General features: G+C 41.8%; 91 protein-coding genes, 2 tRNA genes and 4 pseudogenes (1 of these 97 running past the window's edge). 40 read left to right on the top strand and 57 right to left on the bottom strand.

The annotated features are described in order from the left end of the window. The 11 genes in view from FDF36_RS09690 to upaY are tightly spaced (at most 31 nt apart) and all read right to left on the bottom strand, a layout consistent with a single transcriptional unit that may run on beyond the window. A protein-coding gene (locus FDF36_RS09690) for an EpsG family protein (protein ID WP_220391202.1) crosses the window boundary here: on the bottom strand, window positions 1-334 show its 5' end (the start). The gene continues 704 nt to the left of window position 1, outside the view; the window shows 334 of its 1,038 coding nt (coding positions 1-334); the start codon lies at window positions 332-334; its stop codon lies beyond the left edge, outside the window. Window positions 335-340: 6 nt separating this feature from the next. Next, entirely contained in the window at window positions 341-1,597 is a 1,257-nt protein-coding gene (locus tag FDF36_RS09685) for a lipopolysaccharide biosynthesis protein (RefSeq protein WP_022011137.1), read from the bottom strand. Then, the gene (locus FDF36_RS09680) at window positions 1,584-2,768 is read right to left on the bottom strand and encodes a hypothetical protein (protein ID WP_005776102.1); all 1,185 of its coding nucleotides are present in this window, start codon (window positions 2,766-2,768) and stop codon (window positions 1,584-1,586) included. The genes FDF36_RS09685 and FDF36_RS09680 overlap by 14 nt, the downstream gene beginning before the upstream one ends. After that, a complete protein-coding gene (locus FDF36_RS09675) occupies window positions 2,765-3,289 on the bottom strand; it encodes an acyltransferase (protein ID WP_220391201.1) in 525 nt (174 codons plus the stop codon). The genes FDF36_RS09680 and FDF36_RS09675 overlap by 4 nt, the downstream gene beginning before the upstream one ends. After that, window positions 3,267-4,445 carry a glycosyltransferase gene (locus FDF36_RS09670; RefSeq protein WP_022011135.1) on the bottom strand — a complete coding sequence of 393 codons (1,179 nt, stop codon included), beginning with the start codon at window positions 4,443-4,445 and terminating at the stop codon, window positions 3,267-3,269. Before FDF36_RS09670 ends, FDF36_RS09675 begins: the two co-directional genes overlap by 23 nt. A gap of 15 nt (window positions 4,446-4,460) precedes the next feature. Further along, on the bottom strand, window positions 4,461-5,510 hold the full coding sequence (locus tag FDF36_RS09665) for a nucleotidyltransferase family protein (RefSeq protein ID WP_137569043.1): 1,050 nt from the start codon (window positions 5,508-5,510) through the stop codon (window positions 4,461-4,463). After that, on the bottom strand, window positions 5,500-6,144 hold the full coding sequence (locus FDF36_RS09660) for an acetyltransferase (RefSeq protein ID WP_220391200.1): 645 nt from the start codon (window positions 6,142-6,144) through the stop codon (window positions 5,500-5,502). The genes FDF36_RS09665 and FDF36_RS09660 overlap by 11 nt, the downstream gene beginning before the upstream one ends. Then, window positions 6,141-7,289 (bottom strand): LegC family aminotransferase, encoded by a 1,149-nt coding sequence (locus FDF36_RS09655; RefSeq protein ID WP_220389922.1) that lies wholly within the window; start codon window positions 7,287-7,289, stop codon window positions 6,141-6,143. Before FDF36_RS09655 ends, FDF36_RS09660 begins: the two co-directional genes overlap by 4 nt. A gap of 11 nt (window positions 7,290-7,300) precedes the next feature. Next, window positions 7,301-8,509, bottom strand: a complete 1,209-nt coding sequence (locus tag FDF36_RS09650; RefSeq protein ID WP_220391199.1) for a UDP-N-acetylglucosamine 4,6-dehydratase — start codon at window positions 8,507-8,509, stop codon at window positions 7,301-7,303. 31 nt (window positions 8,510-8,540) lie between these two features. Further along, complete coding sequence (locus FDF36_RS09645) at window positions 8,541-9,014, bottom strand: UpxZ family transcription anti-terminator antagonist (RefSeq protein WP_005776090.1); 474 nt, start codon at window positions 9,012-9,014, stop codon at window positions 8,541-8,543. A 19-nt stretch (window positions 9,015-9,033) separates the two neighbouring features. After that, window positions 9,034-9,552 carry a capsular polysaccharide transcription antiterminator UpaY gene (upaY, locus tag FDF36_RS09640; RefSeq protein WP_005776089.1) on the bottom strand — a complete coding sequence of 173 codons (519 nt, stop codon included), beginning with the start codon at window positions 9,550-9,552 and terminating at the stop codon, window positions 9,034-9,036. A 716-nt stretch (window positions 9,553-10,268) separates the two neighbouring features. Here upaY and FDF36_RS21455 point away from each other — a divergent pair. Beyond that, window positions 10,269-10,526: pseudogene (locus FDF36_RS21455) on the top strand (hypothetical protein). 24 nt (window positions 10,527-10,550) lie between these two features. Here FDF36_RS21455 and FDF36_RS09635 read toward each other — a convergent pair. The 3 genes from FDF36_RS09635 to FDF36_RS09625 all read right to left on the bottom strand — a co-directional run bounded on the left by FDF36_RS09635 (window position 10,551) and on the right by FDF36_RS09625 (window position 13,776). Continuing rightward, window positions 10,551-11,558, bottom strand: coding sequence for an NHL repeat-containing protein (locus FDF36_RS09635; protein ID WP_220391198.1), 1,008 nt, complete (start codon window positions 11,556-11,558; stop codon window positions 10,551-10,553). Between the two features lie 113 nt (window positions 11,559-11,671). Beyond that, a complete protein-coding gene (locus FDF36_RS09630) occupies window positions 11,672-12,685 on the bottom strand; it encodes a glycoside hydrolase family protein (RefSeq protein WP_220391197.1) in 1,014 nt (337 codons plus the stop codon). Continuing rightward, window positions 12,682-13,776, bottom strand: a complete 1,095-nt coding sequence (locus tag FDF36_RS09625; protein WP_220391196.1) for a hypothetical protein — start codon at window positions 13,774-13,776, stop codon at window positions 12,682-12,684. The genes FDF36_RS09630 and FDF36_RS09625 overlap by 4 nt, the downstream gene beginning before the upstream one ends. A 188-nt stretch (window positions 13,777-13,964) precedes the next feature. On the opposite strand from FDF36_RS09625, the gene FDF36_RS09620 reads away from it, so the two are divergent. The 4 genes from FDF36_RS09620 to FDF36_RS09610 all read left to right on the top strand — a co-directional run bounded on the left by FDF36_RS09620 (window position 13,965) and on the right by FDF36_RS09610 (window position 20,833). Next, window positions 13,965-16,994 carry a glycoside hydrolase domain-containing protein gene (locus tag FDF36_RS09620; RefSeq protein ID WP_220391195.1) on the top strand — a complete coding sequence of 1,010 codons (3,030 nt, stop codon included), beginning with the start codon at window positions 13,965-13,967 and terminating at the stop codon, window positions 16,992-16,994. A 493-nt stretch (window positions 16,995-17,487) separates the two neighbouring features. Beyond that, the gene (locus FDF36_RS21230) at window positions 17,488-17,619 is read left to right on the top strand and encodes a hypothetical protein (RefSeq protein ID WP_259281404.1); all 132 of its coding nucleotides are present in this window, start codon (window positions 17,488-17,490) and stop codon (window positions 17,617-17,619) included. Continuing rightward, window positions 17,619-18,650 (top strand): glycoside hydrolase family 130 protein, encoded by a 1,032-nt coding sequence (locus tag FDF36_RS09615; RefSeq protein ID WP_220391194.1) that lies wholly within the window; start codon window positions 17,619-17,621, stop codon window positions 18,648-18,650. Before FDF36_RS21230 ends, FDF36_RS09615 begins: the two co-directional genes overlap by 1 nt. Continuing rightward, window positions 18,647-20,833 carry a glycosyltransferase gene (locus tag FDF36_RS09610; RefSeq protein WP_220391193.1) on the top strand — a complete coding sequence of 729 codons (2,187 nt, stop codon included), beginning with the start codon at window positions 18,647-18,649 and terminating at the stop codon, window positions 20,831-20,833. The genes FDF36_RS09615 and FDF36_RS09610 overlap by 4 nt, the downstream gene beginning before the upstream one ends. Window positions 20,834-21,177: 344 nt before the next feature. Here the strand turns inward: FDF36_RS09610 and FDF36_RS09605 are convergent, their stop codons facing one another. From FDF36_RS09605 to FDF36_RS09570, 8 genes are all read right to left on the bottom strand, one after another. Further along, window positions 21,178-21,471: a hypothetical protein gene (locus FDF36_RS09605; RefSeq protein WP_220391192.1), complete on the bottom strand. Its 294-nt coding sequence runs from the start codon at window positions 21,469-21,471 to the stop codon at window positions 21,178-21,180. Window positions 21,472-21,595: 124 nt separating this feature from the next. Beyond that, window positions 21,596-22,348, bottom strand: coding sequence for a GNAT family N-acetyltransferase (locus FDF36_RS09600; RefSeq protein WP_220391191.1), 753 nt, complete (start codon window positions 22,346-22,348; stop codon window positions 21,596-21,598). Window positions 22,349-22,500: 152 nt separating this feature from the next. Continuing rightward, window positions 22,501-23,586, bottom strand: a complete 1,086-nt coding sequence (locus tag FDF36_RS09595; RefSeq protein ID WP_220391190.1) for a hypothetical protein — start codon at window positions 23,584-23,586, stop codon at window positions 22,501-22,503. 493 nt (window positions 23,587-24,079) lie between these two features. Then, window positions 24,080-24,841, bottom strand: a complete 762-nt coding sequence (locus tag FDF36_RS09590; protein ID WP_220391189.1) for a Fic family protein — start codon at window positions 24,839-24,841, stop codon at window positions 24,080-24,082. A 2-nt stretch (window positions 24,842-24,843) separates the two neighbouring features. Further along, complete coding sequence (locus FDF36_RS09585) at window positions 24,844-25,584, bottom strand: Fic family protein (protein ID WP_220391188.1); 741 nt, start codon at window positions 25,582-25,584, stop codon at window positions 24,844-24,846. Window positions 25,585-26,036: 452 nt separating this feature from the next. Beyond that, window positions 26,037-26,657, bottom strand: coding sequence for a DUF3226 domain-containing protein (locus FDF36_RS09580; protein WP_220391187.1), 621 nt, complete (start codon window positions 26,655-26,657; stop codon window positions 26,037-26,039). Then, the gene (locus FDF36_RS09575; RefSeq protein ID WP_220391186.1) at window positions 26,654-27,796 is read right to left on the bottom strand and encodes an AAA family ATPase; all 1,143 of its coding nucleotides are present in this window, start codon (window positions 27,794-27,796) and stop codon (window positions 26,654-26,656) included. Before FDF36_RS09575 ends, FDF36_RS09580 begins: the two co-directional genes overlap by 4 nt. A 218-nt stretch (window positions 27,797-28,014) precedes the next feature. Beyond that, window positions 28,015-28,674: a helix-turn-helix domain-containing protein gene (locus FDF36_RS09570; protein WP_220391185.1), complete on the bottom strand. Its 660-nt coding sequence runs from the start codon at window positions 28,672-28,674 to the stop codon at window positions 28,015-28,017. A 139-nt stretch (window positions 28,675-28,813) separates the two neighbouring features. Between FDF36_RS09570 and FDF36_RS09565 the strand changes: the two genes are divergently transcribed. The 6 genes from FDF36_RS09565 to FDF36_RS09540 all read left to right on the top strand — a co-directional run bounded on the left by FDF36_RS09565 (window position 28,814) and on the right by FDF36_RS09540 (window position 33,837). After that, window positions 28,814-29,056 (top strand): hypothetical protein, encoded by a 243-nt coding sequence (locus tag FDF36_RS09565; RefSeq protein WP_220391184.1) that lies wholly within the window; start codon window positions 28,814-28,816, stop codon window positions 29,054-29,056. Between the two features lie 105 nt (window positions 29,057-29,161). Beyond that, window positions 29,162-30,517 carry a DUF3987 domain-containing protein gene (locus tag FDF36_RS09560; protein ID WP_220391183.1) on the top strand — a complete coding sequence of 452 codons (1,356 nt, stop codon included), beginning with the start codon at window positions 29,162-29,164 and terminating at the stop codon, window positions 30,515-30,517. 134 nt (window positions 30,518-30,651) lie between these two features. Next, window positions 30,652-31,674 carry a toprim domain-containing protein gene (locus FDF36_RS09555; protein WP_220391182.1) on the top strand — a complete coding sequence of 341 codons (1,023 nt, stop codon included), beginning with the start codon at window positions 30,652-30,654 and terminating at the stop codon, window positions 31,672-31,674. A 157-nt stretch (window positions 31,675-31,831) separates the two neighbouring features. Then, window positions 31,832-32,215 carry a MobC family plasmid mobilization relaxosome protein gene (locus FDF36_RS09550; protein WP_220391181.1) on the top strand — a complete coding sequence of 128 codons (384 nt, stop codon included), beginning with the start codon at window positions 31,832-31,834 and terminating at the stop codon, window positions 32,213-32,215. Continuing rightward, a complete protein-coding gene (locus FDF36_RS09545) occupies window positions 32,181-33,107 on the top strand; it encodes a relaxase/mobilization nuclease domain-containing protein (protein ID WP_220391180.1) in 927 nt (308 codons plus the stop codon). Before FDF36_RS09550 ends, FDF36_RS09545 begins: the two co-directional genes overlap by 35 nt. A 4-nt stretch (window positions 33,108-33,111) precedes the next feature. Next, window positions 33,112-33,837, top strand: a complete 726-nt coding sequence (locus FDF36_RS09540) for a hypothetical protein (protein ID WP_220391179.1) — start codon at window positions 33,112-33,114, stop codon at window positions 33,835-33,837. 49 nt (window positions 33,838-33,886) lie between these two features. Here FDF36_RS09540 and FDF36_RS09535 read toward each other — a convergent pair whose 3' ends face one another. The 7 genes from FDF36_RS09535 to feoB form a co-directional block, all read right to left on the bottom strand. Then, on the bottom strand, window positions 33,887-34,219 hold the full coding sequence (locus FDF36_RS09535; RefSeq protein WP_220391178.1) for a helix-turn-helix domain-containing protein: 333 nt from the start codon (window positions 34,217-34,219) through the stop codon (window positions 33,887-33,889). 150 nt (window positions 34,220-34,369) lie between these two features. Beyond that, the gene (locus FDF36_RS09530; RefSeq protein WP_117574143.1) at window positions 34,370-34,999 is read right to left on the bottom strand and encodes a hypothetical protein; all 630 of its coding nucleotides are present in this window, start codon (window positions 34,997-34,999) and stop codon (window positions 34,370-34,372) included. Window positions 35,000-35,085: 86 nt separating this feature from the next. Continuing rightward, window positions 35,086-36,999 (bottom strand): endonuclease MutS2, encoded by a 1,914-nt coding sequence (locus FDF36_RS09525; RefSeq protein WP_220391177.1) that lies wholly within the window; start codon window positions 36,997-36,999, stop codon window positions 35,086-35,088. 486 nt (window positions 37,000-37,485) lie between these two features. Next, complete coding sequence (locus tag FDF36_RS09520) at window positions 37,486-38,658, bottom strand: site-specific integrase (RefSeq protein WP_220391176.1); 1,173 nt, start codon at window positions 38,656-38,658, stop codon at window positions 37,486-37,488. Between the two features lie 152 nt (window positions 38,659-38,810). Next, window positions 38,811-38,882 (bottom strand) — tRNA-Cys (locus tag FDF36_RS09515). Between the two features lie 51 nt (window positions 38,883-38,933). Then, entirely contained in the window at window positions 38,934-39,146 is a 213-nt protein-coding gene (locus FDF36_RS09510; RefSeq protein WP_005818982.1) for a hypothetical protein, read from the bottom strand. Further along, window positions 39,143-41,620 (bottom strand): ferrous iron transport protein B, encoded by a 2,478-nt coding sequence (feoB, locus tag FDF36_RS09505; RefSeq protein ID WP_220391257.1) that lies wholly within the window; start codon window positions 41,618-41,620, stop codon window positions 39,143-39,145. Before feoB ends, FDF36_RS09510 begins: the two co-directional genes overlap by 4 nt. 124 nt (window positions 41,621-41,744) lie before the next feature. Here feoB and tilS point away from each other — a divergent pair, with 124 nt between their 5' ends. The 10 genes from tilS to FDF36_RS09455 all read left to right on the top strand — a co-directional run bounded on the left by tilS (window position 41,745) and on the right by FDF36_RS09455 (window position 57,316). Further along, window positions 41,745-43,058: a tRNA lysidine(34) synthetase TilS gene (tilS, locus tag FDF36_RS09500; RefSeq protein ID WP_220391175.1), complete on the top strand. Its 1,314-nt coding sequence runs from the start codon at window positions 41,745-41,747 to the stop codon at window positions 43,056-43,058. Between the two features lie 263 nt (window positions 43,059-43,321). After that, the gene (locus tag FDF36_RS09495) at window positions 43,322-48,910 is read left to right on the top strand and encodes an alpha-2-macroglobulin family protein (RefSeq protein WP_220391174.1); all 5,589 of its coding nucleotides are present in this window, start codon (window positions 43,322-43,324) and stop codon (window positions 48,908-48,910) included. Between the two features lie 19 nt (window positions 48,911-48,929). After that, window positions 48,930-51,290, top strand: coding sequence for a penicillin-binding protein 1C (gene pbpC, locus FDF36_RS09490; protein ID WP_220391173.1), 2,361 nt, complete (start codon window positions 48,930-48,932; stop codon window positions 51,288-51,290). Window positions 51,291-51,314: 24 nt separating this feature from the next. Continuing rightward, the gene (locus FDF36_RS09485; RefSeq protein ID WP_220391172.1) at window positions 51,315-52,490 is read left to right on the top strand and encodes an MFS transporter; all 1,176 of its coding nucleotides are present in this window, start codon (window positions 51,315-51,317) and stop codon (window positions 52,488-52,490) included. Between the two features lie 31 nt (window positions 52,491-52,521). Further along, a complete protein-coding gene (locus FDF36_RS09480) occupies window positions 52,522-52,950 on the top strand; it encodes a hypothetical protein (protein WP_220391171.1) in 429 nt (142 codons plus the stop codon). Window positions 52,951-53,157: 207 nt separating this feature from the next. Next, window positions 53,158-53,307, top strand: coding sequence for a hypothetical protein (locus FDF36_RS09475; protein ID WP_220391170.1), 150 nt, complete (start codon window positions 53,158-53,160; stop codon window positions 53,305-53,307). A gap of 239 nt (window positions 53,308-53,546) precedes the next feature. Then, a complete protein-coding gene (locus FDF36_RS09470) occupies window positions 53,547-54,419 on the top strand; it encodes a VIT1/CCC1 transporter family protein (RefSeq protein WP_220391169.1) in 873 nt (290 codons plus the stop codon). 24 nt (window positions 54,420-54,443) lie between these two features. Continuing rightward, window positions 54,444-55,874: a Na+/H+ antiporter NhaC family protein gene (locus tag FDF36_RS09465; RefSeq protein WP_220391168.1), complete on the top strand. Its 1,431-nt coding sequence runs from the start codon at window positions 54,444-54,446 to the stop codon at window positions 55,872-55,874. 68 nt (window positions 55,875-55,942) lie between these two features. Further along, the gene (locus FDF36_RS09460) at window positions 55,943-56,533 is read left to right on the top strand and encodes a DUF4251 domain-containing protein (RefSeq protein WP_005786125.1); all 591 of its coding nucleotides are present in this window, start codon (window positions 55,943-55,945) and stop codon (window positions 56,531-56,533) included. Between the two features lie 105 nt (window positions 56,534-56,638). Then, on the top strand, window positions 56,639-57,316 hold the full coding sequence (locus tag FDF36_RS09455) for a LuxR C-terminal-related transcriptional regulator (protein WP_220391167.1): 678 nt from the start codon (window positions 56,639-56,641) through the stop codon (window positions 57,314-57,316). Window positions 57,317-57,443: 127 nt separating this feature from the next. On the opposite strand, the gene mnmA is transcribed toward FDF36_RS09455, so the two are convergent. Together mnmA and FDF36_RS09445 are read right to left on the bottom strand one after the other, a co-directional pair. Next, window positions 57,444-58,505, bottom strand: coding sequence for a tRNA 2-thiouridine(34) synthase MnmA (gene mnmA / locus FDF36_RS09450; RefSeq protein WP_220391166.1), 1,062 nt, complete (start codon window positions 58,503-58,505; stop codon window positions 57,444-57,446). 4 nt (window positions 58,506-58,509) lie between these two features. Then, entirely contained in the window at window positions 58,510-59,796 is a 1,287-nt protein-coding gene (locus tag FDF36_RS09445; RefSeq protein WP_220391165.1) for an O-acetylhomoserine aminocarboxypropyltransferase/cysteine synthase family protein, read from the bottom strand. Window positions 59,797-59,966: 170 nt separating this feature from the next. Between FDF36_RS09445 and FDF36_RS09440 the strand changes: the two genes are divergently transcribed. Continuing rightward, window positions 59,967-60,788 (top strand): DUF4595 domain-containing protein, encoded by an 822-nt coding sequence (locus FDF36_RS09440; protein WP_220391164.1) that lies wholly within the window; start codon window positions 59,967-59,969, stop codon window positions 60,786-60,788. A gap of 215 nt (window positions 60,789-61,003) precedes the next feature. Here FDF36_RS09440 and FDF36_RS09435 read toward each other — a convergent pair whose 3' ends face one another. Together FDF36_RS09435 and FDF36_RS09430 are read right to left on the bottom strand one after the other, a co-directional pair. Beyond that, the gene (locus FDF36_RS09435) at window positions 61,004-61,822 is read right to left on the bottom strand and encodes an alpha/beta hydrolase (protein ID WP_220391163.1); all 819 of its coding nucleotides are present in this window, start codon (window positions 61,820-61,822) and stop codon (window positions 61,004-61,006) included. 30 nt (window positions 61,823-61,852) lie between these two features. Beyond that, a pseudogene (locus FDF36_RS09430) lies at window positions 61,853-62,288 on the bottom strand (putative signal transducing protein). 107 nt (window positions 62,289-62,395) lie between these two features. On the opposite strand from FDF36_RS09430, the gene FDF36_RS09425 reads away from it, so the two are divergent. The 4 genes from FDF36_RS09425 (at window position 62,396) to FDF36_RS09410 (ending at window position 67,567) form a co-directional block, all read left to right on the top strand. Further along, entirely contained in the window at window positions 62,396-64,768 is a 2,373-nt protein-coding gene (locus FDF36_RS09425) for a TonB-dependent receptor (protein ID WP_220391162.1), read from the top strand. A 42-nt stretch (window positions 64,769-64,810) separates the two neighbouring features. After that, window positions 64,811-65,611: a M48 family metallopeptidase gene (locus FDF36_RS09420; RefSeq protein WP_220391161.1), complete on the top strand. Its 801-nt coding sequence runs from the start codon at window positions 64,811-64,813 to the stop codon at window positions 65,609-65,611. Window positions 65,612-65,767: 156 nt separating this feature from the next. Next, window positions 65,768-67,057, top strand: a complete 1,290-nt coding sequence (locus FDF36_RS09415; RefSeq protein ID WP_005786101.1) for a hemolysin family protein — start codon at window positions 65,768-65,770, stop codon at window positions 67,055-67,057. Between the two features lie 36 nt (window positions 67,058-67,093). Continuing rightward, a complete protein-coding gene (locus FDF36_RS09410; protein ID WP_220391160.1) occupies window positions 67,094-67,567 on the top strand; it encodes a copper resistance protein NlpE N-terminal domain-containing protein in 474 nt (157 codons plus the stop codon). An 86-nt stretch (window positions 67,568-67,653) separates the two neighbouring features. Here the strand turns inward: FDF36_RS09410 and FDF36_RS09405 are convergent, their stop codons facing one another. Continuing rightward, window positions 67,654-69,309 carry a glycoside hydrolase family 31 protein gene (locus tag FDF36_RS09405; RefSeq protein WP_220391159.1) on the bottom strand — a complete coding sequence of 552 codons (1,656 nt, stop codon included), beginning with the start codon at window positions 69,307-69,309 and terminating at the stop codon, window positions 67,654-67,656. A 313-nt stretch (window positions 69,310-69,622) separates the two neighbouring features. On the opposite strand from FDF36_RS09405, the gene FDF36_RS09400 reads away from it, so the two are divergent. The 9 genes and pseudogenes from FDF36_RS09400 to FDF36_RS21225 all read left to right on the top strand — a co-directional run bounded on the left by FDF36_RS09400 (window position 69,623) and on the right by FDF36_RS21225 (window position 82,451). Continuing rightward, window positions 69,623-70,021, top strand: a complete 399-nt coding sequence (locus FDF36_RS09400) for a PH domain-containing protein (protein WP_220391158.1) — start codon at window positions 69,623-69,625, stop codon at window positions 70,019-70,021. Window positions 70,022-70,072: 51 nt separating this feature from the next. Then, a complete protein-coding gene (locus FDF36_RS09395; protein ID WP_220391157.1) occupies window positions 70,073-72,646 on the top strand; it encodes a hypothetical protein in 2,574 nt (857 codons plus the stop codon). Between the two features lie 488 nt (window positions 72,647-73,134). After that, a complete protein-coding gene (locus FDF36_RS09390; RefSeq protein WP_220391156.1) occupies window positions 73,135-73,680 on the top strand; it encodes an RNA polymerase sigma-70 factor in 546 nt (181 codons plus the stop codon). A gap of 86 nt (window positions 73,681-73,766) precedes the next feature. Then, window positions 73,767-74,528 carry a hypothetical protein gene (locus FDF36_RS09385; protein ID WP_220391155.1) on the top strand — a complete coding sequence of 254 codons (762 nt, stop codon included), beginning with the start codon at window positions 73,767-73,769 and terminating at the stop codon, window positions 74,526-74,528. Between the two features lie 16 nt (window positions 74,529-74,544). Further along, window positions 74,545-75,537, top strand: a complete 993-nt coding sequence (locus FDF36_RS09380) for a FecR family protein (protein WP_220391154.1) — start codon at window positions 74,545-74,547, stop codon at window positions 75,535-75,537. Between the two features lie 100 nt (window positions 75,538-75,637). Beyond that, window positions 75,638-78,274: a carboxypeptidase regulatory-like domain-containing protein gene (locus tag FDF36_RS09375; RefSeq protein ID WP_220391153.1), complete on the top strand. Its 2,637-nt coding sequence runs from the start codon at window positions 75,638-75,640 to the stop codon at window positions 78,272-78,274. Window positions 78,275-78,603: 329 nt separating this feature from the next. Further along, window positions 78,604-81,096, top strand: a pseudogene (locus FDF36_RS09370) (BamA/OMP85 family outer membrane protein); the annotation flags it as partial. A gap of 12 nt (window positions 81,097-81,108) precedes the next feature. Then, window positions 81,109-82,299, top strand: coding sequence for a S41 family peptidase (locus FDF36_RS09365; RefSeq protein ID WP_220391151.1), 1,191 nt, complete (start codon window positions 81,109-81,111; stop codon window positions 82,297-82,299). Window positions 82,300-82,325: 26 nt separating this feature from the next. Continuing rightward, complete coding sequence (locus FDF36_RS21225; RefSeq protein WP_259281403.1) at window positions 82,326-82,451, top strand: hypothetical protein; 126 nt, start codon at window positions 82,326-82,328, stop codon at window positions 82,449-82,451. Between the two features lie 42 nt (window positions 82,452-82,493). Here the strand turns inward: FDF36_RS21225 and FDF36_RS21220 are convergent. Both FDF36_RS21220 and FDF36_RS09360 read right to left on the bottom strand, forming a co-directional pair. Then, window positions 82,494-82,613: pseudogene (locus FDF36_RS21220) on the bottom strand (site-specific integrase); the annotation flags it as partial. Window positions 82,614-82,888: 275 nt separating this feature from the next. Beyond that, window positions 82,889-82,973 (bottom strand) — tRNA-Ser (locus tag FDF36_RS09360). A 255-nt stretch (window positions 82,974-83,228) separates the two neighbouring features. On the opposite strand from FDF36_RS09360, the gene pflB reads away from it, so the two are divergent. Next, window positions 83,229-85,457, top strand: a complete 2,229-nt coding sequence (gene pflB / locus FDF36_RS09355) for a formate C-acetyltransferase (protein WP_220391150.1) — start codon at window positions 83,229-83,231, stop codon at window positions 85,455-85,457. Between the two features lie 4 nt (window positions 85,458-85,461). Further along, window positions 85,462-86,187 carry a pyruvate formate-lyase-activating protein gene (pflA, locus tag FDF36_RS09350; protein ID WP_220391149.1) on the top strand — a complete coding sequence of 242 codons (726 nt, stop codon included), beginning with the start codon at window positions 85,462-85,464 and terminating at the stop codon, window positions 86,185-86,187. A 383-nt stretch (window positions 86,188-86,570) separates the two neighbouring features. Here pflA and FDF36_RS09345 read toward each other — a convergent pair whose 3' ends face one another. Continuing rightward, a complete protein-coding gene (locus tag FDF36_RS09345; protein ID WP_220391256.1) occupies window positions 86,571-87,830 on the bottom strand; it encodes an outer membrane beta-barrel protein in 1,260 nt (419 codons plus the stop codon). 54 nt (window positions 87,831-87,884) lie between these two features. Then, on the bottom strand, window positions 87,885-88,433 hold the full coding sequence (locus FDF36_RS09340; protein ID WP_220391148.1) for an RNA polymerase sigma factor: 549 nt from the start codon (window positions 88,431-88,433) through the stop codon (window positions 87,885-87,887). A 189-nt stretch (window positions 88,434-88,622) separates the two neighbouring features. Here FDF36_RS09340 and FDF36_RS09335 point away from each other — a divergent pair, with 189 nt between their 5' ends. After that, a complete protein-coding gene (locus FDF36_RS09335; RefSeq protein ID WP_005818939.1) occupies window positions 88,623-89,378 on the top strand; it encodes a NigD1/NigD2 family lipoprotein in 756 nt (251 codons plus the stop codon). A 102-nt stretch (window positions 89,379-89,480) separates the two neighbouring features. Here the strand turns inward: FDF36_RS09335 and FDF36_RS09330 are convergent, their stop codons facing one another. Continuing rightward, the gene (locus tag FDF36_RS09330; RefSeq protein WP_165016072.1) at window positions 89,481-90,407 is read right to left on the bottom strand and encodes a hydrogen peroxide-inducible genes activator; all 927 of its coding nucleotides are present in this window, start codon (window positions 90,405-90,407) and stop codon (window positions 89,481-89,483) included. Between the two features lie 138 nt (window positions 90,408-90,545). On the opposite strand from FDF36_RS09330, the gene FDF36_RS09325 reads away from it, so the two are divergent. Continuing rightward, window positions 90,546-91,019 (top strand): Dps family protein, encoded by a 474-nt coding sequence (locus FDF36_RS09325; RefSeq protein ID WP_220391147.1) that lies wholly within the window; start codon window positions 90,546-90,548, stop codon window positions 91,017-91,019. Between the two features lie 103 nt (window positions 91,020-91,122). Here the strand turns inward: FDF36_RS09325 and FDF36_RS09320 are convergent, their stop codons facing one another. The 8 genes from FDF36_RS09320 to FDF36_RS09285 form a co-directional block, all read right to left on the bottom strand. Then, on the bottom strand, window positions 91,123-92,121 hold the full coding sequence (locus FDF36_RS09320; protein ID WP_005809670.1) for a glycoside hydrolase family 130 protein: 999 nt from the start codon (window positions 92,119-92,121) through the stop codon (window positions 91,123-91,125). A gap of 53 nt (window positions 92,122-92,174) precedes the next feature. Further along, entirely contained in the window at window positions 92,175-93,443 is a 1,269-nt protein-coding gene (locus tag FDF36_RS09315) for an MFS transporter (protein WP_005809672.1), read from the bottom strand. A 245-nt stretch (window positions 93,444-93,688) separates the two neighbouring features. After that, a complete protein-coding gene (locus FDF36_RS09310) occupies window positions 93,689-94,702 on the bottom strand; it encodes a BT_3987 domain-containing protein (protein WP_032530819.1) in 1,014 nt (337 codons plus the stop codon). 22 nt (window positions 94,703-94,724) lie between these two features. Next, the gene (locus FDF36_RS09305) at window positions 94,725-95,861 is read right to left on the bottom strand and encodes a DUF1735 and LamG domain-containing protein (protein WP_220391146.1); all 1,137 of its coding nucleotides are present in this window, start codon (window positions 95,859-95,861) and stop codon (window positions 94,725-94,727) included. A gap of 17 nt (window positions 95,862-95,878) precedes the next feature. Beyond that, window positions 95,879-96,931 carry a glycoside hydrolase family 18 gene (locus FDF36_RS09300; protein ID WP_005818929.1) on the bottom strand — a complete coding sequence of 351 codons (1,053 nt, stop codon included), beginning with the start codon at window positions 96,929-96,931 and terminating at the stop codon, window positions 95,879-95,881. Window positions 96,932-96,957: 26 nt separating this feature from the next. Then, complete coding sequence (locus tag FDF36_RS09295) at window positions 96,958-98,502, bottom strand: SusD/RagB family nutrient-binding outer membrane lipoprotein (protein ID WP_005809684.1); 1,545 nt, start codon at window positions 98,500-98,502, stop codon at window positions 96,958-96,960. Window positions 98,503-98,514: 12 nt separating this feature from the next. Beyond that, window positions 98,515-101,820 (bottom strand): SusC/RagA family TonB-linked outer membrane protein, encoded by a 3,306-nt coding sequence (locus FDF36_RS09290; RefSeq protein ID WP_220391145.1) that lies wholly within the window; start codon window positions 101,818-101,820, stop codon window positions 98,515-98,517. A 309-nt stretch (window positions 101,821-102,129) separates the two neighbouring features. Then, window positions 102,130-103,140 carry a FecR family protein gene (locus FDF36_RS09285; protein WP_220391144.1) on the bottom strand — a complete coding sequence of 337 codons (1,011 nt, stop codon included), beginning with the start codon at window positions 103,138-103,140 and terminating at the stop codon, window positions 102,130-102,132. Window positions 103,141-103,305: 165 nt separating this feature from the next. Here FDF36_RS09285 and FDF36_RS09280 point away from each other — a divergent pair, with 165 nt between their 5' ends. Continuing rightward, window positions 103,306-103,905 (top strand): RNA polymerase sigma-70 factor, encoded by a 600-nt coding sequence (locus FDF36_RS09280; protein WP_220391255.1) that lies wholly within the window; start codon window positions 103,306-103,308, stop codon window positions 103,903-103,905. Here FDF36_RS09280 and FDF36_RS09275 read toward each other — a convergent pair. The 10 genes from FDF36_RS09275 to FDF36_RS09230 all read right to left on the bottom strand — a co-directional run bounded on the left by FDF36_RS09275 (window position 103,882) and on the right by FDF36_RS09230 (window position 115,170). Continuing rightward, complete coding sequence (locus FDF36_RS09275) at window positions 103,882-105,897, bottom strand: glycoside hydrolase family 97 protein (RefSeq protein ID WP_220391143.1); 2,016 nt, start codon at window positions 105,895-105,897, stop codon at window positions 103,882-103,884. The two genes, FDF36_RS09280 and FDF36_RS09275, sit on opposite strands and share 24 nt — an antisense overlap. Before the next feature lie 22 nt (window positions 105,898-105,919). Beyond that, complete coding sequence (locus FDF36_RS09270) at window positions 105,920-106,777, bottom strand: endonuclease/exonuclease/phosphatase family protein (protein ID WP_220391142.1); 858 nt, start codon at window positions 106,775-106,777, stop codon at window positions 105,920-105,922. A gap of 70 nt (window positions 106,778-106,847) precedes the next feature. Beyond that, the gene (locus tag FDF36_RS09265) at window positions 106,848-107,942 is read right to left on the bottom strand and encodes an AMP-binding protein (RefSeq protein WP_220391141.1); all 1,095 of its coding nucleotides are present in this window, start codon (window positions 107,940-107,942) and stop codon (window positions 106,848-106,850) included. 13 nt (window positions 107,943-107,955) lie between these two features. Beyond that, the gene (locus FDF36_RS09260; protein ID WP_220391140.1) at window positions 107,956-108,975 is read right to left on the bottom strand and encodes an o-succinylbenzoate synthase; all 1,020 of its coding nucleotides are present in this window, start codon (window positions 108,973-108,975) and stop codon (window positions 107,956-107,958) included. 48 nt (window positions 108,976-109,023) lie between these two features. Continuing rightward, on the bottom strand, window positions 109,024-109,848 hold the full coding sequence (menB, locus tag FDF36_RS09255; RefSeq protein WP_005795543.1) for a 1,4-dihydroxy-2-naphthoyl-CoA synthase: 825 nt from the start codon (window positions 109,846-109,848) through the stop codon (window positions 109,024-109,026). A gap of 21 nt (window positions 109,849-109,869) precedes the next feature. Next, a complete protein-coding gene (locus tag FDF36_RS09250) occupies window positions 109,870-110,874 on the bottom strand; it encodes a hypothetical protein (RefSeq protein ID WP_032532990.1) in 1,005 nt (334 codons plus the stop codon). A 1-nt stretch (window position 110,875) separates the two neighbouring features. After that, entirely contained in the window at window positions 110,876-112,543 is a 1,668-nt protein-coding gene (gene menD, locus FDF36_RS09245) for a 2-succinyl-5-enolpyruvyl-6-hydroxy-3-cyclohexene-1-carboxylic-acid synthase (RefSeq protein ID WP_220391139.1), read from the bottom strand. A 20-nt stretch (window positions 112,544-112,563) separates the two neighbouring features. Further along, a complete protein-coding gene (locus FDF36_RS09240) occupies window positions 112,564-113,670 on the bottom strand; it encodes an isochorismate synthase (RefSeq protein WP_220391138.1) in 1,107 nt (368 codons plus the stop codon). Further along, complete coding sequence (locus FDF36_RS09235) at window positions 113,667-114,899, bottom strand: Cof-type HAD-IIB family hydrolase (protein WP_005786023.1); 1,233 nt, start codon at window positions 114,897-114,899, stop codon at window positions 113,667-113,669. The genes FDF36_RS09240 and FDF36_RS09235 overlap by 4 nt, the downstream gene beginning before the upstream one ends. A gap of 127 nt (window positions 114,900-115,026) precedes the next feature. Continuing rightward, a complete protein-coding gene (locus tag FDF36_RS09230) occupies window positions 115,027-115,170 on the bottom strand; it encodes a hypothetical protein (protein ID WP_220391137.1) in 144 nt (47 codons plus the stop codon). Window positions 115,171-115,343: the final 173 nt, after the last annotated feature.

Below are 115,343 nucleotides of genomic sequence, written 5' to 3'. Positions count from 1 at the left end.
CTGAAATCCAAACACTGTAATTATATCGTTTAATAACATTATATACCAGTATTTGCATGACAACAGCCATTATAAAAAACATGAATTGATAGCTAGCCCCGATATATCGCAAAAAATCTAGAATCAAGTTAAATCCTAATTCTCGACTTCCATACCCCTCTTCAAGATTATATATTTTCACATAATTAATATAATCGACTCCTACATAATACCTAAACCCAGAGAAAATGGAAAAAAGAATAAATACACAAATTAGAAAAAAGCGATTTTTAGTAACACTTCCTAAAGAGCAAAAGACCAGTAAGAAAAAATATATAAGAAAATAAGGAAACATCGACCTTTACCGCAAACCTTTTATATAGTAATAAAACAAAAAAAGAGAAACTATACCTGACAAAATAAATGTAGCGCACAAACCATAAACAATTGCTATAACACCCCAATATTGATAAAATATAAGTGAGAAAATAATATATAAAAAGCAAAAAGCATAAGTATTATATCCATTCCACTTTGCTTTTCCAACAGCGAGTAATATATTCCCTAATGGATTCCGAAAAATATATGTAACAAATGTTGCAACCATAAACATCTTATACATATATACACAATCATTATATTGTGCCCCAAATAGATTCTCTACCACAAAATCCCCATATATAATCAATAATAAAAAGACTATAAATGAAATAGGAATTACCACTTTCAGATAGTTATAATAATATCGCTTTAAACAATTACTATCCATATAGTTCCTAGATAAATAGCTAAAATCAGAGATCATCAAAATTCCAGGTAGAGTTAAAAGATTAAAAGGTATTATAGTGGCAACCCTAAAACTTGCTATACTGTGTTCCGGTTCATTCAATATACCTAAAAGCAAAGGAGCAATAGAGAAAATAATCTGGTTAGCAATTGCACTAACACTTGTATGTATTCCATATCCCCAATATTCTTTTTTAGAAATCTCAATCGGGTTACTAAATTGTATATAAGAGATTTTTTTCCTAAACAAAAAGAAAGTCAATAACGGTGCTAATATAAGAGCAGTAATATAGCCATAGTTCTTAAAAAACAAAGTCAAGCAAACCGTCAGTAATAATAATATAACAGAATTGTACACGTTTATTTTAGAATAGGTTCTATTTAAATTTACAATTCGGAAATAACTACGCATTGTTTCTAAAATATAAAAGCTATACAATCCTAAACACATATAAACAATTAAAAGCCACTCATTCTTCATACCCTCAGGTAGAAAAAAAGAATAAACAACTATAATAGCAACAACAATTGAAGTATAGTTTATCCCAACCCTTTGAGTATAATAATAATACTGTTTTTTTTTCAAGAATGAATTCACAATTGAACCAAATCTTAACAACGAATAATTCCCTCCAAATCCTGCAATAACGATTGCTATGGCATATATAGACAATACGTAAGATAATATTCCGTAGTCTTCTTTAGTAAGTAATTGCACAACAATAATAGAAAGTAGTGCGGCACTTATCTTTACCAAAGCTGTAGAGAAAAAGACAGAAAAACCTCCTCTCTTGATAAAACCTGAAATAAAATCTGAATTAATTCTTTTCATTCAAAAAATCCAATTTATAAAAGGGGCTCTCAGAACAATATAACTGATCAGAATAAAGATTCTGTGCCATTTTTATATACTTAGAATTTATATTTGACATTGCATAATACATCTCTGCATACCAAGCTCTTTGTAAATCACTAGATTGGATGTAATTCAACAGAGATTTATTATTTTCAACAAAGTCAATAGCTCGTTCTAATTTATCCCCTATTTCATTATAGTTTAAAATACTTGTAGTTAGTATCTCTGTTTCCCTATTTTTTTTGTAGAGATTCAGCAATCGAGCAAAATCAACAATGTTGACTAACTGATAATCTATATGCCTATTTAAAACAGATAAATCCCTGGAAATAAAACCATTATTAAAAAAGACAGTAGGAAATACAAGTTTAAAAATTATAGGATGAACAATTTTTTCATATACGCAATCAATCAAAAAAGAATTATGTTGTTCTTTCAAAAATAAATTCAAGCAATAATTATCCATTGCCTGCAATTTATTCATCATTTTTCCTTTATTAGTTAATTCCAAAAGTTGATTTATGGAAATAAGACCTTTGTTTATCCAATAGTCTAAATCAAAGTTAAGAAGATGTTCTTTCCTATAGAATTTTAGTAATAGAAGTGTATTCAAAGAATCAATATGAGTATTCAAGGTTAAAGTATTCCTCCAACTCTTACCTGCCACTTTTGATCTAATATGTGAAAAGGGGGTTTTTCCACCATACTCACTTGAATCATGGCAAAACCAAATACCTTCTTTCCATTCAAAAAAATATTTAAATTGTTCATTTGCTATGATTCTGATATTTTTATCTGTATCAAATCCATCTTCACAAGCATACAACAGCGTTCTCAATGCAGAATTTGTCGAACGAAATTGTATATCATAATCTCCTGTAAAGCTACGATGCAATAGTTTTCCATTACCCCAAGTTATACGTCTATCAATGGCTTCTATTATTCTTAATTTATAATCAGAAAGAGATTCTTTTTGAGATTTCTCTATCTCACATAATGCATAAAACATACTTTCCCCACTCATCTCAAAACACCAATCGGATCCTAAACTTCTTGTAATTAGAAACTTTCCATCTAAAGTAAAAATCTGTTTAAATTCTTCGGGAAAACAGATATCACCTATAAGTGACAAACACATTCTTTTCATTTCAGCTGAGTATAAATAGTGTCCCTCAATTCATTTTGTCGTTCCTCAGTAATTATTTCACCTCTAGTAATTAAATCAATAAATTTCTCATTAGGAGCATAAAGAATTTTACGCTGCTCGCATTTATCAATATATTCACTAATAGTGGAAACAACTCTTGCAGGATTTCCTGCTACAACAGAATTAGAAGCTATGTCTTTAGTGACAACACTTCCTGAGCCTATTATCACATCATCACCTACTACAACTCCTGGTAAAATAATACTATTAGCTCCTAAAAAAACACGATTCCCTATTTTAGTCCTTTGTACTCGATACTTACCTGTATGCCAAAGAGTACTAGCATCATGTGCCAATATAATAGATCCTGGTGCAGAAATAAAATCATCACCTATTTCCACTAGTTCTGGAAATAATGTATCAATTAAAGAGTTACTGTAAAAACGTTGGCCATGCTTAAATCTCACTCTATGAGGATAAATTAAATGATAGACCTTCTTAAAAACTTTCTTTATTATCATATCTTTTCATGTACAAATCCAGCCAATCGTGAATTACATTATTCCATCTAAACTTGTCTATTATTATATCTGAATTCTTACAAGTGAGCTTTTTATAAGGAACAAATTTGTTCAAAACATCATGTAATTCATTTGATATTAATTCCAAACAATCTATTTTCCTATAAAAAACGCCCCACTGATCTAAACAATCATAAGGTAACCACGAACCTGTTATAACTATATTCTGCGCACTTAAATGTTCTAACATCGATCCAGAAAGCATATCTGTAGGTTGTAGCTGAATAAAAATATCAGATGCAACTCTTAAATGTGCAATATCTTCATCAGACAAAAATTGTTCAATTACATTATAATGAAACTTCGAATTAAGAACTGTTTTTTTTATTATACCAATATATTCGGCATCTTTGGGATAGGTTACAGGTAAAAGAAATTCTACCTTATCATGAAAGGGAGACAGCAAAGGAGATCGTTCTATATTCTCTATAATATCAATATGATGTTGTAACCTACTAGCATTATATCCAATAGTTATTACTATTTTGTCTGCACATAATCCTATTTTAGATTTACTAATTCTTGCATTTGCACCACTCCTTAAAATCGAAATCAAACTTTCTAAAGGTTCCAACCCAAAACGACATAAAACGATCTTGGAAAGAAAAGAACTCTTTTGATAACAAGCTTTAAATTCTTCTATAACTTTATCCGATGCAATAGTTATATGATCTGCTCTATTAAATAGCACAGTCATATTTTTTTTCCTATCTTCCGATGCACGTAAAAAATCACTTCCCCATATTGAAACAATTAACTTTCCACGGATATATTTCGAAAAGAACCTAATATCTCGTACTATTATATTCTCAACATAATGAATATGAACTACATCATAAAAATCAAGTCTTTTAATATATTTACGAAACAATATATGTTGATAAAGAACTTTTAAGAAACGATTTTTTTGAAAAAAAGACGGTACTATTAAAGCATAAATATTATTATAAAATTTATCAGAAGGAAAAAAGAGATCTGAACTATCTTGAGAAAGAATATCAATTTCTAAATCTGAATTAAGATAAACTTTTTTTAGAGTCTTCACATAATTGTATATAAACTGATGACTTCGATTTCCAATTATTAGAACCTTCATGCCTATAATAATTGACTATTTATTAATAATTGAGAAATACTCATTCCAATTACCTACATCAATCCAAGATTTTTCACTAACAGGAAAAACCCCTATTCTTCTATTTTCTTTTCTTAGTTTATCTATTAGAGAAGTTATATGATAAAATTGTCCTTCTGGAATCTCATCCAATAAGTTGGGTTCAAGAATATACAGTCCCGTATTTATCTTAAAAGTCAAGTCAGGCTTTTCTACGATTGAATCTAACAGACCATTTTCCTTAGTATAAAGAACGCCATAAGCTATTGGATAATTTTTAAGAGCCGCAACAACAGTCAATTCATTTTTATTTTCTTTGTGATACTTCAGTATCTGACTGTAATCTTCATTAATTATAATATCACAATTGGACACAAAAAAGGTAGTGTGTATTTTATCTCTCATTAATGTTAAGCTACCAGCAGTTCCCAAGGGCACATTCTCTTGAAAATAGTTTATTCGATATGACGAATCTTTGAGAGTAGAAAAATAATGTTTGATAACATCTGCTTTATAATTTACAGAAACATAAAAGTTATTACTTCCACATTTAACAAAACGATCCATAATATCCTCCATAAAAGTTTTCTCTCCAATAGGGATTAATGGCTTAGGAATAATATTTGTTAACGGTTTTAAACGTGTTCCCTGCCCACCTGCCATAATAACAATAGGTAAATCAAATTTCTCAGTAGAAAAAGGCGCTTCGTTTTGAAAGAGTTCTTCCCACATAATAATGCGAACCATATTCCCAGAATAATCTATAACAGGACAAAACTCCATTCGATATTTCAACATCAGCTCTTTTATTTCTTTCTCTGACTGATCAATATGAGCTATAGTTATATTCTTCCTAATTATGTGAGATACAGCAACGTCTAAAGGTATATTAGAAATAATAGCTCTCTGAATATCCCCGATACTTAACAAGCCTTTAAACTTACTTTTACTATAGACAACTAATAACTTTTTATTAATTGAATCCATTTGTTTTAAAGCCGATAAAATAGAGTCCTGCTCGTCTATAATCAAATATTTACAATCCATCGTGTGTTTTTATTTTCAAGATTGCGGGATTACCCGAATAAATTCCCTTTTCCAGAATATCCTTACGTACTACCGAACCCGCACCGATGATACAACCGGAAATGATGGATGTACCATTCACCATTACCGACTGGCTGCCCAAAAAAGAACATTCGCCCACCTTGCAATCTCCATTAACCATAGTACCGGTTGATATATGACAATTGTCACCGATCAGGGCATCATGCTCCACATTTACAAAAGTATTGATGATACAACCACTGCCAATCCGTGCACCGGCATTCACAAAGGCATGATGCATGACCACAGTACCCGCACCGATCTGAGCATGTCTGGAAACATAAGCGGTGGAAGCAATCAGGGTACCAAAATGTCCGCCGGAAGTTCGTATTTTATCATGAATCTTCAATCGTAGAGAAGATTCCTTTATAAATCCGACAGTAACAATAAAATCAGCCTGATCCACAAATAAGGGGATATCATCATCAGTACCGAGAACAGGATAGCCTAAGATGGAATGGCCGACATTTTCCGGAAGATCCAATATACCCAGGATGGAATGCCCCATACTCTCAGCGACATCAATCACCGACTTGCAATGTCCGCCGCCACCGACTAAAATTAAAGGCTTCATACTCCCAAACGAACACTACTTGGTATATTCACAACTCTTTCTTCCAACCACACAGTATTCTCCAAACCATCCGTCTCGCATCCCCGAAACATCTCAAGTCTGTTCATCAATTCCCAAACGGGGCGGGTCATTACACCATGGTCATTCGTATATTCAAGGAAAGACTGTTGGGCCCGGCGGTCTTTCAGAAGTACAGCGTTCAACCAATAGTTAGAACGGCTGTTCGCAGGCTCAACAACAAACTCAACATCAGGAATACGAGAGAAAAACTCACGGTACCGTTCCGCTGTCTCACGTTTATTGACAACATACCTGTCAAGATTCTCCATTTGGGCACAACCCAATGCGGCATTGATATTAGGCATACGGTAATTGTAACCGATATGGTCATGAACAAATGCCCAACGGTGCGGAACTTTGGCCTGGGTCGTCAAATGTTTGGCAAACTTGCCCAGCTCTTCGTCCTGGAAAAGCAACATACCCCCACCACCGGTGGTGATCGTTTTATTACCATTAAAACTGATGGCTCCCACTCTTCCGAAAGTACCCGTATGACGGCCTTTATAGAAACTGCCGATACTTTCGGCCGCATCCTCGACAAGTTCTATATGATATTCGTTGCACACTGCCGACAATTCGTCAATCTTCATAGGATGCCCGAACGTATGCATAGGAACACAAGCCTTGATACGGCGTCCCGTCTTCTTATTATAACACTGCCCATTCCTTACTTCCGCATGCGTAGACAACCACCTTTTTACAGCAAGAGGAGAAAGACCCAAAGTATCTCTATCCACATCAAGAAATACAGGATGTGCGCCAATATAACTGATGGCGTTACAGGTAGCGATAAAAGTAAGAGCCTGAGTTAAAACTTCATCATCACGCTCAACACCGACAAGAAGCATACCCATGTGTAATGCATTAGTACCACTTACACAGACAACAGCTCTTTTTGAACCCGTATAGCAAGCAACCTGCTCCTCAAAGCGATCAACAAATTTGCCCACACTCGAGACAAAAGTAGTATCAATGCATTCTGCAAGGTATTTTTTTTCGTTACCGATAAATAAAGGAGCGTGCAACGGAACAAATTCATCCGTACCAAACAAGTTATGGATGAAAGTAGTTATATTATTATACATACTTGTAAACATTACATTTTCTGATCCAGATTCTTTCCTTTCTCCACGTGTTCAAAATTGGGAAGGAATCTTTTAAGTGCAGTCACGATATCAGACTTATGGCAATCCGGAAGGGCAAAGAGGGACTCCAGCTCATCAAAGAAGGAATCCAATTCAGACAAAGGACGTTTACTGACATCCTCAATCACACCCAAAGAAGAAAAACGTTCTAAATTTAACTTTTCACCGGGCACATAGAATTCTTCGTAGTCCTTTTCACCCGTAGTATCACTTTTAAAATAAACAACAGGGTATATCTTACTGTCATCCGCCATTTCGGCAGCATATCTTCTGGCTTCTTCATCTGTAGCACACTCTTTCTTTTCATAGCCCAGAGTACGGAGGAAACGGTCACAGATAGAAGAAAAAGTGATCATCTTTTCCTCACCCAGCTTTGGAAAGAAAATCTCTCCGTTATTTCCAAGAACACAGGCAAGCATACAGATCTGGCCGCTTTCCTCAGGCGAAACGAAATAGCGTTTCACGTCATTGGGGGCAGCCAGAGGCTGTTTCTTCATGATACGGTCAATAAAACCGGCCAATAGGGAGCCATTGGAAAAGGCGACGTTGGCAAAACGGGCAGTAGTGACCTTAAATTTAGATGAATATGCCATTATCATATCTTCCATGATACGCTTGCTGGCACCCATTATATTCACAGGATTGGCTGCTTTATCCGTAGAAACACAAAAGAAATGACGGGGAGGAAATTCCGATAATAGATCAAGCAGTTTCTTGGCTTTTATTACATTATTTTCAATCAGAGCCTGTACCGAATATTCATCTTTCTCACTCCGTACATGCTTGTGTGCCGAAAAATTGGCTACAATATCAAAACCCTGCTCCTTACGGAACATCCGCTCGAAGATGGGATCTGCAAAGTTCAAGGTATAAGTACGATACTCTTCCGGAATATGCAGCCCATAAGTGGAACGCAAATCACGGGTAAGTTCGGCCAATCCATTCTCGTTTAAATCGATCACAACAAGTTTAGAAGGCTTAAAAGGAAGAATGGCTTTTATATAGGAAGAACCGATAGAACCGGCACCGCCAATTACCAATAAACTTTTACCTTCAACCTCCTGGCGAAGACGATCACTGTTTGCTGCAATATCGGGAGCAAACATGCTGGAACGACGAAAAGTGATATTATCGCCAATAAAATTATCTACATTAAGCATATTTTATATTATTCATCAAAAATGCATATAATCAGTCTTCTATCTCGCTACATGGATAGCTATTCTCTTCCATTGTCTGCAATGTTTCCATCACTTCCAATTCTTCTTCTGAGAGCGCCCTGCTTTTCCAGCCATCCATTATTTGATGTGCTTCTTGTGCCAAATCTTCCTCGAATACCTCGCCATAGCAATATGTCAACAATTGACATTTTAATAGAGAAGCGGGAAGATGATCTAACACAGCAAAAGAGCGATCTAAAATGCTTTGTATCTTAGATTCTTTGTCGCCATCATTGTAAATGGTAGCATTATAACCCATTAACAGGGATAGACAAATCGCTGCTTCTTCCTCAAAAGTGGTACCTTTCATAGAGAAAAGGGCTTCGGACAAGCGAAAAACTTCGGTGTTCAGTTGACGGAAATGATCGGTATAGATGGGAGAGCCATCCGTACCAAGATAAAGCAACTCACGGGCAATGTGTTGCAGATTTTGGACTTGATTCATATAATTTTGAAATTACGAATTACGCTGAAAGAATACGAAGATAACTTTTAGGTACTTTGACGCTGGCAGACAGAACCCCATGAATGCGGATCACCACATAGGTGCGATTGGCAAGGCTGGATAACTCACCTTCGATACCACAAAACTCTCCTTTGACAACCTGTACTTTTGTACCCACGGTAAGAGGAAGGTCGTCAAAAGTTACATTTTCCGGAGCTAAATCCATCACAAACTTAAAGTCCTCCATCTGCTTGTTGGGGACGATGAGCAAAGTATGGGTATAAAGATCCTTCATATAAAATAAAGGAACGTGATCATCCTTCGTGATGGACCAGGCACGCTCTTTGGTAGTCCGGACAAAAATAAGATTCTTGATAACAGGAACTTCTACCCTACGACGACGATATTTCAGTTGGCGAATGACAAATTGTGTAGGAAGAAAGTATTCTATTCCAAGCTTTTCTAAAGCATTACGAATAGCAAACTCCTGATCCTTCTTTGTCCGAGCGGCAAACCAATACTCCTGTTGTTCAGACATTTATTGTTGGAAATTAAAACTCGATAGGTTACTTTCGGGTGCGCTACGCGGTTTGGACGAGACATCTTTTCTCATTCAAACCGTAAGTATTTCCGATAATATTTATAGTGGTAAAACGGACGAAATTGTTTCAAAAAACGTTCGTTTATAAACACAAAGGTAAGGCACATTTTTATAACAACAAAATATTTTTATAAATAAATTGCTTTTTTCTCTTTTTTACTAAAACACACTACTGATAATGAAAGAGTTATGAATAAAAAATAGTGTTTTTATCTATATTTTTTTTCATAAGAACGGGATTTTTCAAAAAGGTTAAAAAAAGGTGTTTCAAATGACGAACGTTTTTTGAAACAATTTCCCCCTATTTTTTCTATAAATTCTACATAACGTATATGTTTGTAGCCCAATAATAGGTATCCCACCCTCCTATCACTTACACACAAGATTTTCTCCTCCTACGCGCGCGTAAGCACATCTGCTTTTCAAAAAAATACAATATATTTGCCGGAATTATATAAATTATTCAAGTTTCGGAAGTGTAAACCCTCGTTTATAGTTGACAAAAAAGCAAGTACCCCAATTTTCGCCCGAAAAGTCCATCCGTGAGGCGGAGAAGCGAATTTCAGACTTAACCATCTGAAAAGCAACATCTTTTAAAAGTAAGATTTCTGTTCTCAAAAGCTTTGTTTTAACATAGAGTTAAAGCTTGTTCTTTGGATGCGAATAACAAATTCTTTAAATGCAAAAGACTTGTTATTTGCGCATAAGAATAAGACAGCCTGAAAAAAGCGTTAACAATGTTAATTGAAGAAAGGTATAAGGATGAAGATACCGGTTCAGACGGCATAAATTCACTTCTAAGACTTGGGTGCACTCGGAGCAAATGCGATGAATGTATAACGAAAAGAGATTCACCACAGGGTTTCACAGAGTTTCACAGAGTAAAAATGATAAAGAATAAAACTCAGTGAGACTCTGTGTGACTCTGTGGTAAATCATTCTCCTTTTGCCTTCATCAGTTTTCCGGCTTTGAGATCAATATAATAAAGCATTCCCCGGGCTATCTCCATACGCCCGATTTCCTTGTCTGGAAATTCGGCTAACAGCCCCAACAAATCGCCCGTCTCGGGGTCATAGCGCTGTATCTTCCCGCTCTTTTGTACTGACATCAGGAGCTCTCCGCCATAGGACAGCAGTCCCAAAGGCTGTATGGCGTCGTACTTAAATACGGCATCGGAAGTGATGTGTGTCTCTTCGCCAAACACAATTTCCATTTTTGAGGGAGTAAACACTTGCAGGCTTTTGTTGTACCAGTCGGTGAGGTACATGCGCCCGTTATGCTCCGCCATGCCATGAATGCAGGGCTGATAGTCATATCCGATCCCTTCGGGTACCTTTACCTTTCCGATCCAGGGGACACGAAACGCAGGCTCGGTAACAGCTTCATAAATCCAATAACCGCGAATGGTATTTTTATCACGCACCATCAGCCTCTCACCGCATTCGCGAAGACCATAACAATGAGTCATGCTGTAAATATCGTCACCCCACTTTCCATCCGAACGCCCGATGGCATTGACGAACTGAAGGGTACGACGGTCGAAAATGTTGATACGGGAGCTGTACATGCCCACAAAAACATAACGGTCCGAAACAGCCATATCTCCTATCTCAGCGTTAAATGTCTCTTTAGTATCTTTCCGCATCCACGAATCGATGCGTCCGATCAGCTCGCCTGTCGTCAAGTTCAACAAAAGAACAGAACGGTCGGCGGCATTATTGTTGGCAACAAATAATGTATCCCCTTTGACCCGTACGGACCGGGGAGTAAAATTGGCCGGAAGCACTCCGGGAATAATCACTTCGCCGGCATCGGTAAACGTGGTATAAACCGGTTCTTCGGGAGAGGTATTGCCTTTATCAGCCGGTTCTTCGTCCTTGGAACAGGATACACAACAGGCAGCAGACAGCAATAATAACAGATATAAAAATTTTAAATTCATGTTTACTTAATTTTTTGAATTTCATTCACTACAGGGTTTCACAGAGTCTCACAGAGTTTTGTACTCTATATTTTCACTCCGTGAGACTCTGTGATCCTCTGTCGTGAGCTTTTTTAGTCCAGCTCGGATATTTCAACAAACATTACTTTTCCCTGTATCAGGCGCGGAGCGTTCGCGTTCCGGCCTGAAAGATAGAACATATCGTTATGGAAAAAGAGGCGTCCCGGAGCACCGAATCCCATTCCTCCGGCAAAAGAAGAGTAAGCGTCCTTCTCCTCTCCGGTGAGGAGATTCACTCTTACGATACGGTTATTGGCACAGACAACGTACATTTCATCCTGAAAGAATCCCATACTCAACGGCTTGCTTTGCATACGGTAGGAACGGACAAAGCGGACCGGCTCTCCTTTCGTAGTAACGGTGGAGGGATCGATTACGAGGATACGCGCACTTTCATAGTCCGATACGTAAATAAGTTCCTTGTAACGTGCCACGGTCTCGAGGTTAAATCCATTGTTGGAAGTTGTGCTGTCGGTGTTCTGGGCAAACACGGGGACCTTGAAACGATTTTCCGGTGTACAGTCCGAAAGCTGTACCACCTTGATTTTTTGTTTATCACGAATAAATAGTTTGTCACCGACTACTTCGGCAGACTCGCATTGCAACAACGAGCTCGACTGCCAACCTGTACGCCCGATAGTGGTTACATACGTATAATCGTTTCGGCGAAACATGTCGATCCGGGAAGAGCGGTTCACCACAAAAATATAATCGCTGTTGACGGCTACATCCATCACTTGATTATCGAACTTTTCAGCTTTTCCGTCATACGTCCAACCTGTCAACGAGTAAAGCAATTCGCCGGTGGAGGCACGAACAATCCGGACACCATCCGATCCGTCGGCACGGTTGGCTATAAAAAGGGTATCACCCGAACGGCGCATTCCCACAGGATTATAGTTCTGTGTACCTACACCGATGGCTGCCGCATCCAGCTCTTTCTCAAAAGTCAGTGTAAGGATGGAATCGGTAGTGAAACCGAACCCCGGCATATTGTTTTTATCACATGCGGCAAAAGTGAGCAGCAAAGTCGCCACTACCATAAAAATGCTGTATCTTTTCATCATAACTCTATGTCGGGATTATCGGCATCGTTGATACCGGGGTTATAATCATTGTAACTCTTGAATGGATTGATGATATAAGGCAACATCCGGTGTTTCATCATGTAACGGTATACTTTCGGCACAATCTCGTCGGGCACCGATCCATAACATAAGCTGCTGGAATGGCCGTAACCCAGACAGTGTCCCAATTCGTGAATCCAGACATGAAGCACCCAATTGCAATCTATCGCTACCCGGTTCTGGTAGAAGAAGCCCGAAAGATATTCCTCACGCAATCCCAGTGCGTTTCCTCCGCCAAGTCCGGCGATTCCGGGCCCGGTGACTACTCCGAACACCAGACTTTGCTTATTCAGAATGGATTTCAACAATCCCTCACGGTCAATCTCCTTCCCTGCATCGTTATGGATGCTGCCTTTATAATTCATCAATGAATCACGAAAAATTCCGGAACTGAACATAACGGCCATATTTACCGCTGAAGTGGCATAATAACGGGCTGCATTGGGCGTCATCACTCCCCAGTTACCACTACCGTATTTTCCCATCTGAATGCGGGTCTTCATCTTGATGGTTTTCAACATATCGAATACAGAATCGTTGCATGTAAGCAACAGTTCGTACTGATCGGGAGAAAGCAAAGCCAGATTGTTGACACGGACAGGCTTGCCGCTTTTGGAGGGATAGACTGCCTCGCCCATCTTCAGCGGAGAATCCAACCGGATATTGTAAAAGCCCGGAACTTCTTCAAACTGCATCAGATGGATGGTATCACGCAAATGGGGCATCGTAAGCCATACGGAGACTTCTTTGAAATCGTGAGCCATACCATTGAACAGGCGGAGCTTTCCGTCTGTCATCGATACATTAAGCGGTTGGTTCACATAGAAGGCACGATCGGCCGAAACAATGTCATCAACGCTCTCACCATCTTCAAACATCTGTTCTCCCTGATTGAGAAACTCCTCTGCCGAAATTTTAGTCAAGGCAGGCGGTGTGCCAAAGGCATTGAGAATGTCGACGGTATCATCATCCTGGCAAGCAAACAGAGAGAGTGCCAGAAGCGAAATACCTAAAACTTTCTTTTTGTTCATAGTGTAGGGTTTATTTGTTTTTTGAGGGCGCAAAGATAATACAAAAAGGGAAAATGCAAATAAAGGTGTCCAAATACTGTCCGCCAATCGACAGAGAAACCGCATCTCAAATAAAAACAGGCAAATCTTATCCGATCTCAAACGATTCTTTGTAAATTTGCACATACTTATTTATTAGACAAAACATTATGAAAAAACTCTTTTTATGGGCACTGTCAGCCTTGTTAACCTTTCCGGCAGCTGCTCAGGACTTTGTCCCCGAAGCTTCGTTTTACGGCGAAAACTACTGGACTCCCGACACACTGGGTAATCACCGTGCCGTTGTTTCAATGAATACTCCCGCCACCGTAGCGGAAGCTTATATCCCCTGGCGCAGACGCGACGCCAATCCCGAACAGAAAGGGATTATTGTGATGAATGCTTCTACCGGCAAAGTAGTGGACAATGTACTTCCGGTGGAAATCAACCGTGAGTACGGACGTATCCGGTTCGATGCCAGTACAGGTGCAGGGAATTACTATGTATACTATCTGCCCTACCATACATCGGGAGGTCCATACCCCAAAGTGAACTATCCGAAACAACCTGACAGAGCCGACGCACAATGGAAAGCAATCTGCAGTTCCACTCCGGGAACAAAGGTGACCCGGGCCAAACTGGTCAGATTCGAATCGTTAGGCAGTTTCAACAGCTTCTATCCGATGGAAATCATTGCCACAGCAAAAGAGAAACAGGCATTGGCAGAAGCCAATAGCAATAAACCGTTCCTGCTGCTGCCCGAAGACCGTAAGTTCCCTATCCGTATGTTCGACGATCTCTCGTACCGTCAGGTAACCCAAGGAGCCACCGGCGAATTTTTTGGTGAAGCAGACTTAAACGAATATTATGTATTGCAACTCGGACTATGGGCTTTCAAGAATCCGGTGAACGGGGTCAAAGTAACCTTCACCGACCTGAAAGGTAAAGACGGGATGATTCCGGCATCGGCCATCACTTGTTTCAATACGGAAGGGACCGACTGGATAGGGCGCCCGATGCATCCGGAAGTAAACGTGGGCAAGGGGCGTGTACAGCCGCTTTGGATAGGCATTCAGATGCCGGAACATGCCGGCAGAGGCATTTATAGCGGTAAAGCCATTGTCAGCGATTCATCGGGAGCCTCTCAGGAGGTAAAGATCACGATCAACCTGTCCGACAATGTGCTGGTAGACAAAGGAGACAGTGATTTGTGGCGTTTGTCACGCCTGCGCTGGCTGAATTCACAATATGCCGTAAACGACCAACTGGTGAAGCCGTTCATTCCGATGACGGTGACAGACAACACAATCAGCGTATTGGGACGAAGCGTCACTGCCGGCGAACTGGGATTACCGGCTTCCATCCGGAGTTATTTCACCGAAGAGATGACCTCCGTTGGCAAAGAAGCCAAAGACATTCTGGCAAAACCGATGGAGCTCGTCATCCGCCGGAATGGAAAACAACTGCCCGTCACCATCACTTCACCATTGAAATTCGGCAAGAAGGAAGACGGGATTGTTAGTTGGACAGCTGCCGGGAAGGCCGGATCACTCGATGTGACGGTACATGCCAGCATGGAGTTCGACGGTTTCATGAGTTATCAGATTAAAGTAAAAGCAACCGAAAACACATCGGTAGATGACATAGCTCTGATGACTTCCATGCCGGCAGCGACTGCCAAATATCGTTTGGGAATGGGATATGAAGGTTCTCTGCGTCCTAAAAGCGACCGATGGAAATGGAATGTGGAACGCAATCAGGAAGGTTTCTGGTTCGGCGACGTAAACGGTGGAATGCAATGCCTGTTCCGTGCGGAAAACTACCGCCGCCCGCTGAACACCAATTTCTACAAAATGCAACCGCTGAACATGCCGCCATCCTGGTTCAACGATGGCAAAGGAGGCATCAGCTACCGGGAACAGGGAAAACAAGTGGATATCGAAACCTACAGCGGAAAGCGGACCATGACCAAAGGAGAAGAGCTGAACTTCGACTTCCTGGTGCTGGTGACACCTTTCAAACCGATAGACACCATGAAGCAGTGGACCGATCGCTACTATCACGGTTACCAGCCTGCCGAAAAACTGAAAGAGGGTGATGCGCATGCTTATCAGGCGGTAGACGTAGTAGCCGAAACCGGAGCGAACGTCATCAACCTGCATCACGGCAATGCAGTCAACCCGCATATCAACTATCCGTTCTTCCGTCCGGCCTTCATGAAGCAGTACGTGGACGAATCGCATGCCAAAGGTTACAAAGTGAAAATCTACTACACCGTAAGGGAGCTGAACAATCACGCACCGGAGCTTTTTGCCCTGAAAAGTCTCGGACACGAGATCTTCTCTCCGGGCAAAGGAGGAGGATATGCATGGTTGCAAGAGCATCTGGACGGTGACTACATCGCCGCATGGTTTGTAGATGCCTACAAAGATGCAGCCATCGTGAATACCGGCATTTCACGCTGGCATAATTTTTACGTGGAAGGGCTGAACTGGCTGACAAAGAATGTAGGTATCGACGGTGTATATATCGACGACCTGGCTTTCGACCGCAACACCATGAAACGTATCCGCCGGGTACTGGAAAACAATCGTCCCGACCCGCGCATCGACGTTCATTCCGCCAACCAGTTCAATCCGGCGGACGGGTACATCAACAGCATCTTCCTATACATGGAACACATGCCTTACCTGGACCGTCTTTGGTTCGGCGAATACTTCAAATACGAAAAATCACCGGAATACTGGCTGACAGATGTTTCGGGTATCCCCTTCGGCATGATGAGCGAAATGTTACAGGACGGTGGCAATCCTTACCGGGGTATGCTATACGGCATGACAGCACGCGAACCGATGGAGTCCGTCCCTTCACAACTCTGGAAGGTATGGGATGCTTTCGGTATCAAGGACAGCCGGATGATGGGGTATTGGGTATCATACAATCCGGTGAAAACAGGACGCAGCGATATTCTGGCCACTTCATTTATCAAAGATGGCAAAGTGATGATAGCCATTGCCAGCTGGGCAAAGAAAGACAGTGAGGTGAAACTACAAATTGACTGGGATAAACTGGGGATAGACCCCGACAAGGCAAAACTGACGGCACCTGCCATCAAAGGTTTCCAGGAAGGATTCACACTGTCAGCCAAAGATAAAATCAAAATACCGAAAGACAAAGGCTATATCTTTATTCTGGAATAAAGATAGATAAAATCAATGAAGGTGTGTCGAAAGTATTTTTCATCTAAGAAGGAAGCTACTTTTGACACACTTTTATATCCACCAGACTTAGTAGAACTTCTGAAGCTAACCTAATGGCAAAACAACTAAAATCAAAAAGCCGGATAGCTAATACAAATCTTGCTCACTAAATATTTTATGCGCTAATAGAATGCCCCAAACATTCAACGAAGTAAACCTATAACTCTATTGAATTTTTTTTAATATTCCTTGTTCTTCACGAAAATCCGAGTAAATATTCTGCTTATTAGTGTAACAATTAATAAAATGATTTACAACATATTATAATCAAAGTCATACCCTAATTTATGTTCCCTAAAATGTAAAAAGCACAATTAAAGAAACAAACATCCAATGGACACCTACTTTGCTAATTTTAATAGGTACATTTGAAAACTACCCCATTAACTCACTACAATTTCCAGTATCAATTCACATAAAAAATCAATGAATCATGAAAGGTAAAGAGAGAAAAAAAGAAAAAAAGAAAGATAAGTCGACTAAAAGTGACAAAATCTTAACGGACTATCAAAGAGAGAAAAACAGTAAGTCGGAAAAAGGACTTCACATAAAACAAGCCACCTAATGATTAAGGTACAAAGAGAAGGTATAATACTGAAAACAACGAATCTTACTTTCGAGAACGAAAGTGTGATGAACCCAGCCGTCATTGCCGAAGGAAATACGGTACACATGTTTTATCGAGCTGTCAGAGAAGGCAATCATTCCACTATAGGCTATTGCCGTTTGGAAGGACCATTGAAAATGGTGGAAAGAAACAGCATTCCGTTATTATTCCCCGAATTTGATTATGAATGTCAGGGAGTAGAAGACCCTCGAATCGTAAAAATAGAAGGGATATACTATCTCACTTACACTGCTTATGACGGTTTCAGTGCCATGGGGGCATTGGCCGTGTCGGAAGATTTAGTACATTTCACTAAAAAAGGAGTAATCACTTCCCGATTCACTTATCGCCAATTTAAAGAACGGGTAATACTGGAAGGAAAACATACCAGCAAATACTTCCGCTCAGGTAATAAGAGGGAAGAGACTTCTCCTATCGGAAAGCCCATTTACCTGACAGATAAAAATGTCGTATTCTTCCCCCGGAAGATAAATGGAAAATTTTTCTTCCTGCACCGCATCAAACCTGATATACAATGGGTAGCTGTAGACAAATTAGAAGACTTAACCCATAATTTCTGGGATAAGTATTTCCTCAATTTCACACATCATATCTTCTTTGAGCCACACTATGACCACGAATCAAGCTATATTGGCGCCGGTTGTCCGCCAATAGAAGTTCCGGAAGGATGGCTAATGATCTATCATAGCGTACATGATACGCCGAGCGGATACGTTTATTCAGCTTGTGCTGCTCTCCTCGATAAAGACAATCCTACAATTGAGATAGCCAGACTCCCTTATCCTTTGTTCAGTCCGGAACAAGAGTACGAAACAACAGGAGTGGTCAATCAAGTGTGCTTCCCCACCGGAACAGCTATTTTTGACCATCGGTTATATATCTATTATGGCGCAGCCGATAAATGTGTCGCTTGCGCTTCGATACCGATACAAGAGTTAATCAATGAATTAATGATCTACAAAAAATGAAAGAGATAGTATGTATTACCACTTATCCACCACGAGAATGTGGTATCGCCACATTCTCCGACGACTTGATTCAGGCCATTCTTAACAAGTTTGGAGAATCTTACTCAATAAAAGTTTGTGCACTGGAGTCAAAACTGGAGCAGCATGAATATGAACCAATTGTGAAATATACTCTGAATACCTCAGTGAGTAATGAATTTGCTACTGTCGCAAAAAAGATAGAACAGGATACAGCCATCGAATTAGTCTGTATACAACATGAATTCGGACTTTTCCGTGAACATGAAGAGCTGCTACCCGCATTTATAAAAAATCTTGGGAAACCGGTCATCATCGTTTTTCATACAGTACTCCCCCATCCTACAGAAAAACAAATAAGATATCTGAACGAGTTAACAGATACGTGTTCAGCTATTGTGGTGATGACACAAACGTCTGCCCGAATCTTAAAAGAAGATTACCTGCTAAATGCCGGAAAAATAGAGATCATCCCTCATGGCACCCATCTGGTATCACAGATGGACAAGCGCAAACTGAAAGAAAAATACGGATATTCCGGGAGGCAGGTGTTATCAACCTTCGGATTATTAAGCCCAGGGAAAAGCATTGAGACTACTTTGGATGCACTACCGGGTATTATTAAAAAAAATCCAGCTGTTTTATTTCTTATCATCGGAAAAATGCATCCTACCATACTGAAAACCAATGGGGAAACATACCGTCTGATGCTTGAAAAGAAAGTAAATGAACTGGGATTGGAAGAACATGTGCGTTTCATCAACCGATATTTGGAACTACATGTCCTTTTGGAATATCTGCAACTTACAGATGTCTATCTGTTTACATCGAATGATCCGAACCAGGCTGTCAGCGGAACCTTTGTTTATGCACTCAGCTGTGGATGCCCCATCATTGCCACTCCTATTCCCCATGCACTGGAATTATTGGAAAATGAAGCCGGACTAATTTTCAACTTTAGAGATTCGACACGATTGACAGAACTGACTAATCAGTTGTTAATGAACAGGAAGCAGCAACAACAAATGAAAATCGTCTGTTTGCAGAAAATGGCAGAAACAGCATGGGAGAACGTAGCCATTGCCTACGCCTCTTTATTTAAAGAAAAGATTGGCTTTACAGAAACATTGAACTATTCAATACCTCCTATCAACATCGAACATATCAAACGAATGAGCCATAACTTTGCCATGGTACAGTTTTCAAGAGGTAACCGTCCTGACATCACCACAGGGTATACCCTTGATGACAATGCACGGGCACTGATGGCATTATGCCAAATGTATATTGAAACCCAGGATATATCGTGCGAAAAGTATATCCGGACATATCTGAATTTCATTATATACTGCGCACAACCAAATGGCAAATTCCTGAATTATGTAAATAAAGACTTAATATTCACTCCGCAAAATCAGGAGGTGGGACTAGAAGACAGTAATGCCCGAGCAATAAGTGCACTGGGTTATTTCATTCTACACAATGAGTTATTTCCCGGTTGTCCGATAGCGGAAATTATCCAAGTATTCAAATCCGCCATCAGTACCCTTTATCAACTGCAATCTCCTCGCAGCATAGCATTCGCAATCAAAGGATTATCCTGGTATTATCAAAGATTCCCCTCAACTGACATTTATTCTCTAATCTGTCTGTTAGCGAACAAACTGGTTGAGCACTACATAGCTAACACAAGTGAAAACTGGTTATGGTTTGAGACCTATCTCACCTACGAGAATAGTGTATTATCGGAAAGTCTACTGTATGCCTATGCTATCACCCATAATGAAGTATATAAAAATACAGCAAAAGAATCATTCGACTTTCTACTCAAAAAGATATTTTGTGGTTCGCAAATAAAGGTTATCTCCAATAAAGGTTGGTTACACAAAGGCAGAGAAAACTACAACTACGGAGAGCAGCCCATTGATGTGGCAGGAACTGTAATTGCGTTAGCTAAATTTCACAGTACCTTTCGTGAAAAAGAATATTCAGTGAAACAGAATGAAGCCTTTAGCTGGTTCCAAGGTAATAATCATCTCCGCCAAATTATCTATAATCCGGCTACAGGAGGATGCTATGATGGGCTGGAAGAGACTAATATAAACCTGAATCAAGGGGCTGAATCGTCAGTCTGCTACTTATTAGCAAGATTGGCTATGATATAAGGACCACCGTCAACAAGATAGTGTATATATGGTAGAAGGTGTGTCATAACTCACCACAGATTACACGGATTTACACAAAATGATTTTAATCTACTGACAACCAATAATATTTATTTGTGTAATCTGTGGTGAATATGCATTTTGACACATCTTCTTACTTCTTTATTATTTCATACAAAAAGAGTCTTTGTGAGGCGGCACACCAGAAGTGAACTTCTAGTTGTGAATATAATGCCAAGAGGTATTAACTACGCCTGCACCGACACTATCAGCATATTCAAAATAGCAGCCACTCAAGGGCATCCTTCCACCGAAAATTAACACATTACAATTAGATACATATTTTAGTAACCTTCAATAATAATATTTCCGAATATATCTTTTTTGACGACTTGTTTTTTCCCACGATTATTTTCGATTATTTTGTTACCGAAGATATCTGTCTTAATGGTCTTTTTATAACCCCTACCATCCTCAACAATGGTATTTCCAAGAATGTCTTTGTTGATTGTTTTCTTTCCTTGATTAGTTGCCGAATATTCATGATTATTTCTGATAGAATTTACAGCATAACTCTCTATTATTTGAGGAATCAAAACAAGCTGAACTGTGAATAGAATAAATAAAATCTTTTTCATGATGTTTTTTTAGGTTTGCAACAAAAGTAATAGACAATAAATTCTCTAATTACTGATAAGAAAAAGCCTAAAATTATATGGGATCAGACAGCAAAGCTCACAAAAAATATCCGAATTTACATTTTCACTTTTTGAGTATCCTCTTTAAATAGTTGAGATCCAACAATAAATTCACAGTCTCAAACTTTCCTTTATAGAATACAGCCCAGTTATTGAAAACGCAGGGCAATTCCTTTGCTTTTTGTAACGTATCCACTTGAATGAAAGATACGGGAACATCATTCATTTCGCAATACTGTTTTATCATTTCAATATTTTGACAGATATAGGGACATTGCATATCATAGTAAATCGTCAGTTCTTTGCTTTCAATCTCCTGCTTCTTTACATTTTGCGCAAACCGGGGTATTGTTCCGTCAAAAGAAAGCGCAAGCAATTCATATCCATTATCAGTAGTATCAACAACTTCAAAACCGAACTTCTTCGCAAATGATTGGTCAGAAAGCCAGGATTTTTGTTTTTTTGCTCCCAGCATACAAATACCGGATTTACCCTTTGCTTTGGCATCAGCCAAACAATACTCCATCAATGACTTTGCATACCCTTTTCCTTTGTAACTACCTAAAACCCATAAGCAATATACGTAATAATAGTTATCACCGGTTATGGGGACCCAAGCTGTTTCAAGGGGAGCATATTCGATAAAAACCGTAGCCTTTGCATTCAATTTTCTAAAGACGTGACCTTCATTCAGCCGGTCAGAAAGCCATCGCCGCTTTGCTTCAATACCCTGATGTGGCTTTTTACTGCGGATAATGCAACATAAATGCTCATCGGCAAGGTTTTCTGTTGTCAAATTTACAAAATCAGTATCCATATACGCACCCTCACTTTAAATTTAGACATTATCAACCAACTGACCGGGATAGTGCCACTTTATGACTATTATTAATAAATCACAAAGCACCAATGTAGTGAATTTAAACGAAAAAACTTCACTGAGGGTTTCCTGCATAAAAAATAATTTTATCACTGTCTTGGTTCTGCATAAACGATATAGCGTGCCGAATCGTCTTCGTCAAGTAATAAAACAGCATTGGCGTTATCTGTAACCCATATAGCGCACGGATAGGCATTCGGATATACCTTTTGCTCGGAAAACAGTTCCTCATATAATCGAAAGATCTTTTGCTTATCCTTTTTATCTTCGTAAGTAGGTTGCGAATAGAATGAACAGAAGTAGTTATAAAGCCCATTATAGCTTTGGCTCAGATATTTATCGCTCGTAACATTAAAGTATGCAACTTCCACTGATGGGACACCAGCATTAAACCGATAAGTAGTCATCAAATCAGGGTTACTGCCGATAACATCGGCATAAGAAGTCCACGCCTGTGAAGTATTGGTCACATCCTTCCAATTAAATCCCATAAAATCTTTATCATTAATGATAGTAACCGAAAGTATGTCTTGGTAAAGCACCTTGTTATCCTTCCATGCTGTAAGGCAAGTTTCATAATCTCCGGAGAATACAAAGCAGTGTCCCCACTCCATGACCAAATGGCTTTTAACCACTCCTTCTCCACTTTCACGTTCATACACCCGATAGCTGCCTTTCTGTCCATTCACTGTCCAGACTATTGAATCGCATACTTCTGACAGTAATCCCATCGTTATAGATTGCGAACCATCATTTGTTAGATAAAAATCCATACGGTCAAAAACATTTTTCCTATTCCCTTTTTTAAGTGCAAGGTGAGGCATCGGCGCTTTGGTCACTTCCACTTTTATCGTGGCAGTCTCTCCTGTTTCATGATCGGTAACGAGAATATCGGTTTCTCCATCCCTCTTACCTGTAATTTTGATATCAGAGGCATATTCCGTATTTCCACCCCATGTATAAACAGCATCAGCCACTTCACCATCAGTTATATCCAATGTCGTGTTTTCATGGGCCGTCAGCTTTACAGATTCACTACCGCCCAATATGATTTTGCATGAATTTACAGTCAACTCCAAATGGTAGGCAGATTCCGTTTCTTCATTGTTGCAACCAATAAGATTAATTGTGCACAAGAACAACAGTAGTAGTTTTGATAACTTTTTCGTTTTCATTTTTTTATAGTCTTGTTTTACCTTTCATGAAAGTACTTGCAAATATAAGAAAAATGCAATACACTCTACTATGTACTGCATTTTTATATGCCTTACGGCATATTATACGGAAATATGGAATCCTCATCTGTCGGATATGCTCAAATGGCTTGTATATGTATTTGGGGGATTGTGTCCTATTTTTTACTGCGATAGTGTGGAAAGAATGAATTTATTGGTCGCCAGATTGGAATCCAACAAAAAAATCCCTTGAAAGCACTTGACTTTCAAGGGATTTAAAGTAATGATTGAGGTTCCTGGCGGATTTTAAACCGACAAGATAATCCCTTTATTTCCAGTTGATTAGAATCTTTTTAGTCTTGCTACTGTAAAACAATTGTAAAACAAATATTCTGTTTAAATCGTTTATTAATAACCACAAAGATAAACTGATAAATTTGATTTGCAAAGAAAAAATGGAAAGATTTATTCTATTTCTTCTTTAAAAGTGAACCTAAGCCATGATAGACAAATACTTCCGCAAAGCAGCTATCTCGGCTTCAACTACCACTTTCTGAAACTCTTCCGGCAACTGTTCCGTGTGCGACTTTTCCAAAGCCATGTAGTAGCTTACCTTTGCATCATTACTACCTTTCAAGGTAATGATAACATAGCCATGACGAAGAAGATACAAGTTCATCAACAAGCGAGAAGTGCGCCCATTGCCATCTATAAAGGGATGAATACGCACCAGTTCATCATGCAGGTAGGCAGCAATAAGAACAGGATGCACATCTTCAGCTTCCATTTGCTTGAAACGGAGAATGAAATCTTCCATCAGCTTCTCTATCAGATAAGGTTGCGGTGGTATATGCGTACTACCGGAAATCATCACCGGAACGTTGCGATATCTTCCGGCATTCTCACGGTCTATCCCATGAAGAATAAGGGCGTGTATCTCTTTGATGGTACGTTCGCTTATCTCTATATCTTGTTTGGCAATATCTTTAATATAACTGATAGCTTCCGCATGATTGATTGCTTCCAAATGTTCACGCATGGACTTTCCCGAAATGGTAACGCCTTCGTTCACTACAAGGGCTGTTTCCTGCAAAGTGAGCGTATTACCTTCTATGCGGTTACTTTCATAAGTGTATTCAATATCAAAAGCATCCTGAATCTTTTTCAAAGCTTCTTCGGGCAATGGACGCAAAGATGATAGCTGTTCTTTGAGAACATCCACCTCTTTCAGCATAACATTTATATCTTCATTCATGATTATTCTATCTCTTTAATTCGTTCTACTTGTTTGTTCAGGAAATAATCAGCATACGGCGAATAATCTCCCGTTTCATAAAAGGCAATTAACCCTTTCCTGTAATTCAATATATCAGCATCCCTTGAAGAATAAACGGGGATAATATCAGCGTTCATTAATGCAATGCTTTCTACCATTCGGGAGGTACGTTTGTTCCCATCAATGAAAGGTTGCAGTTTGGCAATGTTGCAATGAAGGTAAACGGCTCGTTCCAATGGATTTGTATATTGTTCCTGTTGATATAGTATTTCATTCAACTTTGCCCGGATGCCATGCAAGTCTTTAGGCGATATATATTCTGTACTGCTAATACGGACAGCCCTTGTTCTTAAATAACCTGATTCTTCATCGGAAACCAAACCTGTAGATATGGATTGATGCACCCTGAATAAGGTACGTTCATCAATCACTTCCTGATTTTTCCCTTTATTGATATATTCCATCTCGGAGATGAAAGTATTATATAAATTCTTCAACATCTTAGCATCCTCATACTTCTTTTCAGAAGTGATACCATCTTTAAGCAATGCTTCTGTTTCTACATAAGTATAGGTATTTCCCTCTATCTTACCGGAATAGTAGCAACACACTACGGCTAAATCCTTTATCTCATTTGAGCGCAAATCCGATAGCTTCGCCAAAGGATGATTCAATATGAGCTGCGCTTTCTCTTGCTGTTCTTTATTAAATATCTGTTCCATTGCTAATGGCAAATTATTTCTATTTTCTATTATACTCTTACTTCAATAATACTCAATCCAGCTTTATAGCTCATCAATATTTTTCAACAGTGCCAGTAATAGGAATATTGTTTACTCAAGAAAACAGATACTTTTTGAAGCTCTTACAGAATCCGTTATCGAAAAGATATTGGAAAGAATATTGAGTAAGAAGTTACCAAAACATCCTGGACCGTATATCGAGAGGACTTCCAATCCTTCTATCACAAAGAACGTAAATACTTTAAAAAAACAAAAGGATTAGATATCTTCATTCTAATCCTTCATTGGCATTTGAGATTCTGTCGGATTTTAAACCAATAAGACAATCTACTAATTCCCAACATATTAGAATACCTATAGTTTCATCACAGTAATATAAATATGAAACTTATATCTTATTTGAGTTCTTTGTTGGGAGTCAAATCTATTTTTTAAAATAAATGTTTTAAAAGAAACTCTTTCAATACATTCAAATATTCTGCATTAAAGTTCCACAAATCGTTCCGTTCAAAAAACCAATCTCCATTTTTAAACTTGCTAGTTTCTTGTTGTGTCTTTTTTAAAGCACTGATATAAGTATACATTTTAGCTTTTTGATCAGGAACATTATACTCCTCATTATTTTGACCGTTTATACACATCTCATATCCTTTAAAGCAATTCAATAATCCTCTATGCTTTTCTACAGTAAGATATTCCAAAAGATGCTCAAATGTTCCATCCTCTTGATTATTTGGAAAAAGGAATAGCTCAAATTCAACGCCCCAATCCTTCTTCCAATTCAGTATATCCTTTCTTCTCTTTTCATATCCTCCATTAGATGTAACAAAATCCGCATCAAAAATAACTAAATTCTTACCTCCGTCAGCACTATTTCGCAACATCTGATTTGCATACTCTTTTAGATTAGTATATCCGTCAGTTCCAAATATCCTAATTTCATTCTTTAAATCAGCATTAAGTAATTGCACTATATGACGAATAAATCGTTCCTCATTTGTTTGCTTATTTAGAGTAGTTTTAGTTTCAATATAAATATTAACGTAACTCATCTGATATCTTCCCCCCCATTTATTAGAAATTCAAAATTATCTGAATCATAACGATAACTATTAATAATCCCTTCTTGTGTTTTTTGTAAATAATAACAAGCTATTTTTTCTTTCAGCTTTCCAGCCGGATATTCACTTATCAATTGAGATAATCCTCGAAGTGCATCAATACTATGAGTAGTTACAAATACTTGTATATTCAATTCTTCTGAAAGTCGAAAAATAACTTTCCAAAGCTCATATTGAACAGAGTAATGTAATCCGTTTTCGAATTCATCAATTAATAAAATGCCATTTTTACAATTTAGCATTGCTAAAATAATAGTTAATATTCTATTGATTCCATCTCCCATCGAACTTAGTCTATATCGCTTAGTACTATATGGAAATACAACAAATGGTACACGTTCATCACTAAATTTTCCATAGACCTTATCGTCCTTTAAAAAATTAATATTTTCAATCTGAGGTTCAATGATTTGGAGAGCTTCGATGATATGCTTTTCATTCGGAGTCAATGCTATTCTATCAAAAAGATATGGATTTTTATCACCCATAATTTGATTTGTTCTAACATATTCACAGGCTCTTGAGAAATCAGTAGTACTTCTTCTACGCATTCCATTAAACACATACAAAGTTTTACGCTCTGCATAGGTTAATAGTAACCCTATATGTGTATCTGGATTTTCACTTATTGATTTCTCGTCATTATCTAGAATCTTTTTATAAGGTCGTTCAAAACCTTCTGAGTCTGTCTCTGTACTTTCAATATATTCTACTAATCTCATAGTAAAACTTATATTCTCATTAAATAGCCCAATTTGTTCATCAGCGGATATTTCAATGGGAGTATTTAGAAAGGCTTGCATATCTCTATCATGATACAAAGACAAGAATCTCTCCAACTCTTTTTCTGTGGAATTTTCTACAGATGAAGCAAAACGTACACTTTCCCCACGACTTTCCAATACTGATTTTATATATTCTAAATCGCCATTTGAAGCAAAAATAGATATTGCTTCAAGTAAAGCCGATTTTCCCACATTATTTTTTCCGACAATCAAATTGATACTAGCTAAATCATTTAGTGCTAGTTTTTCAAAATTCTTGTAGTTCTTAATTTTTAATGCTTTCATTTTACTTCATTTTATTTTGATTTAACACCTAAGGGGGATAACCCATTTTTAGAACTCTATATTTTGCAAACCAGTAAGATTATGTACAATATATGACTTCTAACCATTAAATAGATAACAAAAATAGTATTTAATCTAATTAGAATAGATAAGATAACAAATTATTTCTATTTTATTATCTTAAGTACCAAGCCTTTTTCTTTTTTAATGGAAACCTACTACTTATTGTTTCCTATAATACTCTTACCTTCATAATACTTAATCCTACTTTTAAGTTCATCTATATCTTTCTTGATGGAATCGGATATAGGAATATTATGTTTATCCAAAAAGGCTGTTAGTTTTTGAAGTTCTTCCTGTACTTCCATTCTGCGAATACCGTAATAATAGGTAGAAGTGAAATCAAATTCATCTTTGGTCATCAATACTCGCGCTACATCTTTAGGAGTTGTTTTATCGGTGATATGAACATCTGTTTCCAGTAAAGAAGAAATATACTTTAAATCCGAAGCATCAGGACTATACTGTTTTTTTAGTCTATCGAAATACGAATTAAACTTTTGCTCCATAGTATCCCATTCAAGTTTTACCAGCCCGAAGCCATGAATCGAGTAAGCTATCACCTTTTTAATAAGTCCATCCAATTCTTTTTTACTGATGTAAACACCATCCGATGCACCAGCCAGATAGTTATCAAAGAAATAAGCTGGTTCTACGTTAAAGTATTGAGATATACTTAATAATGTATCTATTTTAGTTGAATTTGCCTTGATGATTTTATGCAAGCTCTGCTCTGTCATACCTAATTCGATGGCAGCCTGTTTCATTGTTACGTTTTTCTTTTCGCACAACTCCTTTATTCTTTCAAGATGAACCATATAATTGTATTTAAAAGTTAAATACTAAACTAATAGTTTAGCTTTAAATATATTATTTCTATATTTGCAGCATCAAAGATAAGAAATATAATTTAGTGTTCAAATAATAAACAGATTTTCTAATTAAAAAAGTAGAAGTATGGAAACAGTAATTGTTACTACAGAATCCGCTATCGAAAAGATAATGGAAAGAGTTTTGGATAAGAAGTTACCAAAGCCTCCTGAATCGGATGTAGAGAAGACTTATAGTATTAATCAAGTAGCCAGAATGATGGGGCGCTCACACAAGAAAATCTCAGACCTTATGGCGGCTGGTGTATTAAAGGCTACTGCTGATAACCGAATTTTTGAGAGTTCTATTAAAGAGTATAATAACAAGTAAGGCTAATTGCTAAACTAAAAGTTGAACTAAATTCTTTTTCATCCACCACCTGAAAGAGTATGGTAGCGTTTCTGCAAAGGAACGCTACCCAATAAAAGAACTGACATGACAATATCCAAAGAAACAAATATCTGCATATCAGAGCTAAAAGATGATGATGGTTTCCCTGTAGATGTTTTCCCTGAACCGATAAGGAAAATTATTAGCGAAACGAAAGCGACTTTAAGCTATCCAACAGACTTTATTGCTTCCGCTATCTGTTTTACCCTATCCGTAGGAATAGGTAACAACTTTGTAGCAAAGGTAAAGGAAGGCTGGAATGAACGTGCCATTTTATATATGGCAATCATCGGACGTTCAGGAGTAAACAAGAGCCATCCACTTAGTTTTGCCATGCAGCCATTGTTTGAACAGGATATTAAATCATCCGTAAAATATCAGAAAGAACGAAGAGAATATGAAAAATACATTCTTGCTTCTAAAAAAGAGAAAGAAGATAAAGAACAAGCGGAAGAACCAGTACTGAAAAAGTTCATCGTATCGGATATTACTCCTGAACGTCTTATTACCATCCATCAAGATAATAAAAGAGGAATCTGCCTGTACGTTGACGAGTTGATGTCTTGGCTCAAAAACTTTAATCGCTATAATAGTGGTTCGGAAGAGCAGTTTTGGTTATCTGTATTTAGCGGGAAACCTATTATATTGGATAGACAGGGAAATAAAAATTCGGCTTTTATCAAGCACTCTTTTATTTCTGTGATTGGCACAATACAAAAGGGACTACTCAAAGAATTGGCAAAGGGAGAACGGAGCGAGAACGGTTTTATAGACCGCATTTTGTTTGTCTTTCCCCCAAATCTGAAAAAGGAATACTGGAACGAGCTTGAACTATCTACAAGTATAGCCCCTCTTTGGGCTGCAATCGTAAAAAGATTAACTGATATCCAATGTGTGACTGATGAAGATGGAGAACTCGTTCCTAATCTACTTACTTTTAGTACAGAAGCCCGTAAATTACTTTATCACTGGCAACATAAAAACACAGATTTATGTAATAGCGAAATGGATGAAGTATTGGTTGGCATATATAGTAAACTGGATATATATGTTATACGCTTTAGTTTGATATTGCAACTTTCACGATGGGCTTGTGATGAAAGCGATAAAGTAGAAATAGATAGCACAAGCGTAAAAGGCGCAATATCAATAGTTGAATATTTCCGAATTACAGCACAAAGAGTACAAGGCATAACAAACTCTTCGGCTGCATTAGAGCAATTAACTACAGATAAATATAGGTTATATAATGCTTTACCTATGGAATTTTCCACTGGTGAAGGCATTGCTATTGCTCAAAAGCAAAATATCTCAATGGATTCTTTCAAACGTTTTTTGGCAGATAAGAAGGGGATACTATTTGAGAATGTCAAGTACGGAAAGTACAAGAAGCTGATTTAATGAAATCCGCATTTCTCACACTTTCCACATTTTGATTTATTATTCATTGATTATCAACAATTTACGCGTGCGCATAAAAGTAGGAATCGCCACACTTTATGCCACTATTAAAAAAGGCGAAAATAAAAAAGATAATGACTTATCAAGAAGCTAACAATATAAGTATCAAGGACTACTTAGAATCATTGGGCATTCTGCCGGTAGTGGATAAACTTTATTATGGTATGTACCGCAGCCCATTACGGCAGGACAATACCCCCAGTTTTAAAGTAGATTACGGTGTCAACCTTTGGTGTGACTTTGGAACAGGTGAAGGCGGTTCACTCATCGACCTTGTGATGAAACAATACGGATGCAACGCTTACGGAGCTATCAGCCGACTGGAACAGGGCTATTACGCCACCAATACTTTTTCTTTTCAAGGGAAAGGGTTTTCAGAGAGAAACCCGGCAAAAGAAGAAAGAAAGCAACCAGCCAATCCGATAGAAATTCGTAAAATTCAAGCGTTACAGAATCCAGCACTCATTAACTACATGAAAAGCCGGAGCATTTTACCCGAAGTGGCGGCAGACTATGTGCAAGAGATATATTACCGTGTAAACGGGAAGCCACTTTTTGCGCTCGCTTTCAAGAACAATGCCGGAGGGTATGAACTTCGCAATCCCGGTTACAAGGGCTGCACCTCACCCAAAGATATAACACGCATACAATTTGCAGGAAAGAAGAATGATAGTTGTTTTGTGTTCGAGGGATTTATGGACTACCTTTCTTTCCTCACTATCCGACATAAGAACAGCCCGACTTATCCTTGTATCGACTGGCAGGATTACATTATCCTGAACTCAACCGCCAACGTGAATAAAGCATTGTACCCATTAGGCGAGTACGAGAAAATACACTGTCTTTTAGATAATGATGAAGCAGGGCGAAAAGCCGTCGAAGCCATACAAAAGGAATACGGCTGGCGTGTGCTTGATTCTTCGCATCTATATACCGGACACAAGGACTTGAACGATTACTTATGCAAGATGTTCAGCCAGCCAGCGGAGAAGATGCAACAACCGGAGAAACAAACGCAGTCTGTCAAGCACCAGCAACCGGAAGAGATAAACAAACAATCTCCCGGTGAAAAAAGAAAAAAGGGCAGACGGTTGTAACCCGTAGGAAAGGCGCAATGTACCAACGGCAAGCAGTGTGATTTTGGGAGAGCAAGGTTATGTTTCGGTAGACCGAAACCCTTGCTTTGCTCATCCGCAAAGAAAATTTCTCCCGTTGGTCGCAATTTTTAAGATACTCAACTAATAAGCAAAACGTATGACAGAGATAAGGAACAAGGCAGGAGGTCGCCCGGCAAAGAACCGGATAGACAAACAGAAACGGGTAGTCAGTACGAAGCTCACCGAGCTTCAATACTACGCCATCAAGAAGCGAGCAGGAGAATCCGGTCTGCCCGTCAGCGAGTACGTCCGGCAAGCGGTCGTTTCGGCAGAGATAACACCCCAGCTGAACAGGCAGGATGCCGACACTATCCGCAAGCTGGCAGGGGAAGCCAACAACATCAACCAACTGGCGCACCGTGCCAATGCCGGAGGATTCGCACTGGTGGCAGTGGAACTGGTGAAACTGAAAAATAGAATCGTTGAAATCATAAACCAACTATCGGATGATTGGAAAAATAAAAAAAGGAAGCGGCTTTAAAGGTTGTGTAAACTATGTGCTGGGTAAGGAACAGGCAGCCTTGCTTCATGCCGAGGGAGTGTTAGCGGAAAGTAGTCGGCACATCATACGCAGTTTCTGTATGCAAACCGAAATGAACCCCGGCTTAAAGAAGCCAGTCGGACACATTGCACTAAGTTATTCGGCAGTGGATGTGCCAAAGCTGACAGACGAGAAGATGATACAATTGGCGCAGGAATATATGCGTGAAATGAAAATCACTGATACGCAGTACATCATCGTGCGCCACCAAGACAGGGAGCATCCGCACGTGCATATCGTATTCAACCGGATAGACAACAACGGCAAGACCATATCCGATAAAAACGATATGTACCGGAACGAACAAGTTTGCAAGAAACTGAAAACCAAACACGGACTTTACTTTGCTGTTGGAAAGGAACAGGTAAAGCAGCACCGTTTGCGAGAGCCGGACAAATCGAAATACGAGATTTACACGGCTGTAAAGAATGAAATCGGCAAATCCCGGAACTGGCAACAGCTACAACGGCAGTTATCTGAAAAAGGTATTGGCATTCAGTTCAAGTACAAAGGGCAGACAGATGAAATACAGGGCATTTCCTTTTCCAAAGGCGAATATACGTTCAAGGGTTCGGAGATAGACCGGAATTTCAGCTATTCAAAATTAGATAAACATTTCGGGGATGCAGGACTGACTACTGCCGGAAGTAATAGGCAGTCGGTTGGCGAACCCATTCGAGAGCCAGCACCCATGCCCGGCAAAGCGGATAATTCATTTGTCACAGGTTTGGGCGGTCTGTTTTCCGCTTCATCCTCTCCGGCTGATGAAATACCCGACAACCCTGATTTAAGAAAAAAGAAGAAGAAAAAGAAACGACAATTTAAGTTATAGGCGTATGGAAGAGAATTTGATTTTAGAGGGGCTTCTCTCTATGGTTACGGAACTGAAAGAGAAGCAGGAACAGCAGGTTACACCTGCCAGCCGGAAGGAAACGATAAACCGGTTGGATGTTATCGAGCAGCGCATTTTGGAGATACGGAACAAGCCCACTATTCCTGAAAACGCAGTGCAGGAGGTTCTAAACCAAATCGGCAGTATCAGGAAAGGGCAGTCTGAAAATCAGAAACAAGACCTTGAAGATATAAAGGGAATGATTGTGGCTTCGCACAGGTATTTTAAGGAACGGTTAAAGGTATTATTTCCGGCAGATGCGCAGCAGCCTGAAAAGGCGGAACCCGTTTCACGCTACGATAGAATTCTAAGCCGGATAACTCCGTTCCTGCAACCGAAATTCTTTCTTTTTTCAGCAGGATGTATCGTTTGCCTTGTATCGCTGGCGTTGAACATTCGTTTTGTAGAACGTATGCAGCAGTTACAGGACAATGATATAAAATACCGTTATCTCCTGATGAAAGGAAAAGCAGAGGGAAGCGACATCAATTTGCTGGAAATGAATTTCAGCCGGGAACGGGATAACGCTTTTATCCAAAGCCTGACTGATACGGTGATTGATTTTGAATACCGAAGCCGAAAGCAAGCGGAAGCACTGGAAAAGGCAAGGCTGCTGGACGAGCAAGCTAAACATTTAAAGGAACAGGCGAACAAGTTAGGGAAGCCATAAGAAGCAGAAAGCCGGAGCGGTTGATACCCACCACTTCGGCTTCTCTATTTCACTTCTTCTTTTTGGCGCAGTGTTCTTTCTCGAACTTGCGCAGCGTAACAGCATTGAACCGTTCCTTAATGAATGCCCGTACATCCGAAGCACGGTAATACACTTTTCCACTAAGGGTAAAGTAAGGCAGTACACCAATGGCACGGTATCGCTGCAAGGTCTTGATACTCACTTTGAACAGCAGGCACAAGTCCTGATTATCCAGCAGGTTGTCATCTTCGGGCAGTACCTTATCGGCAGTGTGCAGTGCCCGTACATCCTTACAAAGCTCATCCAGCTTATCGAACAGCTTCTGCATCCACTCCTTGAAATCGTAGTTTTCTATATACATTTGCTTCATTTTTCTGATTATACATACTTATTTGTCAATCGATTGATGAAGCAAAGTTCAGAAAATAGGGTTGAAAAAAGACGGGGAACAGACCATCTACTCCCTGATAAATATTTTATATATCATTGAAAACCAACAGGTAATCATATCTCATAAAAAACCATTTTCTTTGCTCTTCTGACTAATAGCCATACTTATACGGCTTAAAAAGCCAGTACGTTTATCGGGTTTCCGCTTAAGTACTTCATCTCTTTTTTTGTATATATCCGCAAATTTGAAATTAAATAAAAGTTCAAAACCATTAGCTAACATACTAAAAGGAATATTTTTTCCATCAATACCATTAATGCTGTTTGAATAATAAAGCCCACAAATATTTTCCATAACATCTGTGTAATTAATAACACTCGGATTCAGATATAAAGGAGATTGCCATTTTGTTTCTATATTAATGAAATATTTTGGATATTGCATTTGGCGATATATTAGTTCTAATTCTTTGTTAATCAACAATAAAACTTTATCTGAATAAACTATTTTTAAAATATCTCCTTTATTCCCATATGATAATTCCAAAGATTTTATCATTTCAAATTCTACTTGTGTTATATTGAGCGTACGAATACGTTTTCTATTATCGTTTTCTGTATCTAAATATAAAATTAATGTTTCCATAAATTCTTTATATACATCTTTTAATTCCCCTTCAGAGTCCGAGCTACTTTTATATAAAGGATTTGATAATATTGCATATAGTTTGGTGTCAAGAATATCCCACATAGCTAAATGTTTCTTTTGAGATATAATAGTAAGGGGGTAAATTTCAAAACTGAATATACCCCCTTGCCGCTATTATCTTTTCTTTTTTAAGATTTTCTTTTACTTATTAATTCTAATCTGTCTAAAGCAACAGTGCTTTTAAGTAATCCAAAGGCAACTATCACTTGCTTACCTTGTATCTCTAAGACATTTCCGGTGGCGGTTTGTCCCTTCAATCTAACAATATCTCCTTTTTCGATTATGGTATTTTTCAAGGATTGTTCTTTAGTCAGTTTACCTGTCTTCATTGTAGCAGATAAAGTTGCCTCTTTCCCAAGTTCTGAATTACTATTCCCTAAAATCTCTTTTCTTCTATCTTCCCAAAAAATCTTATCACGGGCTATAGACTGTAAAAAACTATCCATATTAATAAAATCTTCTCCTAACTTTGCGGAGGATTCGATAATAATATCTTTCGGTAAACCAATCCGTGTTGCGACCTCAACGGCAAAAGAGCTACCCGGATTACCAATAGAAAGTCTATAAAGGGGTTGCATACGTTCAGCATCGTAAAGCATTGCGCCATTAATAATACCATCAGTCTCATAGGCGAAATGTTTTAAGTTTTGAAAATGTGTAGTGATAACTCCGAAGCTACCCTTTCGATTAAATCTGTCAAGCAAAGTTTCGGCAATGGCGCCACCTATTTGTGGCTCTGTTCCGCTCCCGAATTCATCGATTAAGATTAGCGTCTTATTATTGCATCGCTCCACAAAATACTTCATATTTGTAAGATGTGAAGTATATGTACTAAGACTGTTCTCTATGCTTTGTCCGTCACCTATATCCACAAATATATGGTCAAATATTCCGGTTCGTGAATTTTCATGTACAGGAATAAGTAATCCACATTGTAACATATACTGTAGGAGTGCAACTGTTTTCAGACAAAGAGACTTTCCCCCAGCGTTTGCTCCTGAAACGATTAGTAATCTATTTTTTTCGTTTAGAACAATATCTAAAGGATGCGCTTGCTTTCCCTGTTGAAATAGCTGTATGTTCAATAAGGGATGTATAGCTTGTGCCCATTCTACTTGCTGTTTGTTCTCAAAAATCGGTTTAATGCCATTTATACGTACTCCAAATAATGCTTTTGCACGAATAAAATCAATATCACCCATAAAGTTGTATGAATGGGAAAGGTCTGATAAATGCGGGCGGATAAGGTCTGTAAATTCTATAAGAATTTTCACAACCTCACGACGTTCATCGGCTTCTAATTCTCGAAGTCGGTTATTTGCTTCTGCAACGGCTTCGGGCTCAATAAATACGGTTTTTCCACTCCCTGAACCGTCATGCACACGTCCTTTGATTTTTCGTTTATTAGCGGCATCAACAGGGATTACCATATGTCCATCACGCAAACTGATACTTGCATCTTTTCCTAATAAACCAGCTTTCTGGGCATCACGTATAGCATTTTGCATATTACGTGATACAGCTTTTGTTGCTTCCATCTTATTTCTGCGGATATCTGCAAGCTGACGTGAGGCATTATCTTTAACTTGGTGTGATGATTTATCTAATATAGAGTTTGCCTTATCTATAATTACAGGAAAAATTTTGATACTGTCTGCCATTATAGTTAAAGCAGGGTATTTAAACTCCCCCTTGTCTGTCTTTGCCGCATGCAAATAGTTTACTATATTATTGATTGCTTGCAATGAATTCATTAAGTTTGAAATTTCTTCTTCTGAGAGCCAAGCGGTAACATCATTCTTTATCTTGTGTAAAGAATCACGGACATCCAAAAAATTATCTGTAGGAAAATCCTCTTTATTTCGTATAATCTGCGCAAACTCTCCTGTTTGCTCTAACCATTTTTCAAGGGTGGCAAAGTCTGTTGAGAAACTCATATTTGTTACTTTCTCTTCTCCAAGAGAGCATAAACACTTTTCTATAATATATTGACGAACTGTATCAATTCCAATTCTCTGTTCAAAATTATTCGGGTAAATCATAATCTCAAATATTATTACTATATCAGCTACCAGCCATCAGTAAACTGATAGACCAATATACAGTTGATAAAAAATAAATTAAATAAAACTGAGATTTCCCATATTCCGACAAGGCACTAAACTTCTGATAGACAAGGGATGCCTATTTAGTACCATTGACATCTCAAAGGTTAGAGATGCGAACTCGCAATATGGTATTTACACGGAAGCACAACACATAAATCGTGAACATTTTAAATTATTGGTTACAAAGGTAAGAATTATATTTGAAATAACTTGGAAAAACACAAAAAATCTTGTATTTCTTATCTCAATCAATATGTTAGATTGTTACTTTGAGACGAAAAACTGACGAAAAGAAAAAGACTAACTATTGCTTGTTTCTTCGTCAGTTTTATTTTATCCGCACTTCATTTACATTATCAAACAACGGATTTACAGCATATTATTCATTAAAATGCAGAAAGTGTGGAAAATGCACTCATATTACACCACCCACTTATCTCGCATCTCCTTCACAATATCTTCATCATGCAAGTGAGTATAAATATCCTTGATATCATTACCTTCTGCGTGCCCCATTATACGTTCGGCTATCCCGTCACGAATACCTTTCTTTGCAGCAATCGTTCGGAAACTGTGCCGTGCCCGGTGAAAGGTCATTGTTTTATCAATCTTCAAATCAGCCATTATATCTTTGAGATAACGGTTTGTCGGCTGATTAGAAATAGGCGAGAAAATCTTTTGGCAAGGTTCGCCATTTCCAAGCAGAGCCACGACTATAGGCGATACGATGGGGATTTTGTAAGTCACGCTGGTTTTGGTGCGCTCATTACATAATATAAGGTATGTTTCACCTGTATCAACCGTTATCGGTTTGATGTCCGAGTAAGTCAGTACAGAGAACTCTGCAAAAGATAAGCTGGTATAGCAGCTAAACAGAAATTCTCTCAATACTTCCTGTTTTCCTTTACTGTATTCTTTCTTATCGTACACAGCTTGTAGTCTTTTGAGTTCTTCCTCTGTAAGCACATCATTGTTTTGTGCCTTGATGTTCTTTTTGATTTCAAACTTTTCATAGGGGTTCTTTGCCAGCTTCTCCTTATCGACAGCGATACCAATCAAGAATTTCAAGTTAGAGTGCTTCTTATAAACAGTGGAAAGAATATTGCCAACTTCCAGTTCGTGATTGTGGAACTGCTGGATAAAGTCCAAAGTAATCTCACCAAAAGAAAGGGTAGGCTTCCATTCTCTCATGGTATTGATTAGCTTGTAATAGTTAGAAATCGTTCCGGCTGCACGTGATTGCTTTAGCTGCTCTATCTCATTCTCTATGAAAACATAGAAATCCGTATTGCCATGATGCTTGTCTTTCAGGCGTTCCAAGAATTGGGGAAGAGGCAACGGAGCAAAGAAATTCTCCATAACTATCGTGTCTGCCTTCTGATAAACTTCACTGATGGCTTTGTTGTAGTAGTAACAACGAGGTTCGGAAGCACGCACCGTATTCGATACTTTATTCCAATGCTTAGGTAATACCGCTATGTTCATACTGATTAAAGTAGAACGGCGGTAGGCAGTGTAACGCAGACAAACCATTTGTTTGCCTTCTTTGGTTGCGTAATCTTTGCGCAACTCAATCTTAATCGTAGCTTTCATTACAATTTTTCTCCGTTTTACTGTAAAACAATTGTAAAACAAAAGCTGAAAACTATGAAAATTCTTCTTCCAATCCTTCCACCACAGAGGACGTAAGTACTTAAAAAACAGAAGGATTAGAAATTTTCATTCTAATCCTTCTTTGGCTTTAGAGGTTCCTGGCGGATTCGAACCGCCGTACACGGTTTTGCAGACCGCTGACTAAGCCACTCATCCAAGGAACCTTGTTTCTCGTTTGCGGTTGCAAAGGTAGTACAAATTTTGAAACTACCAAACTATCCGCAGCAATTTTTCTTTGTCTTTTTTTTCTTAGACGAACACTCTTTCCGCTTCTTATCCATCATATCCTTTAATTCACAGCCACTTGCACAACTTGCACAAGGGTTATCATTTTCTTTCACACGACGAAAAAAAACATAAATACCATAGAGGATGCGGGCTACACACAATATAATCAGTAACCCGACAACCCATTCTTGCCAATTCATAAAAACAATCCTCCTATCTGATAAACGGCAAATGAAACAATCCATGCCAATGCTGTGGTATATCCTGCCGTAAAGATAGCCCACTTCCAACTACCGGACTCTTGCTTGATGGCCACCAACGTGGCAATGCACGGGAAGTAGATCAGCACAAACAGCATATAGCTGAACGCTGCAAGCGGAGTGATCGGAATCCGTTCGGCCAGACTGACCGCATCGGCATCATTTGTATAAAGTACACCGAGCGTACTTACTACCAACTCCTTGGCACCCACACCGGAAAGAAGACCGATACTCAGCTTCCAATCGAATCCTAACGGTTCAAGTACAGGCTCCACTGCCTGACCTATCTGCCCGATATAAGAGTTTTCCTGCTGTTCCGCCTGGGTAGGATAAGCATTATGATCCGGATAATAGCCCAAAAACCAAATGATAATGGAAGCAATCATAATGATACCTCCCATCTTTTTGAGGTATTGCGCGCCTTTTTCCCATGTATGCCGGAAGATAGACTTCATAGTCGGCATGCGGTAAGGTGGAAGTTCCATCACGAACGGAGTATCATCTCCCTTCACCAGAAAACGGCTGAACAAACGAGCCATAATAACCGCCAATGCGATTCCGATAACATAAATTCCCAATAAAACCAAACTGCCATTATTAGGAAAGAAAGCACCCACCAATACCAGGTAGATAGGCAGACGGGCACTGCACGACATCAACGGATTGACAAGCATGGTGATCAGACGGCTCTTCCGGTTCTCAATGGTACGTGAAGCCATTATTGCAGGCACATTACACCCGAAACCCATTATCAAAGGAATGAACGACTTACCGTGCAAGCCCATCTTATGCATGATTTTATCCATAATAAATGCGGCACGGGCCATATAACCCGAATCTTCCATCAAGGAAATACAGAAATACAATATCAGGATGTTGGGCAGAAATACAATCACTCCTCCGACTCCACCAATGATACCGTCAATCATCATATCCTTCAGCGGGCCCTCGGACATGTTATCCCGAATCAGGTTACCCATCACCTCGACAAGCCACTCGATACCCATCATCGGGTACTCCCCAATTACAAACGTACCCTCGAACATCAGATACATAAAAAGGAAGAAAATGGGATATCCCCAAATGCGATGGGTCACAATGGAGTCGAGCACCTTCGTTGTCTGTTCCTGCTCCAGATGATTGTCGGTGAAAGTTTCTTTCAACGCTCCACTGATAAAACCATATTTAGCATCTGTCAAAGCAGATTCGCTATCTTCGTTCATTGTCTCCTGTATACGCCGGGCCGCTTTATCCCGTTTCTTTTCCACCTCTGCAGCATTAGGTAAAGTACGAATGAAGCGTTCTATTTCAGGATCATTCTCCAGTAATTTGATAGCCAGATAACGGGTAGAATATTTATGGCGGATAAATTCGTTCTTTGAGATTTCTTCTTTCACCGCATCGATAGCCTTCTCCAAATCGGGGCCATGATTGATATGAATATGGCGGAATACTTTGCCCACCGGTTCTTTACCATGGGTATAGTCGGCAGGATGTTCGCCGTGATCCTTAAAGTTAGGCAGAGTCTGATGCCAATCCATGATTTCCTTAGCCACTTCCGGATGGATATGCCCTTTTTTATCAATAAAGTCGGCACCTTCGTAGAGATTGATAACTACATGGAAAAGACGGTCTACTCCGATATTTTTCTTGCAAACAGTAGGTACCATCGGAACACCGAACAAATTGCCCAACAAGCGGTGGTCAAGAGTATTACCACTGGTTTCCAGTTCATCGTACATATTGAGAGCTACCACCATACGTACATTCATATCGATAAGCTGGGTAGTAAGATAAAGATTACGCTCCAAGTTGGAAGAATCGACCACATTAATGATCACATCCGGCGTTTCATCAATGATGTGGCGGCGGACATAAATTTCTTCGGGAGTATAAGCTGACAGAGAATAAGTGCCAGGTAAGTCGACTATCTTGAAGTGATAACCCTGGAAATCAAAATATCCTTCTTTGGCATCTACGGTCACACCGCTATAATTGCCTACATGTTCGTGGGCTCCTGAAGCCAGATTGAAAAGAGAAGTCTTACCACAATTCGGATTACCGACCAGCGCTACATTAATCGTACGCCGTTTTCCAAGGGCCACCCGCTTCAAGTCTTCCTCTTTTACGTCAATATCTTCGGTCAATCCCTGATGATAAGCAGATTCCTGTGTTTGTGACTTTGCCTCCTGCTCGCTGATGATCTCGATCATATCAGCCTCCTGTCGCCGCAGAGAGATTTCATAACCCATTATTTTGTATTTGATCGGGTCTTTCAGTGGAGCATTAAGCAATACTTCTACGGTTTTTCCTTTAATAAACCCCATCTCCACAATCCGTTTACGGAAGCCGCCGTGTCCCAGCACTTTGACTATGACCCCCTTCTCACCTGTTTTTAATTCGGACAATCGCATAGTGTGTGTACCTCTAATTTTGGCGCAAAGATAATTCATAACTTTGTGGCATGCAAATTATTTAGATTGTTTTTAAATAAGGAGGAATTCTTATCCGTATTGACAAAACTATTATCTTTGCAATATGATACAACATAGAATAGCACAATACATCGAAAAAGAGAAGCTCTTTTATCTGAATGACAAGGTATTGGTAGCACTAAGCGGCGGAGCCGATTCTGTGGCTTTGCTACGATTGTTGTTATCAATGGGGTACACCTGTGAAGCTACTCACTGCAATTTCCATCTGCGGGATAAAGAATCGGACAGAGATGAAGCATTTGTACGCCAGTTGTGCCATGAAGCGGAAGTGCCTTTACATACCGTACATTTTGATACAATTCAATATGCCGCCGACAAACACATTTCTATCGAGATGGCGGCCCGTGAATTACGCTACGAGTGGTTCGAAACGCTTAGGAAACAGCGTGGAGCAGCTGTTATCGCAGTAGCTCACCATAAAGATGACAGCGTAGAGACTGTATTACTGAACCTGATCCGGGGTACCGGCATTAACGGATTGCTCGGAATTCGTCCACGGAACGGAAACATCGTACGCCCTTTGCTTTGCCTGAGCCGCGATGAAATAATCACATATTTGCAACATATAAATCAGGATTATGTAACGGACAGCACCAATCTTTTGGATGATTATACCCGGAATAAAATTCGTTTGAACCTGTTACCTCTGATGCAGGAAATCAATCCATCGGTTAAAGAGAGCATTATCCGCACGACTAACTACCTGAATGACACGGCAACTCTATACAATAAAGGTATAGAAGAAGCACGGACACGCGTGCTGACCTCCGAAGGTATCCGGATAGAGGCTTTACTGCAAGAACCGGTACGGGGAGCCATCCTTTTCGAACTGTTGCATCCGCTCGGTTTTAACGCCGCCCAAATAGAAAGTATACAGCAATCACTCGACGGACAGCCGGGAAAAGTCTTCATCGGTAAAGGGTGGAAAGTCATAAAAGACCGGGAATTGCTGCTAATTGAAGAAGATATAAAGGAGGAAGAAGCCAAACCACCTTTCCGTTTGGTTACGGAAGTATATGATTATACTCCTGAATTTATAATTCCCAAAGATAAAAAAACAGCTTGCTTTGATGCAGACAAGATGGATGCAGCATGGTGTATAAGAAAATGGAAACAAGGTGATGTGTTTATTCCTTTTGGAATGATCGGCAAAAAGCGTGTAAGCGACTATTTGACGGACCGGAAGTTCTCCCTGAGTGACAAGAAGAAACAATGGGTGTTGTGTTGCGGAGAACGAATTGCCTGGTTGATAGGAGAACGCATAGACAATCAGTTTAGAGTAAGCGAAAACACGAAGCGGATAATGATAATCCAGCTAATATCCGAACATTCGGATTTAGGCGAGAACATAGGATAAATTGTTTGGTAAACAAGCACTTTAAAAAACAAAGCTTTACGAACCCTTTTTAAGAAGATAAATTGTATTTTTGTATAACTAAACTTTTGAAGTATATGATTAACCTAACCTACAAACTCCCGATAGGGATACAGACATTTAAAAAAATCCATAGAGAAAAGTACCTTTACATGGATGGAAGAAAGGTTTATTCGAAAGCGACTATCGGACAGATAGAATCGGGATGGATAGATAGAATAATAAATAACTAAAAATGATTCATTATGAAAGGGAAAAAGAATCTTTTAATTCTGTTCTCCGGTGTGCTTATGATCATCATCGCAGGATTATTTGCTTGCACACGCAGCGCTAAAGAAATTATTCCGTCTTCAGAATATGCTCCTTACGTCAATGCCTATACGGGCGGTGTCATTTCTCAATCTTCTCCCATACAGATTGAGTTGACACAGGACCAACAGATGGTGGACTTAAACAATGAACTGAAGGATAATCCGTTCCGTTTCACTCCTTCGATAAAAGGGAAGGCCTATTGGGTCAGTAATAATACTGTCGAGTTTCTTCCGGAAGAGGGACAACTGAAACCGGGAGAACTGTATCAGGGAACATTCCAGCTGGGAAATTTCGTTGAAGTGGATAGTAAATTGAAATCATTCGACTTCTCCTTCCGGGTACAGGAAAGCAATTTCACATTACATACAGCTCCGCTTGAAATAACCGCCTCTTCACCCGATAAAGTAACTGTGAAAGGAGAGATCCGCTTCAGCGATAAAACGACTAAGGAGCAGGTAGAAAAAATGCTTTCTGCCAGTGGCGGGCTGTCTTCTCCGACAGTCACCGTAGAGTCCACCTCCAATCCGTCAGCCTATAGCTTCGTCATCGGCAATATCCAAAGAAATAAACAAGACTACGAACTTGAAATCACAGCAGACGGAAAGTCCGCCGGAATTGACCGGAAGCAAAGTGAAACAATCACTATTCCTGCCAAAGACAGTTTCCGCTTCCTTTCTGCCGAACGTATCGACCAACCGGAAAACGGAATACAAATCGTCTTCTCAGACCCGGTTTCGGATGCTCAGGATTTAAAAGGACTGATCGAAATACCGGAGACTTCTTCGTATATCTTTCAGGTAACGGATAACCGTGTGAATGTTTATTTTGAAGCCAGTCAGCTCAGCAAGCTTACACTGAAAATACACGAAGGCATAAAAAACAGCCAAGGAAAAGCACTGGGAAACTCACACTCTATCTCTTTCGGCGAACTGAGTCTGAAACCTCAGGTAGAAATAGCCTCTGCAGGTGCCATTATTCCCGACTCAAAAAACCTTGTCATTCCGTTCCGGGCCGTCAACCTGTATGCAGTAGATTTGCGGGTTATCCGCATCTTTGAAAACAATGTACTGATGTTTATGCAAAACAATTCGCTTTCTTCGGCCAATGAATTAAGAAGGTCCGGAAGACTGGTTTACAAAAAAACATTGTTTTTAGGCAAAGATTCATCAAAAGACCTCCATAAATGGGAAAACTATTCTATTGACCTGGCAGGTCTGATCCATCAGGAACCGGGTGCTATTTATCGTGTCATCCTTTCGTTCAAACAGGAGTATTCGGCCTACCCTTGTGGTGGTGAAAGCCCGAGAATGCAATTTTCCGAGGAAACCGAATCTTTGACCAAAGTCACATCCGGCACTCTTCCGGAAGAAGATGAAGCAGTCTGGGACAAACCCGAAACATATTATTATTTCAGCGGAAATGAAAATGCCGACTGGAGTCAGTACCGATGGGATGAACGGGACAACCCTTGTCACCCGTCTTATTACATGACATCTGACCGGATAGCCACCTGTAATGTGCTGGCTTCCAACATCGGCATGATTGTGAAACGCAATTCAATGAATAAACTTTGGATAGCAGTAAACAACATCCTGGATACCAAACCGGTGGAAAAAGCCCAAGTCACTGTTTACAATTTCCAGTTACAGCCTGTAGGCAAAGCTGTGACGGATTCGGAAGGTTTCGCCACAATTGAAACGAAAGGAGTGCCTTTCATCGTAGTAGCGGAATCAGATAAGCAAAAAGCCTACGTAAAAGTAGCAGACGGAGAAGAACAGTCCACCAGCCGCTTTGATGTGGGCGGCAAGGATATCCAAAAAGGCTTGAAAGGATTTGTGTACGGTGAAAGAGGAGTATGGCGTCCGGGAGACACTCTGCATATCTCGTTTATTCTGGAAGATCGTACCAAACGTATTCCGGACAAACATCCTGTAGCATTGGAGCTCTATAATCCAAGGGGGCAATTTTATAGCAAACTTATTTCAACCAACGGACTGAATGGATTCTATACATTCAAGATCCCGACGCAGGCAGAAGACCCAACCGGACTATGGAATGCGTACATAAAGGTGGGAGGTACTGCCTTTCACAAAGCGCTTCGGGTAGAAACCATCAAGCCGAACCGACTGAAAATAAACCTGAAATTGCCGGGAGAAATCCTGAAAGCTTCAGATAAAGAAGTACAGGCACACCTTTCGTCAGCATGGCTGACAGGAGCCACTGCATCACGCCTGAAGGCAAAGGTAGAAATGTCTTTATCGAAAGTCAACACCCAATTCAAGAATTATGGAACTTACATTTTCAATAATCCGGCTACGGAATTCACCTCGGTAAGAACCGATGTATTCAGTGGTACACTGGACGAAAGTGGCAATGCCGGATTCATGTTGAAACTTCCTGCCTCGGAAAATGCCCCGGGCATGCTTCAAGCCAACATCACGACTCAGGTATTCGAGCCGGGTGGAGATGCCAGTATTCAAACTCAGTCTGTCCCCTACTCTCCTTTCCCGTCATACGTAGGTATCAACCTGAACCAACCGCAGGGCAGATATATCGAAACAGATAAAGATCATGTGTTTGATGTCATTACAGTCAGTCCCGACGGAAAACCGGTGAACCGTTCCGGGCTGGAATACAAAATATACCGCATCAGTTGGAGTTGGTGGTGGGAAAACGATAACGAATCATTCGAAACATACATCAACAGCAGCTCCATCAGCCCCGTAGCTACAGGACGACTCAACACAGTAGACGGAAAGGGACAATTCAGCTTCAGAGTGAATTATCCGGATTGGGGACGGTATCTGGTTTACGTAAAAGACCGCGAAAGCGGACATGCTACGGGAGGTACCATCTATGTGGACTGGCCTGACTGGCGGGGACGTTCCAACAAGAGTGACCCGAGTGGTATCAAGATGTTATCTTTCTCCATCGACAAGGACTCCTATGAACCGGGAGAAACCGTAACAGCCATATTACCGGCTTCCGCAGGAGGAAGAGCACTGGTAACACTTGAAAACGGTTCGTCCGTAATTCAACGGGAGTGGATTGAAGTATCGGGGAAGGAGGACACCAAATATCAGTTTAAGGTGACTCCCGAAATGGCTCCGAATGTTTATCTTCATATCAGCCTGCTGCAACCCCATGCGCAAACGGTAAACGACCTCCCTATCCGCATGTACGGTATAATGCCGGTATTCGTAACTGATAAGCAAACGGTTCTTGAGCCGCAAATCAAGATGCCGGAAGTGCTTCGTCCCGAACAGGCATTCAACCTGACCGTAAGCGAAAAGCACGGTAAACCGATGACTTATACGCTCGCTATTGTAGATGACGGGCTGCTTGATTTAACCAACTTCAAGACACCGGATCCCTGGAACAGTTTCTATGCCCGTGAGGCACTGGGAATCCGTACTTGGGATATGTATGACGATGTACTGGGAGCCACAGCGGGAAGCTATGGATCGATGTTCAGTACAGGCGGTGATGAAACCCTGAAGCCATCGGACCAGAAAGCAAACCGCTTCAAGCCGGTAGTGAAATTCATCGGTCCTTTCAGTATTGCCAAAGGAAAAAGCCGCACTCACCAGATTACTTTACCGATGTATGTAGGTTCCGTACGTGCCATGGTAGTGGCCGGTCAGAACGGAGCATACGGAAATGCAGAAAAAACTGCTCCTGTACGCACTCCGTTAATGATTCTTTCGACACTGCCACGTGTACTGAGTACCGGTGAAGAGATTGAAGTTCCTGTTAACGTATTCGCATTGGAAAACAGTGTGAAGAATGTAAACGTATCCATACAGGCTTCCGGTGCCGGAGTACAAGTGAACGGCAGCAAGCAGCAGACGCTTACTTTCAACCAAACCGGTGACCGGCTTATCTTCTTTAAATTAAAGACAAGTACGAAAACCGGGAAAGCTACCATCCATCTGGCTGCTAACGGTAACGGACAAAGTACCAAAGAAACAATCGAGATAGAGGTACGTAATCCGAATCCGGTAGTCACTTTGCGTGAGAGTAAATGGGTGGAAGCCGGAAAGAGTGAAGAGCTCCATTACCAGTTAAGTAACGGTTCGGAAGGAAACAGTATACAGTTGGAGGTCTCACGCATCCCGTCTGTCGACATAAGCCGCCGTTTCGATTTCCTATACAATTATCAGCACAACTGTACAGAGCAACTGACTTCAAAAGCCCTTCCACTGCTGTTCGTCAGCCAGTTCAAAACAGTAGACAACGAGGAATCGGAAAAGATAAAAACCAATGTACAGGAAGCCATCCGTCAACTATACGGGCGTCAACTTCCCAACGGAGGCTTCGTCTATTGGCCGGGAGATGCCTCGGCAAACGAATGGATCACCTCTTATGCAGGTATGTTCCTGGTATTGGCACAAGAAAAGGGTTATGCAGTGAACAGCAATGTATTGAACAAATGGAAACGCTTCCAAAAGGCAGCATCCCAGAATTGGCAACCCGTCACACAAGAGCAGAACTGGTGGCATTGGCAGGCAGACCTCCAGCAGACTTTCCGCCTTTACACACTGGCTCTGGCGGGATCACCTGAACATGGAGCCATGAACCGGATGAAAGAATTGCCGGCACTCTCGCAACAAGCCAAATGGCGTTTGGCAGCCGCCTATGCACTCAACGGCAAAGAGAAAGCAGCCGGTGAACTGGTATTCAGTGCTAAGACAACCGTAGAACCTTATTCATCGAATAACTATGTATACGGTTCGTCCGATCGTGACGAAGCAATGATACTTGAAACCTTACTGCTGATGAACCGCCAGCGTGAGGCCATGGAACAAGCCAAAATCGTTTCACACAACCTGGCACAAGAGACATGGTTCAGCACACAGTCTACTGCCTTTTCATTGATGGCAATGGGACGTTTGGCAGAAAAACTGTCCGGTACGCTGGACTTTAACTGGACGTTGAATGGCAAACAGCAACCGGCTGTAAAATCAGCCAAAGCCATATACGAGGCATCACTCCCCACTTCACCACATGAAGGAAAAGTAATCCTGAAAAATAACGGGAAAGGATCTCTAAACGCAGATCTGATCACACGTACCCAATTACTGAACGACACATTGCCGCCGATGGCCAATAATCTACGCCTGAACGTAAGGTATTTAGACAATAACGGCTCGCCGATAGATACACGTTCTCTGAATCAGGGTACGGACTTTATGGCAGTGGTAACTGTAGCCAATATCAGTGGTACGACGGATTATACGAATCTGGCACTGATACATATCATTCCTGCCGGCTGGGAGATCTTTAATGAACGAATGGCAGGACAGATTACAACCTCTGCTCCTTATAGCTATCAGGATATTCGTGATGACCGGATACTGACCTACTTTAACTTACAGCAGGGACAAGCCAAAACATTTACCGTCCGCTTACAGGCGACCTATGCCGGTGATTTTGTTATGCCGGCTATCCAGTGTGAAGCGATGTATGATGCTAATGCACAGGCAAGGACACAGGCCGGAAGGACGCAAGTCATCAGGTAAAACTATCAAATAAAACCTGATGAACCGTATTCTTAAACCAGACAATCTTCCCCCCTCCCCACAAGGGAGGGGGTGGAAGAAATATTTCAAAAGTTGGTGGAAGATTTCTCTCTTCCTCCTACTTCTCCTATACTTATTTTGTCTTCCCCGGCAATTATTCACCTCTCCCTATTCTACTGTCTTGGTCGACCGTAATGGGGAACTTCTCGGTGCCCGTATCGCCACGGATGGACAATGGCGTTTCCCTCCGCGCGACAACACACCGGAAAAAGTAGCTACCTGTCTGGTTGAATTTGAAGACCGTCAATTCTACCGCCATTGGGGAATCAGCCCCTTGGCAATAGGCAGAGCCGCCCTGCAAAATCTCAGACACAAGCGAATCGTCAGCGGGGGAAGCACTCTTACGATGCAAACGATTCGGCTGGCACGGAACAAGCCGCGTACATTCAAGGAAAAACTGATCGAGATGATAGGAGCCACCCGGCTGGAGTTCCGTTATTCCAAGAAGAAGATATTGTCACTTTATGTTTCGCATGCCCCCTTCGGAGGTAATGTAGTGGGACTGGATGCTGCTGCATGGCGCTATTTCGGACACTCGGCAGAAGAACTGTCCTGGGCGGAATCGGCTATGCTTGCCGTACTTCCCAACTCTCCCGCCATGATCCACCTTTCGAAAAGCCGGCAAGCATTACTTGACAAACGAAACCGACTGCTGACACACCTGCACCAAAAAGGTATTCTCGATACTTCCACTTATGAACTGGCTATCAGTGAGCCACTCCCCCAGGAACCTTTGCCTCTTCCACAGATAGCCCCCCATCTGACAGACCATTTCTATCAGACCCGAAATGGAAAATATTCCGTATCGACCATCGACAAGGGTATACAAACTCAGATAGAAAGTCTGGTAGAACGGTGGAACAGCGAATTCAAGCGAAGTGATATCCGAAATATGGCCATCCTCGTAATTGACATTCGTACCAATCAGGTCATTGCTTATTGCGGCAATGTACACTTCGACAAGAAAAAGAGCGGTAACCAGGTAGATGTAATCCGGTCACCACGCAGCACAGGAAGCATTCTCAAGCCTTTTCTTTATTATGCAATGCTACAGGAAGGAGAGATTCTTCCCAATACTCTGTTACCGGACGTTCCGGTCAACATTAATGGCTTCACTCCACAAAACTTCAACCAGCAATTCGAAGGTGCCGTACCGGCTTCGGAAGCCATCGCACGTTCGCTCAACATTCCTTCGGTCACAATGTTACAACGGTATGGAGTACCCAAGTTCCACAATTTTCTGAAGCAGATAGGGCTGACCACCTTAAACCGTCCCTCAGGACACTACGGACTTTCTTTGATTCTGGGAGGAGCGGAAGCTACCCTTTGGGATGTCACTTCGACCTATGCCAATATGGGACGCAGCCTCAACGGACTGGTACAGGCCCCTTGTACCTTATTATTATCGGACTCCCTCTCCGCCCACCGATCCCCGGCCATCATTCAACATCCGCCATTCCAACCCGGAGCAGTCTGGCAGACATTTGACACCATCAAAGAAGTAAACCGTCCCGAAGAGATAGACTGGCGTACCATTCCTTCCATGCAAACCATTGCCTGGAAAACGGGTACCAGTTATGGTTTCCGGGATGCCTGGGCAGTGGGGGTAACTCCAAAATATGCCGTAGGTGTATGGGTCGGAAATGCTACGGGTGAAGGCAAGCCCGGACTGGTAGGAGCCCGTACAGCGGGGCCTGTCCTGTTCGATGTATTCAATCTGCTCCCCTCCTCTCCTTGGTTCGAGCGCCCACAAGGTAAACTGGTTGAAGCAGAGATCTGTCGGCAATCCGGACATTTGAAAGGACGGTTTTGTGAAGAAACAGATACCCTGTTAATTCTTCCGGAAGGCCTCAAAACGGAAGCCTGCCCCTATCACCACCCGGTCACCCTATCAGCAGATGAACGGTTCCGTATCTACGAAAACTGTGCTGACAGTGAACCGGTTGCCCGCCGAAACTGGTTTACCCTTCCACCCGTATGGGAGTGGTATTATAAACAGCATCATCCTGAGTATCATCCGCTCCCCCCCTTCAAACCCGGATGCGGAGAAGACCGTTTCCAGCCGATGCAGTTTATCTATCCTCCGATGGGAGCGCGGATCCATCTGCCTAAACAGATGGATGGTAACCAAGGACAGCTGACCGTCGAATTGGTCCACAGCCATCCCAACACAACTGTCTACTGGCATCTGGACGAAACCTACCTGATGCAGACACAGGACTTCCATAAATTCTCTCTACGCCCTGCTCCGGGAAAGCACTCGCTGACAGCAGTAGACGACGAAGGAAATACAATTTCAACAACGTTCTTTGTGGAATAGCCCCCAAAATGGTAACTTTGCACCATGAAACAGATTTTGAAAGAAAATGATGGATTACCGGCTTCGATACTTTGGACACTCGCCATTGTTGCAGGCATATCGGTAGCCAACCTTTACTATAACCAGCCCTTACTGAACATGATTCGCCATGAACTGGGCGTTTCGGAGTTTAAAACCAATCTGATCGCCATGGTGACACAGATCGGTTATGCGCTCGGATTATTGTTTATCGTTCCTTTAGGTGACTTATACCAGCGGAAACGTATCATTCTTACTAGTTTCTCCATATTGATTCTCTCGTTGCTCGTCATCGCAATGGCCCCTAACATCCATATCATTCTTTGTGCTTCGCTTCTCACAGGTATCTGTTCGGTGATGCCACAAATATTTATCCCGATAGCCTCTCAGTTCTCGCGTCCGGAAAACAAGGGACGGAACGTAGGGATCGTAGTTTCGGGATTACTGACCGGCATCTTGGCTTCACGAGTGGTCAGCGGATTTATAGGAGAACTGTTTGGCTGGCGCGAAATGTATTATATCGCCGCAGGTATGATGCTGTTATGTGGTATTGTGGTCATGCGGGTATTACCTGACATACGCCCAAACTTTCAGGGGAGGTATAGCGACTTAATGAAGTCTTTGTATTCATTATTGAAGCAATATCCCGAACTTCGCATTTTCTCTGTCCGTGCAGCACTTGCTTTCGGTTCATTTCTGGCTATGTGGTCGTGTCTGGCATTTAAGATGGGAGGTGCCCCATTCTATGCCGATAGCCATGTCATCGGTATGTTAGGGTTGTGTGGCATTGCCGGTGCTTTGTCAGCTTCCCTCGTAGGAAAGTATGTACGGAGAGTCGGGGTCAGACGATTCAATTTCATCGGATGCGGACTGATTTTATTGGCTTGGTTCCTGCTGTTTGCGGGGGAAAACTCTTATTGGGGTATAGTTGCTGGCATCATTATCATCGATATAGGTATGCAATGTATCCAATTAAGCAACCAGACCCGCATCTTCGAACTCTGTCCGAGTGCTTCTAACCGCATTAATACGATTTTTATGACTACTTACTTCATAGGTGCCTCTACGGGGACGTTTCTGGCAGGAACATTCTGGCAAGCGTTCGGTTGGCATGGAGTCGTTGGTACGGGAATAGCATTGACCACCGGTTCACTGCTGATTACTTTTTTCTCAAAACGATAATCCGAAGTCACCTAATAATTGTTATATAGACATGAAGTACGGAGTAAACAGACAAGTATTATTAATCACAGCCGGTATCGTCTGGATAATAGCGGGGGCCAATATTCTACGCATAGGCATTGTGACCTGGCTCAACGACTCACAATACTGGCTCTTCAAGGTAGGCGAAGCTACAGTTGTTTTCTTATTGTTTTTTATTCTCGTCTTCCGAAAACTCTACTATAAACATACCCGCCGGATCGAACAAAAGAAAAAGGAAAAGAATTGCCCCTTCTCTTTTTTCGATGCAAAGGGATGGATCATCATGTGCTTCATGATAGCGATGGGGATCACCATTCGCGCATTACATCTGCTGCCTGACACTTTCATTTCAGTTTTTTACACAGGGCTCTCACTGGCACTTATGTTTACAGGCATATTGTTTATACGCTACTGGTGGCGTAAAAGGTCACATACTTAGTATTTGTTCAAGAGTTCTCTTCGTTCGTTTTTCATGAATGACGTTAACATTGTTAACGCACTTGAGGAAAGCATTCGTTATAGGGACGGAAAGAACAAGTCTTTTACATTTAAAAGTCTTGTTCTTTGAATGCAAAAGGCTAAGTTTAACACCTTGTTAAATCAAGTGATATAAAAAGAGAGAACAAAAGGGATTAAAAGATTGAAGTTGAAGAAAATAGAAAGAGAAATGAATTATTTACGGGAAAAAGGCATAAGAGAGGAATGGAAAGGGATAGTTACGATTCTGGCAACTACGATTGTAGAAGATTTCCAAAGAGAGCGTTTGGTGCAGAAACAAGAAAAAGCTACCTTGTAAAACCAAGAAAAGAGAGCGATAAGAGGATATACGGATTTAAGAAGGAAAGAAAGAAAAGAAAAGAATGATCTGTTTATAATGCCGCTCCGCTTCCATTAAATCAGTCTGATATATCTTTTTTAGTTTGGCCACTTCAAATGAAGCAACTATTGGACTGATACGGACACATTCATAAATTTATTTTTCAACCAGCTTTTTAGAGGACTTATTGTATCTTTGCAAAATTAAAAGTGACGAAAATGGACTTGAATAAAAAAATGAAGGAAGAGTTTATCCGTTTCCAACGAAACGAGAAAACCGAAAGTATCGTATACGAACGACTGGCCTCTATTGAAAAAGACGAATCGAACCGCAAAGTATTACGTCTGATCTCAGCAGAAGAAAAAGCGCACTATGCCACACTAAAGAAATATACGGAAACCGACGTTGCACCAGACAAGTTGCGTATAGCCAAATATTACTGGCTGGCAAGAATCCTGGGTATTACATTTGCCATTAAACTGATGGAGTCAAGTGAAGAGAATGCACATCATGATTATGCCAAATATACAGATTATCCGGACCTCCGGCAATTGGCCAGTGAAGAAGAAGTTCATGAACAGAAATTAATCGGGCTAATCAACGAAGAACGACTTGAATATATGGGTTCGGTAGTACTCGGCCTGAATGACGCGTTGGTAGAGTTTACCGGAGCGTTGGCAGGATTCACTTTAGCATTGAGTGACTCCAGGCTGATAGCCCTGACGGGAAGCATCACGGGGATTGCCGCAGCTTTATCAATGGCTTCATCTGAATATCTCTCGACCAAATCGGAAGGAGGAGAAACGAAACATCCCATAAAGGCCGCCATCTATACGGGCATTGCTTATATCATCACGGTAGTGGCGCTGGTTGCTCCCTTCATACTGATCGAAAACGTACTGATAGCTTTGGGAATAATGCTGGCCATGGCTTTGGTGATCATTGCATTGTTTAATTATTACTATTCGGTAGCACGCGGAGAAAGTTTCCGCAAAAGATTCACCGAGATGGCAGTACTTAGTTTCAGCGTAGCCGGCATTAGCTTTCTGATAGGCTATGCACTGAAAACATTTACAGGAATAGACGCTTAAACATAAAAAAGGAAAAGAAGAATCATGAAAAAAGCCCCCTCGCCTCTTGTCTCTCTGATCCCTCTGGTCGTATTGGTTATCATGCTGTTTGCCACCATACGTACCTTTGGCAGCGATGCACTCAGCGGAGGCAGCCAAGTGTCTCTGCTGACTACAACAGCCGTTTGCATACTGATCGGCATGGGATTCTACAAAATAGGTTGGAAAGACTTTGAACTGGCTATCACAAACAACATTACAGGCGTATCTACCGCCCTAATCATTCTGCTGATTATCGGCGCATTGAGTGGTGCATGGATGATAAGCGGTGTAGTCCCCACATTGATTTATTACGGAGTGCAAATCATACATCCCAGTTTTTTCCTGACCTCTACCTGTATTATCTGTGCCTTGGTATCGGTTATGACCGGAAGTTCCTGGACTACGATTGCTACCATCGGAATCGCTTTAATGGGCATCGGCAAGGCACAGGGATTCGAAGAAGGCTGGATAGCCGGAGCTATTATTTCGGGCGCATACTTCGGAGATAAAATCTCTCCATTATCGGATACGACGATATTAGCAGCCTCAGTTACCGATACTCCCCTGTTCAGACATATCCGCTATATGTTGATAACCACCGTACCTTCACTAATCATTACCTTGGTTATCTTTACAGTAGCCGGATTATCACACAATGCCGGAAGCACAGAACATATAGCCGAATTCTCGGCCGCACTGGCAGGAAAGTTCCACATTACACCATGGCTACTGATTGTACCGATAGTTACAGGTGTACTGATTGCACGGCGGGTACCTTCCGTCATCACCTTATTTCTGTCAGCGGCACTGGCAGGGGCATTTGCCGTATTCTTCCAGCCCGACCTGTTGCAGGAAATATCCGGTTCGCAAAATTCCGAAAGCACACAGTCCATCTTCAAAGGGCTGATGATGACTCTTTATGGAGGGACCAGCCTACAGACAAGCAATGAAGCACTCACCGAACTGGTGGCTACCCGGGGTATGGCAGGCATGATGAATACGGTATGGCTTATTATCTGTGCGATGTGTTTCGGAGGGGCTATGACTGCCGGCGGCATGTTAGGAAGTATTACTTCCGTATTTGTCCGCTTCATGAAAAATACAGTCAGCATGGTGGCCTCTACGGTTTGCTCGGGTATTTTCCTGAACCTCGCCACAGCCGATCAGTATATTAGCATTATCCTGACCGGAAACATGTTCCGGGATATTTATGAAAAGAAAGGTTATGAAAGCTGTTTGCTCAGTCGAACCACGGAAGATTCTGTTACAGTGACCTCCGTATTAATACCATGGAACACCTGCGGAATGACGCAAGCCACGATACTGAGTGTTCCTACACTGGTTTATCTTCCCTATTGCTTCTTCAACATTATCAGTCCGTTAATGAGCATTACGATTGCTGCCATCGGATATAAAATTGTGAGACGCAAGTGAACAATCTGAAAAGGGAGTTGTTCTTGGAATAAACGAACAACAGTTTTAAACCTAAACAAAAAAAAGTTATGAAAAAGTTTATTGCATTAGTAGCATTAGTATTAGTAAGTGCATCGACTTTAATGTATGCACAAGAGTCACAAAGAGACATACGCCGCGCCGACCGTAAAGCACAAAGAGACGCAGAAAGAGCCAGACTGAAAGCTGAGGAACAGGCTGCCGACCAAGTGGCCTATCAGCAAGCCGTACAGGCTATCAAAGACAAACAGTTTGTACTGGAAGCCGATCAGGTAATCTTCAAACGCGGCCAGACAGCTTTTGTATCGTCCAACACTAACTTTGTAATGTTGAACGGACAGAGGGCAACCGTACAGGTAGCGTTCAATACTCCGTATCCCGGCCCTAACGGAATTGGCGGTGTAACAGTGGACGGAACCACTTCGGATGTAAAAGTGACTACCGACAAACGAGGCAATGTGAACTGCAACTTCAGCGTACAAGGTATCGGTATCTCGGCACAAGTCTTTATCACATTGACAAACGGAGGCAACAACGCCACTGTGACCATTAATCCGAACTTCAACTCCAATACATTAACGTTGAGCGGCAACCTTGTTCCGCTGAACCAGTCAGATGTATTTAAAGGCCGTTCATGGTAATAAGAGTGACGAGACTCTATTTAAGCTCGTAACTAATTCACATAACTCCGCTGCAAGTCGCACAAAAAGTGTACATTTGCAACGGAGTTTTTTTATGGACAAATTATGAGAGAATATATCATCGCAGATAATCAGGACATCACGAAAGCAGGAATGATGTTTCTGTTAAGCAAGCAAAAAGAGGTAAGCTTGTTGCTGGAAGCCGACAATAAGATAGAGTTGGTCCAGTCGTTGCGCATTCATCCGCAAGCGGTGGTTATTTTAGACTATACACTATTTGATTTTTCCGGCGCAGATGAATTGATCATCCTTCAGGAACGATTCAAAGAATCAGACTGGTTATTGTTTTCAGATGAATTGAGCATCGGATTTCTGAGGCAGGTATTGTTCAGCAGCAATGCTTTCGGAATCGTGCTGAAAGACAACTCCAAAGAAGAGATAATGTCGGCCCTGCAATGCGCATCACGAAAAGAGCGCTTTATCTGCAATCATGTAAGCAATCTGTTATTATCGGGAAGTGGAAATGTAAACACTGCTTCAGCCGTGCACACTTTCGTGCCGCAGGAAGACCGTTTGCTCACACCGACGGAAAAAATAATCTTAAAAGAAATAGCTTCCGGCAAAACGACTAAAGAGATAGCGGCAGAGAAGCATCTGAGTTTTCATACCATCAATAGTCACCGAAAAAACATATTCCGCAAACTGGGAGTGAACAATGTGCATGAGGCTACCAAATATGCCATGCGGGCAGGTATCGTGGATTTGGCGGAATATTATATCTAAAGCAGAAGAGCGTACCGGAAATCAAAAATACACCGATTCATACAGACCTTGAGCAGCGACCGATCATTAAGCCGCATCTCTGTACAAACCGGTGTCATCTGTCAGCAAAGGAGCTTTCGTAATATTCTTATCCTATTTCTCCACTCCCGAAACAAACCCGGGATTCGGCGTCATAAATCACGCCAAACTGTCCCGGTGCAATTCCCTGTAATTTTTCGGAAGAAATAATCCGGTATCCCTCTTCATCATGTAGCAAACGGCCTTTGATAAACTCAGGTGTATGCCGGATCTTAAATGTTACTTCCTCCTCGCCTGTCGAGCCTTCCCACGGGTTATCCGTAATAAAATTGAAGTCTTTCATCCTGAATTCATAACCATACTGCTGCTCGGCATCATAACCGTGGGAGACGTAAATAATGTTATCCTGAATATCCTTCTTCACAACGAACCAGGGTCCTCCCCCCAATCCTAATCCTTTTCGCTGGCCAATGGTATGAAACCAATAGCCGCGATGAGTACCAATCTTCTTACCTGTTTCAAGTTCGATCACCGCCCCCTCTTTCTCTCCCAGAAAGCGACGGACAAAATCGTTATAATTTATCTTGCCCAAAAAGCAAATACCCTGACTGTCCTTCCGACGGGCACTGGGCAATCCGGCCTGCAACGCTATCTCACGCACTTCATGCTTCATCAACCCGCCTATCGGAAACAACAATTTCGAAACCTGCAAATAGTCAATCTGAGCCAGGAAATCGGTCTGATCTTTTATCGGATCCTTGGCTGTACCCAGCCAGGTTTTCCCGCCCAGTTGCAAGGTCGTAGCATAATGTCCGGTTGCCGTAAGATCGAAATCCTTTCCGACCTGTTGCTCGAAACAGCCAAACTTAATCAGCTTGTTACACATCACATCCGGATTCGGAGTCTGCCCCTTCCGTATCTTCTCGATGGCATAAGCAGCCACATTATCCCAGTATTCCCGATGTAAATCGACAACCTCCAGTTCCAAACCGTAGCGCCGGGCTATGGCAGTAGACAGTTCTATATCCTCTTCGGCAGAACAGTCCATGTATTCCGCCCCATCCATACCTATTTTGATGTAAAACAGTGTAGGCTTGTAGCCCTGCTCACAAAGCAGATGTACAACAACCGAACTGTCCACTCCTCCTGATAATAATGCTGCTATATCCATTTTTTTAAATTTTCTCTAATGCCTGACGTAAGTCATCAATAATGTCCTCAATATGCTCCGTACCTATCGAAAGTCTGACCGTTCCGGGCTTAATCCCCTGTTCCTCCAACTCCTGCGCATTCAGCTGCGAGTGTGTGGTAGTGGCCGGATGAATCACCAGCGACTTCACATCGGCCACATTGGCCAGCAAAGAGAATATCTGCAGACTGTCGATAAACTTCTGCGCTTCCTCCGTTCCTCCCTTTACCTCGAAAGTGAAGATAGAACCTGCCCCGCCAGGAAAATAACGCTGATAGATGGCATGATCCGGATGACCGGGCAATGATGGATGATTAACAGCCGCTACCTTCGGATGGTTCACCAGAAAATCAATAACCTTCAAAGCATTGGCCACATGCCGTTCTACACGCAAAGACAAAGTCTCCAACCCTTGCAGCAGGATAAAAGCATTGAACGGACTGATGGCAGCGCCCGTATCGCGCAGCAAAACGGCACGTATGCGGACAATGTAGGCAGCAGCCCCGGCAGCATCGACAAACCGTACCCCATGATAGCTTGTATCCGGCTCGGTCAGTTGTGGGAATTTACCGGAAGCAACCCAGTCAAATTTACCGGAATCGACAATAACCCCTCCCAACGAACTGCCGTGTCCGCCAATGAATTTAGTGGCAGAATGTACCACAATGTCTGCCCCATGCTCAATGGGACGGATAAGGTAAGGCGTACCGAAAGTATTATCCACGATCAGCGGAATCCGATATTTATGGGCAATGGCGGCTACGGCATCCATATCGATAATATTGGAATTGGGGTTTCCCAGAGTTTCAATGAATATCGCCTTTGTATTTTCACGAATCGCCCGTTCGAAATTAAAAAGGTCGGACGGATCTACAAAAGTGGTCGTTACTCCATAAGCAGGCAGAGTATGCGCCAGCAAGTTGTATGTGCCTCCATAAATGGTCTTGGCAGCCACAATATGATCACCGGAACGGGTGATGTTCTCAATAGCATAGGTCACGGCAGCAGCTCCGGAAGCCACGGCAAGACCGCCTACTCCCCCTTCAAGTACTGCGATACGTTCTTCCAATACTCCCTGAGTGGAATTGGTCAGACGCCCATAAATATTCCCCGGGTCTTGCAATCCAAATCGTGCGGCAGCATGGGCCGAATCCCGGAACACATAGGAAGTTGTCTGATAAATAGGTACGGCACGCGCATCGGTTGCCGGGTCGGGAGTCTCCTGTCCAACATGGAGTTGTAAAGTCTCAAAATGTAATTTTTTCGTTTCCATTTGCTATCTATATTTAGAGTTCATTGTCAGTGTCCAATCTTTATATGTTGCAAAGATAGAGGAATCCGGCAGGGAACGAAATCGCACATTAAAGGCATTTTTATACCATAATCGTGGTAGATAGAGCAGGTTATTAACTACATTTGCAGGCAAATAAAAACATGATTGATATGAACAAACTTTTATACTGTTTCCTTTTATCATTTTCTCTCATGGCTGTTTCGGCATGTACTGACGATAAGGAAAAGCAGGATCTTCCCCCGACTCCCAATTTCAACCAAATGATCCTGAAGGAAAATCTGCACAGTGACGGAGGCGATGTATACCGTACGGACACTTACGTATTCAATAACAATAAATTAACAGGCCACACCACTGTACAAGAGTTCTACGGACAAAGTCTGACACACGAAGTGGCTCTTTCCTACTCCGGCAACGAAGTGACATTGACAGATGAAAACGGAAATACGGCCACCTATACTTTAGGAGATACGGGATATGCTACCGAATGCACTTATAAATTGTCCAGCCAGATCAGAAAGTATAATTTTACATATTCCGGCGAATATCTTACCCGGATCAACGAAGAAATAGACGGCACGCCTTATTCTTCCGTGGAATTGGCATACGATAACGGAATTTTAAGCCATATCATAGCTGATGGCCGGCAAACCAATTATCAAGCAGGAAATATGAAGAACCTGTATCAGCTTCCCTGTTTGCAAGTTTGTGATATTTACCCCCTGTCCCTCCATACCGATGCTATTTATGCCAGACTGTTGGGTATTCAGTCAAAGTATCTGATTATCGGAAACACTCCGGAAGGAAACGAGGAGGAATACACAAAATACACTTATGAACTGGATAAAGACGGCAAACCAACAGGAATCATAGCAAAGACTACCTCTACGGGTACTGTAATTGATATAAACGGTAATGCATACGATGAAACGAAAACAGATACGAGAACCATCCATATCGACATTGAATAAAAAGAACGGCTTCGCCTCTACCCTCACAAAGTAGTGAAGTAATGCCCCGTAACAATATATGTTATTTCGATTACATATATTGTTACGGGGCATTACATATATTGGCATTTTTCTTACAAATAGCCCTTCCTCCCATCCATCCGAACCTACCAAGGCTCCATATATGGAGGAAGAAGTGGCACTTATAATCCCAGATGCTCTTTGTCACCTGTTCCCTACTTTTTGGCAAAGAACTTACTGAAGAAGAGAATTTGATAATCAATAGAATTATTCCAGTATTTCCCGTTGTGTTCACCGGGACGGGTAATAAAATCATGATTGATCTTGCGCCCCAACAACCGGTTATGAAAGTCTTTGTTCACATTCAGGAAAAAATCATCTTCACCGCAATCAATAATCAAAGCGAGATCGCCATTCTGAATCTTATCGAGTTGATTGACTACCGTATGTTCATCCCACACCCTTTTATTGGAAGCCATTTCACCCAACTGTTTGTTCATACTCCAATTCTGCGGGAAAGGACGGATATCGACACCTCCACTGGTGCTTCCTGCCGCTCCAAACACATCCTTATGACGGATACCCAACCACATAGCCCCATGTCCTCCCATACTGAGTCCGGTGATGGCACGCCCCTTACGGTCGGCAATCGTTTTATAATTCCGGTCAATATAATTCACTAACTCCGAAGACACAAATGTTTCATACCGGTACGCCGGATTCTTGGGACTATCCCAATACCAACTGTCTTTCCCGTCGGGACATACAAAAATAATCCCTTTTTCATCTGCGATTTCCGGTAAGTCCGGTTTTATCTGAATCCAAGTCTTGGCATGGCCACCATAGCCGTGCAACAAATAGAGCACGGGACACTCCACAGCCTGTTTCCCCAAAGCTGCATCAGGAGTCACTACCACTACTTGAACCTCCTTCTTCATAGAGGGGCTCTTCACCATCAGCGTGTCCACCTTTGCAGCACTAAGCGGTAAAGCGAGCAAAAGCAGACAAACCAGAATTAAATTTCTTCTTTTCATTTCTAATCTATGTTTTTAGAGTTTGCATTTTTAATCTCCCACTTCGGGAACAACAGGATTGAATTTCGCAACCGGTTTCTCAAAGGCTTTTCCACAATGGCTGCAAATATATTCCCAATGATTATCTCCCGGCGGAACACCAGCCAGCATAGAAGCGATGGCGGCACTGATAGCTTTCATCCGATGCTCCTTTTTAAGAACAAACCTAATCTGATCCGAACCACAAAAAGGACAAAACTTCTGTTCTTCAGGAATCATCTGATTCTGCTGTAACAATCGCACAGCCGCTTCATAATCACAATCGGCCACCAGGACATCTACTCCGGAGATGTCACGGACACCCCCGCAACAATGTCGACATATTTTCGTTATGTAATAGAGAGTCAATGCCTTCGTTAGCAAGTGCTCCCTGAATGATATGAGCTTGAAAGGCATCATCGCAAGTAATCAGTTTTACGGTTTTCATCTTTTCTATTTAAAACTTCCCCACAAAAATAGCAGATAAAAACGAAATGCAAAACCTTTTTTATATAACTTTGCACAGAATTTACAAAGTATATCGAAACCAGACCAATGAAAAGAACTGTTTTCTTCCTGTTTCTTTTGAGCTTGCTCACGGCTGCCGGTGCGCAACCGATGCACCAAATCAAAGGAACTGTAATTGACAAAGCCAGCCGTCAACCGCTCGAATTTATCAATGTACTGGTCTTAGGACTGGGGCGTGGAGGAGTGACAGATGCCGAAGGACATTTCAACATCGGGGATGTTCCTCCGGGCATTTATCGTCTGCAGGCATCTGCTGTAGGATACAAAACCATACTTACCCCCGAATATATAGTCTCTACTAAAGATCTCACCATCCAAATAGAAACAGAAGAGAACCTGACCGAATTAGAAGGAGTCACGGTTACTGCTTCTCCTTTTCGAAGAGACCTGGAGAGTCCCGTAGGGCTGCGTATCATCGGATTGCAGGAAATCGAGAAAAGCCCCGGAGCCAACCGGGACATCTCACGCATTGTCCAATCCTATCCGGGCGTTGCCTTCTCCCCTGCCGGATATCGAAACGACCTGATTGTACGGGGCGGTTCTCCTTCCGAAAACCGTTTCTATCTGGATGGAGTAGAAATACCCAATATTAATCATTTCAGCACTCAAGGGGCCTCGGGAGGTCCGGTGGGCATCATCAACGCAGACTTGATTCGTGAAGTCAATTTCTATACGGGAGCTTTTCCGACCGACAGGGGGAATGCCATGAGTTCGGTGCTCGACTTTAAACTTCGGGACGGAGATATGGAACGTAATTCATTAAAAGCAACTTTGGGAGCCTCGGAAGTCTCATTAGCGTCGAACGGACATATAGGAAAGAAAACATCTTATCTGGTTTCGGTGCGCCAGTCATACCTCCAGTTTTTATTTGACATGCTGGGATTACCTTTCCTGCCAACATTCACCGATGCACAATTTAAACTGAAAACTCGCTTCAATGCCACCAACGAGTTGACAATACTGGGACTCGGAGGAATCGATAACATGAAACTGAATACCAAGCTGGATGGAGAAAAAGCGGAATACATATTGAGTTACCTGCCCAAGATACAGCAGGAGACTTTTACACTGGGAGCCGTATACCGTCACTATGCAGGCATACATGTACAGTCTGTAGTCGTCAGCCACAGTTACCTGAACAACCGTAACACCAAATATCTGAATAACGACGAAAGCAGTACGGACAACTTAACCCTGAAGTTACGCTCAGTGGAACAGGAGACCAAATTCCGGATAGAGAACACCTCAACCTTCGGTAATTGGAAAATCAATCTCGGAGCCAATCTGGATTATTCCCAATATACCAACACCACCTTTCAACGAGTGTATATTGATGAAGGCAGAACGTTTGATTATCACACATATCTGGGCATATGGCGTTGGGGAATATTCGGGACCGTCAACTATGCGACTACCGATGAAAGATTCACTGCCTCACTCGGCGTACGGACCGATGCCAACAACTTTTCTTCCGGCATGAAAGGGATGAGCGACCAACTCTCACCGCGCCTATCACTATCATACCGGCTGACAAACGGATTATATTTAAGTGGAAACGCAGGATTATATTATCAGCTCCCGCCTTATACCGGATTGGGATTTAAAGATAACAATGGAATATGGGTCAACAAGCGCCTCCGCTATATGAGCGTCAGTCAAGAAAGCCTCGGCCTGAGTTGGCATCCGGGAAATACATTCGAACTGTCTGCCGAAGGTTTTTACAAACAATATGATAAAATACCGTTCTCCATCGCAGACGGCATCCCCCTGGCCTGTAAAGGCAATGATTACGGAGTCATCGGAAATGAAGCCTTGGCCTCTACCGCCCAAGGACGTGCATACGGCATAGAAATATTAATGAAATGGCTGATAGCTAAAAAACTGAATCTGGCATCCTCGTTCACCCTGTTCAAAAGCGAATATCGCAACAACAAACAATCGGAGTACATTGCTTCCGCTTGGGACAACCGGTATATTTTTAATATGAGTGGAACTTATAACTTTCCACACAACTGGAGCCTGGGAATGAAAGTCAGCTGTATAGGAGGAGCACCCTATACCCCTTATGATGTGGAAAAATCATCTCTTGTTACGGCATGGAATGCACAGGGACGTCCATACTATGACTACACAAAGTACAATACCGAACGCTTGCCCGCCTTCGGTCAACTGGATGTACGAGTGGACAAAACATTTTATCTGAAACGCTGTATGTTGGGATTCTACATCGATTTGCAAAATGTGACAAACAGCAAATTCAAACAACCAGATATCCTGATGAGTACAGGTGTCATCGAAAATCCATCCGCCCCCATAGCAGAGCAGCGCTATAAAATGAAATACATATCTCAAAAAAGCGGGACTTTGATGCCTACATTAGGAATCACATTTGAATATTAAACACATGAACAACTATATTATTAATTACAAAAATTTACTAAAATGAAAAAGGGAATTGTTTTTATTACGGCACTGTTATGCGGAATGTACTTCACGACGGCTTCCGCACAATTCAAAATCGGTGGAAAGAAAATCAATGTAGGCAAAGTGGTACAAGCCGGTAGCGACGCAGCGAAAGCCATCACCTTGTCGGACGCAGACATCGCAGCCATGAGTAAAGAATATATGCAGTGGATGGACACCCACAATCCGCTGACCGCAGCCGACAGCGAATACGGCAAACGTCTGGAAAAATTAACCGGACATATCAAAGAGGTAGACGGACTAAAAGTAAATTTCGGAGTATACGAAGTTGTTGACGTGAATGCTTTTGCTTGTGGAGACGGGAGTGTCCGTATCTGTGCCGGATTGATGGACATTATGACCGACGATGAAGTGATGGCAGTTGTCGGACATGAAATTGGCCACGTGATTCATACAGACTCTAAAGATGCCATGAAGAGTGCATATCTTCGTTCGGCAGTAAAGAATGCTGCAGGAGCAGCCAGTTCTACCGTTTCCAAACTGACTGATTCGGAACTGGGAGCCATGGCAGAAGCATTAGCCGGTGCTCAATATTCTCAGAAGCAAGAGAGTGAGGCCGATGATTATGGTTTCGAATTCAGCATCAAACACAACATTGATCCGTATGCAATGTACAATGCACTGAACAAACTACTCGAACTCTCGGCCGAAGCCCCCAAAGAGTCTAAATTCCAGAAAATGTTTTCTTCGCATCCCGATACAGCTAAACGTGTAGCACGCGCCAAAGAAAAAGCAGACAACTATACTAAAAACAAGTAAGTTCGGGAGCCACAAAACAGATTTTAAACAAGGCCGGACTCCAATATATGGGGTCCGGTCTCGGTCTTTTTGAAAAAATTCATTAATAATTCCGATAGTTTTTGCGTGAGTCCGTACTTTGGTGTAATTTGCGGTCATGAAACTATTCAAACTTATATGGAATTCTTAGTAATTATTCTTTTACTCGTACTGAATGGTATTTTTGCCATGTACGAGATTGCCTTAGTATCTTCAAGTAAAGCACGTCTGGAAACCCTGGTCAGCAAAGGGAACAAATCTGCCCGGGGAGTATTGAAACAATTAGAAGAACCCGAAAAATTTCTTTCTACCATTCAGATTGGTATCACGCTGATCGGTATCGTATCGGGTGCTTTCGGTGGAGTAGCCATTGCCGATGATGTGACTCCGCTCTTCGCCATGATACCGGGAGCCGAAGTCTATGCAAAGGACCTGGCCATGATCACAACCGTAATCGTCATTACCTACCTGTCACTGATTATCGGTGAGCTCGTACCCAAATCCATCGCTCTCAGCAATCCCGAGCGCTATGCAACCTTGCTGAGTCCCGTTATGATTCTGCTGACCAAGATTTCATTCCCTTTTGTCTGGTTGCTCAGCATTTCCACCCGCTTGCTCAACAAACTGATCGGCCTGAAAAGCGAAGAACGCCTGATGACTCAGGAAGAACTGAAAATGATCCTTCACCAAAGCTCGGAGCAGGGTGTGATTGACAAAGAAGAAACCGAAATGCTACGTGATGTCTTTCGCTTTTCGGATAAACGTGCCAACGAACTGATGACTCACCGACGTGATCTGGTGGTGCTACATACGACTGACAGCAAAGAGAAAGTGCTTCAAATCATCGACAACGAGCATTTCAGTAAATATCTCCTGATTGATGACGACACCGACGAAATAGCAGGCGTGGTTTCTGTGAAAGATATCATACTGATGATAGGTAGCGAACAGGAATTCAACCTTAGAGAAATTGCACGCCCCGCCTTGTTTATACCCGAAAGTTTATACGCTAAAAAAGTTTTAGAGCTATTTAAGAAGAACAAAAATAAGTTCGGAGTTGTTGTAAACGAGTATGGCAGCACAGAGGGAATCATTACCCTGCATGACTTGACCGAAAGTATCTTTGGAGACATTCTGGAAGAGGACGATACGGAAGAAGAAGAAATCGTTCGCCGACAGGACGGCTCCTTGTTGGTAGAGGCTTCAATGAATATCGGAGATTTTATGGAAGAGATGGGAATACTCTCTTATGATGATATCGAATCGGAAGACTTTACAACTTTAGGCGGATTGGCTATGTTCCTGATAGGACGTATTCCCAAAGCCGGAGATATATTCACTTACAAAAACCTTCAGTTCGAAGTAGTGGATATGGACCGTGGAAGAGTCGATAAGCTGTTGGTTATTAAGAGAGAAGAGGAGGAATAGCAACTCACTTTTTATATTAATTTAAAGCACTTAACAATGAAAAAAGTAATTATGTTAGCAGCCGTCGTTGCTGCATTGGTATCCTGCCAATCAAAAGGAACGAAAGCTGAAGAAGCAGTCGCAGACAGTCTAGCAGTAGCTATGGAACCCACAATGGAAGAAACCCAGGTATATGAAGGTGTGCTTCCTGCTGCTGACGGTCCGGGCATCCGTTACGTGTTAACTTTGAACACACTGGCGAATGCAACCGATACAACGTATACACTGGACGTCACTTATCTGGATGCTGAAGGTAAAGGCAAAGACAAGACTTTTACTTCTAAAGGAAAGCCGGTAAAAGTGGAGAAAACCGTCAAAGATAAAAAGAAAACGGCCATCAAACTGAATCCGAGTGACGGAAGTGAACCTGTTTATTTCGTAATTGCCAACGATACTACTCTGACACTGGCTGATGACAGTCTGGAAGTATCGGCAAGCGATCTGAATTACAACATTATCCGTGTAAAGTAACGCAGAATTAGCTTAAACTTAAAAAGACAAAAAGCCACGCTGTACATATTGACAGTGTGGCTTTTCTTTTTTTATCGGATCAGAAATTATTTCGTCAGTTTCTCAAAATATGGCAAACGTTCAAGGGGAACATCTATTGTCATTGTCCGCGGCCCTTTAAACACCTTACCCCGATCATCTTTCCATCTACCCTTTGGCAACACTACGGTACGGCTTGTTCCGGATGTCAGCATCGGAGCTACCAGATATTTGTCCCCCAACATAAACTGGTCTTTGCAATCAATGAATCCCTGGTGAGGATACTGATATTCCATGTGGCGAACAATGGGTTCACCGGTCTTTGAAGCATGTTTTGCCAACTCTAAAATATAATCTCCCATTTGCTGGTGAAGATGAGCATACTTCGCACAAATAGCCACATTCTCTTTACTGAGGATACGCCAAGGAGCTACCGAGAATTGCATCATTGGCATCAGGGCATGCACCTGGCACGAACGTACTATAAGTTCTTCATCGAATTTCTTCACATTCAGAAAAGCTCCGAATTGTCCTCCGCCTACCATATCGGGACAAGTATAATAATGTCCTAACAATCCGGCAGCAGTCATATCAGGAATCAGTAACTGAGTCGCACGCCAAGAATAATCTTTATCACCCAACCGCTGTACCAATGCCTGCCCACCTAACTTCCAAGATGCACGCAATTCATTGTAAGGAAAGCTCAAACCTATCTCAGCCCATTTTTCCATAAAAGTATTCACATTGGCATTCTTATCATGAAAAGTATACTCTCCTGTCATATAAGCTACGTCTCCACCATCAAACTTAAATCCGTCGATACCATATTTTTCTTGATTGGCTTTTAACAGTTCCTTCAGATAATTCATAGCTTCCGGATTTGTGGTATCATAACAGGCACTGTACCCGTTCCACCAATGAATAATAGCCGTGCGTCCGTTCTTATCTTTCAACAAATATCCTTTTGCCTCCAATTCACGGAATTCGGGACTATCGGGCGAGACATAGGGAGCAACCCACAACATCACCTTGAATCCCATCCGGTGCAACTCGTCAGTCATCCCTTTCGGATCCGGAAACCTCTCGGTTTTGAAGTCAAAGTTACCATAATATCTCTGCCAGTTATCATCTACCATAAACACCCCCTGAGGAAATCCGTTCTCCACAGCTTTATGGGCATAATTCATAATGTCTTCCTGGTTTTGATCATACATCAGCTCAATCCAGGTATTATATTGCGGAAGAGAAAAGAAAGTAGGTTCCGGAATCTTTCCCGAAGGTGGAAAATGTTTAGCCGATGCAGCCAGCAAAGCCTCTTTCAGCGTAGTTCCGGCCTTCACCGGCTCTATCTTTTCCGAGTCTGAATAAATAATCAGCTGTCCGTCCTTTACTTCAAAACAAAACGGATTTTCGGCCCAGATGTACCTGCCCTCCGAAGAAAGCATGAACGGCACTACTTGGTTGTTCATATTATTGCGTGACATATCCTGCATCCGCAAGTGATCATTGAATGGCATTTGATTTCCTAAAGCCACGAATCCACCCCACCATCTTTCATTTTGCAGGGGTTCGATCACTGTTTTCAATTTTTCCTGCGCGACTGCACCGAGCAGCAGCACGAATGTCACGAGAAATAGTAAAGTCGCTTTTCGTTTCATGATAGTTAGATTAATAATTAAAATTTTCAAGGGGCAAAAATAGATAAAAAAGAAAGAACAGATCATCTATCGGCAAAGAATTATTATTTCCGGACTGTAGCTTCCCACATAAAAACAGAATCTAAATTTTCCGATTCCAAATTCTTGTCCGAATTTTGCATATTACAAGCACCTGTTCAAATCTCCCTTGCCTATTTTTCATCAACCGCAGCCACGGTGGTTTAGAGAAGCTTTTATCTTTTTCACCGGAACTTTCGGAATCCAACAGACCCTAAATAATTATTTTCGCAGCCACAATTCAGAAAAGAATAGAAAAAAGATTCTTTCATTATATTTTTTTCTATCTTTATCAGACAGTTACACATATAATCTAAAAAAGATGGAACAAACATTTAAAGCGCGAAATCCCCAATTAGGACTTTGGTTGTTCGCCATAGGTATAATAGCATGCATTGCGATCAGTTTCACAACTATACAAGCAATCTGGATAGGTGCCGCATGTATAGGTCCCAGTGCAACCATCTATTTTTCACAAACATCCTGCAAATACATTGTCAAGAAAAACGGAGATTTACAAATAGTAAATGACTTCTTCCGCCAAAAACGAACATTCAGTCATATCACCGATGTTACGTATACTCGCCATGCCTTGGGCATGCAGAAAATAAAGATCAGACACGCCACCGGGTTTGTCATGATAGATCCCCAATCACCCTGGGAACTGATAAAAGCCCTGCAAAAGACGAATCCCGATGTAAGAGTAAAGAACTTTATTTAAGACAGGACTCACAACGGAAAAACCAATCTCCCATCTAACCCAAGATACGAAATGAAAACACCTAAAACATTAAAGGTACATTTGCTATTATACCTGTTTTGCCTGAGTGTATCTGCACAAACCACGGACAGTATTGTCCAAAAACTAAGCCAATACGCCTACCTGATCGATAATTTTTCCAAATATATCCCTCAAGAGAAGGTTTACCTGCAATTTGACAATACCAGTTATTACCAAGGTGATAATATCTGGTTTAAATGTTTCCTGATCACTTCCGACCTGCATCCGGCCACTGACCTGAGCAAGACTTTATATGTCGAATTATTAAATCCCGGTGGTGAAGTTATCGACAAACGGACATTAAAAATAGAAAACGGACAATGCCACGGAGATTTCACACTAAACCAAATCCCGTTTTATTCAGGATTTTATGAAGTTCGTGCCTACACAAAATATATGCTGAATTTTGGAGGAGATATCATTTTCTCAAGACTGTTGCCGGTTTTCGACAAACCTAAGGCAGAAGGCGATTTTGCAGAAAAAGAGATGCGGAAATATGCGACAGGAAACTACCCGCTGGAGCGTCCCAAACCGACAAAAGGTAAAAAAGTAAATTTAAAGTTCTTTCCCGAAGGTGGAAATCTGGTTCGGGGGATAGAATCCGAAGTGGCTTTTGAAGCGACAGATGCCTATGGAAACCCCATTACCCTCACCGGTATTGTTATTAACGAAGAAAAACAAGAAATAGCCCGTTTCAGTGTCGCACATGATGGACGGGGAGTTTTCAATTACACACCTACGGGAGAGAAACAAAAAGCGATAGTCGAATTTAATGGCAAAAAGCACCAGTTCAATATGCCGGAGGCCTTACCGGGAGGATATATATTACATGCTGACAATTTATCATACACAGACAGCATCGAAATAGCAGTTCAAAAGAATTCCAATACCCCCTCCGACGTATTGGGACTGGCAGTCATCAGCGGAGGCAAACTATACAAATTCTGCCTGATCGATGTCGAAGGTAATGAAACGATTCGCTTCAAAATAGATAAAAGCAAATTAGTACCCGGAGTTTCCCGAATCGCATTATTCAACAGTAACGGAGAGGTCCTATCGGATCGTTTGATATTTACCTATCCCCAAGAGCAATTATCCGTTAAGGTACAGGCAGACAAAGAAACATACGACCCTTACGAATTGGTGAACCTTGAATTCACCCTGACCGGAAAAGAAAAGATTCCGGTACAAACCCCATTTGCCCTATCTGTGAGAGACGGCATGAATGAAGTAGAATCAGGGCACAATATGTTGACCGATCTTTTATTAATGTCCGAAATAAAAGGATATGTCAACAATCCCCAATATTATTTCGAATCCCGGGACGATACACACCGCAAGGCAATCGATCTCTTATTAAGAGTGCAGGGATGGCGCCGCTACTCTTGGAAACAAATGACAGGAATTGAATCTCTTGATCTTAAATACGGACCGGAACAAGGTATCGAAACACGAGGGCAGGTCGTCTCTTTCGTCCGGCAACTTCCCAAGCCTAACGTAGAAGTGTCCTGCTTCCTGAAGAAACGCGGGGAGAATGAGGAAAACAGCAGTTTCATCGAAGCCATCACTACAGATAGTTTAGGACACTTCTCACTAATATCCGATATATATGGAAAATGGGACTTGATATTGGCGGTTACAGTCAATAGAAAAAAGAAAGATTACCGTATTTTATTGGATAGGCTATTCAGCCCTGCCCCCCGAAAATATCATTATGCGGATATGCAGGTAAGTATTTCCAACGCAGAAAAAGAGAAAGAACTTATGCCCGAAGTGGAAACCACTCCCCTACCTGAAGAGGATATCGAAGCCTTCTTTGCCGCTTACGCAGATTCGCTGGCAAAGGCAGGTAACCATGAAAAGAACTACCGTTTAAAAGAGGTAACTATCAAAGCCAAAAAGAGAACCAAAGAAAAAGAGATATATGAAAGCCGTGCGAAATCGATTGCTTATTATGATGTGCATTCCGAACTGGACGACATAAAAGACAGTGGAAAATTCATTGGTGAAGACATACACGAACTTATGATGAACATGAATAAAAATTTCAGTCCTGTTCCTGGAAGAAATTACCTGTATTATAAAGGCAAAATGCCACTTTTCGTGATCAACTATGAATGTACCCGACATACAGAAATGGATTATAATAAGTACAAATATATAAGACTTGAAGCCATTAAATCGATTTATATCACTGAAAATCTATCTACGATTTGCCAGTATGCAGATCCGAGATTAACTCCGTTTGATGTATCCGACTTATACAGTTGTGCCGTACTGATCGAAACACATCCGGAAGGTAAGATACCGACAGAAGCAGGAAAAGGTGTCAGAAAGACATGGCTTGACGGTTACAGCCAAGTTAAAGAATTCTATCAACCCAATTATTCTGTACTCCCTCCCATCCCCGACTATCGTCGTACATTATACTGGAATCCGTCCATCACTCCGGATAAGGAAGGGAAAGCACATATCCGTTTCTATAATAACAGCAGATGCCGGAAGTTGAAAATAAGTGCAGAAACTATCACAACGAATGGATTAATCGGTACCTATGGGGATTGATAAAAAAACAAAATATCCCGTTTTATATTAACATAATATAAAACGGGGTAAATTCCTTCAAATCATTGATAACCAATGTTTATAGCGGAGAGACAGGTAAATGAACCTTGCCTTGCAACCCGCTCAATATCAGCGTTATATTTTCAATGAACTATCTCAGGTTACGACTTGGTTACGATTTCAAAAGACTTGTATTGTCCTTATCTGCCTGCACCTCGTCTGCATTAATCTTGGGTTCAAAAGTACAGGTTATTTTTAAATTATGCAAGTCTTTGATTACTAATCTTTAAACTTAGGTGTAAGGAGCAAGCTATATATATAAATATATGCTTGCACCTTACACCTACTTTTCAACTAATAAATATATTCTAAACCGAATATTACTTAAAGTCTATGTGGTTGCAGCGTTTTATTTCTGTAATCGTTCCTATTTACTCGTTGTCTTTTATACTTTTGCACAACGATATAATTACTAATTCACAATATCTATGGAAATATCAACCATTGAAGCATTGCAGAATGGCGATCATAAGGCTTTTGAAGAAGTGTTTTTGGCTTATTTCGATAAGGTAAAATATCTCTTGATTGGACTTTTGAGGTCAGAAAGTGATGCCGAAGAACTGGCACAGGATATTTTCGTAAAACTGTGGATGAATCATACATCTATAGACCCAAACAAAGCATTTAACACCTACCTATATACCATTGCAAGGAATACAGCTTTAAATCACCTAAAGCATAAACTGGTCGAAGAAAACTATAAGAATAGCTTTAATGGCTTGGATGAAGAAGCTGCTGATAGTTCTGACGAAATATTATTTGCAAAGGAAATTAGTCTTTTGGTAGAAATGGCTGTATGCAAGATGCCTGTTCAAAGGAAAAAGATTTATCAAATGAGCCGGGAGAAAGGAATTTCCAATAATGAGATAGCCGAAGAACTGGGAATATCAAAGAAAACGGTTGAAAATCAACTTAGTTTGGCTTTGCAGGAAATTAAGCGTGTTATCTCAGCTTTCTTAATATTCTTCCTCTAACAAAAAAATATTAGTTTTAGATCGGGAGTAATAAGCTACATGATTGTATATATAGTATAGGCACTATAAAAGGAAGGAAAGCAATCATGAATAAACGAATAGCAATATTACTATTTTTAACTTTTGCATCTGTCGTATCTATTTTCGCTCAATCTATCGAAGTTAAGAAAAAGATAGATATACAAAGTAATTCCACTATCAAGACAGGGGAACAAATTTTGAGCGTAGAACCGATCAAACCTGAACTACCGGATGAGATAAATAGAAAAGGAACTATTGAATTATCCTCATCATCAGAGATAATGCCAATCAATTCTTCAATAGGAATGTCCCCTTTTTACTATCCTTATCCAATGCTTTTAAAAAATAATCCTATCCTGACGGACTTTTATAGGTTTCAGCAAAACCGTATATACAAACAGTTTTCATTTGTTGGAAGTGGCGAACAAAAATCTTATATAGGATTAGGAGAATATATTTCATTGAATGGTGCTATACGTTGGATGCCATCTAAAAGAATAGCTATAGATGTCGGGGGAATGTTTAGCCGACAATTCTATTTTGCATCACCTCTTTTTCGTCAAGATATTATGGGTATGAATACAAGAATACAATATGCTCTTACAAATAATATTAGATTAAAGATGTGGGGGCAATATGTTTTTTCGGGAGAAGAATACCCATTCTCTGCCTATAACTCACTGTTTCCACATACAGGTGTTGGGGCTTCCGTATCTGTTGATTTGAAGAAAGATGCAGAAATGAGTGTTGGCGCAGAATATCAGTATGATAATAAATCACAGAAATGGAAATTAGAGTCATCCGGACGTGTTTCTATTGGTTTCTAATAATAAGTAAGCAGCTATGAAAGAGAATTATATTTATCAAATACTCAAACAGTTCTTTTTAGATTCATATCCTCCTGAAATAGAGGAAAAGGTACAAAAATGGATTATCAAAGATAAATGGACTGCTGAAAAGAATAATGCCATGTCTGCCATTTGGGATGAAATGGAAATTGCTCCGAATGATAATACCTACAAGGCATTGGATAGAGTGAAAAATAAGATTAAGCAATTAGAGAACCAAAAGAAGCATTTAAGAATACGTCGTGTTTTATTAGGAAGTGCAGCTATCATTATTCCTGTACTCTTGATATTTGGGAGTTACCTCTATATAAATCAGGATGTAGAAATGATAGAGGTAGTAACTTCCAGCAACCAACAGAAACAATGTACATTGGCAGACGGAACAACAATCCTATTAAACTCCAGCACTAAAATAACCTATCCCTCTAAATTTAAAGATTCTACCCGTGTAGTCGCTTTGGATGGTGAAGCCTATTTTTCAGTAGCCAGTGATGCAGCAAAACCATTTATAGTAAAAACAAACAATCTATCCGTAAGGGTTCTTGGCACTAAGTTTAACATATCAGCTTACCCAACGAATGACCGAACTATTGCAACCCTTAATAGTGGAAAGATACAGGTGGATATTCAGTCAGGAAAAACGGATAGCAAGTATATTCTCAAACCTAATCAAGAGATAGTGTTTAATAAGATAGACAATTCTGTATTGATAAATGCGGTTACGGGTGAAAACAGTAGTTGGAAAGATGGCTCACTTGTATTTCAGGATGCCACTTTCAATGATATTGTGAATACGATTGAACGGCGGTATGGCGTTACTATTGATTATAGTAAGCAAGCGTTCCTGAATACTCCATATACCATTAAGTTCATTCATAATGAAAGCCTTGAAGATGTCCTGAACGTATTGCAGGATGTCGTAGGTGGTTTTGAATATAAGAAAGAAAATAGTAAAATAACCATTATAAAGAAAGGGGGTAATAAATAAAAAGAACCGGAAATTGTTTCGAAGCCACTTCCCGGTTCATAAAAGTCAAACTTGTTCCATTTAGAGAAATAGTATTTAACTTTTTAATGATATAAAAAATATGTCTTTATCAAAATTCAAAATTAGACAAAATTACTCAAGCTATAAAATAATCAGCCTGATTATTTTCCTTTTTATCTCTATTCATTCAAACGCCCAAAATGAGAAATTTACAATTTCAAGGCGTGAAATTACTGTAAAGCAAGTCTTTGAACAAATTGAAGCACAAAGTAAATACACGGTTGCCTATAGCAAAGCACAGATAGATGTCAGCAGGAAAATTACAATAAAAGTCCAAAAGGTCAATCTCAAAGAAGTGCTTGAACAAACACTAAAAGATACTGGATTTACTTATAAAATCAATGGGTTGCATATTATTATAGTCCCAATACCTGCCAATACTTCACAAGATAATACTTTCAGGCAAACTATCAAAGGGGTTGTAAAAGACGCAGCATCGGGTTCTTCTATCCCATACGTCACTGTCGTTCTTTCAAATACTAATCCGCAAATAGGAACAACAAGTGATAGTTTGGGACGTTTTAGATTCAATAATATTCCCATTGGCAGATATGATATTCAGGTATCTTATTTGGGGTATGAACCTGCTGTAATGAAAGAAATTCTACTGACTTCCGCCAAAGAAGTGAACTGTGATATAGCTTTGGTTGAAAGTTCCCTAAAGTTGGATGAAGTGGTAGTACGTGCGAGAGTTAATAAAGAACGACCTCTCAATTCAATGGCTCTGACTGGGGGACGTATGATTAGCGTTGAAGAAGCGAACCGATTTGCTGGCGGGCTGGATGATCCGGCTCGGCTTGTCACGTCTTTTGCTGGTGTGGCAGGAACTCCGGGAACAAATGCTATTGCCATACGTGGTAATTCGCCGCAGTTTTTACAATGGAAAATGGAAGGTATAGAAATTCCTAATCCGACTCACTTTGCCGATGTCGCAGGTGTCGGTGGTGGTCTGTTTTCGGGACTTAGCAGTCAAGTAATGGGTAATTCAGATTTCTTTAATGGTGCTTTCCCCGCAGAATACAGTAATGCTCTATCAGGCGTATTTGATATGTCTATCCGAAACGGTAATAATGATAAGTTTGAACACGCTGTTCAAGTCGGACTGTTAGGTCTTGACTTTGCTTCCGAGGGTCCTATTAATAGGAAAACCGGAAGTTCTTATATTTTCAACTACCGCTATTCTGCAACCGGATTAATGGGAGCTTTCACCGAAAACACAGGTATAAGCTATCAAGATCTTACTTTCAAACTGAATTTTCCGACACGTAAGGCTGGAATATTCTCTGTTTGGGGGATTGGCTTACTGGATATGAATAAAGGTGATGCTTTAAAAAATTATTCCGAATGGGAAACATTTGCTGACAGACAAAAGTCTAAAACAACAATGGCAAAAGGAGCAGGTGGAGTAACGCATAGGTATAATTTAGACAATAATGCCTATTTCAAAACATCACTGGCTGCAACTTATTCAGATAATCGTCCCGAAGTAGAACAGCTTCTTTTTCAAAACTCATCCTACTATTTGCCTGTTGTAGATATGAAAAGCACCAATTTGGACATTGTTCTAAATTCTTATTTCAACAAAAAATATAGTTCCCGACATACCAACCGTTCAGGAATTACAATTACTGGGTTATTATATGATTTGGATTTTAACTTGTCACCAAACTTCGGACAAAATAAACCAATGCAAAGAATAGTGAAAGGTAATGGCGAAGCTATGGTATTGTCGGCATATAGTAACTCCATATTCAAATTGACCGATAAATTGACTGCCAATGTAGGCGTAAATGCACAGCTATTTACTTTAAACTCAAATTGGACGATAGAGCCCCGATTGGCTTTAAAATGGAATTTCAATCCTAAACAATCTATCTCCTTAGCTTATGGATTACATAGTCGCCGGGAAAAGCTGGATTATTACTATGTAAAATCAACGGAAACAGGAAAAGATGCAGTGAATAAAGAATTGGACTTTGCCAAAGCACACCATTTTGTGTTATCCTACGATTTAAGTCTTTCAGAAAACACTCATTTGAAAATAGAACCTTACTATCAGGCATTGTTTAATGTACCAGTTGAACCGGGAACCTCTTTTTCTATCATTAACCACGATACTTATTATTTAGATCGTCAATTGGTAAATGAAGGAAAAGGGCGAAATTATGGTATAGACATCACGTTGGAGCGCTATCTAAGCAAAGGATATTATTACATGCTGACGGGTTCTGTCTTTAAGTCGGAGTATCTGGGTGGTGATAACATTTGGCGAAACACACGGCTTGATCGGAGTTACTTGTTTAACGCTTTAGGTGGTAAGGAATGGATATGGGGCAAACAACGCCAACACATATTCAATACAAATATCCGAATTTCTTATCAGGGCGGTGACCGCTATACCCCTATTGATGAAGCTGAATCATTGAGTGAAAAGGATATTATCTACGAGGAAGCACAAGCATTTAGTAAACAGTTCTCGCCAGCCTTTACAGTTGATTTAGGTATCAGTTATAAGCTAAACAAGAAACGTGTATCTCACGAGTTTGGGCTTCAACTTCTGAATCTGACTGGATATACCGGACAGCATGGCTATCAGTATAACGAACAGAAAAAAGTTATAGAAAAAATAAATGTAAGTAATATGTTACCTAACCTTAGTTACAAAATTCAGTTCTAAAACAAATTCATTTATATAAATACCAGTCATTTCTTAGTTTCAATTATTCCATTTGTACTGCATATAATAATCATAAACGTACAACTTAGAATAGTTTAAGTGATCTGCACCCAGAAAGTTGGACAGATTATTTTTATATATTTATAGCGGTCACTTTTCTATTTTTTATAGGAGATTATCGCATTCTATATTCTATTTATTAGATAAAATATTTAAAATCCAGAAATTTGAATAGTGATATGAGGATATTAAAATTGCTTTTATTATTGATTATATTTTTTTCTTATGTAAAACTCTTTGCTCAGAGTAATCAGGAAAAGCTAATTCCTCCTAAAATATCTTATAGCAACCCCCAAAGGTATGAGATAGCAGACATAAAGATTGAAGGTGTGAAGAATTATGAAGATTATGTATTGATAGGACTATCCGGACTGTCGGTGGGACAAACAATTACTGTTCCGGGAGAGGAAATATCCGGAGCAATCAAGCGCTATTGGCGTCATGGTTTGTTTTCCGATGTACGGATTACAGCAGAGAAAATGGAAGGCAACAAGATCTGGCTAAAAATCATTCTGGCACAACGATCTCGTATCGCAGAGATACGTTATCATGGTATCAAGAAATCGGAGCGCACCGATTTGGAAAATAAATTGGGAATGATAAAAGGTAATCAAATTACTCCAAATATTGTGGATCGTGCTAAAACAATAATCAAACACTATTTCGATGACAAAGGATTTAAAAATGCGGAAGTTGCCATCGTGCAAAAAGATGATCTATCTAACGAAAACCAAGTAATTGTAGATGTTGATATCGACAAAAAAGAAAAAATAAAAATACATGAAATCAACATCGTTGGTAATATTGCAATCAGAACTTCTAAGTTAAAGAAAGTAATGAAGAAGACCAATGAGAAAGGCAAGCTTCTCAACTTATTCCGCACTAAGAAATTTGTGCCGGAAAACTATGAAGCGGACAAGCAATTTATCATTGACAAATATAATGAATTAGGATTTCGTGATGCTATGATCGTAAGTGATAGTATATCACTACACAACGATAAAGCGGTTAATATTTATTTAAAAATAGATGAAGGGCAGAAATATTATCTCCGTAATATAACTTGGGTGGGTAATACACTTTATCCTTCAGAACGGTTAGACTTTTTGCTTCGCATGAAGAGAGGTGATGTATACAATCAAAAATTATTAAATGAGCGTATTTCTACAGATGATGATGCTATTGGTAACTTGTATTACAACAATGGCTATCTCTTCTACAACCTTGATCCGGTAGAAGTAAACATAACATGTGATTCTATTGACCTCGAAATGCGAATTAGTGAAGGTCGTCAAGCAACTATCAATAAGATTAGTATTAGCGGGAATGACCGTTTGTATGAAAATGTAGTCCGCCGCGAACTCCGTATCCGTCCGGGACAGTTGTTCAGTAAAGATGATTTAATGCGTTCTTTGCGTGAAATCCAGCAGATGGGGCATTTTGATCCAGAGCATCTGCAACCGAATATTCAACCGGATCCTATGAATGGAACAGTTGATATAGGTTTGCCTTTGACATCCAAAGCTAATGACCAAGTAGAGTTCTCTGCCGGTTGGGGACAAACCGGAATTATTGGTAAACTGAGTCTAAAATTTACTAATTTCTCTCTTCCTAATTTGCTGCGTCCGGGTGAAAACTATCGTGGTATTCTACCGCAAGGTGACGGACAAACATTAACTATCAGTGGGCAGACAAATGCTAAATACTACCAATCTTACAGTCTTTCATTTTTCGATCCGTGGTTTGGAGGAAAGCGTCCGAACTCATTCTCGCTTTCGGCTTTTTACTCTGTGCAGACCAGTATCAGTGACCGTTACTATAGCTCTAATCATTTCAACAACTATAACAATAGTAACTATGAGAACTACTATGATCCGGATAAATCAATTAAAATGTGGGGGCTTTCTGCTGGTTGGGGCAAGCGTTTAAAATGGCCGGATGACTATTTCACCCTTTCTGCAGAGTTTTCTTACCAACGTTACAATCTTAAAGACTGGCAATATTTTCCGGTAACTAATGGGAAATGCAATGACCTTAGTATTTCATTGACTTTGGCTCGCAACTCTGTTGATAACCCGATTTTTCCACGTTCAGGTTCTGACTTTTCATTTTCAGTTCAGTTTACTCCTCCGTATTCGGCTTTTGATGGTAAGAACTACGAGAGTTATTATGCCAATCCACAAACAGGTTACATAACTCAAGATAATATGAATAAACTCCATAAATGGGTCGAATACCATAAATGGAAGTTTAAAAGTAAGACATACATCCCGTTGATGGATCCTGTTGCTCATTCAAAGTGCTTGGTTCTGATGGCACGTGCAGAGTTCGCATTACTTGGTCACTACAATAAATATAAAAAATCACCATTCGGTACATTTGACGTAGGTGGTGACGGTATGACGGGTTACTCAAGTTATGCAACTGAAAGTATCGCTTTACGTGGCTATGAAAATAGTGCATTAACACCATATGGCTCTGAGGGTTATGCTTACACACGCCTTGGCCTTGAATTAAGGTATCCATTGATGTTAGAAACGAGTACTAATATTTATGTATTAAGTTTTCTGGAAGCTGGTAATGCATGGCACGACATTAATAAATTTAACCCGTTCGACTTGAAGCGTTCTGCAGGTATTGGTGTTCGTATTTTTTTGCCAATGATTGGTATGATGGGCATTGATATGGCTTATGGATTCGATAGAATAAATGGGAAAAAAGGAGGTTGGCATCCTCATTTTATTTTAGGAAAGGAATTTTAAATAGCAGTAATAATGAAATATATAGTGCTTTTATTTCTATTTGTTGTTCAAACTACGATGAGCCAAAATGTTAACAAATTAACATGGCAAGAAAAAATTGGTGATTTTACTTTCTTGATTGAAACATTAAAATATAATTACCCCTATTTTGATACATATGAGCACAAATATGGAGAGTCATGGTTATCTAAATCTGACTTTTTTTTAAATCGAATTTTGGCCTCACAAAATAATAAAGAATATCTTGTTTTAATTGATTCAATTGTTGGAAGCCTACGTCATAAACATTTAGACTTGGCACCGACTTATCATTGGAATCTATTCAGAGCAAGATATGGTGAGGCTTGTTTTATAAATCCTATATATATACAATGGGTAAATACGTTAGACAAATCTCAAAATGAAATATCATTTTGGAACAATTTATTGCCGAAAAGTAAAATTAATAATTTAAAGACAAAAAAAGATATTGCATATAAAGATTCTCTTATACCTGAGTTGAAAACTGCAATACTTCGGATACCATCATTTGATTTGGATAATTTGAAAGAAGACTCTCTGAAAATTAGTAAATTCTTATATTTAGCGAGTAATTATAAGTATATCATAATTGATATACAGGAAAATAAAGGAGGGAGTAGTTTTTATTGGAGAGAAGGGATTGTAAATAGATTGATAAATCATCCCCTTCATTTCAAAAGATGCTTTATTTTAAAAAATGGGAAACATAACAACTCTTTTTTTTCACATGAGAGGACTATCAATTGGAATTTAGAATTATTGCCATCTCTGCCTTTGTCCTTTCAGACAGATACTTTCAAAGTGATAGAAGAAGCAACAACTTTCTATCCATCCTTTCCAATTCCTTTTAAAGGGAAGATTCTAATTCTAACTGATTCTACAGTTTTTTCTGCTGCGGATGAATTTGCTTATTTTGCACAAAATACATCATGGGCTACAATTGTTGGAGAAACTACTGGCGGTGGAGGAATTGGAACAGATCCTGTTTTAGTTCGACTCCCCTTTAGTGGTATATTAATTCGTTATCCTGCTTTAGCTGGATTAAATGCTGATGGAAGTTTACACAGTGGCACAATTCCTGAGATTGAAATAAAAGGAAAAAATTCAGATGAAAGACTATGCAAGCTGATTAGTATGATCAAATTACTAAAATATCCATCCCAAAGTAAATGGTTAAAATAACAGATCAAATAGAAACGACTAATGAAATGATTTGTGAAATCAATACAGAGATAGAAATATCTCGCATAGATAGTGGCGTATCTTCCGATCAATCTCTATTGATTAACTTCATCAAAGCCTTATTTGAAGAACTGAAAGAGTTTATCCATTAATATAAATTTTGTATAAAGAAACTGGCTTTATAGTTACTACTATTTTGTGCTGAATTGAGTTCCCACACCGTCCACTGTTATACGTCCCATAATTAGGGCACAACCATTTGCTCTAATAGCACCTCTCTTTAAGTAATAGAGAATTTTAAAAGTACTCTTCATAATCTCACTTTTTTAAAGCAGCAAAGCTACTGTTATTAATTGATAATGAGATTAATATAGACCGGACAAACATCGACAAGAGATAGCCATTTTGCGACATTTCGTAACCTGAATGATAGGTGAAAGTGTAGGTTACGATTTGGTTACTGAACTATGTCAGAAAGGGGCTATTTTATGGCTTTTACCCCTGACAAGAATCAATAAAAAAAGTCCTACAATACGTTGATATTGTAGGACTTGTCCTTTTTTTGACCCTTTTTGTCTTAGGGTTTCAGCGGAGAGACAGGGATTCGAACCCCGGGTACCTCGCAGTACAACGGTTTTCAAGACCGCCGCAATCGACCACTCTGCCACCTCTCCAAAACTACGGTTAAGTAGTACTTTTCTCTTAAAGCGCTGCAAAGGTACGAATCATTTTTTAACTTGCAAATTATTCCGCAAAAAAATATTAGAGAAATGGTTTTAGGAGTGATAACCATCTCCCCACAGCCTCCCCATAAATAGGTATTTTTATGTCATTCAACATAAAATAGGAACCTTTTATATACCTAAACCGAAAAAAGATCGTAAATTTGCGCGCTCTAAAGGATAACTAACTACTAACTGATTAATTTTATGGAACTGAATAAGACCTTTAAAGATGGACTTTGGAGCAAAGAAATCAATGTAAGAGATTTCGTTAGTAACAACATCACTCCTTATGAAGGGGATGCTTCTTTCCTGCAAGGACCTACCGAACACACCAAAGCTGTCTGGAATCACTGCCTCAAAGCTCTCGAAGAAGAGAGAAACAATAATGGTATTCGTGCACTTGACTACACAACTGTATCTACTATAACCTCTCACCCTGCCGGCTACATCGATAGAGAGAACGAACTGATCGTTGGACTACAGACCGATCAGGTGTTAAAACGTGCCATCAAACCGTTTGGCGGAATCAATGTGGTTATGAAAGCTTGCCGTGAAAACGGAGTGGAAGTAGATGACAGAGTTAAGGATATCTTCACTCACTATCGCAAGACTCACAATGATGGGGTATTCGATGTGTATACAGAAGAAATTCGTTCGTTCCGTTCATTGGGATTCCTTACTGGACTTCCCGACAACTATGCACGCGGACGTATCATCGGTGATTATCGCCGCCTGGCTCTCTATGGTCTCGACCGTCTGATAGAAGCTAAAAAAGAAGATCTGCATAATCTGACAGGTCCTATGACTGAAGCCCGCATTCGTCTTCGCGAAGAAGTAGCCGAGCAAATCAAGGCCCTGAAAGAGATTAAAGTATTGGGCGAATATTATGGTTTGGATCTGAGCCGACCGGCATATACCGCACAGGAAGCTGTACAATGGGTGTATATGGCTTATCTGGCTGCCGTAAAAGAGCAGGATGGTGCTGCCATGTCACTGGGTAATGTATCTTCATTCCTCGACATCTATCTTGAATATGAATTAAGCCAGGGTACGATAACCGAAACATTCGCTCAGGAACTGATCGACCAATTCGTTATCAAACTCCGCATGGTACGCCACTTACGTATGCAGTCGTACAACGATATTTTTGCGGGTGATCCCACATGGGTAACCGAATCTATCGGTGGACGTTTCAATGACGGACGTACCAAAGTTACTAAAACCTCTTTCCGCTTCTTGCAGACACTTTATAACTTAGGCCCGTCACCGGAACCTAACATGACTGTACTATGGAGCCCTGAGTTACCCGAAGGTTTCAAAGCATTCTGTGCACAAGTATCTATCGACACTTCTTCCGTACAATACGAAAACGACGACCTGATGCGTGAAGTCCGTCAATCGGATGACTACGGAATCGCTTGTTGTGTTTCATATCAGGAAATCGGAAAGCAGATTCAGTTCTTCGGCGCACGTGCCAACCTTGCCAAAGCCCTGCTACTGGCTATCAACGGAGGACGTTGCGAAAATACAGGTACAGTTATGGTAAAAGACATCCCTGTATTGACCGGTGAAACACTGAAGTTCGAAGAAGTAATGGCCAACTATAAGAAAGTATTGATACAAATTGCACGTGTATACAACGAAGCAATGAATATCATACATTACATGCACGATAAGTATTACTACGAAAAGGCGCAGATGGCTTTCGTGGATACTGATCCCCGCATTAACCTCGCTTATGGTGTAGCCGGACTTTCAATCGCCATCGATTCACTGTCCGCCATCAAATATGCACATGTGAAAGCCCGTCGCAACGACATCGGACTGACTGAGGGATTCGATATCGAAGGTGCTTTCCCTTGTTTCGGTAATGACGATGACCGTGTAGACCACCTGGGTGTGGACCTGGTATATTTCTTTAGCGAAGAATTAAAGAAACTCCCCGTATATAAGAATGCCCGTCCTACCCTCTCGCTGCTGACTATCACTTCGAACGTAATGTATGGTAAGAAGACCGGTGCCACTCCTGACGGACGCGCCAAAGGCATTGCCTTTGCTCCCGGTGCCAACCCCATGCACGGACGTGATAAAAATGGTGCAATCGCCTCACTGAGTTCTGTAGCCAAGTTGCGTTATCGCGACTCACAGGATGGTATCAGCAATACATTCTCTATCGTCCCCAAATCATTGGGAGCAACACAAGAGGACCGTATCGACAATCTGGTGACTATGATGGACGGATACTTTACAAAAGGTGCACACCACCTGAACGTAAACGTGCTGAACCGGGAAATGTTGCAGGATGCGATGGAACATCCCGAAAAGTATCCGCAACTGACTATCCGTGTCTCAGGATATGCCGTTAATTTCGTGAAATTGAGCCGCGAACATCAGTTGGAAGTAATCAGCCGTAGTTTCCACGAAAGAATGTAATTGAATGATAAACGTACACTCATACGAGTCAATGGGAACATTCGACGGGCCGGGTCTCCGGCTCGTCGTTTTCCTTCAAGGGTGTAACTTCCGTTGCCTCTATTGTGCCAATCCGGACACAATTGAAGCCAAAGGAGGGATAGCAACCGACCCTGAGGAAATAGTTCGCATGGCCGTCAGTCAGAAAGCTTTCTTCGGTAAAAAGGGAGGTATCACCTTTTCCGGCGGAGAGCCTACTTTTCAAGCAAAATCGCTTATCCCACTTTTTAAAAGACTAAAGGAAACAGGAATCCATATTTGCCTTGATACCAATGGCGGGCTATGGAACAATGATGTAGAGGAACTATTAGAATTGACTGATCTGGTTTTATTAGATATCAAAGAATTTAATCCGGAACATCATCAGTCTTTAACCGGAAGAAGCAACGAACAGACCCTGAAAACCGCAGCCTGGCTTGAAGCCAATCATAAGCCATTCTGGTTGCGATACGTATTGGTGCCCGGCTACAGTGACTTCGAAGACGATATCCGGCAGTTGGGAGAACATCTTGGAACGTACCAGATGATTCAGCGTGTAGAAATATTGCCTTACCACACCTTGGGTGTTCACAAATATGAGGCAATGAATAAAGAATATATGCTGAAAGGAATGAAAGAGAATACTCCGGAGCAGATAGAAAAGGCTGAAAAACTATTCAGGCAATACTTCCGGACCGTACAAGTGAATTAAACTTATATAAGTGTCGAAATTCGTATTTACCACAGATTACACGAATTTATACAGATAAATATCATTAGCAATCAATAGATTAAGTTCACTCTGCGGTAAATTATGACGACTGCGCTTATTTATAATTTATAAGTCACGACATAAAAATCTCCCTGTTTTAGCCTTAATTTATTACAATACAAGGCAAGAACAGGGAGATTTTTCCTTTTAAATTTTCAATCCATAAGATCTTCAACCTTCTGATTCTATTTTGAGACAACTTCTTTCTTATTTTATCTTCTCTCAAGAGCAACCGGCACATCTATTAAATGCAACCGGTATATCAACTCGATCAGGCAGGCACTTCTTCCGAATGCAACCGGCATATTCTTTGCCGCCCTACTTTAATAAGTGAATCGCAATCCTGCCTGCAAGTTAAAGTCACAAGGCCTTTCTTTTCGGATGGTTTGTACTCTGGAACCATCATCAAAGAAATACGAAACTCCCGGTTCCACATATAGACCGACATGATCTGTCGCATTGAACTGCGCTCCCACGGCACCGGCTACAGAAAATTGCAAAGGCTTCACATTCACCTTATCATCGGCCAACTTTCCATAAACACACTTTTCAACCATTCCTCCGGCAGATACATAGAGTGTAAAATATTTCTTTTCCAGAAAATTCCAGTTTCCACGTACAGGGATACCTATATAATGCAATTTCTGACTCTGCATCTTAGTGTCCCCCTGCCGTTTGATGTCAGAAGACAACAACGTATAGGTCAATCCTGTCTCTACAGAGAAACCTTTGGGAAGAGACTTACGTACAGACAGTCCGAAGCTAACCGGCTGATGATGTTCATAATCCATCCCGACAGTTGTATTGGACTTCAGGTAGGGGACCCCTTCTTCAAATATAACTTCCTGATCGGCAGGAATACTCACAGCTCCATTCATGATCGTCATCAAATCGACCCTGTTAGTCATCGGACGGGGCGCAAAATTTTCGGAACCATTTGTCGGAAGTCCGCCTCCGTTGCCGATGCCCACTCCCATCGACCATTTACCACCACGTTTAGCAGAAGAGTCTCCGATAGGCAACTGATACTTGTCTTTACCGGACGGTCGCCGCGCTTCTTTCCTCTTTGGAGGCTGCGCTGTCGCACTTTCTTTTTTCTCGATTGCAGCAGTTATTTCCTGTTGCGGCTCAGATCTCTTTTTCTCCGTCACTGCCTCCGGTCGCTTCTCTGCCAGGGAGTGTATTTCCGGAACAATCACCGGATCAGTGTTCTTTGCCAGATAGCCCGAAACTGAGTTGATACTCGTCGTTCCTACTGGCTGAACGGGTTCGGACACAGCTACCTGTACATCCGGCAAGGCAGGTTCCGGCAATACATCCGGGTTGACAGCCAGTGAAGGAGCCGTTGCATAACGGATTTCATCAGCTACCGGACTATTCAGAAAATACAAACTGACAGCAGTCGTTACCACCAATACCACAGCTGCCGCAGCAACCGCCCACCGGCGATACGGATATATTCGTTTTTCGGTTACAGGCATCAGTTCCCTTTCCAGTCGTTCCCAACCGGAAGCAGGCATCGGCTCCGAATAATCTTCGAGCTTATCTTTGAATGCTTTAATCCATTTTTCGTCTTCTTTCATCATTCTATTTCATTTTTGAAATCCAAGGTTCACCTCAGTATCTGTAAATACATGTCAACCATTGGTCACCAACCATTCTTTCACTTTCTTTGCCAATACACTTTTTGCGCGAAAAAGCTGTGAGGCAGAAGATTTTTCATTAATCCCCAACATCTGTGCGATTTCCTTGTGCGACTTATCTTCAAAGGTGTATAAGTTGAATACGGTACGATATCCGGCGGGGAGTTCGTTAATAAATTGCATCAGCACTTTCTGAGGAATCGCTTCGACAGCCGAAGCATCGGGTTCGTCATAAGTTTCGGGAACTTCATCCAGTGCCATGGTTTGGTTCATCACATCGTTCTTTCTTAAGAACTGTAAAGCCGTATTCACCATTACACGCTCCATCCATGCTCTCAGAGAGCCTTCACCCCGCCAGGTAAACTTATCGAAGGAGTCGAAAATCTTTAGGAAACCGTCGTGTACCAAGTCTTGTGCCATGTCTCTGTCTCCGGCATAACGAAGACAGACACCAAGCATGCGCCCTGCGTACTGCTCATAAAGTTCTTTGCGGGCACGATTATCTCCCTGCCTGCAACGTTCCGACAGCTCTAATTCATTCATTCTCCTAAACACGTGTTTACCTTATAAATGCAGCAAAGATAGAAATACTGCACTGAGAGAACAACTCTTTTATCACTTTTGTTTCTTTAACATTTTACGATGCAATATTTCACGGCTCCCCGCATTTCTTCAATACAGCGAAGAATAAATCTCAATGAATAAATAGGATACTAAAACCAACAGGAACTTATGAGAAAATTTAAATTAGTAACTTTTACCCTCATTCTGGCACTACTGCCCATCCTGCAGTCTTGTCTGGACAATGAAGACAATGATTATTGGGTCACTTGTCCTCCGGGTGGGATACTGGCCATCGGTACAATGAAAATTCCCAATGCGGACACCCCGAGGGATTTTTTTATTGCCCTGGACAACGGAAATAACGTATTCCCCGCAGATACGGCCGATATTCGCAACTGGAAATACACCGTCGCAGAAGGACAGAGGGTTTTTGTGGGTTACGTGAAGATGGAAGGAGAAGAAAAACCCGGATATGAAAACGGTAAGATATTCACAATAGAAGATATACTGACAAAGGATATCATCCCGCTGACGGAAGCAACGGCAGACAGCATTGGAGACGACCGCATCAACGTCACGGCGCATGCACTTACAAAGGATTATCTCACCATCGAATACCAGTATCTGGGCAGTATGGACGAGAATAAAAAGCACATGCTGAATCTGGTACAAAACGAAATGACAGACCCTGTTGAAGACGACGGATATATCTGCCTGGAATTCAGGCATAACGCTTTCGACGACTCTCCCAGTAAACTGGGTTCAAGCCTCATCTCCTTCAAACTGGCCAATATAGCCGATCTACTGCCGACAGCAAAAGGAATAAAGCTCCGTGTAAACACGATTTATGACAACATACAGTATATCACAATAGATATCAATGAAGATAAGAACTTAAAAATAAAATCATTTCATTCTCAATAAAACAACAGAAGACACCTGCACAAATTTGACAAAACTAAGAATAATTCTGATATATAAAAGAAATAAGGCGGCGATGTTTGTGAAAATATCGCCGCTGTTTTTTTATACCAGGCACTGAACAGCCTGTAAAGTAAGCATCTCTTTGGGGACTGCTGCCTGAATCTCTTCTTTCAATACTTGCAGCAGGCTGGTACGGATAAAGTCTTTTCGTGTAACCAGGACAATCTGGCGAGTGGGCCTTGGGATGGCAAACGGACGGACCAGTTCTTTCTGTTCTTCGCTCAGTTGCATCACTGCCAGCTCCGGAATAAATGTAATGCCCTTACCGCTCTCCACCATATGCATAAAAGTCTCCATACTGCCCAAGCGATAAGCCATTTGGCTGACCTTTACCGCTTCCATCTGGCAGAAACGGACCAACTGGTCGCGAAAGCAATGTCCTTCGTCAAGAAGCCAAAGTCGCTCTCCGGTCACGTCGGACGTACGAATCACATCATGTTTGAACAATGGTTCCTTTTTCGAAACGTAACCGAAAAACTGCTCATAAAACAAAGTCTCCTCTGTTAATGCAGCATCATCCAGCAGACTGGCAATGATAGCGGCATCTGCTTCACCGGTCAGCAAAGCCTTGCGGATATCCGGTGTTTTCATTTCCATGACCCGTATATCAAGATCGGGGTATTTCTCCATCAGTTGCGGAAAAAAACGAGGCAAAAGATAAGGTGCAATCGTAGGCAATACGGCCAGCCGGAACGTACCGGACAAAGAATGCTGTTCCTCATTGATAATCTCCTTGACGCAGGTAGTTTCCGAAAGGATTTTGCGTGCCTGTTCCAGCACCTTCTTACCGATGGCAGTGGGACAAACCGGAGTCATACTGCGGTCGAACAGCTTCACTCCCAATTCGTCTTCCAGCTTCTGGATCATTGCACTCAAAGTAGGTTGTGTCACCCGGCAATACTCGGCAGCTTTTGCAAAGTGCCGGAACTGATCGACGGCCAGAATATATTCCAATTGTTGTATAGTCATCGTTCTATGATTTATTAAAGATATAGAATCTATCAATGCAAAGATAGAAATTTTCAGTTTGACACGAATCATTTTGTACCGTATCTTTGTTGCAAATAAAAAAGAAATATAGTATTAACTCAAAAAAACAATAGCATTATGAAAACTTTAAATTATACACATTTGGATGAAAAGGGAGCTAACAACATCGTAGTATCATTGCAGCAATTACTTGCCGATTTTCAAATTCACTATGCAAACTTAAGAGGATTTCATTGGAATATCAAAGGACACGGTTTCTTTGTACTGCATAGTAAATTCGAGGATCTTTATAACGGAGCCGCCGAAAAGGTGGACGAAATTGCCGAACGCATATTGATGCTGGGAGGAACTCCCGCCAATAAGTACAGTGACTACCTGAAGATGGCACAAATCAAGGAAGTGGGCGGAGTGAGCAAAGCCGATGACGCATTGAACCATATTCTTGAAACTTACGGGCACCTGATAGCAGAAGAGCGTAAAGTCCTGTCTCTCGCCTCTTCACACAACGATGAGGTAACAGTGGCTATGATGAGCGACTACCTGAAGGAACAGGAAAAAATGGTTTGGATGCTGACAGCATACAACGGATAACTCCAAACAGGGTTACGCCCTTTTATCTAAAGGGTGTAGCCATACAGACAAAAGGGTGTAGCCATCCCGGCGGGATAGCTACACCCTTTCTCTTTTATCCGATTCAGATGATACTTGTACGTTTTGTAAATTCTATAATTTCCGGAATATATCCGAATGCAAGTCCCGTCACCGTATCTGCACATCCGTAATAGATGGCAATTCGTCCGGTCTCCGAATCATGAAGCGCTGCGCACGGGAAGCAGACATTAGGCACATCGCCCATGCATTCGTACTCTTTCTGGGGTGAAATCAAGTAAGGCCCCGAACGGAATTTCACTTTCCAGGGTTCATCAAGGTCAAGCAATGCGGAACCGAAACTATACACAAAACCATTGCATGAAGCTAATACACCGTGATAGATCAGCAACCAACCTTCTGATGTTTCAATCGGAATAGGCCCTGCACCGATCTTGGTGCACTGCCAGGCACTGTCTTCAAACGGAGCCGGAGACATTACATGACGATGGCGTCCCCAAAATTCCATATCGGGAGATTCACTATAAAAAATATCTCCGAAAGGAGTATGTCCATTGTCGCTCGGACGACTCAACATGGCAAAACGGCCGTTTATCTTACGAGGAAACAAAACTCCATTCCGGTTAAAAGGAATAAAGGCGTTTTCCAGCTGATGGAACGTTACAAAGTCATAGGTATAAGCAACACCAATAGTAGGACCATGATAACCGTTGCACCAAGTCACATAATAGCGGTCCTCAATGAAGCAAACCCTGGGATCATATCCATAAACCCAGTTCCCGATCTCCGCATCGTCACATTGAAACTTCAACGGCTCTTCATTGATGTCCCAATGAACGGCATCTTTACTGAACCCCACATGCAGACGCATGCGACGGTTGGTATCATCACAACGGAACACTCCTGCATAGCCATCCTTAAACGGAACTACGGCACTGTTGAATATACTGTTTGAAGTAGGGAGCAAGTCGCGCGGAATAATCGGATTTGCCGAACAACGCCACACTACATCTTTGCATCCTGCCGGACGTTCTTCCCAAGGCATGGCCGGCAAAGCAGCACCTGCAATTTTAAATTCTTCCATGATTCGATTAAATTAATATTATGTATATATCTCGTTTATATTGAAATTCTCTTTTATTTCTTCTTTCCGTCCGGATACGTAAAAGGTACCAGCCAAGTGACGACAAAAGCCGGTATGGTAGCGATCAGCACCCAGACAAAGAAATCACGATAACCCAGCCAGTCGCTCAGATATCCGCTCATCATCCCCGGAAGCATTACTCCTAAATTCATGATACCGGTGGCAAAAGCATAATGTGCCATCTGGTGTTTGCCGGGGGCTACTTGCTGCATCATAAAGAGCATTAATCCGACGAAACCAAATCCGTACCCCAAATATTCAAATACAATGGCCGTACCGATAATCAACAGGTTAGAGGGTTGGTAAAGTGCCAACAGGAAGTATACCAAAAACGGAATATTAAAAGCGCAACACAAAGAAAACAAGGTCTTCCGAAGTCCGTAAGCCGAGATGTAATAACCCGCCAAGAGCGAACCGAGGATAAATGCTCCTGCTCCGAACGTACCGTATACCAATCCGATGTCCTGAGTACTAAGCCCCAATCCGCCATCTGCAACCGGTGCTTTCAGGAACAACGGTACAATCTTCAGGGCGTATCCTTCGGCAAATCGGTACAAAATGATAAAGACAATGTAGAAAGCAATATGTTTTTTTTGGAAAAAAGAACGAATGACTTCCCAAAGCACGTTCAATGCATCTCTCACCGTATTTACTTCACCGGAAGCACCTCCTCCCGAAGGCAGAATCCGAATGTGGTAAAGGCCGATCAAAATCATAATACCCGCACACATCAACATCACAATCATCCAGGCATGTACCACTCCAAATTCATCCTTCAGCATACCTGCCAGCCAAACCAAGCCTCCGTTGGCAAGTATCTTGGCCAGATTATAAAAAGCTCCCTGCCAACCGATATACTTGGCTTGCTGGGTAGCAGTCAGCTCCGTCAGGTATACTCCGTCACCCGCAATGTCATGAGTCGCACCACTGAGAGCAATGATCCCCATCAGAGCGATGGCATAACGAAAAAAATCGGGCAACGGCAGCGAAAGTGCCACCAACGCAAATGCCAGTCCGGTAATGATTTCTGTAGCGACAACAAAGTACTTCTTCGTCTTAAACATCTCCAGAAACGGACTCCATAAAGGCTTCAATGTCCAGGGAAGCATAATGAGAGAAGTCCAGAAAGCAATCTGTGCATTCGACACCTCCATATCGGAAAACATAAGGACAGAAACCATCGAAAGGGCCACAAACGGCAATCCCATCGCAAAGTAAACAGTAGGCACCCAACATACAGGGCTTATCGGCTTTTTATTCATCAGTTAGTTTTTTATAATAATTCCATCGGTTAACAATTCCAGTAAGCAAAGATAGGGGATATTAAAAACATAGCCCAAAATTACGACAAGAAGTTGCATTCACTATATAATAATACAACTGACTTCACAAAATCACTAATCCTTACCGGTTCTTTTTTTTGCTCTGCCGGGATGAAGTACACAAAAGAAGCACCGAAACCTTATGGCCCCGATGCTTCTCCCCCTTATCTACAATCTAAACACCTCTATTGCTTCACAAATAAATTTATTTCCGCAAATCCGGTATAGCTATCCGGGCTCAGACAATTAATCCTGAACTCTTTAACATCCCCGATAGGTGGTTCGATGACTGCATACTGCGGCTCGTTTCCTTTAAAGCTCCTGAAAGTCAAAGTCCTCTGATAAGTCACCCATTCTGTCGCTCCGTCTTTCCTGACTTTGATCTCCGCACTTTTCAGATTGTATGACGATCCGTAAGCACTCTGTTTAGTAACCGAAAATCCTGCCAAAGTAACAGGCCGGGGCAATACTGTATTCCACCAGCACTCTTCAGCATTGGCTACTCCCCACGAAAACCAAGATGTATTTGCTTCACCATCGATAGCCAGATGTGCACCATATCTGGCATCATCGTTTGCGTATGCATTACTGCAACTTACATCCCATGCACTGCGGTCCACTGCCGCCCAGTCTGCAGGCTTCGTATAGCCGGTATAGAGTATGCTGGCATAAATCCGGATATAGACCGTATTCATAGATGTACTTACAGCCTGTCCGTCCATACCGGTAACTTCTTTAAGCATCACCGGAAGTACGTATCCGTCAGGGTTGCTCAATTTCTCTATGTTCTTCAAAACCACACGGAAAGAAGACTCGGCCACAGTCTGTCCGGTTTTCAGAGTGGACTCTTTTTTCTCAATGTCATAATTATCTCCGGGCAACAACTCACATTTCGTCTTCTTAGCCGAATTATAAGCATTTACTTTCAGGGTATCGATACCTAAAGTAGCGGTGACCTCCCGTGAAACCGGTTGTACGGCACACAGTTGTATTTCAAAATCAGAACGGTCAGCGGTAGATGAATTACTTACGCGATCTACCACTACTACAGCACTCATTTCAGCCCCCGGTGCTACTCCCGTTCTGATATATATTTTTTGATATTTGTTCATTTCATCATCATCGTTACTACACGAAGCCAATGATACAAACCCTGTTATCAAACAGATTAAGGTCACAAAATTCAAATGTCTATTCATATCTTATTCTTCTTTTACATAGTTATTGTTTATCAAAACGAACATGCTCTTTCCAGACAAGGGTCCCTCCTGCCGTGAGGTCGTATCCGTGTCCGGTACAATCGGCAAAAGCATTTCCTTTGCCCTCGTCCATTTTCCAATAACCTATCAGGTTCGGATCAGCGGGTTTCACGGCAAAATACATGTTAGACTGAATTTGTGTCTGGCTGATCGCTGTCTTCCAAAGACGTACCTGAGCCATCTGGCAATTGTTCCGGAAGTAGCTGCCGCTTGAAACCATATTCATCGTGTCGAACCGTACCGGGCCTCCTTTCGTTTGTAAAGTCACATCAAGTACCCCGTTAATATAAATCGATAACAATCCGGAAGAATTATAGACGAACGCCAGATGATACCATTTGTCTTTCTCAAACAAAGTCACCGTATTAACCTGACTTCCCAGCGTTTTCACCTGCAATGAATTATAAGGAATCATAGCGTCACCAAAACGGATATATACCTCATGGTCTTTGCTACCCGAATTGAAGATAGCCTGATTATTAATGTCAAAGCCATCCATTTGTACCCAGGCTTCAAGCGACCATTCGTTGGTTGTCACCCCCCACAAACCTTCTTTGGACGGTTTTACAGCATTTGTCGTATTCATAAACGGCACGGGCTGTATCAGCGGCTTGTCCAGTAAAATAATGAACTTCGACGAAAGCCCGATCGTAGACACCGGTCCTTGAATTTCGGTGAGAGATACCGGAATGGCATAGAGTTCTCCGTTTTCATTCGAATAAGGTTTCACCTTAAATTCTGATGGTACCGCACTTACATCACCCGCCTGAATCTTTATCTCTTTATCATAAGAAAAATATTGTTCAGGAAGAACCTCGTACGAAGTTTCATTGGCTTCATTGTACTCTTTAAGAATAGAGGGGTCAATCGTCAAAACAGCAGTTACATCTCCGGCAACAGGCTGTCCCATGCGTACGGTCAAAGTAGTTGTGGTAACATTTTCAGGATCAACCGTAACCTTTGCCGAACCATTCTCGGATGCTTCATTCAGATAAATAGCATTGTCAATCACACGGTAATCGGCATCTTCGCATCCAGCCAGAATCATCGGCAGAACAACACAAGCAAGCAAATAAGATTTTATTGTTACTCTTTTCATAATCAAATTCATTTAAGTCATTTTACAGCGGGATTCATAATTCTGATTGCCTCACGCAAGTATTTGTATTCAACGTCGCCCGGATAATCATATTCCATATGATACGTCCCTACTCCGCCCTTTCGAACTTGTTTACCATCAATGACCGGAGTCCAGCGTGCCATTCCGGCAAGTGCCCGCATTTTATTTCCGTAACGATCTACATAATCGCCTCCTCCTGTCGGAGCATAGGATTCGAAATTTTCTGTGACGATGTACATATTAGCCACTTTTTCGGGAGTGAGTACCTCTTTAAAATTGGCAATTGTACCGGCCAGCCGCCTGTCAAGATTAGTATCGGAGTTACCCGCAAGGTTAGAGTATGCCTGCACGATGAAGTAATCAAAATAAGGTCCGGTTTCCGGATGAATGCTTTGTGGCTCACCATCGATCACAAGCAGTCGCCCCGTACCCGATTTGGGTCCGATTCTCTCTCCTAACGCCTTTACGAAAGTGAGCATATTTTCGGGATAGCTGGCCAAATTTCCGGGAGACCCATAATTAGGTTCATAATCGATATCAAAACCATCATATCCATACTTATCGATGGAGTCACAAATGGCATTTGCATATTTTCTGATCGCGCCGTCGATAGCTTCCTGATCTCCATCTTTCCAACCCCAATATTCTTTATAATTCTCTTTATACTCTTCGGGAGTCAACTGATCGCCTACATTAGCTACGATAAAGCACATCAATGCACGCGTACCTTTCAGTTCTTTCACTTTTTTCTTATCCAGCATCCGGGCTTCATCCAGATTCTTCCAGTTTCCCCAGATGGAAACGAAGTCCACACTATCGGGAAGTCCCATCAGACTCCCCACCATCGAAGCTCCCACACCTGTCCAGCCTCCAAACCAGCCAAACGCAACCGAATGCTCCGAACGTTTATAAGCTCTCAGATTCTCGTAGTAGTCATTTCCCGGCATTTCAAAAAAATCCTCTGCTTCGGGTTTGGTCCAGTCACTGCAACCCAGAAGCATACTGACGAACAACGCAAAAACCACTATATTTAAATATCTCTTTTTCATTTTCTTTTCTCTTTTTAGCTTAAACATCAATTCTTTTTAGCCCACCAAAGGTCGGTAGCCCCAGTATCCGGCCCCCCCAACATTGAGACGGCTACCGAAACATTGGCAGCATTTCCCTGCTTCTCGGACAATGGGAAAGGCAAACGCCGCAATTGCCGGTTGGTGTCAATTACTCCGTTACTCAGATTGCTGACAGATGGAAACACTTCCGGATAACCTGTACGCCGATAATCGGCCCAACCTTCAAAGCCCAGAGGGAAATTGGCTATCCATTTCTGAGTAATGATACGCTCCAGTTTTTCTTCTGTAGGAGCACCTTCATTCCACGCAATCGTTATCTTGGTTTTCGGTGTATAATTGCATTTAACCGGGTTAGTCGGGTCGACAAAAGGTTCAGGCACTGCCACTGCATTTGCCAGATATTCTTCTGCTCCACCCACTTTCCGCTGGTCGAATGAAAGTTTAACGCCTTGTTCGTAGAAGTCACGGGCACTACCTCCCATATCCCAACCACGCAGAGCACCTTCAGCACGCAAAAAGGCCGTTTCAGCCGCACAGAACATCAACATATCGTCTTTCTGATCGTAATTGGGCATAGAGTATCCTGCATAAGTGGCCGGCTTCACTCCTTCCAATCCCGAACGCATACCCATATACGGGCTATTGCCTCCCAACTTGGATGTCGTGAAATAGACTGCGCTACGAGGATCGGAATACCCTTTCATATAACTGGCAATAGTGGCATTGATACGGATTTCGCCCCAGCTGGAGGCTACCAGCCACAGCGGATTGGGTTCGGCACCTACACCGACATATGCATTATTATCATTCGTATCTATCAGTCCGCGGGCACTCTTTACCGCTTCCTCAGCTTTCGCACGGGCAAGTTCGGGCGCCACATTACTGATACGGACAGCCAGACGCAATTTAAGCGAATTAGCAAAACGCATCCACTTATTATAATCTCCATTATAGACCGGATCATAGCCCTCCAACGGCTTCAATCCGCCGACCTCGTCTACAAATTCGCCCAGTATCTGTACTGCATAATCCAAGTCTTCAAACATGTGTTTATATACATCTTCCTGACTGTCGTATGCAACAGCCGTTTTGCCATTGGCCACTTGACTGTAGGGAATGGGACCGTAACAATCGGTCACACGCAACATTGTATTTACGCGAAGCAGCTTCGCCATTGCCCAATAGTGACCTTTTCCGCCGGTTGCCGTTTCCAATTTAAAGTAGTTGGAATAGAATTTCTCAAAAGGCGTATTGAAAGGAATCTGATTCCAGGATTCCGTCTGGTTGAATGTATTGAAGTTAGAGCCACCCCATGAGTTAGCCATTGTCAGATAGCCGCTAAAAGGTCCCGCTACCATCTGGTCAATCATCTGATTGTCATTCTGCTGTACATTGATTCCGGTAGTAATCATTGTTGCAAACAGCATGGGCGGATTGAGTGAATGGGGTTCGTACGGATTGGTGTTGTATTCCTCAAAATTACTGGTACAGCAACACAAGAGTGGCGTGATAGCTGCGGCCAAAGCCATATTTAATATTTTATTTTTCATAATCGACTTGTTTTAAAATTGAAACTTAACATTGAAGCCAATATTACGTGTGCTCGGCTGCATAAAGTAATCTACCCCCTGATAGAAATTGCTGGTAGTGGAAGGGGTCATTTCCGGATCGAACGGTGCTTTACAATAAATCATCCAAAGATTCTTTCCTACGATACCTGCCGTTATGCCCACTTTATTGTTAAACCACTTACGAGGTAATGTATAACTCAGGTTCAACTCGGAAAGGCGTACGTTCGTCGCACTATAAGTGTAGTATTGTCCCAATCCTCCGGTAGAGCCTCCGATGGTTTGAAAATAAGACTTGGCATCTACGAATCCGTTATTGATCCACACTCCGCCGGCATCACGTGCATCGGCTGTAGCTTTGGACACACCGTAATAATCAAGTATACCTTGAGTGTTCGACACGCATAATCCACCGACACGCGCGGTCAGAACCACGCCCAGGCTGATGCCTTTATAAGAAAAGGTATTACTGAATCCCATATTGAAATCAGGATTCATCGTACCTATTTTTTTAGGTTCGGCATAGTCCTGCACTCCGACTTTACCTGTCTGGGGATCTACCCAGATATTTCCGTTACCATCCGTACGAAGCCCCTTATCTACATACAGGTCCCCCATCGTTCCACCTTCTCTCAGGATGACTCTGGGACCATACCCGTCGGCTCCCAACACAGCCATACGCAACTCCGGCATATCGATGATTTCACCGGTTATCGGATTCGTCGCGCCACTGGCCAGACGTTTCACCTTATTACGATTCATGGTATAAGTCAGGCTGCTGTTCCAGCTGAAATCCCTCCATGTATTATTATATCCCAATGCCAGTTCCAAACCATAATTCTGGATATTGCCTGTCTGGACAATAGCCGAAGAATAACCGCTCGACGACGCCAGGGTGATGTTAAAGGTTTGGTTATACGTATTCGAATGATAGTAAGTGGCATCTATACTGAAGTGGTTCCATAATCTGGCATTTAAACCCACCTCCCACGAACGTGTGTCTTCCGGCTTCAGATTAGTGGCAGGCAAAGTTGTTGAAGAGCCCCACTGATGGGATTGTTCATTGAACTCAAAGCCCGGATTCGATAAATAACGTTCGAAAGACGAAGCCACCGAACTGTATGAACCACGCAGTTTCGCATAAGAGATAAACTCGGGCAACCGGAACATCTCCGACAAAACGACAGATCCGCCGATGGAAGGATAGAAGAAAGAGGAGTGTTTAGTAAAGGCAAGCTGCGACTCCCAGTCGTTCCGTCCGGTCAAGGTCAGATATGCCATGCTGCGCCAACCTAATTCTATATTCGCAAATACCCCCTGGGACTGGTCATGATATCCGAACTGTTTGGGCTTATAATTACTTTCATAATTAATATTTCTCACTGTAAAGAAATTGGGTATACCGGCCAGATCGCCTTCATTACCCATTTGTTCGTAAACCAAATCTTTAATAGATGCACCGATATTGGCATTCAGCGAGAAATCTCCTATCCTCTTATCAATATTTACCATAATATCAGCATATGTATTACGGTCTGTACGGTTCTGGTCCGAATAGAAACCATTGGCTCCCGCAAAAGTAGTCAAAGTAGATGCATAACGCTCCTGAGTCAAACGAATATCCGAATTATCTACTTTAACACGGCCCGCAACGTTCAGCCAATCCGTAAGTTTATAAGTCAGGCTTGCATTGATCATGTAACGTTTCTTTTCTGTTTTACGGTTCATGCGTTTCATAATCCAGTACGGGTTTTGCAAACTCAGCCCCTGATGCCCGTAAGGCCAGAACTGCGCATTCACCCCACGGCTCTCGCTATAACGTTCGAACATACGGATCTCCTCAAAATTATCATTACGAGGAAACAGATATAATGCCGGCAACGGATTGAAATATTGTCCCTGTGCCGTTATATTTTTATCATTCTGGATGATGTAACTGGCACCGATGTCCAGAGTCAGTTTATCTTTCAGGAAAGTAGCCGTATTCCGGATTGAGAAGTTGTAACGGCTATAACTGTTATTAGGCAGGATACCGGTTGCATTCGTTGTTGAAGCCGATGCATAAGTCTGGTTTTTCTTTGTTCCGGTCGAGAAAGAGATGGCATTAATTACATTCACTCCGGTATTAAAGAAACGGGCAGGATCATAACTCTGTCTGGTTTTATTGCCCCAGCTTGCAAATTCTCCCGGATTATTTCCATACCGGTTTTGCATCTCCGGCATAATATATGCGTCAGAGAACATGGTATTATTGCTGACTGTCAGAGTTGTCTTCTCGGCAGATCCCTTTTTCGTGTTAATCAATACAACTCCATTGGCAGCCGCATTGCCGTATAAAGCAGCTGCGGAAGGACCGGTCAGCATATTAATACTTTCAATATCATCCGGATTAAGGTCGGCCACACCGTCCGAACCACTCTGGGTAGCAAAGGAACCTTCGCTCTTGCCAAAACTGACATTGAACATTGGAATACCGTCGATTACATAAAGGGCATTGTTATCCTTTGTTATAGACTTAGTACCTCGCATCACTACCCTGGAGGCCGAACCGACACCACCGGCGGAATTGTTAATCGTTACTCCGGCAACTTTGCCCTGCAAAGAGTTAATGAAATTGGCATCTTTCACTGTATTGATGGCATCGCCACCCACTTGTTGCACATTGTAGCTCAATGCCTTTTGTGCCCGCTTGATACCTAAAGCCGTTACAACAACCTCGTCAAGCACTTCCGTGTCTTCTTGCATCACAATTTTCAGTGGCTTAGAGTCTGTCACTGTAATGGCCTGCGAAGCATAGCCGATATAGGATATCTCGATGACATCTCCTTTGGCAGCCGATATTGAAAAGTGTCCGTTCATATCGGTGATTGTCCCATTGGATGTTCCTTTCACCAAGATACTTACGCCGATCAACGGTTCGCCTTTAGCGTCCGAAACATTTCCTGTAACCGTGACTTTCTCTTGCTGAATAGCTTTATCCTTATCATTAGCTGAAAGAATGAGGTGTTTGTTCATAATAGAATAGGAAATCCCCGTCCCCCGAAGCAAACGATTCATCACAGACGTAATATTTTCATTAGTAGCTTTAACGGAAACGGGTTGATTGGGGTTAACATCTCTGGTGTTATACACAATAGATAATGAGGTTTGATGTCCGATTTCATCCAGGACATTACCTAAAGGGGCTTTAGTGAAGTCGATATTTACCCGGATATCTTGCGCTGAAGCAAAAATAAAAGCAGGCATCGACAATAGAAAAAATAGCAAGTACTGAAACTTGTGTTTCACTGATTTCTTCATCTTGTTCTTTTTTAATTAGAAAATGTTTTAGGTAAAAATTGAAAGGTTTAGCAAAAGAAAACTGCTAATTCATATTAAGGTTGGTTTTTAATTAAGGGTCCTTGTTCATCGTTACAGATTTTAGGGTTAACTATATTCACTTTTCTGCTAATAATACATTTCAACCTATAAGCATACTAAATCAAGAAGCGACTTTTTTCAAAAAAAGAATAAAAAAAGAATAAGAATACAGATTGAGAAATAAAAAAAAGGAACCATTCCACATTGGAAACAGTCCCTTTTACTGATTTAGGTTATAATAATAAATCGCTATCTACCCACCTTGGGAGTCAATATTATGTTATTATCCTCACATTTATAATCAAAACGTTTGGTAAGAGCAAGTATAGAAAGAATTTGTCTGATATCATCATCCGTACTAAAAGTACAGGTGAAACGTTCTTTTTTCAACTGTGCATCAGAAATAATGAAATGTACATCAAAGTGCTTTTCCAAACACTCCACAATATCCGCGAGTGTGGCTTGTTCGAATTTCAGTTTTCCGTTAATCCAAAGTAGCACATCACCCGGATGATCAGCCTCGGTAAGCATCAACTGCATCGTACGGGTATCCACACTCAACGTTTGTCCCGGTTTTAGTAAGATCCCTTCCTCATCGTACTGTCCCGGCAGCTGCACTTGCACCAATCCTTTCAATAAAGTAGTCACAACTTTTGCTTCGGACGAGCGTGCCCGGACATTAAATTTTGTACCGAGCACACAAGTCCTGACATCTTTACTATTAACAACAAAGGGTTTGCGCTTATTATGAGAGACCTCAAAATAAGCCTCACCATTCAAATCAACCAATCTTTCCCGCTTCCAGAAAGAAGGCTTATAAACAAGCTGCGTTGAAGCATTCAACCACACTTTCGTGCCATCCGGCAAAACAGCATGTGCCCGTTGACCGGCTTCCGTAGTAAAAACATATCCGGCAGATTTACCGGAAGACATCCAATACAAAGCTCCGGTAGAAATCAGCAAACCGCACAAAAAGGCAGCTAAAGGTACTGCATAACGCTTCCATTTTGAAACACGCATTTTACCCAGCAATTTTCGATCCAGCTCTTTCTGCTTCATCCGATCCTTCAAAGCGCTCAGTGAACTTTCTGTGTCCACCGCATCCATCGCCGCTTTGCGCTCACCGACAAAAAGCATATAATATAATTGCTCAAGTTGTTTTTTATGTTCCGCAGAGTCATGGTACCATGTCTCTACTTCCAGACACTCTTCAGCATCTGATTCTCCTTTCAAGTAGTTCAGTAGTTTTGTTTCATCCATTGTATTAACCAAATCTTTTATACCTATATCATACGTTGCTATATATAATACATTTCAGAAAGCAAAGTTACTAAATAAAAACACAAACTTTTTTTCTTCGAAGAATCATTTTGTCAGTACCGAAAATTTAGCTACGTTTGTTCGCTAATAACAATGAAAAAAAGAATGGCACAGACTCTGACTAACCTAAACATAAATGATAATAATGCCGTTATATCAGCCTTGAGAGAAGGGTGCGAAGAAGTATTTGACAATGTTTACCGCTATTACTTTCGCGGACTATGCGTCTTTTGTTCTCAGTACGTCACACTGAGTGAATCGGAAGAAATCGTGCAGGACACCATGATGTGGTTATGGGAAAACAGAAAAACCCTCATTCCGGAACTAACCTTAAAAACTCTTCTTTTTACTATTGTCAAGAACAAGGCACTTAATAAAATCTCCCATTTCGAAATAAAGCGTAAGGTACATCTGGAAATTGCCGAAAAATATGAAAGCGAATTTTCTTCACCTGACTTTTATCTGGAAAACGAACTTTTCAGGTTGTATGAAGAGGCTTTAAGAAAGCTACCAGCAGAATTTCGTCAGGCATATGAAATGAACCGAAATCAACAACTGACTCATAAAGAAATTGCGGAGAAACTAAACGTCTCTCCGCAAACTGTCAATTATCGCATAGGGCAAGCCCTGAAAATATTGCGTTCGGAATTGAAGGATTACCTCCCCCTTATCATGCTGCTTTTATTTCTGCAAGGGCATAAATGAAATAGCTTGTCCGCCACCGGCTGCCATACGGATATTCAACGTATCGTCTGCAGTCACTTCCTGTTCCGTAATCTGATACTCTGTCGGATTGGTTTTCCAATCAGCTTTCTCTCCATCAGCATAGATGATTGCTTTATAAGTCTTCCCCTTCTCTAAAAAATCAAGACTGACAGGCAAGACCCGCGGTTCTTCGTTCGTAGAGGCACCCAGGAAATAATTCTGTTTAGCCTTCCGTACCACTGCTACAAACTCTCCCGGCTCACCGGCCAATGCCCTCGATTCGTCACAATCAGGATCGAAATCACGGAAGAACCGGAAGGCAGGATGCCCTTCATAGTGCTCGATCATATCAGATGCCATTTGTAACGGAGAATATAAAATCACCCAATTAGCCAACTGCTTGGCCAATGTTGTATTGACACGGCTATTGCCTTTATCCTGATCATTCCACTTCTGACGTTTGGGGGAATCTTTCGTCTGTGTAAACAAGATATCAAAAGTACCCGGAGTATAGTCCATCGGGCCACTCAATAAGCGGGTAAACGGCAACATTTCATGATGTGAAGGAGGGTTACCCCCGCTCCAGGCATTCCACTCCATACCGCGGGCGCCTTCACGTGTCATCATATTGGGCCAGGTACGTCGTATACCGGTATCTTTGATAGGTTCGTGCGCATCAAGAGTCATACGATAACGGGCAGCCGTTTCAACCACTTTTTGATAATGGTTCACTCCATATTGTCCATGATGTGAATGTCCGTCAGGAAAAGCACCGGCATAACCTGTTTTCAGAATATGAATGCCCTTATCGGCATACCACTTGATTGCCTTCTCCATCTGGCGCTCGTAGTTGGGAATGTTTCCACCGGTTTCATGATGTCCGATGATCTGAACATTTTTTTCACGTGCATAACGAGTTATTTCATCAATATCAAAGTCGGCATAAGGTTTAGTAAAGTCAAAACTCTGCATACCTCCCCAACTTTCCCATCCTTCGTTCCATCCTTCGAACAACACACCTTCAATGTTATTGGCATGAGCAAAATCAATGTATTTCTTGGCATTGACGGTTGTAGCGCCATGCCGATCGTCCATCTTCCAGGTTTCCACTCCCAGATGCATCCCCCACCAGACACCGACATATTTCATCGGCTTGATCCAGTCGGTAGTCTCCAGTTTACAAGGTTCGTTCAGATTAAGGATCAACGACGAATTAATCAGTCCGACAGCTTGCGGAGCAATCTGAATGGTACGCCATGCAGTGGTAAAACGATTCTCTTTACGAGCTTTAATTCCATCGGGCCATGAGGCAAGTTCGGATTTCAGAGTATTTTCACCATCCTTCTTCAAAGTCATCTCCGGAAAATCATAAAGAGCGGCTTCATGAATGCTGCCATACACCCCTCCGGATGTTTTGAAAGTGAAAGGAGTATTGGCATTCTCCACTTCACTGATCTTCTGTTTCGAGTACAGCAATTCATAAGTCTCGAAACTGGCAGGAATAGACCAGGAGGTCCCGTCTTCATGAAAGCGGAAAGCAGTCAGTTCATCGGTGATCAACAAAGAGTCGACACCGGGCACCTCATACTCGTAACGAAAGGCTACACCATCATCAAATGCACGAAAACGAAGAGTCAATTCCACATTAGCGGCATTTTTCAGAAGAACCGCCATTTCATTATAATGATTCCGGTTCGTTTTATTCTCTCCCCAAGGCTGCGTCCAGATCTCGTCTTTATCGGTAAAGACAGTGTTCACCACACGAAATCCCCGATTAAGATCGATTCCGTCTTTCGCTTTGAAACCGAGCGGAGAGTTATCCAATAAAAGGGTATCGTTGACAGTCACCCGATACATCATCTTTCCATCGGTATCCGCAGTAAAATCCACTTTGATATGTCCGTCCGGAGAGGTTAATTCCGTCTTCGGAACACAACTATAAAAGCCAATCAGCATCAAGGCGATGAGTAATATATGCAAAATCTGTTTCATGGTTACAATTCGTTTATACAGTTTAGAATTCCAAATCAGCCAGATGTGCATTATGATCGGACAAATAGGTGGAATCTGTAATCGCAGAAGAAATAATCTCTGCATCTGCCACCTTGATTTGCGGAGTTACGAAAATGAAATCGATCTTTTCCCGTTCGGCCACAGGTACTCTTCCGAAATCATGGAAAGTATAGTTCTCACCGGACTGTTTCCCGGCTATCTTCCATGCATCTTTCAAGACAAACTCATTGGATGTGATCGTTTTGTAAGCTTCCCACTCTTCAGAAACATTAAAGTCTCCGGTCATCATAGCAGGATGTGTACCGGCTATTTCTCTTATCTTATCAATAATAAGCAGGGCACTGTTACGACGAGCTTCCGTACCAACGTGGTCAAAATGGGTATTTAACATCAGAAACTCTTTTCCGGTAGTTTTATCCTTTAATTTAGCCCAAGTAGCCACGCGGGTACACGCGGCATCCCAACCAAGTTTGCCGATACTATCCGGATATTCGGAAAGCCAGAATGTATTACTGTCTAACAAATCATATTTATCTTTCCGATAGAATACAGGAGCATATTCCCCCTGAGTCTTTCCATCTTCACGTCCTACACCCACATAGGCATAATCAGGCAGACCGGACAACAGGTCTTCCAACTGATGATTCAGTACTTCCTGCATTCCCAGCACATCGGGATGTTTCTCACGGATAAATTCACAGACCTTCTCTTTACGATACTTCCAGGAATTCAAACTGTCGCCCGGATTATCATAACGGATATTAAAGGTCGCCACACGAACATGGGAAATCGGATTAGAACTGCAACCCGCCAGAAGCAGGGTAATAAAAACTCCGATAAAAAAGCAAATCTTATTCATTAGTTTATATGTGTTGGTTATTAAATTTAAAGCTATTTCGTATATGATACAACTAAAGAAGAAAAAACACTTAGCGATCTGTCCGATAAGTGAGGGCAAGTTGCCGGCAAGCGGCACGATTGATCTTTCCCGTTTCCGTCAAGGGTATAGCCCCGACTGACAAAATCATCTTGGGTAACTGATATTTAGACAGAAGCTCCTTCATCTTTGTTTCCGGTAACTCTGCATCTGCCCCCTTCTCTGCCAAAAGCACAACCGCCTCTCCTAATCTGGCATCGGGAACAGAAGTGATTGCAAAAGGAACTCTCATCCAGGGACGAAGTATCTCTTCTATCTGCTCTGCCTGTACTTTGATACCTCCGGTATTGATGGTATTATCCTTCCTGCCTAAAATAGAGAAGCTGCCATCGGGATAAATCTCCGCAACATCATTTGTCACCAAAGTGGTATCACAAACCAACGGAGCATCGATCACCAATGTATGTTCGGACGAAAGAGAAAGCCGCACCGAAGGAAAAGGCCGGTACAACATACTCGCATCCGGTCCGTTCAACCGCCTTAAAGCAATATGTGAAAGGGTTTCTGTCATGCCATACGTAGAATAGACCTTAACCGGTAATTGCCGTATCTCAGCTTCCAACCCTGCATCTATTGCCCCTCCGCCTATAATGAGAATATCGGTCCGGCAGAGCCTCTCTTTTTCTGCCGGTAGCTGCAGTGTGTTGTAAACCTGCAACGGCACCATAGCGGCAAAACGAAGCGGTATGTCCACGTCCGCCATCGGATGACCGGAAGGGGTCCGGATAACCAGATTCAACCCTGCCACCAATGCCCGGACCACCACCATTTTCCCAGCAATATATTGCAAAGGCATACACAGCAATACACTATCTCCTTGCCGAAGTCCCAGAAACTCACAAGTCAGACGGGCACTTTGCATCATCTGCTCCTTACGGACCTTCAGCAGTTTGGGAGTTCCGGTAGAACCGGAAGTTTTCACTGTCAGATAAGGAGAATCACTGAACCACTCTTCCAGAAACCGGTAAAGTTCGTACAAAAATCCCGATGCCTCCTCCGCGTTACAAGCCACCAGTCTTTTCACGTCCTCCTTGGAAAGCATACTGCCTTCCAGCATTAGGTGTTGTTCTTCTCTATTAAATATCATGTGCCGACTCCTCTTATTTGCAAAACCATAAACAATCTTTTCGAATCTCGAGGGGCATCTCGACATTGTCTGTAAACAGTAACCCGGTACCTAATCCTTGTGGCAGCGGATTCCGGAAAGTCGCACACCATTGGGCTATGGCATTCAGGCCGATATTCGACTCCAGCGCAGATGTGATCCACCAACCGATATGTTGCTTTTCCGCTTCTGCAATCCATTCGTTGCCACCACTGATCCCGCCATGCAGAGATGGTTTCAGTATGATATACCGGGGGTGGATAGCTGCCAGCAATTCCCGTTTTCTTTCAGGGGCATTGCAACCTATCAGTTCTTCGTCCAAAGCAATAGGAAGCGGGGACTCAGCCGCCAGACGGGCCATTTCCTCCCACTGCCCGGCCCGGATAGGCTGCTCTATGGAATGTAGGTCCAATTCGGCCAACCGATTCAGTTTATCCATAGCATCGGCAGGTGAGAAAGCTCCATTGGCATCCACTCTCAACTCTATTTCTCTGGCGGAATAGTGAGCACGGATATGTCTCAACAGGGCTAATTCTTCTTCAAAGTTTATCGCACCGATTTTTAGTTTGATACAGCGATATCCCGCCTGCATCTTGACTTCGATCTGTTGCAGCATTCTGTCAAAACTTCCCATCCAGATAAGTCCGTTAATAGGTATACCGGCTTCTCCGCGCGAAAAAGGAGTATCCCATAATGCCCAGCTCTGCGTTTCGTAATGGCGCAGTGCTGTCTCGAGTCCGAACAGGATAGAAGGATACCCACGTAAAGATTCTATATCCAGTTCTCCCGTCTGTTCCAGTCGCTGACAGGCACTCCGAAGCACCTGTTCATAATCCGGCAAGTCATCACAACTCAGTTTGGGTAACGGAGCACACTCTCCTACTCCGACACGTCCCGGACACTCTATGGAAGAAAGATGAATATACCAGACGTTCCGGGTAGTATAAGAACCACGCGAAGTTCCCGCAGGTTGCTTGAAATGAAGAACGCGTGGAATAATGTTGATTGTATACATAAAAATGATATAAAGAAAAGGCCTCCCATCAAGAAGGCCCCTGTCTGCTTATGGAAATTTAGGATATTGTTTAAAGTCCGGTTTACGCTTCTCCAGAAAAGCATTCTTGCCTTCCTGTGCTTCATCGGTAAGGTAATAAAGCAGAGTGGCATCACCTGCCAGTTCCTGAATACCGGCTTGACCGTCGAGTTCGGCATTCAGACCGGCTTTAATCATGCGGAGTGCCAACGGACTAAGCTGCATCATCTCCTCCGCCCACTGAACATACTCGTCTTCCAGTTTATCCAGCGGTACCACTTTATTGACCAGCCCCATATCCAGAGCCTCCTGCGCATTATACTTGCGACAAAGGAACCAGATCTCACGGGCCTTCTTCTGTCCCACAACGCGGGCAAGATAAGATGATCCGAAGCCGGCATCGAAACTACCTACACGAGGACCTGTCTGTCCGAAGATCGCATTTTCGGAAGCAATAGAGAGATCGCATACGACATGCAATACGTGTCCGCCTCCGATGGCAAATCCGTTAACGGCAGCAATAACCGGTTTCGGAATCGAACGGATTTGTTTTTGCACATCCAGTACACTCAGGCGGGGCACTCCGTCTTTACCGATGTATCCGCCACGGCCCTTTACGTTCTGGTCGCCTCCCGAACAGAAAGCCTTATCGCCCGCACCGGTCAATACCACAACATTGATATCGGGCTCTTCACGACAGATGCGCATCGCATCGCTCATTTCGCCTGTTGTAGTAGGGGTGAAAGCATTCCGGTAACGTTCGCGATTGATCGTAATACGGGCAATGCCGTTATAGTAATCAAACAGAATATCTTCGTATTCTTTAATAGGAGTCCATTCTCTTTTAGTTTCCATTTCTATTTATTTTGATGATTATTATTTCAGTAATTCCTGTACTTTCTTTTGCAGTTCGGGTGTATGTACATTGGGCGTGTTCAATAAAGCAATTGCAAAATTATCCGCCAGCACCTCTTCCGGATCTATGACATATCCGGTGTTCCGCCCTACTTTATCAAAGAAGTCGGTCGCTTTCTGTAATGGATAAATCACTGTCTTCCCACTCTCCCGGAGAGGCTTGAACGACTCGTCCAACGGAATCAGCCCCACATTGATATACTGATAGAACTTACCCGTGGTATAGGGTCTGTTGGTATAGATAATCATAGTGCAGTTCTGTGGCTTACCGTCAATGGTAAAAGTCGCATAACTATCGCAACGACTGACATCGGGATTGGAGATACGGCTTTTCCGTATATCTTCGGGGAACTCAATCTCTTTGGGCAGGATGTTGAAGTCGATAGCTCTGTACAGTTTCTTTTTGAATCCGGGATTGAGACGTGTCAGGATGTGGAAAGTTTCATGCACCAGCAGGCGTGTGTGAGAAGCTTCGGTCCCCCGCTGAAAAGTAGCGTCCGTCAATGCGATCCAGTTACTGCGTGTGTATCCTCCCGCCCCTCCTTCGTCTTTCATTGTTGTCTTTACCAGCACAATCTCTTTCGGAAATGGAATCCGATAGCCGTATTTACGAATCGTATCATTCAGGTTCTTCCTGATCTGCTCGATCTGCTGCGCTTCTTCCGCTGTCCATTCACGCACTTCACGAACGGCCAGGCTGACGAGGTCTTCTCTTTTGCCTTCAGGATTTTCAAGTCGGGCAGCGATGTCAAACGGACTCCAATTAGCCGTATAAGAATCTTTGGCCGCTATCAGGCGTTTTGCTTCTCCGGCAGAAGCCAACCGAAAATTGATTGTATCTGCCTTGGCTGCCGATTCCTCCGATACGTATCTCTCGGGAAACATGGCTTGAGCTTTCTCCACAAACAGGGAAGCTGACAAAAGTAGCATCCCACAAAATAGGTTCATCTTGTGCTTAGTCATCATATTAGTTTTTTAGTTGGTGATAGTAGTCTTTCAATATCCGTGCATCTTTATTTTTATTGGTGAAAACCTCCATAATGACAGGTTGAGTCAGTAACTCGGGTTGAGTGAAAGTTTTCATGGCTTCGTCCAACTGTTTTTCATCCTGCACTTCCTGATAGAGGAATCCCCGTTCTTCGGCCCATCCCTTGGCAGACGTCTTATGCACGGCAGTCACAAAGCGATGGGAAGTACCGGACATTTCAAGTCCCGGCAAAGTATGAAAAATCTCCCCTCCCCCATTATTCAAAAGCAGAATACGGAGGTTACTTCCAAAATGATTGTTCCACAGGGCATTCATATCATAGAAAAAGCTCAGATCACCAATGACCACAAAGTTCAACTTCTTCGAAGCGGCAGCATAACCGATCGCTGTGGAAAGGGAACCTTCAATGCCGCTCGTACCCCGGTTGCAACAAACCTCTACCGTATCGGGAAGCGAATAAAGCTGGGCATAACGCACGGCGGAACTATTGGCCAGATGCAAAGCACACGAAGCAGGCAACGCCTGAATGAGTGATCCGATAGCAGACATTTCGGAATAAGGCAACTCCGGTCGGGGAAGCTCCTTGCAGAAGTTCTCCCATTGCCGGGGATATTCCGGTGTACGGTTATCCAGCAGAAAAGCTATCTTCTCCATAAATTCAAATGGGTCCATCTCGATAATCGTAGTCAATGCCCCTTGGAACAGATCGATCACTTCACCATCCGGCGACACATGCCAATGCTCTTTGGGCGGATGCTGGCGAAGATACTTTTTCATTCGTTTAGAGACGATATGCCCCCCGTAAGTGATCACCAATTCGGGAATCATCTTCTCTTGCATCTCGGGTGACATGGCATAGAGGGCTGCATCGAAGTTCCGGATCGGGATGCCCGGAACGGTCTGATTGCCTAAATGCTCCGTGAACCAGGCAAACTGCTTGTAGAGCATCTTTGAATATTTCTTTTCGAACAGATAAATCAGGTTCATCTGGCCGACGATCATCATACGGCGGTTGTATTTATTGAGGCGGTCGATCAAGCCGTCATAGTCGCGATCATAAACATTCAGTCCTTGATAACGTGTGATGACACGTACTTCGGGAAGTGACTCTGCCGTAAACTGGAACAGGGGTTCGGAAACCGGCACGTTGATGTGCACAGGGCCTTTACCATGATGATTCAGTTCAAGCAATGCTTCGTTCAGCAAGCGGTTGCAGTACCATTCATCCTCGTCCGTATGTATTTCGGGCAGATCGACAGACTTCTTCACCAATGACCGGAAAACACCCGGCTGAGGTAAAGTCTGTCCGTCCATCTGGTTGATCCAGGCGGCAGGACGATCGGCGGAAATAACTACTAAAGATACTTTCTGGTAGTAGGCCTCTGCTATGGCAGGATGCAAATTCAACAAAGCCGTGCCCGATGTGCAACAAACAGCGGCAGGAGTTCCGCCCTGTAAAGCAAGCCCGATAGCAAAAAAGCCGGCACTCCGCTCGTCTGTTACCGAGTAACAAGTGAAGTCGGAATGTCCGGCAAGTGTATGTACAATCGGTGCATTCCGGCTTCCGGGACATAAAACGACTTTCGTCACCCCATGTGCACGGAGCAACGCTACCAACTGCAATATGTTTTTCTTATCTGAATACATCGCTCTATATATTATTTTATTTAGGAGTTCAAGTTCTGCATGGTCTGCATCTTCTTTTCCGTCTCCTGAAACTCATCATCCAATTCGGAAGAGGGCAGCAGACCGCCTCCGGCATACAATGTCAACGAATCTTCTTTCACATTCATACAGCGTAAGTTGACATACAGGTCCGTTCTCCCTTCCGGCCTCAACCAGCCTATAAATCCGGAATAATAGCTGCGGTCATAGCCTTCATTATCAAGGATAAACCGATAAGCTTCTTCTTTTGGCAATCCGCATACGGCGGGAGTGGGATGCAACAGCTTCAATAAATCTCCCAACCTCTGACTGTCGTTCAGCGAGAAGTGGAAATCCGTTTTCAGGTGAGACAATGCCCCGGCAAAAGCCGGATAAGGTCCTTTCTCTGTCGGAGAAATCCCCAACGAGCGGAGTTGTTTACGAATATATGCCGCCACATACTCCTGCTCCTTCCGGTTCTTTTCATCCCATTGTTGCGGAAGCTCACCATTCTGTAAAGACTGGGTTCCTGCCAACGCTACCGTATTCCAATCTCCTTTCTCACCCGATAAAATGATTTCCGGAGTACTGCCCATCCACACCCCGGTTTGCGGAGTATAGCAAAGATAGACATACGAATAGATATAGCGCCTGCAAGCCCGGTAGAAAGCCGCTGCGGGAGAGAATCCCGGCTCTCTCTTCACCGTCATTCTGCGGGATAGTACCAATTTATCAAAGGTACGTTCCCTCAAAGCCCTGATAAAGACATCGAAACAAGCCTCATAGGCTTCCTTCGCCCCAAATGGGCAGTCGCTTTGCACCAGCTGCTTGTGCACTGCTGCACCGGGGGCTGGTGCAACAGTGCACAAGTCCCCGGTGCAGGAAGGAATCTCGTGACAATCCGGCCGGATCAGTATGATAGGACATTGCGGAGTGACCCGGAAAGGGGCAATGACAAAGCCTGTCCGGCCGTTCAAATCTTCCATTTTCCGGATAAGGCGTACTTCTCCGCAAGTCTGCATCAGAAAGTGAGGTTCCTCTTCGCCCGGATTACGATACATTGCGAAGCTCCTTCCCTGACGGATCAATTCATCTATAATCTCACAATTATTTGTTTCTTCTAACGTCATCTCTTCTTTAATATACTATTCACTACCCGTATGGAAGACACCAACTTGTCCGTCGACGTAAATACGTCTACATTCCAGACATGTGATGAACGTCCTTTGTGGATAATGGTACCGACGGCACGTACGGTATCTCCCTCGTGGGCAGATGACATGTGGTTACCGCTGACCTGCATACCAACCACAATCTCGTCGGGCTGGCAGAGAATCATCGAACCCAGTCCGGCAACAGTCTCGGCCAGTGCCAACGTGGCACCTCCGTGCAGAATGCCAAAAGGCTGACGGGTCCGCTCGTCTACCGGCATAGTAGCCTCTACCCGGTCTTCGGAAGCATAGGTATATTGAATGCCCAGATTTCCCATCAGGGCATGACGTGCACGCTCATTCAATTGGTCAAGAGGAATCTCTGCCGGACGAATCTCAGAAAGAATCGCTTTTTCTACGGCAAGAGCAACTCCGTCTTCTTCATTCGAAGCCGTCACCACATCGGCACATACCTTTACCGAATCCTGAGCATTGCCCATGGCGATACCCAATCCGGCAAACTGGATCATGGAAACATCGCAAACGCCATCACCGATAACAATGATTTCTTCCGGAGTAATATCCAAATGGGAAAGCAAGGCTCCCAACGAAGTTGATTTGTCAATGCCACATGGCAGGACTTCCAGGAAATAGGGTTCCGACCGGAATACATCGAGCGCTCCGTTCAAACGTTTTTTCCAATGTTCTTCCAATCCGATAAGCGCCTCTTCGTCATCACTAACCAACATACATTTGGAAGGAGCAAAATCAACGGCAACCGAAAATTCGGGTTCTTCAATCAACTCCATCCGATTGAGGAATGCTTCCTGAAGAATGTGTTCATTATCTGCCTGATCAGCAATCATTCGGTCTTCGGTGTAAGTAAAGATTGCAAATCCGTTTTTACGGGCTTTCTTCTCCAGATAAGGCAACATTTCGGGGTTAATACGCCGTTCGAGCAATACTTCCCCATTTTTGGCATTAATGACCTGTGCGCCGTTATAGGACAGGATGTATCCGCCATAGTTACCCAGCTCCAGTTTCTTTGCCAAAGGCAAAATCCCATAAGTGGGCCGACCGGAGGCCAAAACAATATGTACTCCCATCTGCTGTACTTTTAACAAAGTGGCAAGGGTACGAGGAGTAATCTCCTTCTCATCATTGAGCAATGTCCCGTCTACATCAAGGACTAACAGTTTATACTTCATGACCTCGAGTTTTTTGTTTAGATTACAAAGGTAAAATATTTAAGGCAACATCCCTGTTTCTTTAGGGAAAATTATACCATAAGGTACAGAAAGAAACCTGCGTCCGGACTCACAGAAGATGCGCGAATCATCGTTTCACCCGACAACCGGACAGAATGAAAGCACCACGCTTCAGGTCTGCAAACAAACATACCGGGCTGTTACTCTTAAGGATAAAAGTCCGGTCAGTACATCCAGCCTCTCGCAACGACTGCCAAGCCGAAACTTTCATTAAGAAGGTGTTTTTATATGGACAGAAAGATCGATGTCCTCTCTTACCTACCAACCGGAACTAAGCCTTAAAGAAAGGATATCCGACATGGGGGTGTCGACACATCCGACATGGGGGTGTCAGCATGCCTGACATGGGGGTGTCGAACAACGTTGGTTTAAAGGATAAAAGGG

This window comes from Bacteroides fragilis (assembly GCF_019583405.1).
GTDB classification, from domain to species: Bacteria; Bacteroidota; Bacteroidia; order Bacteroidales; family Bacteroidaceae; genus Bacteroides; species Bacteroides fragilis_B.
The sequence above is the reverse complement of the archived record's forward strand: the minus strand, read 5'-3'. Positions and strand labels throughout refer to the sequence as shown.

Coding starts and splice junctions, on each gene's coding strand:
- FDF36_RS09285 (WP_220391144.1), bottom strand. CDS start 103,140: ATGGATGAAACAAAACTACTGAACTACTTGAAAGGAGAATCAGATGCT.
- FDF36_RS09470 (WP_220391169.1), top strand. CDS start 53,547: ATGGACTTGAATAAAAAAATGAAGGAAGAGTTTATCCGTTTCCAACGA.
- FDF36_RS09415 (WP_005786101.1), top strand. CDS start 65,768: ATGGAATTCTTAGTAATTATTCTTTTACTCGTACTGAATGGTATTTTT.
- FDF36_RS09365 (WP_220391151.1), top strand. CDS start 81,109: ATGAAATATATAGTGCTTTTATTTCTATTTGTTGTTCAAACTACGATG.
- FDF36_RS09555 (WP_220391182.1), top strand. CDS start 30,652: ATGACTTATCAAGAAGCTAACAATATAAGTATCAAGGACTACTTAGAA.
- FDF36_RS21225 (WP_259281403.1), top strand. CDS start 82,326: ATGATTTGTGAAATCAATACAGAGATAGAAATATCTCGCATAGATAGT.
- FDF36_RS09305 (WP_220391146.1), bottom strand. CDS start 95,861: ATGAAAAGAGTAACAATAAAATCTTATTTGCTTGCTTGTGTTGTTCTG.
- FDF36_RS09580 (WP_220391187.1), bottom strand. CDS start 26,657: ATGAGTTACGTTAATATTTATATTGAAACTAAAACTACTCTAAATAAG.
- FDF36_RS09250 (WP_032532990.1), bottom strand. CDS start 110,874: ATGATGACTAAGCACAAGATGAACCTATTTTGTGGGATGCTACTTTTG.
- FDF36_RS09340 (WP_220391148.1), bottom strand. CDS start 88,433: ATGAATGAATTAGAGCTGTCGGAACGTTGCAGGCAGGGAGATAATCGT.
- pflA (WP_220391149.1), top strand. CDS start 85,462: ATGATAAACGTACACTCATACGAGTCAATGGGAACATTCGACGGGCCG.
- FDF36_RS09445 (WP_220391165.1), bottom strand. CDS start 59,796: ATGGAAACGAAAAAATTACATTTTGAGACTTTACAACTCCATGTTGGA.
- FDF36_RS09240 (WP_220391138.1), bottom strand. CDS start 113,670: ATGACGTTAGAAGAAACAAATAATTGTGAGATTATAGATGAATTGATC.
- menD (WP_220391139.1), bottom strand. CDS start 112,543: ATGTATTCAGATAAGAAAAACATATTGCAGTTGGTAGCGTTGCTCCGT.
- FDF36_RS09235 (WP_005786023.1), bottom strand. CDS start 114,899: ATGAAGTATAAACTGTTAGTCCTTGATGTAGACGGGACATTGCTCAAT.
- FDF36_RS09290 (WP_220391145.1), bottom strand. CDS start 101,820: ATGAAGAAATCAGTGAAACACAAGTTTCAGTACTTGCTATTTTTTCTA.
- FDF36_RS09680 (WP_005776102.1), bottom strand. CDS start 2,768: ATGAAAAGAATGTGTTTGTCACTTATAGGTGATATCTGTTTTCCCGAA.
- FDF36_RS09230 (WP_220391137.1), bottom strand. CDS start 115,170: ATGAAAGTTTCGGCTTGGCAGTCGTTGCGAGAGGCTGGATGTACTGAC.
- FDF36_RS09405 (WP_220391159.1), bottom strand. CDS start 69,309: ATGATCTGTTCTTTCTTTTTTATCTATTTTTGCCCCTTGAAAATTTTA.
- FDF36_RS09330 (WP_165016072.1), bottom strand. CDS start 90,407: ATGACTATACAACAATTGGAATATATTCTGGCCGTCGATCAGTTCCGG.
- FDF36_RS09510 (WP_005818982.1), bottom strand. CDS start 39,146: ATGAATTGGCAAGAATGGGTTGTCGGGTTACTGATTATATTGTGTGTA.
- FDF36_RS09520 (WP_220391176.1), bottom strand. CDS start 38,658: ATGAAAGCTACGATTAAGATTGAGTTGCGCAAAGATTACGCAACCAAA.
- FDF36_RS09610 (WP_220391193.1), top strand. CDS start 18,647: ATGAAAGAGATAGTATGTATTACCACTTATCCACCACGAGAATGTGGT.
- FDF36_RS09275 (WP_220391143.1), bottom strand. CDS start 105,897: ATGAAACAGATTTTGCATATATTACTCATCGCCTTGATGCTGATTGGC.
- FDF36_RS09630 (WP_220391197.1), bottom strand. CDS start 12,685: ATGATGAAAAGATACAGCATTTTTATGGTAGTGGCGACTTTGCTGCTC.
- FDF36_RS09295 (WP_005809684.1), bottom strand. CDS start 98,502: ATGAAAAATAAAATATTAAATATGGCTTTGGCCGCAGCTATCACGCCA.
- FDF36_RS09570 (WP_220391185.1), bottom strand. CDS start 28,674: ATGGTTCATCTTGAAAGAATAAAGGAGTTGTGCGAAAAGAAAAACGTA.
- FDF36_RS09400 (WP_220391158.1), top strand. CDS start 69,623: ATGGAACAAACATTTAAAGCGCGAAATCCCCAATTAGGACTTTGGTTG.
- FDF36_RS09670 (WP_022011135.1), bottom strand. CDS start 4,445: ATGAAGGTTCTAATAATTGGAAATCGAAGTCATCAGTTTATATACAAT.
- FDF36_RS09535 (WP_220391178.1), bottom strand. CDS start 34,219: ATGTATATAGAAAACTACGATTTCAAGGAGTGGATGCAGAAGCTGTTC.
- FDF36_RS09625 (WP_220391196.1), bottom strand. CDS start 13,776: ATGAACAAAAAGAAAGTTTTAGGTATTTCGCTTCTGGCACTCTCTCTG.
- FDF36_RS09525 (WP_220391177.1), bottom strand. CDS start 36,999: ATGATTTACCCGAATAATTTTGAACAGAGAATTGGAATTGATACAGTT.
- FDF36_RS09655 (WP_220389922.1), bottom strand. CDS start 7,289: ATGTATAATAATATAACTACTTTCATCCATAACTTGTTTGGTACGGAT.
- FDF36_RS09620 (WP_220391195.1), top strand. CDS start 13,965: ATGAAAAAACTCTTTTTATGGGCACTGTCAGCCTTGTTAACCTTTCCG.
- FDF36_RS09615 (WP_220391194.1), top strand. CDS start 17,619: ATGATTAAGGTACAAAGAGAAGGTATAATACTGAAAACAACGAATCTT.
- FDF36_RS09590 (WP_220391189.1), bottom strand. CDS start 24,841: ATGAATGAAGATATAAATGTTATGCTGAAAGAGGTGGATGTTCTCAAA.
- FDF36_RS09530 (WP_117574143.1), bottom strand. CDS start 34,999: ATGTGGGATATTCTTGACACCAAACTATATGCAATATTATCAAATCCT.
- FDF36_RS09460 (WP_005786125.1), top strand. CDS start 55,943: ATGAAAAAGTTTATTGCATTAGTAGCATTAGTATTAGTAAGTGCATCG.
- FDF36_RS09335 (WP_005818939.1), top strand. CDS start 88,623: ATGAGAAAATTTAAATTAGTAACTTTTACCCTCATTCTGGCACTACTG.
- menB (WP_005795543.1), bottom strand. CDS start 109,848: ATGGAAACTAAAAGAGAATGGACTCCTATTAAAGAATACGAAGATATT.
- FDF36_RS09545 (WP_220391180.1), top strand. CDS start 32,181: ATGATTGGAAAAATAAAAAAAGGAAGCGGCTTTAAAGGTTGTGTAAAC.
- FDF36_RS09585 (WP_220391188.1), bottom strand. CDS start 25,584: ATGGAACAGATATTTAATAAAGAACAGCAAGAGAAAGCGCAGCTCATA.
- FDF36_RS09480 (WP_220391171.1), top strand. CDS start 52,522: ATGAAGTACGGAGTAAACAGACAAGTATTATTAATCACAGCCGGTATC.
- pbpC (WP_220391173.1), top strand. CDS start 48,930: ATGAACCGTATTCTTAAACCAGACAATCTTCCCCCCTCCCCACAAGGG.
- FDF36_RS09635 (WP_220391198.1), bottom strand. CDS start 11,558: ATGAATTTAAAATTTTTATATCTGTTATTATTGCTGTCTGCTGCCTGT.
- FDF36_RS09650 (WP_220391199.1), bottom strand. CDS start 8,509: ATGCTTAATGTAGATAATTTTATTGGCGATAATATCACTTTTCGTCGT.
- tilS (WP_220391175.1), top strand. CDS start 41,745: ATGATACAACATAGAATAGCACAATACATCGAAAAAGAGAAGCTCTTT.
- FDF36_RS09385 (WP_220391155.1), top strand. CDS start 73,767: ATGAATAAACGAATAGCAATATTACTATTTTTAACTTTTGCATCTGTC.
- FDF36_RS09420 (WP_220391161.1), top strand. CDS start 64,811: ATGAAAAAGGGAATTGTTTTTATTACGGCACTGTTATGCGGAATGTAC.
- FDF36_RS09455 (WP_220391167.1), top strand. CDS start 56,639: ATGAGAGAATATATCATCGCAGATAATCAGGACATCACGAAAGCAGGA.
- FDF36_RS09260 (WP_220391140.1), bottom strand. CDS start 108,975: ATGTATACAATCAACATTATTCCACGCGTTCTTCATTTCAAGCAACCT.
- FDF36_RS09600 (WP_220391191.1), bottom strand. CDS start 22,348: ATGGATACTGATTTTGTAAATTTGACAACAGAAAACCTTGCCGATGAG.
- FDF36_RS09375 (WP_220391153.1), top strand. CDS start 75,638: ATGTCTTTATCAAAATTCAAAATTAGACAAAATTACTCAAGCTATAAA.
- FDF36_RS09485 (WP_220391172.1), top strand. CDS start 51,315: ATGAAACAGATTTTGAAAGAAAATGATGGATTACCGGCTTCGATACTT.
- FDF36_RS09675 (WP_220391201.1), bottom strand. CDS start 3,289: ATGATAATAAAGAAAGTTTTTAAGAAGGTCTATCATTTAATTTATCCT.
- FDF36_RS09395 (WP_220391157.1), top strand. CDS start 70,073: ATGAAAACACCTAAAACATTAAAGGTACATTTGCTATTATACCTGTTT.
- FDF36_RS09425 (WP_220391162.1), top strand. CDS start 62,396: ATGAAAAGAACTGTTTTCTTCCTGTTTCTTTTGAGCTTGCTCACGGCT.
- FDF36_RS09660 (WP_220391200.1), bottom strand. CDS start 6,144: ATGAAGCCTTTAATTTTAGTCGGTGGCGGCGGACATTGCAAGTCGGTG.
- FDF36_RS09300 (WP_005818929.1), bottom strand. CDS start 96,931: ATGAAAAAGAGATATTTAAATATAGTGGTTTTTGCGTTGTTCGTCAGT.
- FDF36_RS09310 (WP_032530819.1), bottom strand. CDS start 94,702: ATGAATAGACATTTGAATTTTGTGACCTTAATCTGTTTGATAACAGGG.
- FDF36_RS09565 (WP_220391184.1), top strand. CDS start 28,814: ATGGAAACAGTAATTGTTACTACAGAATCCGCTATCGAAAAGATAATG.
- FDF36_RS09560 (WP_220391183.1), top strand. CDS start 29,162: ATGACAATATCCAAAGAAACAAATATCTGCATATCAGAGCTAAAAGAT.
- FDF36_RS09390 (WP_220391156.1), top strand. CDS start 73,135: ATGGAAATATCAACCATTGAAGCATTGCAGAATGGCGATCATAAGGCT.
- FDF36_RS09645 (WP_005776090.1), bottom strand. CDS start 9,014: ATGAATCAAGTCCAAAATCTGCAACACATTGCCCGTGAGTTGCTTTAT.
- FDF36_RS09550 (WP_220391181.1), top strand. CDS start 31,832: ATGACAGAGATAAGGAACAAGGCAGGAGGTCGCCCGGCAAAGAACCGG.
- FDF36_RS09495 (WP_220391174.1), top strand. CDS start 43,322: ATGAAAGGGAAAAAGAATCTTTTAATTCTGTTCTCCGGTGTGCTTATG.
- FDF36_RS09685 (WP_022011137.1), bottom strand. CDS start 1,597: ATGAAAAGAATTAATTCAGATTTTATTTCAGGTTTTATCAAGAGAGGA.
- feoB (WP_220391257.1), bottom strand. CDS start 41,620: ATGCGATTGTCCGAATTAAAAACAGGTGAGAAGGGGGTCATAGTCAAA.
- FDF36_RS09380 (WP_220391154.1), top strand. CDS start 74,545: ATGAAAGAGAATTATATTTATCAAATACTCAAACAGTTCTTTTTAGAT.
- FDF36_RS09345 (WP_220391256.1), bottom strand. CDS start 87,830: ATGAAAGAAGACGAAAAATGGATTAAAGCATTCAAAGATAAGCTCGAA.
- FDF36_RS09595 (WP_220391190.1), bottom strand. CDS start 23,586: ATGAAAACGAAAAAGTTATCAAAACTACTACTGTTGTTCTTGTGCACA.
- FDF36_RS09435 (WP_220391163.1), bottom strand. CDS start 61,822: ATGAAAAGAAGAAATTTAATTCTGGTTTGTCTGCTTTTGCTCGCTTTA.
- FDF36_RS21230 (WP_259281404.1), top strand. CDS start 17,488: ATGAAAGGTAAAGAGAGAAAAAAAGAAAAAAAGAAAGATAAGTCGACT.
- pflB (WP_220391150.1), top strand. CDS start 83,229: ATGGAACTGAATAAGACCTTTAAAGATGGACTTTGGAGCAAAGAAATC.
- FDF36_RS09605 (WP_220391192.1), bottom strand. CDS start 21,471: ATGAAAAAGATTTTATTTATTCTATTCACAGTTCAGCTTGTTTTGATT.
- mnmA (WP_220391166.1), bottom strand. CDS start 58,505: ATGGATATAGCAGCATTATTATCAGGAGGAGTGGACAGTTCGGTTGTT.
- FDF36_RS09575 (WP_220391186.1), bottom strand. CDS start 27,796: ATGAAAGCATTAAAAATTAAGAACTACAAGAATTTTGAAAAACTAGCA.
- FDF36_RS09665 (WP_137569043.1), bottom strand. CDS start 5,510: ATGGATTGTAAATATTTGATTATAGACGAGCAGGACTCTATTTTATCG.
- FDF36_RS09440 (WP_220391164.1), top strand. CDS start 59,967: ATGAACAAACTTTTATACTGTTTCCTTTTATCATTTTCTCTCATGGCT.
- FDF36_RS09410 (WP_220391160.1), top strand. CDS start 67,094: ATGAAAAAAGTAATTATGTTAGCAGCCGTCGTTGCTGCATTGGTATCC.
- FDF36_RS09325 (WP_220391147.1), top strand. CDS start 90,546: ATGAAAACTTTAAATTATACACATTTGGATGAAAAGGGAGCTAACAAC.
- FDF36_RS09320 (WP_005809670.1), bottom strand. CDS start 92,121: ATGGAAGAATTTAAAATTGCAGGTGCTGCTTTGCCGGCCATGCCTTGG.
- upaY (WP_005776089.1), bottom strand. CDS start 9,552: ATGTCTGAACAACAGGAGTATTGGTTTGCCGCTCGGACAAAGAAGGAT.
- FDF36_RS09315 (WP_005809672.1), bottom strand. CDS start 93,443: ATGAATAAAAAGCCGATAAGCCCTGTATGTTGGGTGCCTACTGTTTAC.
- FDF36_RS09280 (WP_220391255.1), top strand. CDS start 103,306: ATGGCACAGACTCTGACTAACCTAAACATAAATGATAATAATGCCGTT.
- FDF36_RS09540 (WP_220391179.1), top strand. CDS start 33,112: ATGGAAGAGAATTTGATTTTAGAGGGGCTTCTCTCTATGGTTACGGAA.
- FDF36_RS09265 (WP_220391141.1), bottom strand. CDS start 107,942: ATGATATTTAATAGAGAAGAACAACACCTAATGCTGGAAGGCAGTATG.
- FDF36_RS09465 (WP_220391168.1), top strand. CDS start 54,444: ATGAAAAAAGCCCCCTCGCCTCTTGTCTCTCTGATCCCTCTGGTCGTA.
- FDF36_RS09270 (WP_220391142.1), bottom strand. CDS start 106,777: ATGAATAAGATTTGCTTTTTTATCGGAGTTTTTATTACCCTGCTTCTG.